Here is a 112,196-nt window from a genome sequence, read left to right on the forward strand (position 1 = left end):
GAGACGGCAGCGGTGTATTCGCCATTGATGTAGGCGCGACCTTCGATCTTCAGATCCTTGGCGCGTTGTTCCCAGTCGGCACGGGTCAGGGTGGTCATGCGAGTGTCCTCCTCTTATTAAATACAAGGGCCCGGCATGGTGCTCGGGTACCTTTGAAGAATGCTTGCCCGGCCAGCCAGCTGTTCGGCTCAAGGCACCCACCACCCTAAACCAGCCGCCGGGGATGTTTCAATATATTTGACACAACAGCGGTAAACACCCTTGCGATGTTCATTTTAATAAACATAGACTTTGAGCCCTCCATCCGCAGGCCAGACGGGATACGCACATGAACATTCAGAATATCGTCGACTTCAGCCAGGCCAAGACCGAGCCCGAGCGCTATCGCCCGGCCGCGGAAAAAATCCTCAAGGGCGATCCCGAGCAAACCGTCTACAACCACTACAACAGTCCATGTGGCCAGATGAGCGCTGGGGTCTGGGAAGGTGCCGTTGGGCAATGGAAGGTCAACTACAGCGAACATGAATACTGCGAAATCGTACAGGGCGTTTCCGTACTGCGAGATGTCGACGGCAACGCCAAGACCCTGCGCGCCGGTGATCGCTTCGTGATTCCGGCAGGTTTTATCGGCACCTGGGAAGTGCTGGAGGCGTGCCGCAAGATCTATGTAGTGTTTGAACAAAAGGCCTGATTTATCTACCGCCCTGACATACACCTTCTACGAGATTTTGTTGCGATGCCTTGGGTCCAAGGCAAAGCGGCAGGGGCCTTTTTACTGCGGCTGCGCAGCGAGGGCTTTTCGAGCGCAAAAAAAAGCCCGCATCGTGAGATGCGGGCTTTTTTCAGAAAGAAAACCAATTACTTGATTTTGCCTTCTTTGTAGATCACGTGCTTGCGAACGCGCGGGTCGAACATTTTCTTTTCGAGCTTGTCCGGGGTAGTACGCTTGTTCTTGTCGGTAGTGTAGAAGTGACCAGTACCGGCGCTAGAGATCATTCGAATCAATTCACGCATGATATAGCTCCTTAAATCTTGCCAGCGCGGCGGATTTCGGCCAGCACGACAGTGATGCCACGCTTGTCGATGATGCGCATGCCTTTAGCAGATACGCGCAGACGAACAAAACGTTTCTCTTCTTCAACCCAGAAGCGGTGATGCTGCAGGTTAGGCAGGAAACGACGACGGGTTTTGTTATTTGCGTGGGAAATGTTATTCCCAGTCACCGGACCCTTACCGGTAACTTGACAGACTCTCGACATGCCTCAGCCCTCTAAAACCACATGCCCAACCCGGCATGGGTTGGCCGCTTAATCTCTCAGTCATTTGGCGCCAGGCGCCGCGTTTCTTTAGGGTCTTACCGGCTACACCTACTAGCGAAGGAACCGGGCCCCTAGAAAAGAGCGCTGCTTTATACCAGAAAGACCCAAGTGCAACAACAGTCCGTGTATTTTTACCGGTATAAATCTCGCCCACAAACGCCTGAACCGTTGCCAGGGTGGGCCGCTGCACGAGTGAACCGCTCGTCGCACAGAATGATTTACAGCGCTTGCGCACACCGTAAGATGTCCGGCAAAACGACCTGAGACGCCATCAAAACAGCATTTGAGGCAAAAGCACAGGCAAAAATGGGCTAGTCATTTATCAATCAGCCCACTACGGTAGGACTTTTCCAGACTGCACTCGCAGATGGGCCTTCGATCTGCAAAGGAAACCGACCATGCGCCTCGCTGCCCTGCCGCTATTGCTAGCCCCGCTTTTTCTTGCTCCGCAGGCCTTGGCGGCCACCACTTTGAGCGTCTGCACCGAGGCCAGCCCCGAAGGGTTCGACGTGGTACAATACAACTCGCTGACCACCACCAACGCCTCGGCAGACGTGCTGATGAATCGCCTGGTGGACTTCGACGCCGCCAGCGGCACACTGACTCCCAGCCTGGCCGACAGCTGGGACGTCTCGCCAGACGGCCTGACCTATACCTTCAAACTGCACCCAGGTGTTAAATTCCACCGCACCGAGTATTTCAGCCCAAGTCGCACCTTGACCGCTGAAGACGTGCGCTTCAGCTTCGAGCGCATGCTCGATCCGGCCAATCCGTGGCACAAGATCGCCCAGAGCGGCTTCCCGCATGCGCAATCCCTGCAACTGTCGGCACTGATCAAGAAAATCGATGCGCTGGACCCACTGACCGTGCGCTTTACCCTGGACCATGCCGACTCAACGTTCCTGGCCGCACTGAGTATGGGTTTTGCCTCGATATACCCGGCTGAATACGCCGATAAATTGCTCAAGGCTGGCACCCCGGAAAAGCTCAACAGCCAACCGATCGGTACCGGGCCGTTCATTTTCGGGCGTTTCCAGAAAGACGCATCTATCCGCTACAAGGCCAACCCGGAGTACTTCGCCGGTAAACCTGCTGTGGATAACTTGATCTTTGCCATCACCACAGACGCCAACGTCAGGCTGCAAAAGCTGCGACGCAACGAGTGCCAGATCGCCCTGTCGCCCAAGCCCCTGGATATTGGCGAAGCCCAGCAGGACGCTGCACTCAAGGTAGAAAAAACCGCTGCCTTTATGACCGCCTTCGTCGCTATCAACAGCCAGCATCCGCCTCTGGACAAGCCAGAAGTACGTCAGGCGATCAACTTGGCTTTCGACAAGGCCAGCTACCTCAAAGCGGTATTCGAAGACACTGCCGAAGCCGCCAATGGCCCTTTCCCACCTAATACCTGGAGCTATGCCAAGGAATTACCAGGCTATCCCCAGGACGTCGCCAAGGCCAAGGTGCTGCTCGAAAGAGCCGGCCTCAAGGACGGTTTTAAAACTACTATCTGGACCCGACCTTCAGGCAGCTTGCTCAACCCCAACCCAAGCCTTGGCGCTCAGTTGTTGCAAGCGGACCTGGCTAAAATTGGCATCCAGGCCGAAATACGCGTGATCGAGTGGGGTGAGCTGATCCGCCGCGCGAAGGCCGGCGAACACGACTTGCTGTTCATGGGCTGGGCGGGCGACAACGGCGACCCGGATAACTTCCTGACCCCGCAGTTCTCCTGTGCGGCGGTGAAATCCGGCACCAACTTCGCCCGTTATTGCGACTCCGCACTGGACAAGCTGATTAGCGCCGGCAAGACCACCAGCGAGCAAGGGGTGCGCAGCAAGCTGTATCAACAGGCACAGGCGCAGATCCAGCAACAGGCACTGTGGCTGCCGCTCGCACACCCCACGGCCTTTGCCCTGACGCGCAAAAATGTCGAGGGGTATCAGGTCAGCCCGTTCGGGCGTCAGGATTACTCGCAGGTGAGCGTCAAGCCATAAGCTGCAAGCTGCAAGCTAACTTGAGGCTTGCAGCTTGCCCCTTGCAGCTGCCTTTCTACATCCACCCGTACTCGGCCATGGACAACGGATCCCCGTCGCCAACAATGATGTGGTCCAGTACCCGCACGTCGACCAACTCCAGGGTTTTTTGCAAAAGCTTCGTCAGCTTGCGGTCGGCAATGCTTGGCTCGGCGCTCCCGGAAGGATGGTTGTGACACAGGATCAGCGCAGCCGCGTTATAGGCCAGGGCACGCTTGACCACTTGCCTTGGGTACACCGTGGCATTGTCGATGGTGCCTTGAAACAACTTCTCAAAACCCAACACCCGATGCCTTGAATCGAGAAACAGGCAGCCGAATACCTCGTGGGGTTCATGGCGCAACAGCGCCTTGAGGTAATCGCGCACTGCCATTGGGCTTTCCAACGCCGAATCGTGCCGCAGGCGCTCGGCCAGATGGCGCTGGGCCATTTCCAGCACGGCCTGGAGCTGGGCAAACTTCGCCGGGCCCAGCCCCAGGTGCTGGCTGAATTGCGCCTGTTTGGCCTCCAGCAGAGCACGCAAACTGCCGAACTGCTTCAGCAGATGACGCGCCAGATCCACCGCACTTTTGCCCGCCACCCCGGTGCGCAGAAAAATCGCCAACAATTCAGCATCGGAAAGATTTGCCGCACCCAACTCCAAAAGTTTCTCCCGCGGGCGCTCCGCCGCGGGCCAATCGCGAATACTCATAGCACCTCCGTGTGCATGTGCGCCGCTGTTGCGTGGCGGTCGCTGTGTTATCTTAGCCCATCTTTTTGCGTGCGATTTCACCTGGGGAGGGGGCATCGCAACGCCATCACTGAACTGGAAAGGCAAGCCAATGCAGCGTCTGTATCGGAAACGCATCGTTCTCGGCGTCGGCGGCGGCATTGCCGCCTACAAGAGCGCAGAACTAGTTCGCCGGCTTCTGGACCAAGGCGCCGAAGTGCGCGTGGTCATGACCCGTGGCGGTAGCGAGTTCATCACCCCGTTGACCATGCAGGCCCTGTCCGGGCACCCGGTTCACCTGGACCTGCTGGACCCGGCGGCGGAAGCCGCCATGGGCCATATCGAGCTGGCCAAGTGGGCCGACCTGGTGCTGATCGCGCCCGCCACCGCCGACCTGATCGCCCGCCTGGCACAGGGCATCGCCAATGACTTGCTGACCACGCTGGTGCTGGCCACCGACGCTACCGTCGCCATAGCTCCCGCGATGAACCAGGCCATGTGGCACGACCCAGCCACCCAAGCCAATACCCAACTGCTGCAAAGCCGTGGCCTCAAGGTCTTCGGCCCGGCATCCGGCAGCCAGGCCTGCGGCGACGTGGGCATGGGCCGCATGCTCGAAGCCACTGACCTGGCGCTGTGCGCCGCCGAGTGTTTCCAGCACCTGGCCCTGACCGGCAAGCACGTGCTGATCACCGCAGGTCCGACCCAGGAAAACATCGACCCGGTGCGCTACATCACCAACCACAGCTCCGGAAAAATGGGCTTTGCCCTGGCCGAAGCAGCGGTAGAAGCCGGCGCTCGCGTCACCTTGATCACCGGCCCCGTGCACTTGCCAACGCCTGACCGTGTCACCCGCATCGACGTGGTCAGCGCCCGTGACATGCTCGCGGCCTGCGAAGCGGCAATCCCTTGCGACCTGTTTATCGCCTCGGCAGCGGTCGCGGACTACCGCCCGGAAGTCATTGCTCCACAAAAACTCAAGAAAGACCCTACGAGCGGCGACGGCCTGCTCCTGCAAATGGTCCGCAACCCGGATATTCTGGCGACTATCGCCACCCATCCAGATCGCCCGTTCAGCGTCGGTTTCGCGGCCGAAACCGAGCATCTGCTGGACTATGCTGCTCGCAAATTGAAAGACAAAAACCTCGACCTGATCGTTGCCAATGATGTCGCCAACCCAAGCATCGGCTTCAACAGCGAGGAAAACGCCTGCAGCGTGATCGACCGCGAACTGCACGCCACCCTTTTCGTCCAGACCAGCAAAGGCAAGATTGCCCGCCAACTGATCTCTTTTATCGCCCAACGGCTGAACCAGGTTTAATTTCCATGCACGCTTTGCAAGCCAAGATCCTCGACCCCCGCATCGGCAACGAATTCCCGCTGCCGGCCTACGCCACACCGGGTTCCGCCGGCCTCGACCTGCGTGCCATGCTCAAGCAGGACACCGTTCTTGAGCCTGGCCAGACCCTGCTGATCCCTACCGGCCTGTCAATTTATGTGGGTGATCCCGGCTTGGCTGCACTGATCCTGCCGCGCTCCGGCCTGGGCCACAAACACGGCATCGTCCTCGGTAACCTGGTGGGCCTGATCGACTCGGACTATCAGGGCGAACTGATGGTGTCTTGCTGGAACCGTGGCCAGACCGCTTTCAACATCGCGGTCGGCGAGCGCATTGCCCAGTTGGTGCTGGTTCCGGTCGTGCAGGCGCACTTTGAACTGGTTGAAGAGTTCGACGAAACCCAACGCGGCGCAGGTGGTTTCGGGCATTCCGGCAGCCACTGACCACGCTGATCCAGGCCGGGCACCCTGCCCGGCCCGCAGCCAACGCATGGCTTTCAGGATGAATAATGCGCAGCGCCTATCAAGAAGATTTGCCTTGTGAAATCAAGGTATTAAGCGGTAAGGGAAGTGGTTCCGCTGCGCAGGTGGCACTTTTGCACCACGAACTCTATGCCAAAAATGCCGTCATACCCTTCAGTCTGAGCCTGCCGGTCAGCAACATTTAGGCCTGTCCAGCCCCGTATCGATGGAGTTTCCCAGTGATGAGCAACGCAGCCCACGTCGCACCGACATTTCCCGACAGCATCTTCCGCGCCTACGACATCCGTGGCGTCGTTCCCAAGACCCTGACCGCCGAAACCGCCTACTGGATCGGCCGCGCCATTGGCTCCCAGAGCCTGGCCCAGGGCGAGCCCAACGTTTGCGTGGGCCGTGACGGGCGACTGTCCGGCCCTGAGCTGGTGGAGCGACTGATTCAGGGCGTGGCCGACAGCGGCTGCCATGTCAGCGATGTCGGCCTGGTGCCAACCCCAGCGCTGTACTACGCCGCCAATGTGCTGGCTGGCAAGTCGGGCGTGATGCTCACCGGCAGCCACAACCCGTCGGACTACAACGGCTTCAAGATCGTGATTGCCGGCGACACCCTGGCCAACGAACAGATCCAGGCCCTGCACACCCGCCTCAAGACCAACGACCTGACCAGCGGCAAGGGCAGTATCACCAAGGTCGACATTCTTCAGCGCTACTCGGACGAAATCACCCGCGACATCAAGCTCGACCGACGCCTCAAAGTGGTGGTGGACTGCGGCAACGGCGCAGCTGGCGTGATCGCCCCGCAACTGCTCGAAGCCCTGAACTGCGAAATAATCCCGCTGTTCTGCGACGTCGATGGCAATTTCCCCAACCATCACCCGGACCCGGGCAAACCTGAAAACCTGGTGGACTTGATCGCCAAGGTCAAGGAAACCGGTGCTGACCTGGGCCTGGCGTTCGATGGCGACGGCGACCGTGTTGGCGTGGTGACCAACACCGGCAATATCGTGTTCCCGGACCGCTTGCTGATGCTGTTCGCCCGCGACGTGGTGGCACGCAATCCTGGCGCCGAGATCATCTTCGACGTCAAATGCACCCGCCGCCTGACACCGCTGATCAAGGAATACGGTGGTCGCCCACTAATGTGGAAGACCGGTCATTCGTTGATCAAAAAGAAAATGAAGGAAACCGGTGCCCTGTTGGCTGGCGAAATGAGCGGGCACGTGTTCTTCAAGGAGCGCTGGTTCGGCTTTGACGACGGTATTTACAGCGCCGCGCGCCTGCTGGAGATCCTCAGCAAGGAGAAATTCACCGCCGAAGACCTGTTTGCGACCTTCCCGGACGATATTTCTACGCCGGAAATCAATATCCATGTGACCGAAGAGAGCAAATTCAGCATCATTGACGCACTGCACGATGCGCAATGGGGCGAAGGCGCCAACCTGACCACCATTGATGGCGTGCGAGTCGATTACGCCAAAGGCTGGGGCCTGGTTCGCGCGTCCAACACCACGCCGGTGCTGGTGCTGCGTTTCGAAGCGGATACCGAGGCTGAGCTGCAGCGCATCAAGGATGTCTTCCACGCCCAGTTGCAACGTGTTGCCCCTGATCTCCAACTACCGTTCTGATTTTTTTGCACCGGAGCCCTGAATGACCCTCGAACGCGAAGCCGCCGCCAACACCGCCAAGGTCCTTTCCGAAGCGTTGCCTTACATTCGACGCTACGTCGGCAAGACGTTGGTGATCAAGTACGGCGGCAATGCCATGGAAAGCGAAGAGCTGAAAACCGGCTTTGCCCGCGACATCGTGTTGATGAAAGCCGTCGGGATCAACCCGGTGGTAGTTCACGGTGGCGGCCCGCAAATCGGCGACCTGCTCAAGCGCCTGTCCATCGAGAGTCACTTCATCGATGGCATGCGCGTGACTGACGCGCAGACCATGGACGTGGTGGAGATGGTTCTCGGCGGCCAGGTGAACAAGGACATCGTCAACCTGATCAACCGTCACGGCGGCAGCGCAATCGGCCTGACCGGCAAGGACGCCGAGTTGATCCGGGCAAAGAAGCTCACCGTCACCCGCCAGACGCCGGAAATGACCCAGCCGGAAATCATCGATATCGGCCAAGTGGGTGAAGTGATCGGGATCAATACCGACCTGCTGAATCTGCTGGTCAAGAGCGACTTCATCCCGGTGATCGCGCCGATTGGCGTGGGTGCCAACGGCGAGTCCTACAACATCAACGCCGACCTGGTGGCCGGCAAGGTGGCCGAGGCGCTGAAGGCCGAGAAGCTGATGCTGCTGACCAACATCGCCGGTTTGATGGACAAGTCGGGAGCGGTCCTGACCGGCTTGACCACCCACCAGGTGGACGACCTGATCGCCGACGGCACCATCTACGGCGGCATGCTGCCGAAGATTCGTTGCGCGCTGGAAGCGGTGCAAGGCGGCGTCGGCAGCTCGCTGATTCTCGATGGCCGGGTTCCAAACGCGATTTTGCTGGAAATCTTCACCGACACCGGTGTGGGTACGCTGATCAGTAATCGCAAGCGCCCTTAAACAGCGCTGAAACAAAAAGACCCCGCTCAACCTTGTTGGGCGGGGTCTTTTTTATTGCTCGGGAAAAATCAGACGCCGAACTGCTCGCGATACGCCTGCACTGCCGGCAAATGCTGCTTGAGCTGCGGATCATCTGCCAGAAACTGCAACACCTGGTTCAGCGATACGATGCTGACCACTGGAATCGCGAAGTCACGCTCCACTTCCTGGATCGCTGACAACTCACCGTTGCCTCGCTCCTGGCGGTTCAAGGCGATCAACACCCCGGCGGCCTTGGCGCCATCCTGGGATGCGATGATCTGCATCACTTCACGAATCGCCGTACCAGCGGTGATCACGTCATCGATAATCAGCACATCGCCAGTCAGCGGAGCACCTACGAGACTGCCACCTTCACCATGGGCCTTGGCTTCCTTACGGTTGAAGCACCACGGCAAATCCCGGCCGTGATGCTCAGCCAGGGCCACGGCGGTCGCGGCGGCCAGCGGGATGCCTTTGTAGGCCGGACCGAACAGCACGTCGAAGGAAATACCGCTTTCAACGATGGCCGCCGCATAGAAACGACCCAACTGCGCCAGGGCAGAACCCGAGTTGAACAGGCCCGCGTTGAAGAAGTACGGGCTGGTGCGCCCGGATTTGAGAGTGAACTCACCGAAGCGCAAAACACCGCGATCGATGGCAAAACGAATGAAATCGCGTTGATACGCCTGCATGAAAAAAGCCTCAGATACCACGGATTTAGCTAATTAGGTAGACGGCGTGTATCATACACGCACGCGATTTTTGGGGCCATTTATGCGGATCATCAGTGTGAACGTCAATGGTATTCAGGCTGCAGTCGAGCGTGGTTTGCTCAGTTGGCTGCAAGCCCAGAATGCCGACGTCATCTGCCTGCAGGACACCCGCGCCTCCGCCTTTGAACTGGACGACCCAGCCTTCCAACTGGATGGCTACTTCCTTTATGCCTGTGATGCCGAAGTTCCCGCCCAAGGTGGGGTGGCTTTGTATTCGCGGTTGCAACCCAAGGCGGTCATCAGCGGCCTCGGCTTCGAGACAGCCGACCGCTACGGGCGCTACCTGCAAGCCGATTTCGACAAGGTCAGCATCGCGACCTTGCTGCTTCCATCAGGGCAGAACGGCGATGAAGACTTGAACCAAAAGTTCAAGCTAATGGACGATTTCGCCCGTTATCTGGATAAACAGCGACGCAAACGTCGCGAGTACATTTACTGTGGCTCGCTGTACGTGGCGCAACAAAAGCTGGATATCAAGAACTGGCGCGACAGCCAGCAATCCCCGGGCTTCCTGGCGCCGGAACGGGCCTGGATGGACGAGATTGTCGGCAACATGGGCTATGTTGATGCCCTGCGCGAAGTCAGCCGCGAAGGTGACCAGTACAGCTGGTGGCCGGACAACGAACAGGCTGAGATGCTCAACCTGGGCTGGCGTTTTGACTACCAGTTGTTGACCCCTGGCCTGCGCCGCTTTGTTCGCAGTGCACGCTTGCCGCGTCAACCACGGTTCTCGCAGCACGCGCCGCTGATCGTGGACTACGACTGGACCTTGACCATCTAAGGTCGATTCCAGGATGCAAAAAAGCCGACATCGCTGTCGGCTTTTTTGTTTTTTGTGGGCGCCTATTTAACAATCCGCCAGGTAAACGGATACCGATAGGGAATCCCCTGGTTGGCCTTGATCCCACCAATAATGGTCAGTACCAGCGCACCGATCAATACCAACGCCAGCAGCGCAAAGCCAATCAGCACGAACATCAGCAGGTAGCAAATCGCCGAAGCAATGGCCACGGTGATCTGGAAGTTCAACGCTTCCTTGCCCTGGGCGTCGATGAACGGGTCCATCTCACGCTTGACCTGCCACAGAATCAACGGTCCCAGCAGGTTACCGAACGGAAACCACATCCCCAGAAACGCCGCGAAGTGACAGAACATCGCCCACTGGCGAACTTCCTGGCTCGGTGTTGGCTGTGGAAGCTGACTGTCACTCATGGCCTTGCTCCTTGGGCGCTGCTTAGTCAGCCAGAGCGGCGTTCTGCAGTTCGAACAGTTCGGTCATGCCTTTCTGGGCTAATGCCAGCATGGCGTTCAACTCGGCTGGCTGGAATGGCGCGCCTTCGGCCGTGCCCTGGACTTCGATGAAACCACCGGAATTGGTCATCACCACGTTGAGGTCGGTTTCGGCAGCCGAATCTTCAAGATAGTCCAGGTCCAGCACAGGCTCGCCCTGGTACATGCCTACAGAAACTGCAGCAATCATCTGCTTGAGTGGATCGCCGCCTTTCAGGCCGCCGCGCTTCTTGATCACTTTCAAGGCATCGACCAGAGCAACCATCGCACCGGTGATGGACGCGGTACGGGTGCCGCCGTCGGCCTGGATCACGTCGCAATCGACGTACAGGGTGACGTCGCCCAGCTTGGTCATGTCCAGCGCCGCACGCAGGGAACGCCCGATCAGGCGCTGGATTTCCAGGGTGCGGCCGCCTTGCTTGCCGCGGCTGGCTTCACGCTGGTTACGCTCGCCAGTGGCCCGCGGCAGCATGCCGTATTCGGCGGTCAACCAACCCTGGCCCTGGCCCTTGAGGAAGCGCGGTACGCCATTTTCGACGCTAACGGTGCAGATAACCTTGGTATCGCCAAACTCGACCAGTACAGATCCCTCGGCGTGTTTGGTGTAGTTGCGGGTGATGCGGATCGAGCGGAGCTGATCGGCAGCGCGACCACTTGGACGTTTCATAGGGGAACACCTGTACGGAGGACGAAAAACTGCCGAGCATTATAGAGCCGCCAGCCGCGCCTGGGCAGTTCTAAAAAATCCGGTTACCAAGAAGCGCTCTGAAGCGTGCCTTCAACCCTTTGTCACAGCCAGCGTTTGGGGCCGCTCGTTGCGTTGCGCTACAATCCTGCGCCTTCGCAGCCTGTCGGCTTCAATTCACCCATCAGCCCGCCCTACCCCACGGTTTGCGGGACTGCATCGCGAGGTACCTCCATAGTGCACAGCATGACCGCCTTTGCCCGCGTCGAAAAAGCCGGCGTCCAGGGCACCCTGAGCTGGGAGCTGCGTTCGGTCAACAGCCGCTACCTGGAACCGCACCTGCGCCTGCCGGAGTCCTTTCGCGATCTCGAAGGCGCGGTCCGCGAAGCGCTGCGCCAGGGCCTGTCCCGTGGCAAGCTCGAATGCACCCTGCACTTTACCGAGGAGACTACCGGCAAGCCGCTGCAGGTCGACCGCGAACGGGCCGCACAACTGGTAGCCGCCGCCGAAACCATCGCCAGCCTGATCAAGCAACCCGCCGCGTTGAACCCCCTGGAAGTCCTGGCCTGGCCCGGCGTGCTGGTGGCCGACGCCACCGACCCACAAGCCCTGAACGCTGAAGCCCTGGCCCTATTCACCCAAGGCCTTAAGGAACTCAAGGCCGGCCGCGAGCGCGAAGGCACCGAACTGGCCCGGCTGATCAACGAGCGCCTGACCTCCATAGAAGAAGACGTAGTCATCCTGCGCGAGCTGGTGCCGCAGATGCTTGCCACCCAGCGCCAGAAGGTCCTCGACCGCTTCGCCGACATGCAGGCCGAACTTGATCCGGTGCGCCTGGAGCAGGAAATGGTCCTGCTGGCGCAAAAGAGCGACGTCGCCGAAGAGCTCGACCGCCTGAGCACCCACATCGTGGAAGTTCGCCGCGTGCTCAAGTCCGCCGGTGCCGCTGGTCGGCGCCTGGACTTCCTGATGCAGGAACTCAACCGCGAAGCCAATACACTAGGCTCCAAGGCCTTCGATCCGCGCAGCACCACCGCTGCGGTCAACCTCAAAGTGTTGATCGAGCAAATGCGCGAACAAGTACAGAATATTGAGTAAGGCTACCCCGACATGACCCACAGCACCGGCACCCTGTACATCATTTCCGCCCCTTCGGGCGCGGGCAAGAGCAGCCTGGTCAAGGCCCTGACCGACACTGATCAGGAGATCCGTGTCTCGGTCTCCCACACCACCCGCGCCATGCGCCCTGGCGAGGCAAACGGGGTGAACTATCACTTCGTCGAACGCAGCGAGTTCGTGAAGATGATCGAACACGGTGACTTCCTGGAGCGTGCCGAAGTATTTGGCAACCTCTATGGCACCTCGCAAAGCCACTTGCAGCAGACCCTGGACGAAGGCCACGACCTGATCCTGGAAATCGATTGGCAGGGTGCCGAGCAAGTGCGTCAACTGATGCCCAAAGCCCGCTCGATCTTCATTTTGCCGCCGTCTCTTGAAGCCTTGCACCAGCGCCTGACCAATCGCGGCCAGGACAGCGACGAGATCATCGAAGGCCGCATGCGCGAAGCCGTCAGCGAAATGAGCCACTACGTCGACTACGACTACCTGATCATCAACGACGATTTTGCCCACGCACTGGAGGACCTGAAGTCGATTTTTCGTGCCAATCAGCTCCAGCAAAAACGCCAGCAACAACGTTTTGGCAAATTATTGGCCGAATTGCTCGGCTGACAGGCTCTTCCCAAAGCCGCTGCAAGGGCCTTACATTGGCACTTGCAGCGCGTTTGCGATGGCCGGTGAAAATCAGCGCTTCCCTAAACGCTGGTGATTTTTTAAACTGTTCAGTCCGCTCGCCCAACCGGGCAGCGCGCATATTGCATTCGCTCCGAGGAATACCATGGCCCGCGTAACCGTTGAAGACTGCCTAGACCACGTGGAAAACCGCTTTGAACTGGTCATGCTCTCTACCAAGCGTGCCCGTCAACTGGCCACTGGCGGCAAAGAGCCCCTAGTGCAGTGGGAAAACGACAAGCCTACCGTTGTGGCCCTGCGCGAAATCGCGGCTGGCCTGATGAGCTACGAGTTCATCGCCAACGCCGAAATCGTTGAAGACGAACCACTGTTCGCGTTCGAGGACGAGTCCAACGAGGCCGTCTAAGCCTATGCCAGGTCGGCGCAGCACGGCGCGGGGTCAACGCTTGCGGCAGGAGTCATTCCTTTGCCGAGCATAGACGCCCTCGCCGATCGCTTATCGACCTACCTCGGCCCAGACCAGGTCAACCTGGTCCGCCGAGCGTATTTCTACGCCGAACAAGCCCACGACGGCCAACGCCGGCGCAGCGGCGAGGCGTATGTCACCCATCCTCTTGCGGTGGCCAATATTCTTGCCGACATGCACATGGACCATCAGAGCCTGATGGCTGCGATGCTGCATGACGTGATCGAAGACACCGGTATTGCCAAGGAAGCGCTCAGTGCGCAATTTGGCGAAACCGTGGCCGAGTTGGTCGACGGGGTCAGCAAACTGACCCAGATGAATTTCGAGACCAAGGCCGAAGCCCAGGCGGAAAATTTCCAGAAGATGGCCATGGCCATGGCTCGGGATATCCGGGTAATCCTGGTCAAGCTGGCTGACCGGCTGCACAACATGCGCACGCTGGAAGTGCTGTCCGGTGAAAAACGCCGGCGTATCGCCAAGGAAACCCTGGAAATCTACGCGCCCATCGCCAACCGGCTGGGCATGCATGCCATTCGTATCGAATTCGAAGACCTCGGCTTCAAGGCGATGTACCCAATGCGTTCCGCGCGCATCTACCAGGCAGTCAAGCGCGCCAGGGGCAATCGCAAGGAAATCGTCAACAAGATCGAAGAGTCCCTGAGCCATTGCCTGGCGATCGACGAGATCGAAGGCGAAGTCAGCGGCCGGCAGAAACACATCTACGGCATCTACAAGAAGATGCGCGGCAAGCGTCGAGCCTTCAACGAGATCATGGACGTCTACGCGTTTAGGATTATCGTCGACAAGGTCGATACCTGCTACCGCGTACTGGGTGCTGTACATAATTTGTACAAACCCCTGCCGGGACGTTTCAAGGATTACATTGCCATTCCCAAGGCCAACGGCTATCAGTCGCTGCATACCACGCTGTTCGGCATGCACGGGGTTCCGATCGAGATCCAGATCCGCACTCGGGAAATGGAAGAGATGGCCAACAACGGCATCGCCGCCCATTGGCTGTACAAATCCAGCGGCGACGAGCAGCCCAAGGGCACTCATGCCCGCGCCCGCCAGTGGGTCAAGGGCGTACTGGAAATGCAGCAACGCGCCGGCAACTCCCTGGAATTTATCGAAAGCGTGAAGATCGACCTGTTCCCGGACGAGGTCTACGTCTTCACGCCCAAAGGCCGGATCATGGAGCTGCCAAAAGGCTCCACTGCGGTCGACTTCGCCTATGCGGTGCACACCGACGTGGGCAACAGCTGCATTGCCTGCCGGATCAACCGCCGCCTGGCCCCGCTGTCAGAACCGCTGCAAAGCGGCTCCACGGTGGAAATCGTCAGCGCACCCGGCGCACGCCCGAACCCGGCCTGGCTCAACTTCGTGGTTACCGGCAAAGCGCGCACCCATATTCGCCATGCCCTGAAGCTGCAGCGTCGTTCCGAGTCCATCAGCCTGGGCGAACGCCTGCTGAACAAGGTGCTCAACGGCTTTGGCAGCTCCCTGGAAAAAATCCCGGCAGAGCGCATACAGGCGATGCTCCACGAGTACCGCCAGGAACTGATCGAAGACCTGCTTGAAGATATCGGCCTGGGCAATCGCATGGCCTATGTAGTCGCCCGCCGCCTGCTGGGCGAAGGCGAACAGCTGCCAAGTCCCGAAGGCCCACTGGCAATTCGCGGCACCGAAGGCCTGGTGCTCAGCTACGCCAAGTGCTGCACGCCGATTCCGGGGGACCCCATTGTCGGCCACTTGTCCGCGGGGAAAGGCATGGTCGTGCACTTGGATAACTGCCGCAATATCAGCGAAATCCGCCACAACCCGGAAAAATGCATCCAGCTGTCCTGGGCCAAGGATGTCACCGGCGAATTCAACGTCGAGCTGCGGGTCGAGCTGGAACACCAGCGCGGCCTGATCGCCCTGCTGGCCAGCAGCGTCAACGCAGCCGACGGCAATATCGAGAAAATCAGCATGGACGAGCGCGATGGTCGCATCAGCGTGGTCCAACTGGTGGTCAGCGTGCACGACCGCGTGCACCTGGCCCGCGTGATCAAGAAACTGCGTGCCCTGACCGGAGTCATCCGCATCACTCGCATGCGTGCGTAGCCCACCCATTACAAGGAGTCATTCATGACCAAGACAGTAATTACCAGCGACAAGGCACCTGCAGCCATCGGCACTTATTCCCAGGCGATCAAGGCAGGCAACACCGTTTACATGTCCGGCCAGATTCCCCTGGACCCAAAAACCATGGAACTGGTTGAAGGCTTCGAAGCCCAGACGGTACAAGTCTTCGAAAACCTCAAGTCGGTCGCCGAAGCCGCTGGCGGTTCGTTCAAGGACATCGTCAAGCTGAACATCTTCCTCACCGACCTGAGCCACTTCGCCAAGGTCAACGAGATCATGGGCAAGTACTTCGAACAACCGTACCCAGCCCGCGCCGCCATCGGCGTTGCCGCTCTGCCAAAGGGCGCACAGGTTGAGATGGACGCGATTTTGGTCATCGAGTAAAACACCCGGCGCAGCTCTTCTTCTCTATAAAAAGACGGTTGCGCCGACTTCGTTTTGAAAGGATTTTGTAATGCGCAAAGCGCTCGTTGCCTCTTCATTGCTTGCCCTGCTGCTCAGCGGTTGCGCCAGCAATCCTGCCGACCTTGATGTCAGCGGCACCTGGATCAACCAAGTCGCCATTGATACAGCGTCCAAGGGCGGCCCTTTGCGTGAAGCCTTGCAGGCCTATGGTCCGAACCTCGAATGGGAGGTCAACACCAAGGCCAACCAGGCGCGCTACTTCAATGGTTTTGAACGCCCTGAAGGCAAGCTGCTGGGCGAAAAGTCCGGCGCCTGGAGTGTTGATTTTTATGGCAGCTCCACCACCGAGCTCAAGCGCGATGGCAAACAACTGTTGCAAGTCGCCAACGACAACGAGCCGGAGCAACTATTCGATCGCTCCCAGGACCCCGCCCCCGAAGGTGCACCCTTGGGCGCCAACTTTGAACGAGCCTTGTACTCGGCCTATATGGGCGGCACCTGGAAAATCACCAGTGGCGACGGCCAAGGCGCCACCGTGCAATTTCAAGCCAGCGGCCAAGTGACCGGTTTGCCAGGAGCAGACCAGTACTCGCTGTGCCTGGCTGGCGATTGCGCCTCCATGAGCGGCGGCTACGACAGCATCTGGCTGCAACAAGGCGGCCAGGGCAACCCGTGGATTTTTGCCCGTAAAGGTGCGCAACTGGAGATCTTCCAGGCCATCAATACTTCTCAGGCTGACGAAGTGCCTTCGTTTACTCCAGGGTCGCGGCAGTGGTTGCTGGAAAAGCAATGAAAAAAAGGAGCCCGAGGCTCCTTTTTCTTTGGCTGACACTCAGCGCCCGCCCTCAAGAATCGCCGCATACCCTTCGCGATAACTTGGATAAGTCGGCACCCAGCCCAACGCCTTGGCCCGTGCGTTGCTGCACTGCTTGCTGCCGGCACGGCGCACGCTGGCATCCTCGGCCCACTCAGTGACGCCCAGGTACTCACGCAACCAGCCCACCACTTCAGCTAATGGCGCAGGCACATCGTCGACGCCGATATAGCAGTCATCCAGCGAACCACCCTGCTCCACATGCCTTAACAGAAAGGCCAACAGGCCCGCCGCGTCATCGACGTGTATTCGGTTGCCGTACAAGGGTGGATCAATCGCCACGCGGTAACCCTGGCGCACCTGGCTTAACAACCATTCGCGACCTGGGCCGTAAATGCCGGTCAAGCGCACTACGCTGGCCGGGACGCCGCTCTTCAGCGCGACCTGTTCAGCCTCCAGCATGACCTGGCCCGAGTAGCCGCCTGCCTGAGTCTGCGAGTTTTCATCGACCCACTCACCGTTCTGCTGCCCGTAGACACTGCTGCTGGAGACGAACAACAGATGCTTGGGCTCCTGGCCATAATCTTTCAGCCAATCGAGCACATGTTGCAACCCTTGAACATAAGCGGCGCGATAGCCTGCCTCATCGTGATCGGTAGCAGCCGCGCAATACACCAGGTAATCCACCCCGCCCACTGGCCAGGTGTCCGGGCAGTCTTCAATGAACAGATCACCGGCAATGCCGATCACCCCTTCAGGCAGGCGTGAAATATCACGCCGCAGGCCATGAACCTCCCACCCCGAGGCCAGCAATTGGGTGGCCAGGCGGCTACCAACATCGCCACAACCGGCAATCACAACAGAAGGCGCAGACATCACAAAACTCCATTCTTAAAGGTCAAGATTAGCCTTCACAGACGACCAGCGGCTAGCAAACTGAGAAATAAAGTAACTGTATTACTTTTGTTAACAAGAATTACTTGCAATAATAACCACCCATTTGTCCTCGACCCGCTCCGCTCCGGTCTGGCAGGACAACCACTCATTTTTTCTCTCAGGTCCGGCCAGCATGACGCGCAATAAAATCCCCGCTTCGCCAACCAAGCCTCACAGTCCATCCCGCTTCTCGCGTGCGATCGCTGCGGTGCTGTTCAGCGTTCTGCTGGCACCGACCGCTGCGTTCGCCGATGCAGCCGCCCCGGCTGCCCAGCCAGCTACCACCGCGCCGGCAGCGGTGGCTCCAGCACCAGAACACAACGCAGCAGCGCCTGGCGCTCCGGCTGCCGCACCTGCGGCCACCGACCCGGTCGCAGCCGACGGCGTTGCTCCGGATGACGAAACCGGCGTTGTGCTGGAAGAAGACAACACCCTGGGCATGGCCCATGACCTGTCGCCTTGGGGCATGTACCAGAACGCCGACATCATCGTGAAGATCGTGATGATCGGCCTGGCCATCGCCTCGATCATCACCTGGACCATCTGGATCGCCAAGGGCTTCGAACTGCTGGGCGCCAAACGCCGCCTTCGCACTGAAATCGTCAACCTGAAGAAAGCCACCACCCTTAAGGAAGCCAGCGAAAGCGCGGCGAAAAAGGGCACCCTGGCACACCTGCTGGTCCACGACGCACTGGAAGAGATGCGCCTGTCGGCCAACAGCCGCGAAAAAGAAGGTATCAAGGAGCGTGTGAGCTTCCGTCTTGAGCGCCTGGTTGCAGCTTGCGGTCGCAACATGAGCAACGGTACTGGCGTCCTCGCCACCATCGGTTCCACCGCGCCTTTCGTCGGCCTGTTCGGTACCGTGTGGGGCATCATGAACAGCTTTATCGGCATCGCCAAAACCCAGACCACCAACCTCGCTGTGGTTGCTCCCGGTATCGCCGAAGCCCTGTTGGCAACGGCCCTGGGCCTGGTGGCGGCGATTCCTGCGGTGGTGATCTACAACGTCTTCGCCCGCTCGATCGCCGGATACAAGGCTCAGGTGTCGGATGCGTCGGCAGAAGTCCTGTTGCTGGTAAGCCGTGACCTCGATCACCAGCCTACCGAGCGCAGCTCGCAACCGCACATGGTGAAAGTGGGGTAATCGGCCATGGGCCTGCATTTGAATCAAGGCGACGACGAACTCGTCGAGAACCACGAAATCAACGTCACGCCGTTTATCGACGTGATGCTGGTGCTGCTGATCATCTTCATGGTGGCAGCACCCTTGGCCACGGTGGACATCAAGGTTGACCTCCCCGCCTCCAGCGCGAAACCTGCGCCACGGCCAGAGAAACCGGTGTTCCTCAGCGTCAAGGCCGACCAGCGCCTGTTCCTGGGCGAAGAAGAAGTCAAATCCGAAACCCTGGGCGCTGTGCTCGACGCCAAGACCCAGGGCAAGAAAGACACGACCATCTTCTTCCAGGCCGACAAAGGCGTGGACTATGGCGACCTGATGCACGTGATGGATGCCCTACGGGCAGCCGGCTACCTCAAGGTAGGCCTGGTCGGACTTGAGACGGCAGCCAAGAAATGATCACGACGCGCCACAAACTGACGCGTTATGGCACAAGCCTCGCCGTCGTGCTGGGCGTCCACGCCGTCGCGATTATCATCGCGCTCCAGTGGTCGGCGCCACATACGGTCCAGCTGCCACCGGCCGCCATGGTCATCGACCTGGCACCGATGCCGGCGCCACCCCCTCCGGCCCCGCCGAAGGTGGTGACGCCGCCGCAACCGCCTGCGCCGGTGGAAGAGCTGCTATTGCCGAAGCTGGCCGAAGCACCGAAACCAACGATTTCGGTACCCAAGCCGGTCAAGCCCAAGCCAAAACCACAACCACCCAAGCCTGAGAAGAAGCCCGAGCCGCCCAAGGAAAAACCTTCCGAAGACCCGCCGAGCGAGAGCCCTCAGAACAACGCGCCTACGGAAAAATCGGCTCAACCTCAACCCGGCCCGTCACCGCAGCAGACTGCTGCCAAGGCTACCTGGGAAAGCACCTTGCTCGGCCACTTGGCGAAGTACAAGAAGTACCCGCCAGGCGCCCAGTCACGGGGCAAAGAAGGCTTGAACCGCTTGCGTTTCGTGGTCGATGCCGAAGGCAAGGTGTTGTCCTATGAGCTGGTGGGCCGCTCCGGCAACGCCGACCTGGACCGCGCCACCCTGGACATGATCCGTCGTGCCCAGCCGCTGCCCAAGCCACCTGCCGACATGTTGAAAAACGGCAGCATCGAAATCGTTGCTCCGTTTGTCTACAACATCGAGAAACGTCGCAGGTAACAACAACGCGGGGTATCTGCTACCCCGCGGGGTTATTACGTTCTTCGCGAACAAGCTGGCTACTACATAACGTGCGTCTATCGATTGCAGCCGGTATGCTTGGTCCGCAACCTCATGGACGCCCGCTATGACTCTTACAGAATTACGCTACATCGTAACCCTCGCCCAAGAGCAGCACTTCGGCCACGCGGCCGAGCGTTGCCATGTCAGCCAGCCGACCTTGTCGGTGGGTGTGAAAAAGCTTGAAGACGAACTCGGTGTGCTGATTTTCGAGCGCAGCAAAAGCGCCGTGCGCCTGACCCCGGTCGGCGAAGGCATCGTCGCCCAGGCCCAGAAGGTTCTGGAGCAAGCCCAAAGCATTCGCGAACTGGCACAGGCCGGCAAAAACCAGCTGACAGCACCGCTGAAAGTCGGCGCAATCTATACTGTCGGCCCCTACCTGTTCCCGCACCTGATTCCGCAACTGCACCGCGTCGCGCCGCAGATGCCTTTGTATATCGAAGAAAACTTCACCCACGTGCTGCGCGACAAACTGCGCAACGGCGAACTGGACGCGATCATTATCGCCCTGCCGTTCAACGAGTCGGACGTGCTGACCCTCCCACTCTACGATGAGCCGTTCTACGTGCTGATGCCGGCGTCCCACCCATGGACGCAAAAAGACACCATCGACGCCGCCCTGCTCAACGACAAGAGCCTGCTGCTGTTGGGCGAAGGCCATTGCTTCCGCGACCAGGTACTGGAAGCCTGCCCGACCCTGACCAAAGGCAACGACGGCGCCAAGCACACCACCGTGGAATCAAGCTCCCTGGAAACCATCCGCCATATGGTGGCGTCCGGCCTGGGCATTTCGATCCTGCCGCTGTCAGCGGTGGACAGCCATCACTACGCCCCCGGCGTGATCGCCGTGCGCCCACTGACGCCGCCGGTGCCGTTCCGCACCGTGGCGATTGCCTGGCGCGCCAGCTTCCCGCGCCCGAAAGCCATTGAAATCCTCGCCGACTCGATCCGCCTGTGTTCGGTGGCCAAGCCGCCCGCTGCGAGCTAAGGGCCGTATGACCGAGTTGTCGCAGGTGTCAGTGACGGCACTCAAGGGTGTCGGTGAAGCCATGGCCGAAAAACTGGCCAAGGTCGGCCTGGAAAACCTCCAGGACGTACTGTTCCACCTGCCCCTGCGCTATCAGGATCGTACCCGCGTGGTGCCCATCGGCCATTTGCGCCCTGGGCAGGACGCGGTCATCGAAGGCACCGTCAGCGGTGCCGATGTGGTGATGGGCAAGCGCCGTAGCTTGGTGGTACGCCTGCAAGATGGCACCGGCGGCCTGAGCCTGCGCTTCTACCATTTCAGCAACGCCCAGAAAGAAGGCCTCAAGCGCGGCACCCGCGTACGCTGCTACGGCGAAGCCCGCCCCGGTGCCTCGGGGCTGGAAATCTACCACCCGGAATACCGCGCCATTACTGGCGACGAACCACCGCCGGTGGACCAGACTCTTACGCCGATCTACCCGCTCACCGAAGGCCTGACCCAACAGCGTCTGCGCCAGCTATGCCAGCAAACCCTGACCCTGCTCGGCCCCAAAAGCTTGCCCGACTGGCTGCCCGAGGAACTGGCGCGGGATTACCAATTAGCGCCGCTGGATGACGCCATTCGTTACCTGCACCATCCGCCGGCCGACGCTGACGTCGACGAACTGGCCCTCGGTCATCACTGGGCCCAGCATCGCCTGGCGTTCGAAGAGCTGTTGACTCACCAACTGTCCCAGCAACGCCTGCGCGAGAGCATGCGCTCTCTGCGCGCGCCAGCAATGCCAAAAGCCACCCGGCTGCCGGCGCAATACCTGGCCAACCTGGGCTTTGCGCCCACCGGTGCCCAACATCGGGTCGGCAATGAGATCGCCTACGACCTCAGCCAGAAAGAACCGATGCTGCGCCTGATCCAAGGTGACGTAGGCTCCGGCAAGACCGTGGTCGCCGCCCTCGCTGCACTACAAGCCCTGGAGGCCGGTTATCAGGTGGCGCTGATGGCGCCCACTGAGATCCTTGCCGAGCAGCACTTCATCACCTTCAAGCGCTGGCTCGAACCCCTGGGCCTGGAAGTGGCGTGGCTGGCGGGCAAGCTCAAAGGCAAGAACCGTGCAACGGCTCTGGAGCAGGTCGCAGCCGGTGCACCCATGGTGGTCGGTACCCACGCACTGTTCCAGGATGAGGTGAAATTCAAGAACCTGGCCCTGGTGATCATCGACGAACAACACCGCTTCGGCGTGCAGCAGCGCCTGGCGCTGCGCCAAAAGGGCGCGGGTGGACGGATGAGCCCGCACCAGTTGATCATGACCGCCACGCCGATCCCGCGCACCCTGGCCATGAGCGCCTATGCCGACCTCGACACCTCGATTCTCGACGAACTGCCGCCAGGCCGAACTCCAGTCAATACGGTGCTGATCACCGACAGCCGCCGCGTCGAAGTCATCGAACGGGTACGCGACGCCTGCGCGCAAGGGCGTCAGGCCTATTGGGTGTGCACACTGATCGAGGAGTCGGAAGAGCTCACCTGCCAGGCCGCCGAAACCACCTACGCAGACCTCACCAGCGCCTTGGGCGAGCTCAAGGTCGGGCTGATTCACGGGCGCATGAAGCCGGTGGAAAAAGCCGCGGTGATGGCCGAATTCAAGGCTGGACACCTGCAGTTGCTCGTGGCGACCACCGTGATTGAAGTCGGTGTCGACGTGCCCAACGCCAGCCTGATGATCATCGAAAATCCCGAGCGCCTGGGCCTGGCGCAGTTGCACCAGTTGCGCGGTCGCGTCGGCCGGGGTAGCGCCGCCAGCCACTGCGTGCTGCTATACCACCCACCGTTATCGCAGATCGGCCGCCAACGCCTGGGAATCATGCGCGAAACCAACGACGGTTTCGTGATCGCCGAAAAAGACCTCGAACTGCGCGGCCCCGGCGAGATGCTCGGCACCCGCCAGACCGGCCTGCTGCAATTCAAGGTCGCCGACCTGATGCGCGATGCCGACTTGCTGCCTGCCGTACGGGACGCCGCCCAGGCGCTGCTGGAGCGCTGGCCGCAACACGTCAGCCCGTTGCTCGATCGCTGGTTAAGGCATGGGCAGCAATACGGCCAAGTGTGACGGCACAATCACTTAGTCGACCCTCACCCGCATCAAGCTGGTTATACTCCGATGACTGTAGGAAATTGGATCAGGCCATGCCAGAAGTTGCCCTCGCCACAGCCCCGCCGACCGCACCTTCGGTCATTCGGGCTCTGCTCGCAAAACTCGCCATCAGCTACACGGAAGTCGCCGAACAGCCTGGCCTGAACCCTGCACGAAAGGTTCAAGCAGTGCTGCTCGATGATGCCGTGGGCGCGCTGATGGTGCTGTTTCCCCAGAGCCAGTTGCTGGACCTCAATCGCCTCACTGAATTGACAGGTCGCAGACTCACCGCTGTGTCTCAGGAACGCCTTGAGCGCATGCTCGGCAAGCACAGCCTGAGCCTGTTGCCTGGCCTGCCGCCGCTGACCAGCTCGCCGTGCCTGTATGAAGAAAGCCTGCTGCGCGAACCAACCTTGCTGGTTCACTCGGGCGAGGCCGGTGTGTTGCTGCAAATCTCCAGCGAAGCCTTCAAGAGCATGTTGACCAAAGCCAGCGCCGCCAACTTCGGCGAGCCCCTGAGCAGCATCCGGCCTAACCTTGACCGACCGAACGACGACCGCCAAGAAATCACCCAGGCGGTACAGGCCTTCACCGCCCGGCGCATCCAGCAACGCCTGGAAGAGACCATCGAGATTCCACCCCTGGCCGACACGGCGCAGAAAATCATCAAGCTGCGGGTAGACCCCAACGCCACCATCGACGACATCACCGGCGTGGTGGAAACCGATCCGGCCCTGGCCGCGCAAGTAGTGAGCTGGGCGGCGTCGCCGTACTACGCCTCGCCGGGCAAGATTCGTTCGGTGGAAGACGCCATCGTCCGCGTGCTTGGCTTTGATCTGGTAATCAACCTGGCCCTCGGCCTGGCCTTGGGCAAGACCTTGAGCCTGCCCAAAGACCACCCGCAACACGCAACGCCGTACTGGCATCAGTCGATCTACACCGCTGCGGTAATCGAAGGCCTGACCCGCGCCATGCCCCGCGCCCAACGCCCGGAAGCAGGCCTGACTTACCTGGCGGGTCTGTTGCACAACTTTGGTTACCTGTTGCTGGCCCACGTCTTCCCGCCGCACTTCTCGCTAATCTGCCGGCACCTGGAGGTCAACCCGCACCTGTGCCACAGCTACATCGAGCAGCACCTGCTGGGGATCAGCCGCGAACAGATCGGCGCCTGGCTGATGCGCTACTGGGATATGCCGGACGAGTTATCCACAGCCCTGCGCTTCCAGCACGATCCAACCTACGACGGCCAATACGCCGAATACCCGAACCTGGTGTGCCTGGCCGTGCGCCTGCTGCGCAGTCGAGGCATTGGGTCCGGGCCGGATGAAGAAATCCCGGACGAACTGCTGGAGCGCCTGGGCCTGGCCCGGGACAAGGCAGAGGATGTGGTGAGCAAGGTGTTGGATGCGGAAGTGTTGTTGCGCGAATTGGCTTCGCAGTTCAGCTAGGGCTAAACAGCCTCTTGGGCAAAGAGCTTGTTGTGGCGAGCGGGCTTGCCCGCTCGCCACATGGAGCTGCTCCGACTCTGTTTATGCCTTCGGCTTTTTCTTCGGCTTCAAATACTTGGTCAACCCCTGGAACCACATCACCAGTGCCGGGGTGCCCTTGATCTGGATCGACTTGTCCTGAATGCCCGTCATGAACGCCAGTTGCTTGTTCTTCGCCTGCATCGTGGCGAAACCATAGGCGGCATCTTTAAAGACGATAGCGAACGCAGGCTCGGGGTGAACACCCGAACGGCTGGTGATGCGCTGGTTCTTGACGATGAAGTGACGGGCAACCTTGCCGTCGAGGGTCTGCAGCTGAAACGCCAGGTCCTTGTCACCCAGCTGTTGCTGGAACGCAGGATTGTTGCGGCTAGCTTTGCCCATCAACAGGCCCAGCATCCACAGAAGAAAACGAAATTTCATGCACACGGCCTCAGTGTAATTATTGAGTGGCCGCAGCAGTTTAACGATTTGCGCGCAGAACGCTACCGATCTCCCGCGTTAGCAGGAGATCGGCTTGCGTTTACCGCTTATAGCAACAACTTTGCTCAGACGTTAGGACAAGGAATCGGTGCCCAATCAGCTAGGTTTCATTTAAAGGGGAATACACTGCCCCACAAAAAATGGGCACCCGACCCAGTCGGCGTGCCCATTTTTCATTCCACGCTCGCTATGTGCGGCGCGCGTACTTCGCTACTTAAGGATTGACGCTGTCTTTCAAGAATTTACCTGGCTTGAACGCCACGGTATTACTCGCCTTGATTTTCACCGGCTCGCCGGTTTGCGGGTTTTTGCCGGTGCGGGCGCCGCGGTGGCGCTGCAGGAAGGTGCCGAAGCCGACCAGGGTGACGCTGTCCTTGCGATGCAGGGCGCCAGTGATTTCTTCAAGAACGGCGTTGAGTACGCGGTTGGCTTGTTCTTTGGTGAGATCAGCTTTTTCAGCAATAGCGGCTGCAAGTTCTGGTTTACGCATAAGTGAAGCCTCTTTGACGGTTTTTTGTTGTTATGTCCGTGCCGCTCTCTGACGGAGCAGCGCCCAAGGCGCCGCAGGCTCTACTCTGCGGCAGACGGGAGTGAGAATGGCATGCCATCGGAGCCTGCGCCAGTCTCGCGGCGACCTTTCTACGGGCAAAAGCGTGCTTATTCCGACAGAACGACCGGTATTTACGCCAGCAACGGCGGAAGCTCCTTGTTCAGCGCCAGTTTTTCCATAACGGCAGTGCCGGTCAGGGCGTAGCCGAGCAAGCGACCACTGGCATCGCGGCACAATGCCTTGATATCGGCGCCCTGCCCCTCGACGCTCCAGACGCCTTCGGTGCCCCGTGGTGGTGGCGATACCACCAGCGGGCAGACCGGGGTTTTCACGGTGACCGGCATCGGGCCGTAATTGACTGCCGTGGCGTTGCCCGCCAGCGTTTGGGCCAGGGCACGGGCGCAGCTCATCAGCGGCATCACGTAGAGCAAGTTTAGGCCATCGACCTCGGCGCAGTCGCCCAGGGCGTAAATATTGGCGTGGGAGGTCTTGAGATGACGGTCGACCATGATCCCACGGTTGGTCTGCAAGCCGGCTGCGGCGGCTAGGTCTACACGCGGGCGCAGGCCGATGGCGGACACAACCAAGTCACACTGGATCACTTCGCCATCGGATAGGTGGGCTTCCAGGCCTTCCGCGTTGCGTTGCAGGCGATTGAGCACCGGCCCCAGGTGGAAACGCGCACCGAGGCCTTCCAACCCAACCTGGACCGCTGCAGCTGCCGCCGGGTGCAGCAGCGTCGGCATGACCTGCTCGCAGGGTGCCACCAGGTCGATTTCGTAACCGCCGAGGATCAGGTCGTTGGCAAATTCGCAGCCTATCAGGCCGGCACCCAGCAGCAAGACCCGGCGCTTGCCGGCTGCCGCCGCGCGAAAGCGGGCGTAATCTTCAAGGTCGTTGATCGGGAAAATCAGCTCCGAGGCGTCGCCTTGCACCGGCACCCGCACGGTTTGCGCACCCCAGGCGAGGATCAGGTCGCGATAGGCCACCGCTTCCTCGCCGATCCACAGGCGCTTGTGGCCGGGGTCGATGCCGCTGATGCGCGTATGGGTGCGCACTTCGGCCTTGAGTTGCTCGGCCATGGCCCCTGGTTCGGCCATGCTCAGGCCATCGGCTTCCTTGTTCCTGCCAAAGCCGGTGGAGAGCATGGGCTTGGAGTAGGAACGCCCGTCGTCGGCGGTAATCAGCAACAGCGGGGTTTCGCTATCGAGCTTGCGAAACTCCCGGGCCAGGTTGTAACCGGCCAAACCCGTACCGACGATGACGACAGGTGCGCTCATTCCTTTCTCCTTGTAATACGTTTTTTTAAAATCGTTTCTTAAATTCAAAGAGTTAGCCGATTTCGATCATTTCGAAATCCATTTTGCCGACGCCGCAGTCCGGGCACAGCCAGTCTTCGGGCACGTCCTGCCACAGGGTGCCTGGGGCGATTCCGTCATCCGGCCAACCGTCCGCTTCGTTGTAGATCAGGCCGCAGACTACACATTGCCACTTCTTCATTACTCGCTTCCTCAGGGTCCAGGCTTGTTGGCCGACAGTCTATATATCCAGCCTTGCCGTGCGGCTCAGGGCGTTTTGTACTGATCGGGACGCACAGATGCAAGCATGTTCGACGCGTGGCCCCGGCGGCGCCCGGCAAAAGTCCGGGGCGCCATGGTAAGCTCTCCGCCTCTTTTGCTGCCAATACTGACCCACTGTGCCGCACTCAATCACCCTTCCCGATGCTTGCCAATGGCTGACCCAGAGCCTTCTAAGCCCCCTGCCCGCACCGCCCGCCCTCGACTGGCTATTCGATGAAGGCTCGCTGACGCGGCGCCTGACGCGCCTGTCCAATGACGCTTTCAGCGTGACGCCGTTGCTCGAAGGCTGGCAGCCGCTGCGAGACGACGAATGCGCCGCCCTCGACCTGCCTCCCTCAAGCATTGGCTGGGTGCGCGAGGTGTATTTGCGCGGCCACGGCCAGGCCTGGGTGTTCGCCCGCAGCGTGGCGGCCCGCAGCGCCTTGCAGGATGGCGGTTTGAACATGGATGCGTTGGGCAGCCGCTCGCTGGGGGAATTGCTGTTCTGTGACCAGGCGTTTACGCGCCAGGCCATTGAGGTCTGCCAGTACCCACGGGAATGGCTGCCGCAGGCCGCGCAAGCCAGTGCACTGTGGGCGCGCCGCTCGCGCTTTGATCGCGGGCCGCTGAGCGTGCTGGTGGCCGAAATCTTCCTGCCGAGCCTGTGGCAGGCGGTGCACCAACACCCGGAGAATTGCTGATGTACCAGCGTCTGCTCAAATCCTTGAACCGCCTGAACCCCAGGGCCTGGGACTTTATTCAACTGACCCGTATGGACAAGCCTATCGGCATCTACCTGCTGCTGTGGCCGACCCTTTGGGCGCTATGGATTGCCGGTAAGGGTTCGCCGTCCCTGACCAATATCGTGATTTTCGTCCTCGGCGTGGTGCTGACCAGGGCCGGCGGTTGCGTGATCAATGACTGGGCCGACCGCAAGGTCGACGGCCATGTGAAACGCACCGAACAGCGGCCACTGGTGAGCGGCAAGATCAGTTCGAAAGAGGCGCTGGTGTTCTTTGCGGTACTGATGACCCTCAGTTTCCTGCTGGTGCTGCTGACCAACTCCATGACTATCTGGCTGTCGTTGGGCGGCCTGGCGTTGGCCGCCAGTTACCCCTTCATGAAGCGCTATACCTATTACCCGCAAGTGGTGCTGGGCGCGGCATTTTCCTGGGGCATGCCAATGGCGTTCACCGCCGAGACCGGCAGCCTGCCGGCCACCGCCTGGTTGCTGTACATCGCCAACCTGTTGTGGACCGTGGGTTACGATACCTACTACGCCATGACCGATCGTGAAGACGACTTGAAAATCGGGGTCAAATCCACAGCCATTCTGTTTGGCGACGCCGACCGGGTGATCATCCTGACCTTGCAGGGACTGGCGCTGGTTTGCCTGCTGCTGGCGGGGTCGCGCTTTGAGTTGGGTGGCTGGTTCCACTTGGGACTGGCGGCAGCGGCGGCGTGCTTTGCCTGGGAGTTTTGGTACACCCGTGACCGGGACCGGCTGAAGTGCTTCAAGGCGTTTTTGCACAACCACTGGGCAGGGTTGGCGATTTTTGTCGGGATTGTGGCGGATTACGGGTTTCGTTGAGCCCCGCTGGATGTGTGGTGTCTGGGCCGACACCATCGCGGGCGAGCCCGCGATGATCTCAAGGGCGACGTGGATTAAGGTTTGGCGACTTTCCACGCCCCATCCATTTTGCCATCACCCGTCTTGTCACCGGCCGCTTTATCCATGACGAAGGTGTAGAGCGGCTTGCCGCTGTAGGCCCATTGGCTCTTTTGGTCGTCACGGGTGATCACGGTCCATTTGCCCATGGGTTTGTCGGTGGATTCAGCCATCAGCGGTGGCCAGTTGGTAGCGCACTTGTCATTGCACATGGACTTGCCGTCGGCATCCTTGGCGAAGGTGTAGAGCGTCATGCCCTCGTGATCCACCAACATCCCGTCTTTGGTCATCGCCGGATCAGCCGCAAACGCCAGTGTCGGCAGCGTTAACGCCGTCGTTACCAGCAGGACTTTCCAGGAAAAAGTACTGTGAGTCATCGGAACCTTCCTTTTGTAGTTGTCAGGATTCGGACCCAAAGCGTAGTTCAGGACAGCGCCGATTGCGCAGGCTACTAAAATACTGTCACACGACTGCAATAATTCCGTTATCTAATGCGGCGCAAGACAGTTAAATGACAAGAGGACTTAGCATGGTTGGCAGGAGCATTCTGATCGTTGACGACGAAGCGCCTATTCGCGAAATGATCGCCGTTGCGTTGGAAATGGCCGGCTATGACTGCCTGGAGGCGGAGAACTCCCAGCAGGCCCATGCCATTATCGTCGACCGCAAACCAGACCTGATTTTGCTGGACTGGATGCTGCCCGGCACTTCTGGCATCGAGCTGGCCCGGCGCCTCAAGCGCGATGAGCTGACCGGGGATATCCCAATCATCATGCTCACTGCCAAGGGCGAAGAGGACAACAAGATCCAGGGCCTGGAGGTCGGCGCCGATGACTACATCACCAAGCCGTTTTCCCCACGGGAGCTGGTCGCCCGCCTGAAAGCCGTATTGCGCCGCGCCGGGCCCACCGATGGCGAAGCGCCTATCGAAGTTGGCGGCCTGTTGCTGGACCCCATCAGCCACCGCGTCACCATCGATGGCAAACCTGCCGAGATGGGCCCCACCGAATACCGTCTGCTGCAATTTTTCATGACCCACCAGGAGCGTGCCTACACCCGCGGGCAACTGCTGGATCAGGTCTGGGGCGGCAACGTGTACGTGGAAGAACGCACCGTCGACGTGCATATTCGCCGCCTGCGCAAAGCCTTGGGCGAGTCCTACGAGAATCTGGTACAAACCGTGCGCGGCACCGGTTATCGGTTTTCAACAAAAAGCTGATAAGGCAGCGGGAAGCTGCCAGCTACAAGCGGCAAGTCAAAAGCCGCATCGCTTTGACTTGCCGCTTGTAGCTTGAAACTTGCAACTGCTCCGAAGGACGCAAAGTGAACCAAAACTGGCACAGCACCCTGATCCGCCACATGCTCCTGTTGATCACCGGCTGTCTGCTGGTGGGCCTGGTCAGCGGCTTCTACGGCTGGAGCCTGGCCGTCGGCCTCGGCCTCTACCTGGGCTGGACCCTCAAGCAATTGCTGCGCCTGCACGAGTGGCTGCGCCAGCATAAACCCGACGAAGCGCCACCCGACGGCTACGGCCTGTGGGGCGAGGTGTTCGACAGCATCTACCACCTGCAACGCCGCGACCAACGGGTGCGCGGGCGCCTGCAGGCAGTGATCGACCGGGTCCAGGAGTCCACCGCCGCGCTGAAAGACGCGGTGATCATGCTCGACAGCGACGGCAACCTAGAATGGTGGAACCGCGCCGCCGAAACCCTGCTGGGCCTCAAGACGCCCCAGGACAGTGGCCAACCGGTGACCAACCTGGTGCGCCATCCGCGCTTCAAGGAATACTTCGAGCAGGACAACTTTGAAGAGGCCTTGGAGATTCCATCGCCCACCAACGACCGAGTGCGCATCCAGTTGTACCTGACGCGCTACGGCAATAACGAGCATCTGATGCTGGTGCGCGATGTCACCCGTATCCATCAACTGGAACAGATGCGCAAGGATTTCGTCGCCAACGTCTCCCATGAACTGCGCACGCCACTGACGGTGATCTGCGGCTACCTGGAGACGTTGCTGGATAACGTCGAAGAGGTGAACCCGCGCTGGAGCCGTGCCCTGCAGCAGATGCAGCAGCAAGGCTCACGCATGCAAACCCTGCTCAACGACCTGTTGCTGCTGGCCAAGCTGGAAGCCACCGACTACCCCTCGGACAACCAGCCAGTGCCGGTACAGAGCCTGTTGCAAACCATCAAGAGCGACGCCCAAGCCTTGTCCGGGCAGCGCGGACAGAGCATTTCGCTGGAGGCCGACCCGTCGGTCCTGCTCAAGGGCAGCGAGGGCGAGTTGCGCAGCGCCTTTTCCAACCTGGTGTTCAACGCGGTGAAATACACCCAGGACAAGGGCACGATCCGTATCCGCTGGTGGGCCGATCACCAGGGCGCACACCTGAGCGTGCAGGATTCGGGGATTGGCATCGACAGCAAGCACTTGCCACGCCTGACCGAACGTTTCTACCGCGTCGACTCCAGCCGCAACTCCAACACGGGTGGTACCGGCCTGGGCCTGGCGATCGTCAAGCATGTGCTGCTGCGCCATCGCGCACGCCTGGAAATCGGCAGCGTGCCAGGTCAAGGCAGTACGTTTACCTGCCATTTCCCGCCGGCGCAGGTGACACGCTCGCGGGTGGTCAGCCAGAACGAGTAGCCCCGCCCGGCAGCGGGCACTAGGCAAGCGCCGGTTCAGCCGCTACATTGGTAGTCTTGAGCCTGCCTTTCAGGCCCACCTGTTCATCCTTTTTGACTCGACGGAACCCGCAAAACCCCATCATGGACCCTTCCCCTAGTATCACCCTCGCGACACTCTTCGCCGATTTCGGCATGATTCTTTTTGCACTGGTCCTGGTACTGCTCAACGGCTTTTTCGTTGCTGCGGAATTTGCCATGGTCAAACTGCGCTCCACCCGGATCGAGGCCATCGCCCACTCCAACGGCTGGCGCGGACAGATCCTGCGCACCGTGCACAACCAGCTCGACTCCTATCTCTCGGCCTGTCAATTGGGTATCACCCTCGCCTCCCTGGGCTTGGGCTGGGTCGGTGAGCCTGCCTTCGCGCACATCCTGGAACCGCTGCTGGGTGCCATGGGCGTCGAATCGACCGAAGTGATCAAGGGCGTGTCGTTCTTTTCCGCCTTCTTCGTGATTTCCTACCTGCACATCGTGATCGGTGAACTGGCACCCAAATCCTGGGCCATTCGCAAACCCGAGCTGTTGTCGCTGTGGACCGCCGTGCCGCTGTACCTGTTCTACTGGGCCATGTACCCGGCGATCTACCTGCTCAACGCCAGCGCCAACGCCATCCTGCGCATTGCCGGCCAAGGCGAGCCCGGCCCGCACCATGATCACCATTACAGCCGCGAAGAACTGAAACTGATCCTGCACTCCAGCCGTGGCCAGGACCCCAGCGACCAAGGCATGCGCGTATTGGCCTCGGCCGTGGAAATGGGCGAGCTGGAAGTGGTGGACTGGGCCAATTCCCGGGAAGACCTGGTGACCCTGGATTTCAACGCCCCGCTCAAGGAAATCCTGGCGCTGTTCCGCCGCCACAAATTCAGCCGCTACCCGGTGTACGACGCGGTGCGTAACGAATTCGTCGGCCTGCTGCACATCAAGGACCTGCTGCTGGAATTGGCGGCCCTGGACCATATTCCCGAGTCGTTCAACCTGGCCGAACTGACCCGCCCGCTGGAGCGCGTTTCCCGGCACATGCCGCTGTCGCAATTGCTGGAGCAGTTCCGCAAGGGCGGTGCGCACTTTGCCCTGGTGGAGGAAGCCGACGGCAATATCATCGGCTACCTGACCATGGAAGATGTGCTGGAAGTACTGGTGGGTGACATCCAGGACGAACACCGCAAGGCCGAGCGCGGCATTCTCGCCTACCAGCCGGGCAAGTTGCTGGTACGTGGTGATACGCCGCTGTTCAAGATCGAGCGCCTGCTGGGTATCGACCTGGACCACATCGAAGCCGAAACCCTCGCCGGGCTGATCTACGAAACCCTCAAGCGGGTGCCGGAAGAGGAAGAAGTGCTGGAAGTCGAAGGCTTGCGCATCATCATCAAGAAGATGAAAGGGCCGAAGATCGTGCTGGCCAAGGTGCTGATGCTCGATTAACTGTAGGAGCGAGCTTGCTCGCGAAGAACCAGAGAGCGCCGTTGGGTGCCAGGTTCCCCGCGTCATCGTTAACGACCATCGCGAGCAAGCTTGCTCCTACAGCCTCATGGCGTGCCCAACGCAAAGTTGGGCAAAGCCTGCACCGGCTGATTGAACTCGTACGGAATCGACACCAACCCCAACCTGGTGTTGCGCTGCACCACAAAATGCAGGTGTGGCCCGCTGCTGTTACCGGTATTGCCCGACAGCCCCAGCGCACTGCCCACCGCCACGCGCTGCCCCTCCCAAACGCTGACCGAACCTTGCTTGAGATGCAGGTACACGCCCATCGTGCCATCGTCGTGCAACACCCGCACGAAGTTGCCCGACGGATCACTGCCACGTCCGGCCTGGTCATTCTCGGTTTTCACCACCACCCCGCCCCGCGCTGCGATGATCGGCGTGCCTTCGGGCATGGCGATGTCCATGGCGTAGCGGCTCTTGACGTCGCAATGGCTGAAGGTGCCGTTCGCGCCCTGGGTCAGACGAAATGGGCCACCCTGCCAAGGCAAGGGGTAACGATAGGATGGGGTACGGGCGGACGGGGCTTGCAGCCGATTCTGATGCTTTTGGGGGTAGAGTACCTGGCGCTTAGGGTGCTCGATCATCCGATCCTGGAATACAAACGCCTGCGCCCCCGACGTCTGTCGGTCGCTGAAAAAGACGACGCCGTTAGCATCGGTAGATTTGTAGAGGGTCATGGCCATCGCCGACGTGGCGACCGTGAGCAGTCCACAGAAAAGCACTGAGCGCGCGAGCATAAGGTAGGCCTGCCGAGAACGACTGAATGGCAGGCTAACAAGGGATCATGACAACGCTGTGTGGGGTCATTTGGGGAGATCATGCACCCGGTACAAAATGCTTCTGCGCCGTGCCGCGGGCAATCAGCCGGGAGATATAGTCCAGTTTCTGCGCATCCTGGTCGATAAAGCGGAAGGTCAGTTGCAGCCAGTCGCTGTCGGGCTTGGGCTCAAAGGCGACGATGGCATGCAGGTAGCCGTTGAGACGGGCCACTTCGGCGTTGTCGCCCTGTTCAAGGTCGAGCACCGCGCTTTCCAGCACCTGGGGCAAGACTTCACCGCGACGCACCACCAGCAGCGCTTCCTTGATGCTCAGGGCCTTGATCACGCATTGCTGGGTGCCGCTGGACAGGCGCAGTTGGCCCTGGCCGCGACCGCTGGCCGCCGATGCTGCTGCCGGCGCTTGCACGGGCGGGCTGTTGAGCAGTCCTTTGCTGGGCGCCGCCACCGGGGCTGGCTTGACCGCTTCGGGCTTGCCACCGGTGAGCGCGCTCAGGGAGTCGTTGCCGAAGGCCGAGTTCATCTTGGTCGGGGCGCTGGCGATCAGCGCATCGAGGCGGCCGATCTTGTTCAGTGCCTGCTTGACCTTGCTCAGCAACTGTTCGTTGGTGAAGGGCTTGCTGACATAGCCGGAAACGCCGGCCTGGATCGCCTGGACTACGTTTTCCTTATCGCCACGGCTGGTCACCATGACAAATGGCATGGCTTTGAGATGAGGCTGTTCACGGCACCAGGTCAACAGTTCCAGACCGGACATTTCCGGCATTTCCCAGTCGCACAGGACCATGTCGAAGGTTTCGCGCATCAGGATGGCCTGGGCCTTTTTGCCGTTCACCGCATCTTCGATCTTGATACCGGGGAAGTAGTTGCGCAGGCACTTCTTCACCAGGTCGCGAATAAACGAGGCGTCATCCACCACCAACACACTGACTTTGCTCATCGACCCTTCATCCTATAAAAACCCCGGCAAGCATAGCGCTTCGCTGATGGCATTTCGCCAAAACTCTTCAGTCACGCCGGGACCTTACCTGCGTCCGCAGCGCAAAATTCATACGCCACAAACGAAAACGCCCGACCAGAGGCCGGGCGTTTATTTCTCGGGCAATCTTACTTATCGTCAGAAACGCCTGGAACATTAGGGATTTGATCGGCTGTGCCTTCAACTTCGGCCTTCATGCGCTTGAGACCCATGTGCCGCACGTCAGTGCCACGCACTAGGTAGATCACCAATTCCGAGATATTACGGGCGTGGTCGCCGATACGCTCCAGGGAGCGCAGGACCCAGATGATGTTCAGCACCCGCGAGATAGAGCGCGGGTCTTCCATCATGTAGGTGGCCAGTTCACGCAAAGCAGTTTTGTATTCGCGGTCGATGATCTTGTCGTACTGGGCTACCGACAAGGCCAGGTCGGCGTCGAAGCGGGCAAAAGCGTCCAGGGCATCACGAACCATGTTGCGCACCTGATCACCGATATGACGCACTTCCACGTAGCCACGCGGCGCTTCGCCTTCTTCGCACAACAGGATGGCCCGACGGGCGATCTTGGTGGCTTCGTCGCCGATCCGCTCCAGGTCGATCACCGACTTGGAGATGCTGATGATCAACCGAAGGTCAGACGCCGCCGGCTGGCGACGGGCGAGAATGCGCAGGCATTCTTCGTCGATGTTGCGTTCCATCTGGTTGATCTGGTCATCAATCTCGCGCACCTGCTGGGCCAGGCCCGAGTCGGCCTCGATCAGCGCCGTGACGGCGTCGTTGACTTGCTTCTCCACCAGCCCGCCCATGGCCAGGAGGTGGCTGCGCACTTCCTCAAGCTCGGCATTGAACTGCGCGGAGATGTGATGGGTAAGGCCTTCTTTGCTAATCATGCGTTTGCTCCGCAAAAGCTGTAAGCCGCAAGCTACAAGCTGCAAGCTGATGTATGTCGTTCCGTAAAATCGCTCTTACTTGCCGCTTGAAGCTTGCGGCTCGCAACTGCCCCTACTAGCCATACCGACCGGTGATGTAGTCTTCGGTCTGCTTCTTCGCCGGATTGGTGAACAGGGTATCGGTGTCGCCGAATTCCACCAGTTTGCCCATGTACATGAACGCGGTGTAGTCGGACACCCGAGCGGCCTGTTGCATGTTGTGGGTCACGATAACGATGGTGAATTTGGATTTCAGTTCGTAGATCAGCTCTTCGACTTTCAGCGTGGAGATCGGGTCGAGTGCCGAGCATGGTTCGTCGAGCAGCAGCACTTCCGGTTCCACGGCGATGGTGCGGGCAATCACCAGACGTTGTTGCTGGCCGCCGGACAGGCCCAGGGCCGATTCGTGCAGGCGGTCCTTGACTTCATCCCACAGCGCCGCGCCCTTGAGGGCCCATTCCACGGCTTCATCGAGGATGCGTTTCTTGTTGATGCCCTGGATGCGCAGGCCGTAGACCACGTTTTCGTAGATGGTCTTGGGGAACGGGTTGGGCTTCTGGAACACCATGCCCACCCGGCGACGCAACTCGGCCACGTCTTCGCCCTTGCGGTAGATGTTGGTGCCGTAGAGGTTGATCGCGCCTTCCACGCGGCAGCCGTCCACCAGATCGTTCATCCGGTTGAAGGTACGCAGCAATGTCGACTTACCGCAGCCGGACGGGCCGATAAAGGCAGTCACGCGCTGCTTGGGGATGTTCATGCTGACGTCGAACAGCGCCTGCTTGTCGCCGTAGTACAGGCTCAGGCCCGGGACTTCGATGGCCACGGTTTCCTGGGCGAGGCTCAGGCTCTGCTTGTCGCGACCCAGGGCTGACATGTTGATGCCGTGGGAATGGGTTTCGTGTTGCATGGGATGCTCCCTGTGCTACCAATTCGTTTCGTTGATCCGCTGGGTCAGCGGCTTACTTGATTCAGTGTCTGGTGCCGTCTCCTGTGGGAGCTTAACTATCCAGCGCTTTGTATTTTTCGCGCAGGTGGTTACGCATCCACACCGCCGACAGGTTGAGCGTGGCGATCACCATTACCAGCAGCAGCGCGGTGGCGTACACCAGCGGCCGTGCGGCTTCGACGTTGGGGCTCTGGAAGCCGACATCGTAAATATGGAAGCCCAAGTGCATGATCTTCTGGTCCAGGTGCAGGTACGGATAGTTACCGTCCAGCGGCAACGACGGTGCCAGTTTCACCACACCCACCAGCATCAGCGGCGCTACTTCGCCAGCGGCGCGGGCCACAGCGAGGATCATGCCGGTCATCATCGCCGGGCTGGCCATCGGCAGGACGATCTTCCACAGCGTTTCCGCCTTGGTCGCGCCCAATGCCAGGGAGCCTTCACGCACGGTGCGGGGAATCCGCGCCAGGCCTTCTTCAGTCGCCACGATCACCACCGGCACTGCCAGCAGCGCCAGGGTCAGGGACGCCCAGAGCAGGCCCGGCGTACCAAAGGTCGGCGCCGGCAGGGCTTCGGCGAAGAACAGCCGGTCCACCGAACCGCCCAGCACGTAGACGAAGAAGCCCAGGCCGAACACACCGTAGACAATTGCCGGTACACCGGCCAGGTTGTTCACCGCGATACGGATAATCCGTGTCAAGGTGTTCTGCTTGGCGTACTCACGCAAGTAAACCGCCGCCAGCACACCGAACGGCGTCACGATAATCGCCATGATCAAGGTCATCATCACGGTGCCGAAGATCGCCGGGAAGATCCCGCCTTCGGTGTTGGCTTCCCGTGGGTCGTCGCTGAGGAACTCCCAGATCTTGCTGAAGTAAAAACCGACCTTGGTCATGTAGCCCATGGCGTTCGGCTGGTAAGCGTGAACCACTTTGCCGATGCCGATTTCCACTTCTTTGCCATTGGCATCACGGGCGGTCAGGGCGTCGCGGTTGAACTGGGTGTGCAACTCGTCCAGGCGCGCTTCGATATCCTTGTAACGGGCATTCAATTCAGCGCGATCGGCATCCATGTCGGCCTGGGCGGCGGCGTCGAGCTTGCCTTCCATTTCCAGCTTGCGACCGTGCAAACGGATGCGTTCCAGACCGGCGTTGATCGCCCCGATGTCCGACTTCTCAAGACTCTTGAGGTCGGCGGCGAGCTTGTTGACCCGGCCCACGCGGGCTTGCAGTTCCGGCCAGGCCGCCGCGCCTTCGGCGATGACCTTACCGTCCTGTTTGACGTTGACCAGGGTGCCGTAGAAATTGCCCCACTCGCGACGCTCGATAGCCATCAACTCGACCGGCGTGGTCTGGTTGGTCAGCCACTCACCGACGATCCAGGTGAAGTCATTGCCGTTCAAGTCGCGGTTACCGACCTTGATCAGCTCGCGGGTCATGAATTCAGGACCTTGGTCCGGCACCGGTAAACCGGCGCTTTTCAGGCGTTCGCGGGGCACTTGTTCTTTCTGCACCACTTCGCCGATGACCATATGGTTAGCCTGGCCCGGTACGTCGTAGCTGGCCTGGATCAGGTCAGCCGGCCAGAAGTGGCCCAAACCACGCACGGCGATTACAGCCAGCAAACCGATGGTCATGATGACCGCGATGGACACCGCGCCACCGCTGATCCAGACGCCAGGGGCGCCGCTCTTGAACCATCCATTCAGGGAGTTCTGTTTCACAGACTTCTACCTTTCTTAAAGCGACGAGTATTTCTTGCGCAGACGCTGACGGATCAGCTCGGCGAGGGTGTTCATGACGAAAGTAAACAGCAGCAGCACCATCGCCGAGAGGAACAGCACGCGGTAATGGCTACCGCCAACTTCCGACTCAGGCATCTCCACCGCCACGTTGGCCGCCAGGGTGCGCAGGCCTTCGAACAGGTTCATTTCCATGATCGGCGTGTTGCCGGTGGCCATCAGCACGATCATGGTTTCACCTACTGCGCGGCCCATGCCGATCATCAGTGCCGAGAAAATCCCAGGGCTGGCGGTGAGAATCACCACGCGAGTCATGGTCTGCCACGGCGTGGCACCCAAGGCCAGGGAGCCTAGGGTCAAACCGCGGGGCACGCTGAATACGGCGTCTTCGGCGATGGAGTAGATGTTCGGGATCACCGCGAAACCCATGGCCAGGCCCACTACCAGGGCGTTGCGCTGGTCGTAGGTGATGCCCAGGTCGTGGGAGATCCACATGCGCATGTCGCCGCCGAAGAACCAGGTTTCCATGTACGGGCTCATGTACAGCGAGAGCCAGCCAATAAACAGGATCACCGGGATCAACATCGCACTTTCCCAGCCATCCGGGACTCGTAGACGGATCGACTCAGGCAGGCGGCTGAAGGTAAAACCAGCCACCAGGATGCCAATCGGCATAAGCATCAGCAGGCTGAAAATCCCCGGCAGGTGCCCTTCGACATACGGAGCAAGGAACAGGCCGGCGAAGAAACCGAGGATCACCGTCGGCATCGCTTCCATCAACTCGATCACCGGCTTGACCTTGCGGCGCAGGCTCGGCGCCATGAAGTAGGCAGTGTAGATGGCGGCAGCGATGGCCAAGGGCGCGGCCAGCAGCATGGCGTAGAACGCAGCCTTGAGCGTACCGAAGGTCAGTGGCGCCAGGCTCATCTTGGGTTCGAAATCGGTGTTGGCGGCGGTCGATTGCCAGACGTATTTAGGCTCGTCGTAGTTTTCGTACCAAACCTTGCTCCACAACGCGCTCCAGGAAACTTCCGGGTGCGGGTTGTCCAGCAGCAACGGCTGCAGCTTACCGCCCGCTTCAACGATGATGCGGTTGGACCGTGGCGACATGCCGAAAATGCCTTGACCTTCCACGACCGGGTCCACCAGCAAGGTGCGGTGGGCGGTGCTGTGGAACACGCCAAGCTTGCCGGAGGCGTCGAGGGCAACGAAGCCCTTGCGACGTTCTTCAGCGGTAATTTCAACGATCGGCGTGGTGCCCATCTGGAAGGTGCGGATTTGCTTGAGGCGTTGCTCGCCGTCCGGGTCGCGGGCCATGAACCACTGGGCCAGGCCACCCTTGGAGGTACCGATGATCAGCGAGATGCCACCTACCAGTTGAGTACTGGCCGTCACTTCGCTTGCACCGTCTTCCAACAGTTTGTAGCGACCGTTGAGGCTCTTGTCCCGCAGACTGAACACATCGGCCAGGGCGCGACCGTTGATCACGTACAGCCACTGCTGGCGCGGGTCGACGAAGATGGCTTTCACCGGCTCGGTCATTTGCGGCAGCTCGATGCGCTTCTGCTCGCTGGTGACTTCGCCGGTCATCATGTTTTCTTCGCGGCTCAGGGACAACACGTTCAGGAAGGCACCGGCGGAACCGGCCACCACCAGCGAGGTGTCGGTGGCGTTGAGGGCAACGTGCTCCAACGGGCGACCCAGCTCGTCGAGGACGATCGGCGCTTCACCGTAAGGGTATTCGATGGCAGGCGAGATGGTCTTCTTGCCGTCCGGGTAGGTCACCTTGTAAGTGTGGCGGAACACCAGAGACTGGCCGTTGGACAGGCCGAGGATCACCAGCGGGCTGCCCGGCTGGTCTTCAGCAAAGGAGACGACGCTGGCACCGGCCGGCAGCGGCAGATTGACCCGCGTCAACTCGACACCGCTGTCGACACTGAAGAACAGCGCCTGGCCCTTGTCGGAAATCCGCATGGCGACCTGGTTCTGCTCTTCCAGGGAGATCATCAGCGGCTTGCCGGCGTCCTGTATCCAGGCAGGCGTCAGGGCATCTTCCTTGGTCAGGCTGGCACCCTGGAACAGTGGCGCAACCACATAGGCGAGGAAGAAGAAGATCAAGGTGATCGCGCCCAGAACGGCGAGGCCGCCGATCAGGACGTACCAACGGGTCAGGCGATCCTTGAGCGCGCGAATGCGGCGCTTGCGTTGCAGCTCAGGCGTATTGAAGTCAATGCGCTTGGGAGGAGAAGTCGTCGTCATGGTGGAATTGGCCAGATCATTCATGCGCACACCCTAGCGATTCTGTATGACAGAAAGATGACAATGCAGTGACGCAAGAAATCCGCCGCGTAGCAGGGCTGGCAGCGGACCGAAAAATTGGAGGCGGGGTCCAGGTCTTACAGACCCCGCCCGGGCCTTGAGCCGAGACATCGTCCAGGCTCAAGGCAGTTTTACTGGAGGCTTATTGGCCGCCTTCTGTCAGACCCAGGTCAGCCAGTGCCTTGGCGGCAACTTTGGCTGGCAGTGGGATATAGCCGTCTTTCACCACAACTTCCTGGCCCTGTTTGGACAGAACCAGCTTCACGAACTCAGCTTCCAGCGGGGCCAGAGGCTTGTTCGGGGCTTTGTTGACGTAAACGTAGAGGAAACGCGACAGCGGGTAGCTGCCGTTCAGGGCGTTTTCTTCGGTGTCTTCGACAAACTTATCGCTGCCTTTCTTGGCCAGGGCCACGGTCTTCACGCTGGCGGTCTTGTAGCCGATGCCCGAGTAACCGATGCCGTTCAGCGAAGAGCTGATGGACTGCACGACCGAAGCCGAGCCTGGTTGTTCGTTGACGTTTGGCTTGTAGTCACCTTTACACAGGGCTTCTTCCTTGAAGTAGCCGTAGGTGCCGGATACCGAGTTACGACCGAACAGTTGCACTGGCTTGTTGGCCAGGTCACCGGTCACGCCCAGGTCGCCCCAGGTTTTAACGTCAGCTTTGGCGCCGCACAGACGAGTCGCGGAGAAGACTGCGTCGACTTGCTCCATGGTCAGGTGCTGGATCGGGTTGTCCTTGTGCACGAACACAGCCAGGGCATCCACAGCCACCGGGATAGCGGTTGGCTTGTAACCGTGCTTCTGTTCGAAGGCCTGCAGCTCGTTGTCCTTCATCTTGCGGCTCATCGGGCCCAGGTTAGCGGTGCCTTCAGTCAGCGCCGGTGGCGCTGTGGACGACCCAGCGGCTTGAATCTGGATGTTGACGTTCGGGTATTCCTTTTTATAGGACTCGGCCCACAGGGTCATCAGGTTAGCCAGGGTATCGGAACCAACGCTGGACAAGTTGCCCGACACACCAGTGGTCTTGGTGTAGGACTTGATTGCAGGGTCAACACCAGCGGCCACCGCGTGGGCAGTCGCAACGCCAGCAGCGACAAAAGTCATTGCCGCCATCAAACGCTTCAGTTTCATGCCTTACTCCTAGCAGATAGGGATAGTTGGATCGGGGCCAAGTATCGGCAGGCCGTGTGAACACTCTATGTCTGTAATGTGACAATTAGATGAAAGGCCAGTATTGGACGCAAAAACTGATAGGGAAGGACGAGGCGGCTGGCTTTGGGGCTGCTGCGCAGCCCAACGGGGGCAAGCCCCCTCGCCACAGGGTTATGTAGCAGCCTTCAAGGGATGTTTAGCGCCCTTTTTTCCACAGGTATCCACCCACCAACATCCCCATCACACAAATGACGGCGACGTAGTAAGCCGGGCCCATCGGGCTTTCCTTCATCAGCAACGACACCGCCAACGGCGTCAGGCCGCCAAATACTGCATAGGCCACATTGTAGGAGAACGACAAACCGCTGAAGCGCACCACCGGCGGGAAGGCCTTGACCATCACGTAAGGCACCACGCCGACCACGCCGACAAACAGGCCGGTCAGGGTGTACAGCGGGAACAGCCAGTCCGGGTGATTAAGCAGGCTGTGGTAGAGGGTCCAGGACGTTGCCAGCAACAGTGCGCAACCGGCGATCAGCACGCGGCCGGCACCAAAACGGTCCGCCAGAGCGCCAGAGAGGATGCAGCCCAGGCTCAGGGTGACGATCGCCAGGCTGTTGGCTTGCAGCGATACGGTCGGGCTGAAGTGGTAGATGGTCTGCAGCACGGTTGGCGTCATCAGGATCACCACGACGATGCCGGCGGACAGCAGCCAGGTCAGCAGCATCGACAGCACGATAGCGCCACGGTGGTCACGCAACACGGCGCGCAACGGTAATTCAGCCGCCAATGTCTTGCGTTGCTGCATTTCGGCGAAGATCGGTGTTTCGTGCAGCCAGCGACGCAGGTACACCGAGAACAGGCCGAACACACCGCCCAGCAGGAACGGGATCCGCCAGGCGTAATCGGAGACTTGCTCCGGGGTGTAGAGGGTGTTGATCGCGGTGGCCACCAGGGAGCCCAAGAGGATGCCGGCGGTCAGGCCACTGGTCAGGGTGCCGCAGGCATAACCGATATGCCGTGGCGGGACGTGTTCGGAGACGAACACCCACGCACCCGGCACTTCACCGCCAATCGCCGCGCCCTGGATGACTCGCATCAGCAGCAACAGAACGGGGGCCCACAGGCCGATCTGCGCATAGGTCGGCAGCAGGCCCATGATCAGAGTGGGTACGGCCATCATGAAAATGCTCAGGGTGAACATCTTCTTGCGACCCAGCAGGTCGCCGAAGTGGGCCATGATGATGCCGCCCAACGGCCGCGCCAGGTAACCGGCGGCGAAGATGCCGAAGGTCTGCATCAGGCGCAGCCATTCGGGCATGTCTGGCGGGAAAAACAGTTTCCCGACCACGGTGGCGAAAAACACGAAGATGATGAAGTCGTAAAACTCCAGCGCCCCGCCCAAGGCAGACAGCGACAGGGTTTTGTAGTCGTTGCGGGTCAGCGGGCGCGACGTTGGCGCACTGCTTGCGGGCACGGAGGACATGGCAAGGCTTCTCTTATTAGTCAGAACGGCAAGCCCGGTAACGCTGGCTGAGCCAGGGCGGGTTCGGCAAGATAGCAAATCGCTTGAAAAAGCACAGCGCTGACCCGTTCAACCATTCAAATGTCCGAAATAATCCCGCGCCGGTGTCGTTTTCGCCGGTGGCAGGAAAAGAGTACGAGCACAGTTGCCGTAAAAAGCCCCATTACAGCTGCTATTTGCCGACCAAATGAGCCCCTGGAGGTCGTCGTGGCGACAACGTGTCGATATACTCGGCCCTTGCAAGCGCGCAACCCGCATCCTTGAGGGGCTGCTGTGCCAAAACGCTGTTGGGTGCCCCCAGCCGGTTTGGCAGAGTTTCCCTTTAGTACGCCTTACGAGAAACGTATCGAACGGAGTATGTTTGTGCTGAAACGTTTTTCCAACAGTCGGCTATCCACTTGAAACACCCATAAAAGCGTCACGGGTCAGAGGCACCCCCGGCATGATCGAACTCGAACAAGAAGATCCTATCCCGCAAGGCGATCTCGCTTTGCAAATCACCGCCCTGCCGCGTGAAACCAACGGTTTCGGCGATATCTTCGGCGGTTGGCTGGTAGCCCAAATGGACCTGGCCGGCACGGCAATGGCCAGCAAGATCGCCGGCGGACGCGTGGCGACCGTGGCAATTGATCGCATGGCTTTCCTGGTCCCGGTGGCGGTCGGCGCGCAGCTGTCCTTCTACACCCAGGCCCTGGAAATCGGCCGCAGCTCGATCAAGATGATGGTCGAAGTGTGGAGCGATGACCCGCTCTCCAGCGAATGGCGCAAGGTCACCGAGGCGGTATTTGTGTTTGTTGCCATTGATGGCAGCGGCCGCACTCGGTCGGTTCCGTCGCGGGCGCGTTAAACATCGCTGCGTTTTGACGGTCAATTGCCCATTGCCTGTCCTTGCCCAATCGCCTTTCATTGAGAGTGTGCGCCTATGTCTATGCCCGACGTTGAAACCGTGAAACTGGATGAGCTCAATTGTTGGCGCATCCGCCACGACGGCACTGAATTGTTGGTAGCCCAACAAGGCGCGCACATCATCAGCTACCAGCGTCTGGGCGAGAAGCCGGTGATCTGGCCCAACGATGAAGCAGTATTCAAGACAGGCAAAGGCATCCGTACCGGCGTGCCGGTGTGCTGGCCGTGGTTCGGCATCTTCGACCGTAACCCGCAAAGCGTGCAGGCCATGCGTCACAGCAACGAGCCCGCAGGGGCTCACGGCTTCGTCCGAGCGGTAGACTGGGAATTGGCAGGCATCGAAAGCGAAGGCGAGGCGCTACGAGTGGAATTCGTGCTGCCGGTGCCCGAGGGTGGTTTCCCTGGCTGGCCCCATCAGGTCGACCTGAAGATGAGCCTGCTGCTGGATGATCAACTGCATATCCGCCTGACCAGCCATAACCGTGGCACCGACAGCGTGACCATCAGCCAGGCGTTGCACAGTTACTTCGCCGTCAGCGATGTGCGCAATGTGCAGGTCAAAGGCCTCGACGGCCTGGACTACATCGACACCACAAATGATTGGAACACCGCGAAACAGTCAGGCCTGCTGCACTTTACCGGCGAAACCGACCGCATCTACCTCGACACACCCGCGCAGTTGAATATTGTCGACCCAGACTGGCAGCGTCGCATCCAGCTGACCAGCACCGGCTCGCGCTCAACGGTGATCTGGAACCCGTGGACCGAACGGGCCAAGGCCTTCAGCGACATGGCCGACGACGGCTGGCAGCGCATGCTGTGCATCGAGACGGCGAATGTGATGGACGACGTGGCGACCTTGGCACCAGGTGAGAGCCATACCTTGGGTGTGAGCATCACCAGTATCGCCTTGTAAATCGCGCCTACAAGTCCGACTCCTTGACCACCCGCACCTTCCCTGCATCCAGCGCATAAGCCGCATCAGCCAAGTCATTGTTGACCGTCTCCACCTTCAACGTGCCGGTCACCCACAGCGGTGTATAGATGTCATCGAGCGTCAATCCCTTGGGATAACGCACCAGCACCAATTGGTTGGGCGGTGGCGGCGGTACGTGAATGCACGCGCCTGGGTACGGCACCAGGAAGAACAGCGTGCTGCGACCCTTGGCGTCGGTTTCCAGCGGCACCGGATAACCGCCGATGCGGATATTCTTGCCGTTCATCGCGGCCACGGTCTTGGTGGAATACATCACCGCCGGTAAACCCTTGCTCTGCTTCAAGCCACCCTTGTCGGTAAAGGTGCCATTGGCTTCGGGGGAGTCGTGGTCAATATCCGGCATTTGTTCGAGGGCTTTCTGGTCCGACTTGGGCATCAGTTCCAGCCAGTCGGTTTCCGGCAGCTCGCCAGCATGGGCCAGGCCAGTGCCCAGTAAAAGAACAGTCAACAGAAGACGGCGCATGGAGGGGCTCGGCAAAAGAAAGGACGAAAGTCGCCGGGCATTCTAGCCCTCTGCGCCTGCGCAGCGCAGAGGGCATGGTCGCTGAATTACTTCTTTTTCAGCAGACCGTAGATCACCAGCAGCACGACGGCACCTATCAGCGCACCGAAGAAGCCGGCGCCCTGGCCAGCCTGGTAGATACCCAGCGCCTGGCCACCGTAGGTAGCAATCAGGGAGCCGGCGATACCCAGCAGGATGGTCATGATCCAGCCCATGCTGTCGTCGCCTGGTTTCAGGAAACGTGCCAGCAGGCCGACAATCAAACCGATAAAAATGGTTCCAATAATACCCATGGCATTTCCCTCTGAATGAATTTAGCTAGAGCCTAGTCAGACTTTGGCATCCTGCAATCAGAGGATGGCGGATACCAATGGTTCCCGCCAACTCATGGCTTATTGTTCGGCGATCAGCGCCTCGACCTTGAGGATCTGCTGCTCCAGGGTCGCGCGATCCGCGCAACGCAGGTTGGCATGACCGACCTTGCGCCCGACCTTGAACGCCTTGCCGTAGTGGTGCAGATGGCAGTCATCAATGGCGATGACCTTGTCCACAGGCGGGACAACACCGATAAAGTTGAGCATTGCGCTCTCGCCGACCTTGGCCGTCGAGCCCAAAGGGAAGCCCGCTACCGCCCGCAGGTGGTTTTCGAACTGGCTGCACTCGGCGCCTTCGGTGGTCCAGTGCCCGGAGTTGTGCACCCGCGGGGCGATTTCGTTGGCCTTGAGGCCGCCGTCGACTTCAAAGAACTCGAACGCCATCACGCCGACGTAATCCAGCTGCTTCAACACTCGGCTGGAATAGTCTTCGGCCAGGGATTGCAGCGGGTGGTCGGTGCTGACCACAGACAGCTTGAGGATGCCGCTGTCGTGGGTGTTGTGCACCAGCGGGTAGAAGCGGGTTTCGCCATCGCGAGCACGCACGGCGATCAGCGAGACTTCACCGGTGAACGGTACGAAGCCTTCCAGCAGACAGGCGACGCTGCCCAGCTCGGCAAAGGTGCCGACCACATCGGCGGCGGTGCGCAGGACTTTCTGACCCTTGCCGTCATAACCCAGGGTGCGGGTTTTCAGCACGGCGGGCAGGCCGATGGCAGCGACGGCGGCGTCCAAATCCACCTGGGACTGGATGTCGGCGAATGCCGGTGTCGGGATGCCGAGGTCCTTGAACATGCTCTTTTCGAACCAGCGGTCGCGAGCGATGCGCAAGGCTTCGGCGCTCGGGTACACCGGGACGAACTGCGACAGGAAGGCCACGGTTTCGGCTGGGACGCTTTCGAACTCGAAGGTCACCAGGTCGACTTCTTCGGCCAATTGACGCAGGTGATCCGGGTCGCTGTAGTCAGCCCGAAGGTGTTCACCCAGGGCAGCCGCGCAAGCGTCCGGCGCCGGATCAAGGAAAGCGAAGTTCATCCCCAGCGGAGTTCCCGCCAAGGCCAGCATGCGGCCCAGTTGGCCGCCACCGATTACACCGATTTTCATCAATCAACAACCTCAGGCGATGCGTGGGTCTGGATTGTCCAGGACGTTGTCTGTCTGCTCAGCGCGGAATTTTTTCAGTGCCACGTGAAACTGCGGGTGCTTGGCGCCCAGGATGCTGGCGGACAGCAAGGCTGCGTTGATCGCACCAGCCTTGCCGATCGCAAGCGTTGCCACCGGAATACCGGCCGGCATCTGCACGATGGACAACAGCGAGTCCACGCCCGAGAGCATCGACGACTGCACCGGCACGCCGAGTACAGGCAGATGGGTCTTGGCCGCGCACATGCCCGGCAGGTGAGCTGCGCCACCGGCACCGGCGATGATCACCTCGATGCCACGGGATTCTGCTTCATCGGCATACTGGAACAGCAAATCTGGCGTGCGGTGGGCGGAGACCACCTTCACTTCATAAGGAATGCCGAGCTTTTCCAGCATATCGGCGGTGTGGCTAAGGGTGGACCAATCGGACTTGGAGCCCATGATCACGCCAACCAATGCACTCATCGTCGTGCCTCTTCTCTCTGGGCGCCCGCAGGCGCGTCAAAAAACAAACAAGCCACGCGGGAAATCCGGCGTGGCTTGTTGTACGAATTAGGGCCGGTTGGACCGGCCGAAGGCCGCGCAGTATACCGTAATACTGTAGATAAACAGCCCCTTGGACGACCATCTGTCTTACACCCTGAATCGGTGGTTTTATTGACTCCAAGGTCAGCGAAAACACCGTAAATCAGTGTGGGCGCTGGCAAGCCAGCGCCCACATCAACCGAGTTCCGCCGGGGAGCTCTGCGCCACGCCACCTTCCAACTTGCGCCACAACAACCGCACATTGGCCTTGCGCACCAGCGCACAGCGGTACACGCGAATCTCCAGCGGCACATGCCATTGCGGACCGCCACAGACTACCAACTCCCCCCGAGCCAGTTCGGCGCGCACGCTCAAGCGCGGCACCCAGGCGATGCCCAGGCCTTCCAGGGCCATGCTTTTAAGGCTGTCGGCCATGGCGGTTTCATAAATGGTGGTGAAGCGCAGCGCGCGCTGGCGCAGTAGCAAATTCACCGAGCGCCCGAGAAACGCCCCCGCGCTGTAGGCCAGCAGCGGCACGCTGCCTTCGCCTTCCAGGTCGAACAGCGGCTTGCCGTCAGCATCAGCGGCGCATACGGGGAGCATTTCGGTGTTGCCCAGGTGCAGCGACGGGAAGATTTCAGCATCCATCTGCATCGCCGCGTCCGGGTCGTAGAACGCCAGCATCAAATCGCATCCGCCCTCACGCAGTGCATGTACGGCGTCGCCAACGTTGGTGGCCACCAGCCGCGTCGCGATGTTCAAGCCTTCGTTGCGCAACTGGGCGATCCAGCGCGGAAAGAAGCCCAGCGCCAGTGAGTGCGCCGCCGCCACTTGCATGACTTCGCCCTGCCCGCCTTCCAGGTGATGCAGGTGACGCAGCACTTCACCCAGCTGTTCGACCACGGTACGCGCCGTCACCAGAAACAACTGCCCCGCCGCTGTCAGCTCAACCGGCGTGCGCGAGCGATTGACCAACGTCAGCCCCAGCGCTGCCTCCAGGCTGCGAATGCGTCGACTGAACGCCGGCTGGGTGACGAAGCGACGCTCTGCCGCCTGGGAGAAGCTGTGGGTGGCGGCCAGGGCGCTAAAGTCTTCCAGCCATTTGCTTTCCAGATTCATCTCGTCCTCCCCGGACACGCACCATTTTGGCTCACACGTTCGACATGATAGCCGGGTCACACCGACATTATGCCGTTTATGCATAGGCCAGTGCTTAATAGCATTGGCCCAAAATCTTCTGCAAGCCTAGCATTCACAGCGTTCCGGCCTAGCCCGGGTCCATATTGAGATGATTTCCGTCATGTCCTCCGCTGCATCATTCCGTACCGAAAAAGACCTGCTTGGCGTACTCGAAGTACCTGCTCAAGCGTATTACGGCATCCAGACCCTGCGAGCAGTGAATAACTTCCGTCTCTCTGGCGTTCCGATTTCGCATTACCCCAAATTGGTGGTCGGTCTGGCGATGGTCAAACAGGCCGCCGCTGACGCCAACCGCGAGTTGGGCCAGCTCAGCGAAGCCAAGCACGCTGCCATCAGCGAAGCCTGTGCCCGCCTGATCCGCGGCGATTTCCACGAAGAGTTCGTGGTGGACATGATTCAAGGCGGCGCTGGCACTTCAACCAACATGAATGCCAACGAAGTCATCGCCAACATCGCGCTGGAGGCCATGGGCCACAGCAAGGGCGAATACCAATACCTGCACCCCAATAACGACGTGAACATGGCGCAGTCGACCAACGACGCCTACCCGACCGCGATCCGCCTGGGTCTGCTGCTGGGCCACGACGCACTGTTGGCCAGCCTCGACAGCCTGATCCAGGCGTTCGCCGCCAAGGGCGTCGAGTTCAACCACGTCCTGAAGATGGGCCGCACCCAACTGCAAGACGCCGTGCCGATGACCCTCGGCCAGGAGTTCCGCGCCTTCGCCACCACCCTGGGTGAAGACCTGGCGCGCCTGAAAACCATGGCGCCGGAGCTGTTGACCGAAGTTAACCTGGGCGGCACCGCCATCGGTACCGGCATCAATGCCGACCCGCGTTACCAGGCCTTGGCCGTCCAGCGCCTGGCGACCATCAGCGGTCAACCGCTGGTACCGGCTGCCGACCTGATCGAAGCCACCTCCGACATGGGCGCCTTCGTACTGTTCTCCGGCATGCTCAAGCGTACTGCGGTGAAGCTGTCGAAGATCTGCAACGACCTGCGCCTGCTGTCCAGCGGCCCACGCACCGGGATCAACGAGATCAACCTGCCGGCGCGCCAGCCAGGCAGCTCGATCATGCCCGGCAAGGTCAACCCGGTAATCCCGGAAGCGGTCAACCAAGTGGCGTTCCAGATTATCGGCAACGACCTGGCGCTGACCATCGCGGCCGAAGGCGGCCAACTGCAACTGAACGTGATGGAGCCGCTGATCGCCTACAAGATCTTCGACTCGATCCGCCTGCTGCAACGGGCCATGGACATGCTGCGCGAGCACTGCATCGTCGGCATCACCGCCAACGAAGCCCGCTGCCGCGAGCTGGTGGAGCACTCCATCGGCCTGGTCACCGCGCTGAACCCGTACATCGGCTATGAAAACGCCACCCGCATCGCCCGCATCGCCCTTGAAAGCGGCCGCGGCGTGCTGGAACTGGTGCGTGAAGAAGGCTTGCTCGACGACGCCATGCTCGACGACATCCTGCGCCCGGAAAACATGATTGCCCCGCGCCTGGTGCCCTTGAAGGCCTAAGCGCTGCTGCACCGCTCACCAGGTTGAGGGACTAGACACCTCTCACCTTTTGAGGGCTTGGAGATTCATTCTCCAGGCCCTTTTTTTTGCCTGATGAAAGCGTGTAGCTGAAACCTTTAATCGCCCCGTGCAGACGTATAGCGCTCGCCTAGGTATAGTGCCGCCCCTCTTCGCGTCAGTGGTCGGCGGTAACGAGCCCCTGGGATGTGCGAAAGCCGCATGAATAACAACCCGCAAAAAGGATTGGGTCGAACCGTCGTGCACTGCCTGGTGCATTGCGGCGAATCGCGCCGTTCAGGGTTTGCCATTAGAAAAATCAGCGAGGAATACTCCATGCTTGAAGTCATCAACGACTTCCTCTCAGGGAAAGTACTGATCGTGCTCATTGTCGGGCTCGGTGGTTACTTCACGATCCGCTCGCGTTTCGTTCAACTGCGTCACTTTTTTCATATGTTTTCGGTGTTTGGCAACAGCCTGAAAAGCAGCGCTGGCCAACTCAGCTCGTTCCAGGCACTGATGCTCAGCCTCGCCGGCCGAGTGGGTGCCGGTAATATCGCCGGCGTCGGTATCGCCGTAACCCTGGGCGGCCCCGGCGCCGTGTTCTGGATGTGGGTCACCGCGCTGGTGGGCATGTCCTCAAGCTTTATCGAGTGCTCTCTCGGCCAGCTCTACAAGCGCTGCGATTCCGAGGGCCAATACCGTGGCGGCCCGGCCTATTACATCCAGCATGGCCTGCACAAGCGCTGGCTGGGGATGGTCATGGCGTTCCTGCTGCTGGTGACCTTCGGCTTTGCCTTCAACGGCCTGCAAGCCCATGCCGTGACCCACTCGCTGAACAACGCCTTTGGCCTCGATACCACCTACACAGGCCTGGGCCTGGCGGTGCTGCTGGGCCTGGTGTTCGTCGGTGGGATCAAGCGGATCGCCTCGATTGCCGACTTGCTGGTACCAATCAAGACCCTGGTCTACATCGCCGTGACCGTGTACGTGATTGTGCTGCAATTTGACCAGGTGCCGGCCATGCTGATGACTATCGTCAAGAGCGCCTTTGGCCTGGACCAGGCTTTTGGTGGCCTGGTGGGCAGCGCCATCATCATGGGTGTGAAACGCGGCGTGTTTGCCAACGAAGCCGGCCTTGGCAGTGCGCCCAACGTCGCCGCCGTGGCCTCGGTGGAACACCCGGTGGCTCAAGGCGTCGTGCAAGCGTTCAGCGTGTTCCTCGACACCTTCGTCATCTGCACCTGCACCGCGTTGCTGATCCTGCTCTCGGGTTTCTACACGCCGGGCTTTGAAGGTGACGGCATTGCCCTGACCCAGAACTCCCTGGCGGCGGTGGTCGGTGACTGGGGCCGGATGTTCATCTCGGTAGCCCTGGCGTTGTTTGTGTTCACCTCGATTCTGTACAACTACTACCTGGGCGAGAGCAACCTGCGCTTCTTGATCGGCGAAAACCGCAAGGCACTGATCGGCTATCGCGCCCTGGTGCTGGTGCTGATTTTCTGGGGTTCTATTGAAAACCTCAGCACGGTGTTTGCCTTCGCCGACATCACCATGACCATGCTGGCGTTCGTCAACCTGATCGCCCTGGCGCTGCTGTTCAAGATCGCCATGCGCATCCTGCGCGACTACGACGACCAACGCGCTGCGGGTATCAAGACCCCGGTATTTGATTCCAGCCAGTTCCCGGATCTGGACCTGGACTTGAACGCCTGGCCAGCCACCCCGCTGAAGCCTGCGCCAACGTCGCAGGCCAGCGCTGAACCGGTCGCCCAAGCGCAACGCTAAAGGTGACACGCCGCGTGGCCTTGGGCATGCTCTGGGCCACGCGGTGTACTCGTTCAGGAGATTTTTTCGATGCCCCCTTCACACAACGTCATGGTGCTCTACACCGGTGGCACCATCGGCATGCAGGCCAGCGCCAACGGCCTGGTCCCTGCCTCCGGTTTTGAAGCGCGGATGGCCGATTACCTCGCCAGCCAACCTCAACTCAAAGTGCCCGCCTGGCGCTTGCGGGAAATGTCGCCGCTAATCGACAGCGCCAACATGACCCCCGCCTACTGGCAGCGTTTGCGTATCGCCGTGATCGAAGCGGTGGATGAAGGCTACGATGCCGTGCTCATCCTGCACGGCACCGACACGCTGGCCTACAGCGCGGCCGCCATGAGCTTCCAACTGCTGGGCCTGCCGGCGTCGGTGCTGTTCACCGGTTCCATGTTGCCGGCCGGCGTGCCCGACAGCGATGCCTGGGAAAACGTCAGTGGTGCCCTGGTTGCCCTGGGCAACGGCCTGGCGCCGGGTGTTCAGCTGTACTTCCATGGCGAGCTTTTGGCCCCGACCCGCTGCGCGAAGATTCGCAGTTTTGGCCGGCATCCGTTTGCCACCTTGCAGCGCAACAGCGGCGTGGCCAAGGCCGATTCAATTCCCCAGGCCCTGAGTTATCGTCACGATAAAGCACTCGCCAGCGTCGGCGTGCTGCCCCTGGTGCCCGGCATTGACGCTGCGCAACTCGATGGCCTGATCAACAGCGGCATTCAAGCACTGGTGCTGGAATGTTTTGGCAGCGGCACCGGGCCCAGCGATAACCCTGAGTTTCTCGCCAGCCTCAAGCGGGCCCGGGATCAGGGCGTCGTGGTCGTGGCGATTACCCAATGCCATGAAGGCGGTGTGGAGCTGGATGTGTATGAGGCCGGCAGCCGCTTGCGTGGCGTTGGCGTGTTGTCGGGCGGCGGCATGACCCGTGAAGCAGCGTTCGGCAAGCTCAATGCATTGATCGGTGCCGGGCTTGCATCCGCCGAAATCCGCCGACTGGTGGAACTGGACCTGTGTGGCGAGCTGAACTGATCGTCAGCGGCTGCGGCATGTAACTTGCTCTCTTCCAGCCAACCATTGGCTGGAAGCCTCCATGCTTCACTCTCACCTCACCACCCTCAACGCTGTCTCACTGGTACTCAATACCTTCAAGGCCGAAGGCGTACCCAGCGAGGCGCTGCTGGCCGGCAGCGGTATCTGTGGCGCGGACTTGAGCCGTGCTGACACGCGCATCACCACCAATCAGGAGATGCGTGTCTGCGCCAATGCCGTGGCCCTACGCCGAGACATCGGCCTGGAACTGGGCCAGCGCATGCATGTGTCGTCCTACGGCATACTTGGCTATGCGCTACTGACCAGTGCCACCTTCGGTGACGCTTTGCGCCAGGCCCTGCGCTACCCGGCGCTGTTGGGAACACTTTTTGAGTTGCGCCTGGAGGAAGACGGCCAACGGATCTGGTTCACTGCCAGCGATTATCGGGAAAATCCGGCGCTGACTGAGTTCAATGTCGAGTTTTGCCTGGTCTCGCTGAAAGTCATCTGTGACGATCTGCTTGGCCAGCCCCTGCCCTTGCTCGGCGCCCGGTTCGAACACTGCGCCCCCGACTACAAGACGCGTTATGCCGAGAGCTTCGACTGCCCATTGCAGTTTGAAGCCACCGCCAATGCCTTCGCCTTCGACCGGCACTGGCTTGATCAGCCATTGCCCCTGGCCGATGCCATCACCCACCAGGCCATGGCCGAGCGCTGCCGCAAGCAAAACACCGAGTTCACCGGACGCCAGGCCTGGCTGGGGCGGGTGCGCCTGCTGCTCGGCGCACAATTAAACGCGGCACCGGGCATTGATGGATTGGCCGAGCAGATGAACTGTTCCCCCCGCACCTTGCGCCGCCATCTCCATGACCTGGGCTGCAGCTACCAGGAACTGCTGGACGAGCTACGCTTCGAGCGGGCCAAACAGTTGTTGGGAGCGGATGAACTGCCGATCTACCGGATCGCCGAGCAACTGGGTTTCAGCGAAACCGCCAGTTTCCGGCATGCCTTTATTCGCTGGAGCGGAGTCGCACCGAGTCAGTTTCGGCCTTGATGCGCCATGGGTGGGCGCGGCTGCTTCATTGAGGGGCGAATAACGGACACATACATTGGCCATATTGATCCCCTTTTGGCCGCTCCTGCCGTTCTCCAAAACCCGGCACGCCGCAACACTGCAAGGCACACCCGTGAGCCTTTGGAGAACAACAATATGCTGACGATCTACTCAGACGATCATCATCTGCACCACGGCCGTTGCGAGTTGATGGACGGGCAATTGATGCCCTGCTTCGAAATGCCCTCCCGGGCCGACCATGTACTGCAACGGGTCAAGGATCGCGACCTGGGCCCGGTGCGGGCGCCCCAGGACTTTGGCCTGGCACCGCTGCAACGCATCCACAGCCGCGACTACCTGGACTTCTTCAAAGGTGCCTGGCAACGCTGGACCGAATTTGGCCAGGACGGCGACCTGCTGCCCTACACTTGGCCTGCCCGCACCTTGCGCCGCGTGTTGCCCACTAGCCTGCATGGCCAGTTGGGTTATTACAGCTTCGACGGTGGCGCGCCGATCACCGCCGGCACCTGGCAAGCAGCCTACAGCGCCGCTCAAGTGGCGCTGACGGCTCAACAGGCCATCCAACAAGGCGCCCGTAGCGCCTTTGCCCTGTGCCGTCCACCGGGACACCACGCCGCCGGCGACTTGATGGGCGGCTATTGCTACCTCAACAACGCCGCCATCGCCGCTCAGGCATTTCTCGACCAAGGCCATAAAAAGGTCGCGATCCTCGATGTGGATTACCACCACGGCAACGGCACCCAATCGATTTTCTATGAGCGCAGCGACGTGCTGTTTACCTCGATCCACGGCCACCCGGAGGCGGAGTTTCCATTTTTCCTGGGCTATGGCGACGAAGTGGGCGAAGGGGCTGGCGAAGGCTTCAACTTCAACTATCCGCTGCCGGCAGGTTCAGGCTGGGACAGTTGGAGCGCGGCCCTGGAGCAGGCCTGCCAGGAGATCGACCGCTACGGCGCTGACATCATCGTGGTCTCCCTAGGCGTGGACACCTTCAAGGACGACCCCATTTCCCAGTTCAAGCTCGACAGCCCGGACTACCTGGCGATGGGCCGACGCATCGCCCAATTGGGCAAGCCGACGCTGTTCGTGATGGAAGGCGGCTACGCCGTGGAAGAAATCGGCATCAATGCCGTCAACGTACTCGAAGGTTTTGAACACGAGGGATCTGCACAATGAACACGCTCAAGTATCTGCTCCTGTGCGCTGCGCTCCTTGGGGGCACCGTCCAGGCCGAAGAGAAAACCCTGCGGGTTTACAACTGGTTCGACTACATCACCCCCAAGGCCCTGGAGGATTTCAAGGCGCAGAACCCTGCGATCAAGCTGGTCTACGACATCTTCGACACCAATGAAGCCCTGGAAGCCAAGCTTTTGACCGGCAACTCCGGCTATGACGTGGTGGTACCGTCCAATGTGTTCCTGGCCAAGCAGATCGAGGCCGGGGTGTTCCAGCCCCTGGACCGCGCCCAGTTACCCAACTGGAACCACCTCGATCCCAAGTTGATGAAGCTGATCGAAACCAACGATCCCGGTAACAAATTCGCCGTGCCCTACATGTACGGCACCATCCTCATCGGTTTCAACCCGGACAAGGTCAAGGCCGCGCTGGGAACCGACGCGCCGGTGGACAGCTGGGACCTGATCTTTAAGGAAGAGAACATCAGCAAGCTCAAGCAGTGCGGCGTCGCCCTGCTGGATTCGCCTTCGGAAATCTTGCCCCTGGCCTTGCAGCATCTGGGCCTGGACCCCAACAGCAGCAACCCCAAGGACTATGTCAAGGCCGAAACGCTGCTGATGAAAATCCGCCCCTACATCACCTACTTCCACTCCTCCAAGTACATGGCAGATATCGCCAACGGTGACATCTGCGTGGCGGTCGGCTACTCCGGCAGCTTCTCCCAGGCCGCCAACCGCGCCAAGGAGGCGAAGAACGGCGTGACCGTGGACATGCGCCTGCCCAAGGAAGGCGCGCCGATCTGGTTCGACATGCTCGCCATTCCCAAGGGCGCGAAAAACCCGCAGGACGCCTACACCTTCATCAACTACCTGCTGCAACCCCAGGTGATTGCTCCCGTCAGCGACTTCGTCGGCTACCCCAACCCCAACAAGGATGCCACCGAGTTGGTCGACCCGGCGATCCGCAACAACCCCAACCTGTACCCCACCGAGGCAGCAATGGCCACGCTGTACACCTTGAAACCCTTGGGCCGTGACGCCGAACGCGCCAGGACCCGCGTCTGGACCAAGATCAAATCCGGGACCTGAGCCACACACCCTCAAGGTTGAGCACTCGGTGCGTTATCGGACCTGCCACGCCCTGCGCAACCGCACCAGCGCAGCGGCGATGGCGGCCTCGGGCACAGCAGCAAAACCCAACACCAGCCCGGCGCGCTGATCAGGCGCAGTGCTGGAGTCGGGCAGCCAATAATTGCTCAAGCCATTGATCTCGACATCCACCGCGCGGGCCTGGTCCAGCAACTCATGCTCACGGGCCAGGCTGTCGACTCGTACCGTGAGGTGCAGCCCTGCCATGACGTTGGGCAGGCTGCCCACGCCTGGCACATCGACGGGCCAGCCGGCCAGCAAGGCGTTGCGCCGGCTCAGCGCGGCGCGACGCATGCGCCGGATGTGTCGCTGAAAATGCCCCGCCGCCATGAACTCGGCCATTACCGCCTGAGTGCTGACTTCCGAGTGCCGCACGTCCACGGCGCGGCGCTGGGCGAAGGCATTCACCAATCCCTGTGGAAGCACCAGGTAACCCAGGCGCAGCGCGGGAAAGGCGACTTTGCCGAAGGTACCGACGTAGAGCACTCGCCCGCTGCGGTCCAAGGCCGCCAACGGTGCCAGGGGCGCGCCGCTGTAGCGGTATTCGCCGTCATAGTCGTCCTCGACGATCCAGCCGCCGCTGCGCTCGGCCCAGGCCAGCAATTCCAGGCGCCGGGCCAGGCTCATGACCACGCCCATCGGGTACTGATGGGACGGTGTGACGTAGGCCAGGTGACAAGCACTGAGTGCATTCAATGCGGTGCAGTCGATGCCGTCACTGTCCACCGCCACGCCGTGGAGTTTCGCCCCGGCAATGGCGAAGGCGTGACCTGCCGCCCGATAGCCCGGATTTTCAATCGCCACCGTGTCCCCAGGCGCCACCAGCAGCTGTGCACAAAGGCTAATTGCCTGTTGCGCGCCGCTGGTGATCACTATTTGCTCAGCCGTGCATTGCATACCCCTGGAACTGCGCAGGTAGGCCGCTATCAGCCCACGCAGTCGCTCATCCCCCGCCGGGTCGCCATAACACAGTTGCTGCAGGTCTGGCTTGCGCCAGAAAGCCGCACTCAGCTTGGCCCATACGTCAAACGGGAACAGATCGAAGGCCGGTACGCCGACGCGAAAAGCCCGCGGCGGGCCGGTGGGTGGCAGGGGTAAATGGTTGTTTTCCAGCCGCCCCAACGCCGGGCTGTGGATAACTTCACTGGATGAAAATCCAGGTGAATTCGGTGCAATTGTGGATAAGGCTGGGGATAAGCCTGTTGATAACCCTGTGGATGGTTTTGTGGATAGTTTTTTGGCTGCCCCTGGGGTTTGCGGCAATTGAGCCACATAAGTCCCGTCGCCGACCCGCCCTTCGATAAAGCCTTCGGCGTAGAGCTGGTCGTAGGCGCGCACCACGCTGTTGCGGGAGATCGACAGCGCCATCGCCAGGTCACGGCTGGCCGGTAGCCGGGTTCCGCTGACCAGCCGCCCATCCAGCACCCGCATTCGCAACACCTGGTAAAGCTGGTGCGTCAGGCCCTGGCGACGGTCCAGCTCAATGCCGGCGGGGTTGAACGACAGTGGGGGCTCTATCGGAGGCATAGCAGGCATTCCAGAAAATTGGACCTATCAAATTGACCAAAGATGGCTCTTACAACGAACCATTAGCCTGCCTAGGATGTAACCATTCGCCAAGGAAAATCTTCATGTACACACCCCGTGCCTTCACCCTCGACGATTTGCCCCAATTGCAGCAACTGATCCAGCACACACGCTTGGCGCAGTTGGTGACGTTTGGTGAACATGGCCTGCAAGCCAGCCACTTGCCGCTGCTGCTTAACCCCGATGAAGGCCCTAGCGGCACGCTGTACGGGCACTTGGCCAAGGCCAATCGGCAGTGGCAGGACCTGCAGAATGGCAGCGAGGCGCTGGTGATTTTTGCCGGCGCCGAGGCCTACGTCAGCCCGGCGTTTTACCCGGCCAAGGCCGAGCACGGCAAAGTGGTGCCCACCTGGAATTACCTGGCGGTGCATGCTTACGGCCAGGCTGAGGTGTTCACCGATGCCCAGCGCTTGCTCACCCTGGTCAGCGCCCTGACCGACCGTCACGAGTCTGGCCGTGCCCAGCCGTGGAAGGTGACTGACGCGCCGGCCGACTACATTGAAGGCATGCTCAAGGCCATCGTCGGCTTCGCCCTGCCGATCCAGCGCCTGGAAGGCAAACGCAAACTCAGCCAAAACCGCAGCGCGGCGGATATCGCCGGTGTTCGTGAAGGGTTGGCCGCCAGCACCGACGTGCGCGACCAGACCCTCGCCCGACTCATTCCTTAAGGAGCCCCATCATGAGCCCGATCGAGATCCGCCAGGTTAGCGCCACCGACCAGGTTGCCTGGCTGGCGCTGTGGCAGGCGTACCTGCGCTTCTACAACACCGAACTGCCGGATGCCGTCAGCCAGAGCACCTGGCAGCGCCTGATCAACGCCAACGAGCCAACTCACTCGGCCCTGGCCTGGCAAGACGGCACGGCCGTGGGCATGGTCAACTTCATCTACCATCGCTCCAACTGGAGCATCGAGAACTCCTGCTACCTGCAGGACTTGCTGGTGGACCCAGCGCAACGGGGCACCGGCATAGGCCGCAAGCTGATCGAATTCGTCTACGCCACCGCCAAGGCCGATAGCTGTTGCAAGGTCCACTGGCTGACCCATGAGACCAACGCCACGGCCATCCAATTGTACGAACGTATTGCCGAACGCCCCGGCTTCATTCAGTTTCGCAAAGGTCTTTAAGGAGAGCCGCATGACAACAACGCTTGCAGACTGGAAAGGGGCTCCCGCACCCACCATTACCCTCATCGAGGGGCGCTTTATCCGCCTGGAAAAGCTTGACCCCGTCCGCCACGGCGACGGCCTGTGGCAAGCCCTCGAAGGCCCCGGTGCCGATCCCAAGCTGTGGGACTATTTGCCCTACGGCCCCTTCCCCGAGCGCGGCGCCTTCGATGCCTGGTTGAACAACCACGCGGCCAACAGCGACCCGTACTTCTTCTGCGTGATCGACCGCGCCAGTGGCGACGTGCAGGGCATCCTCAGCCTGATGTCCATCGTCTCGGCCCAGGGCCGCATCGAAATCGGCCACGTCACCTTCGGCGCACCGATGCAGCGCTCGCCCAAAAGCACCGAGGCGGTGTACCTGCTGGCCAAGCATTCGTTTGAACTGGGCTACCGTCGCCTGGAGTGGAAGTGCAACAACGGCAACGCCCGCTCCAAGTACGCGGCCGAGCGGTTGGGCTTCAGTTTTGAAGGCGTGTTTCGCCAGCACATGGTGGTCAAGGGGCAGAATCGGGATACAGCGTGGTATTCGATCCTGGACTCGGAATGGCCAGCGATTGGGGCGGGATTCAAGCGGTGGCTTTCGGATGAGAATCAGACAGGTTCGGGCCAACTGAAGACGCTGGTTGAGTGCCGCAGCTAGCCAAATGATCGTTCCCACTCGTGAGAACGATCAATGTCGCCTAGATACTGCGCCGAACCTTCACCACCCCCATCTTTAATCCAAACGGCCTGAACACCGCATTCAACGATTTCAGCGTCTGATTACCCTCACCATGTTCGATATGCACCAAGGTGCGCACAGAAATTTTGCACATCTTGGCGAACTGGCTTTGGTGCAGGCCGGTGACTTCGGTTCGCAGGCGGCGTACGGCTTCGCCTATTTCGAGTGTGCCTTGGGCCAGCCCTTGCTCGATGCTCTCGATGACGAGTGCACGTTGCTCAATGGAAAGACTCATCTCAGCCCCCAGTCGGTCAGACGTTGGTCCAAGTCGCGCAGTGCGATGCGCGGGTGACTCCAGGTCACCTGTGGCAAGCCACTGGCAACCAGAATGTCCGGCAAAGCCCTCAGTACTTCGGCATCTTGGCGCAGCCGTTCGAAGGCCTGAATGGGTTCAACCACCTGCGAAAGTGCCTCGCAAACACCACGCCAGTTGATGTCTCCCGCCACTTCCAGTAGGCCGGGCCATTTCATTGTGCGGGTGATGCCTTCATCATCCATGACCATGGGTGCCAGGTCGTAAATAGGCGCGAGGCGCAAGCTGTCTTGCCCACGGATGATGGACGTGTTGCGCCCATGATTATCCGAGTTCCCCAATATCTTGTTCAGCAAGTCGCGCCGTAGATAATCGGCGACCAAATCGGCCACTTGACCATCCTGGCCAGCTGCTTTCCATAAATCGACCAACAGGTGCACCACCTTCACATGGTCCATGGAACTGCCGGGCGCCGTGACACCTGCCGCCGAGTAAATCGACTCGACCGCGAAACGCTCCACGCCTTGGACGCCAACTGCGCGATCAAATCGGTGCATCCATAAACTGGGCTTGGAGGCCTCCTCCAGCGCCAGCCCCTGGGCTGCGACGGTCTCAATCCCAAGCGACTGCAGGGCCCTGTAGTAGTGGTATTCACTTCTGAGAATATCTTGGTCCCGCTGTAAACCTTGATTGCGAGCGAACTTGATAAACCAATGCTGGCTGACCTGGTCGTCATCCAGTACCGCATCGGGATACAAAAGCCCGTCATGATTTTGAGTCATGAGCAATTTGGGCGCCTCGCCGCCCGCACCCGTCGCACCGCCAATGGCCGCACCTTGTTCATAGGCGTATTCGAGGAAGCGGTTATCACGCTCGATTACGTCTTGGCGTGCAAATCCGATGGCGGGCCGACCGCCCTCCCCCCGAACAGATTCCTTGATACGCATATGCCCGATGGGAGCAGGCGTACTGCGCGCCAGCAGAAACAAGTCGGCACTGATGCCGTCAGGCTTTTCACCGGCCATACGATTTAAAAGGAAGCGTTTGGCAGCACCTGCCGGTGCAATGTCGTACAGGAAGGCGGGGGCATGCTTGAGCGACTCCTGCCCCCAGGTTGGCGGCACTCTGACGCTGACTGACGCAGCAAACAGGGTTTCAATTCGGTCCAGGTGATCAGCCAGATAGGCAGACTCGTATCCAAAACGGCAAGGGCTGGCAAAACCGCTTTGCGGTTCGGCAAACTCCAGGATCATTGCGTCCTGCCAAAGTCCGGCATCAAAAACTTGTAGCGTCAGTTTAAAAGTCGATTCCATCTGCAATTTAATGCGCCTAAATATCAGTTAAGGTCGGCTGATTTGCAATATAGTGCATAAATCTAATCTATGCAGACTGATAGACGCAATAAAATGCGTACTTGTCGTTCAGACATCGAAAAAACCGCATTAAAGTGCAGATCCTTTACCCGTCATCTCCCCGACATAATCCTGTAAAAACCCTGCGCTATACAGGTCGACTCGTTTCCTACAACAAGGTCGTCCGCCATGCCCTTTTTGCCCCATCGTCTTGCGCTCGCCATCACCTTGCTGGCCGGCAGCAGTTACATTGAAGCGGCCCCGGCCCCAGTCAAGACGGTACAGATCGACACACCCACCACCACCGCGCAAACCCTGGGTGGCAGTGATTCGTTGACGATCTCGGCACCAGGCAGCATCACCACCGCCAAAGTTGCTGTCACCTTGAAGGACGGCACCAGCGCCAAGGGCGTGGTAATCGACAACGCGGGCAAGATCACGTCCACCGGTGGCCGGGCCATCGACAGTGCGGGCGACCTTGCCAACGCCCGCATTTACAGCATCTACAACCGCGCAGGCGGGGTGATCCAGGGCGCCAATGATGCGCTGCGCATCGACAGCAACTTCGCCAGCGGCAGCCTGTTGATCGATAACAGCGGCACCATTCGCTCCACCACCGGCCAAGGCCTGGACCTGGACGCGATCCGCAGCAGCAACGTCAGCACCACCATCATCAACCGCGCAGGCGGGCTGATTCGTGGTGAGGCCAGTGACGGCATGAAAACCGGTGCCAACGCTACCATCACCAACTACGGCGAAATTTCCACCGGCGATACTCACTCCCGGGATGACAAGTTCGACGGTGTCGACATTGATTCGGCCAGCGGCGTAACCGTAACCAACTACGGGACCATTTCCGGTGGTCGTCACGGCATCACCACTGACCTGGGTGCAACGCTGGCCAACTACGGCACAGTGATCGGTCGCAATGGCTCGGGCTTTGGTTCCGACGGCGACGGCACGGTGATCAACCACGGCACCATCACCGGAGCGTTCTCCGGACTGCAACCCGATGGCGACGGTGACGGCGTGGACATCGACAAGATCGCCCATATCGAAAACTACGGAGTAATTCAGGGTGTGGGGGCCGGTGGCGTCGACAAGAACGGTTTTGCCAACGGCAGTGAAGGCATCGCCCTTGGCGGCGGCTATGTATTCAATGGTGTCGGTGCGCTGGTCAGTGGCGCCAACAACGCGATCCTCGTGGACGACGGCAGCGACGGTTCGGGACTGACGGCCACCACCCTGGAAAACCACGGCACCCTCCAGGGCCTGGATGGCTATGGCGTGAAGTTCGTCGGCGAGTTTGCCGACACCGTGATCAACGCAGGCCTCATCAGTGGCAGCAACGGCCTGGCCCTGGACCTGGGCGGCGGCGATGACAGCCTGATACTGCGCAATGGCAGCCGTTTTATCGGCGTGGTCGACGGCGGCACCGGGTACGACCGCCTCACAATGGATGACGCGACCGGCGCCAGCTTCGGTGACAGTCGCAACTTCGAATGGCTGAACGTCAAACAAGGCACCTGGACCCTTACCGGCAGCGGTGACTTCAGCGACGGCGGCGAGATTTTCAGTGGTGCCAAGCTGATCAACCAAGGCGGGATCAGCGGCAATATGACCGTCGATGAAGGCGGGGTTTATGCCGGTGGCGGCAGTGTCGCCAGCTTGCTCGTAAAAGGGACATTGCAGACCAATACCGCCCTCGGCACCGCCACCATCACCCGCGACCTGACCATGACCAGCGGCTCGACCCTTGCCTATGGCGTCAACGCCGACGGCAGCAGCGCCCCGATCAAGGTCGGCGGTACCGCCAACCTCAATGGCGCGACCCTGGCGGTCAATCCCGGCAGCGGCACTTACCCGTGGCAGAGCCACTACACGGTGCTGCAAGCGGGCAGCATCAACGGCAGCTTCGCCAAGGTCACCAGCGACTATGCCTTCCTCACCCCGACCCTGGATTACAGCGCCACTCAGGTCGGCCTGACGTACACCCGCAACGACGTGGCCTTCAATCAGCTCGCCAGCACCGGCAACGGCACCAGTGCCGCCAACAGCCTGGCGAGCCTGGGCAAGAACAACGCGCTGTATAACGCCCTGCTCAACACCACCAACACCAGCGCGGGCGCGGCCATTGAGCAACTGGCCGGCAGCAGCACTGCCAACCTGACCAGCGCCACCCTGGGTGCCAGCGCCCAAGTCGGCGGCAGCATGCTCGCGGCCATGCATCAATTGGGTGGCGGCGCAGGGCTGCTGGTGGGTCTTGATCAGCAGGACACGCCGGTTCTCGCCGCCAGCGGTGTTCCTGCTGCGGCGCGTAATCTCAACGATCCGAACGCCCAGGGCCGCCTGTGGCTGCAAGGTATCGGCAGCTACGGCAAGCTCGACGGCGACCACGCCAGCGACGGCCTGACCCAACGCACCAAGGGCAGCGTGCTCGGCGCCGATTGGGCGCTCAATCCTGAGTGGCGCGTGGGCGTATTGGGCGGCTACTCCAAGACGGATCTGGACACCACCGGTGTCGACGGCAGCGTAGACAGCTGGCATGCCGGCGTCTACGCCATGCGCCAAAGCGGGCCGCTGGCCTTGCGCTTGGGTGCTGCGTACAGCGGGCACCAAGGGGACAGCAAACGCACCGTGGCCTTCAACGGTTTCAGCGACCGCCCCAAAGGCGACTACGACGCCAACAGCCAACAAGCCTTCGTCGAACTGGGCTACGCCATGGGCAGCGGGCGCCTGAGTGCCGAGCCGTTCGCCAACCTCGGTTATCAGCGCTACCACCGTGACAGCTACAACGAAAAAGGCGGCGCCGCCGCCCTGCATGTCGACGGGCAAACCCAGGACAACGTCAGCAGCACCTTCGGTCTGCGCCTGGCGCACCTGAGCCAGCTGGAAAACGGCATCAGCCTCACGCCGCGAGCCAGTGCCGGCTGGAAACACACCTACGGCGACGTCGACAGCAGCACCCGCCAGGCCTTCCTGATGGGTGGCACGGGGTTCAATGTCGAAGGTAGCGCCCTGGATCGTGACAGTCTCATGCTCGAAGCCGGGCTGGATGTCGGCTTGTCAGCCCGCCATACCATCGGTGTGGGCTACAGTGGCGAAATAGGCAGTAACAGCCGCAATCATGGCGTCATGGGCCAATGGACCATGGCTTTCTGAAATACCCTTATCCCAGGCGAAAAAAAGGGGGCACATGCCCCCCGAGGTTTAAACGGTAGTTTCGAAGGCTGTGTATCAGCCTTCGATTTCGATCAGTATTTCGCCAGGGTTGACCCGGTCGCCCTTGGCCACGTGAACGGCGGTGACCTTGCCGGCAATCGCCGCCTGGACTTCAGTCTCCATCTTCATCGCTTCAGTGATCAGTACGGCCTGGCCGGCCTTGACTACGTCGCCTTCCTTGACCAGCACATCAACGATATTGCCCGGCATCGCGGTGCTGACATGGCCCGGCTCGCTGGCCTGTTTGCGCTTGCTGGTGCCGCCACCGACAAACTCGTTGAGCGGTTCGAACACCACTTCTTCCGGCATGCCGTCGATGGAAAGATAGAAGTGGCGCTTGCCTTCGGCCTTGACACCGACACCCGTGATGTCGACGCGGTAGCTCTCACCGTGAACATCGATGACGAACTCAGTCGGCACGCCTTCACCGCCAGCACGAACGACACCGCCGGCTTCGGGAATCGGCAACAGCACTTCCGGAGTCAAGGTGCCGGCTTCACGCTCTTCGAGGAACTTGCGCCCGATGTCCGGGAACATGGCGTAGGTCAGCACGTCTTCTTCGGACTTGGCCAATGCACCGATTTCGCCGCGCAACCTGGTCATTTCCGGCTTGAGCAGATCCGCCGGGCGCACGTCGATGACTTCTTCGCTGCCAATGGCCTGACGCCGCAGTTTTTCGTTCACGGTGCCCGGCGCCTTGCCGTAGCCGCCTTGCAGGTAGAGCTTCACCTCGTTGGTGATGGTCTTGTAGCGCTCGCCGGCCAGCACGTTGAAGAACGCCTGGGTACCGACGATTTGCGAAGTCGGTGTTACCAGCGGCGGGAAGCCGAGGTCTTCACGAACCCGTGGAATTTCGGCCAGCACTTCGCTCATGCGATTCAGTGCGCCCTGCTCTTTCAACTGGTTGGCCAGGTTGGAGATCATCCCGCCCGGCACCTGGTTGACTTGCACGCGGGTGTCGACGGCGGTGAATTCGCTTTCGAACTGGTGGTACTTCTTGCGCACGGCATAGAAGTACAGGCCGATTTCCTGCAACAACCCCAGGTCCAGGCCGGTGTCGAATTCGCTGCCTTTAAGGGCGGCGACCATCGACTCGGTGCCAGGGTGGCTGGTGCCCCAGGCGAAGCTGGAGATAGCGGTGTCGATATGGTCGGCGCCGTTTTCGATGGCCTTGAGTTGGCACATCGCGGCCAGGCCAGCGGTGTCGTGGGAGTGGATGAATACTGGCAGGCTTTGCTCGGTCTTCAGTGCCTTGACCAACTCGCCCGTGGCGTACGGGGTCAACAGACCAGCCATGTCCTTGATCGCCACCGAGTCGCAACCCATGGCTTCCATTTGCTTGGCCTGGGCCACGAACGCGCCGATGGTATGCACCGGGCTAGTGGTGTAGGCGATAGTGCCCTGGGCGTGTTTGCCGGCGGCCTTCACCGCTTCGATGGCGACCCGCAGGTTACGCACGTCGTTCATCGCATCAAAGATGCGGAACACGTCGACGCCGTTGACCGCGGCCTTGGCGACGAAGGCTTTGACCACGTCGTCGCTGTAGTGGCGGTAACCCAGCAGGTTCTGGCCGCGCAGGAGCATTTGCAGACGCGTGTTAGGCAACGCCGCACGCAGTTTGCGCAGGCGCTCCCACGGGTCTTCTTTCAGAAAGCGCACGCAGGCGTCGAAAGTCGCACCGCCCCAGACTTCCAGGGACCAGTAGCCAACTTTGTCGAGTTTGTCGCAGATCGGCAGCATGTCGTCGGTGCGCATGCGAGTCGCCAGCAACGATTGGTGGGCGTCGCGCAGGATGGTGTCTGTAACGAAGATTTTCTTAGTCATTGGTATCTCCTCATAGCGGCAAGTTTCAAGCTACAAGCTGCAAGAAAAAACCAATCGGCTCTTACTTGCCGCTTGCAGCTAAAAGCTTGCAGCTGCTTCATTCATAAGCCTGCGTGGGCGGCGATGGCGGCGGCGATGGCCAGGGCCAGCTCTTCGGGTTTGCGCTTGATCGAATAGTTGGTCAGCTCAGGGTGGCTTTCCACAAAACTGGTATTGAACTGGCCGCTACGGAATTCCGGGTTGCGCAGAATTTCCTGGTAGTACGCGGCAGTGGTCTTCACGCCTTGCAGGCGCATGTCGTCCAGGGCCCGCAGGCCACGGTCCATGGCCTCTTCCCAGGTCAACGCCCAGACCACAAGCTTCAGGCACATGGAGTCGTAGTACGGCGGAATGGTGTAGCCGGTATAGATCGCCGTGTCGGTGCGCACGCCGGGGCCGCCGGGAGCGTAGTAACGGGTGATCTTGCCGAAGCTGGGGAGGAAGTTGTTTTTCGGGTCTTCGGCGTTGATGCGAAACTGCAACGCGAAACCACGGTGCTGGATGTCTTCCTGCTTGACCGACAGCGGCAGGCCAGAGGCGATGCGGATTTGCTCACGGACAATGTCGATGCCGGTGATTTCTTCGGTGATGGTGTGTTCCACCTGCACCCGGGTGTTCATCTCCATGAAGTACACCTCGCCTTCGGCGAGCAAAAACTCCACGGTACCGGCGTTCTCATAGCCCACGGCCTTGGCGGCGCGCACGGACAGATCGCCAATATAGGCGCGCTGTTCAGGGGTTAGTTGCGGGCTTGGAGCGATTTCGATGAGCTTCTGGTTACGACGCTGGATCGAGCAGTCGCGCTCGAATAGATGTACGACGTTGCCAAAGCTGTCACCGAGGATCTGCGCCTCGATGTGCTTGGGATTGACGATGCATTTTTCCAGGAACACTTCCGCCGAACCGAAGGCCTTGGTGGCTTCGGAAATGACGCGGGGGAAGGCTTGTTCGAGTTCTTCAGGGCTGTTGCAGCGGCGAATACCGCGACCGCCACCACCGGAGGTGGCCTTGAGCATCACCGGGTAGCCGATGCGATCGCCTTCAGTCAGCGCTTCGGCGATGTCTGCAACGTTGCCTTCGGTGCCAGGCGTGACCGGCACGCCGGCCTTGATCATGCTGCGGCGGGCTTCGGTCTTGTCGCCCATGCGGCGAATGACTTCTGCCGACGGGCCAATGAATTTAATACCGCGCTCGGTGCAAATGTCTGCCAGCTCGGCGTTTTCCGAGAGGAAGCCATAGCCGGGGTGCAGCGCGTCGCAACCGGTTTCCACTGCCAGGTTCACCAGCTTGCGCGGGTTCAGGTAGCCGGCCAGGGGCTCGGCACCGATGCTGTGGGCCTCGTCGGCACGCTTTACATGCAGAGCGTGGCGATCGGCATCGGAATAGACCGCGACCGAACGGATACCCATCTCGGCGCAGGCACGCACGATACGTACGGCAATCTCACCACGGTTGGCGATCAGGATCTTTGTTATCACTTGGAAATTCCCTTGAGCCGATGGCTACCTTCGACCTGCTAGACCAGGTCGGCGCGTGACCAGATGTTTCAAGCCAGTCGCGTGACACACACTATGCGCATGTAGGGATTAACAAAAATCAATAATAATTGGGTTGTGTATAAGTAAAGACTTATAGTCAGCGCAATAGAAGCCTACTGGAGCGTTGTATTAATGCGTAAGTCATTGATGCGCATGACATTGCGTCAGTTACAGATTTTCAATGAGGTCTGTGATTTACGCTCCTACAGCCGTGCAGCCGAGGAAATGTCACTCACTCAACCGGCCGTCAGCCTGCAAATCAAGCAGCTGGAAGAGCTGGTAGGTCAGCCGCTGTTCGATTACGTCGGCAAAAAGCTCTACATGACCGAAGCCGCCGAAGCCCTGCAACGGGCCAGCCGAGATATTTTCGGGCGCCTGGAAAACCTCGACATGCAGCTCTCGGACATGCAGGGCTCGTTGCAAGGCCAACTAAAGCTGGCGGTGGAGTCCAGCGCCAAGTATTTCGTGCCGCACCTGTTCGCCGCCTTCAAGCGCCAACATCCAGAAGTTAACCTGCAGCTGACGGTGGTCAATCGCGCCCAAGTGATTCGAAGGCTTTCCGACAACCGCGATGACTTGGTCATCATGTCCATGGTGCCCCAGGACATGGGCCTGGAATTCCTGCCATTTCTCAACAACCCGATTGTGGCGGTGGCCCTGCCCGATCACCCGCTGAGTCAGCAAGCAACGCTGCGCTTGCAGGATCTTGAACCGTACACGCTGCTAGTGCGCGAACCCGGCTCCGGGACGCGCAAAGCCTGCGAAGAGTACTTCAAGGAAAAACGCGTGCACTTCACCCAGACGGTGGAAGTGGCCTCGGCGGAGGCGCAGCGCGAATGCGTAGTCGCAGGTTTGGGCGTAGCGCTGCTGACGCGCCACGCCCTGAACCTGGAACTGGCCACCGGCGGGCTCAAGGAGCTGCCGGTAGAAGAACTGCCGCTGTACCGCAGTTGGTGCCTGGTGCAGGCCAAAGCCAAGCGCCTGTCACCAGTGGCCCATGCGTTTCTGGGCTTTATCCGCAGCGAGCGAGTGCAGATCAGCGCCCTGGCTGAGCGCTTCGCAGGGCTGCCGCTGGCGCCTGCCAATGCAGTTCCGGATAGTCGGTGATGTCCTGAAGCAATTGGCGCTGGTCACAGTGGTCTTCAATTGCGCGACGGAACGCCATGCGGCGCTGGTCTTCCTGTTGGCGACGAGTCTTGAGGGTGCTGCTTTCTTCGTATTGCCGGGCCATTTCGAGTCTCCCTATGCGAGTACGGGGAGTTCAGAGTGGGCCCTTCGGATGACGATTTAGCGGCGTGGGGATGACAGGGATGTGAAAGTTGCCCTGCGGCGAGCGGGCTTGTCGGATCGCCGCGTTGGGCTGCGCAGTAGCCCTAAAACCTGCGACCCATCTCGGCCTGAGCCACGTTCAGTCGTCGAGGGCTTTGACCGACTTGGGCGACAAGCGAAGGCTGCGCAGGCTGCGCTTGACGCTCTTGAGGTGGTTGACCAGGCTCGGGCCGCGGGCCATGGCCACGCCCATCGCCAACACGTCGATCACCACCAAGTGGGCGATACGCGAAGTCAGCGGGGTGTAGATTTCGGTGTCTTCGTGCACGTCGATCGCCAGGTTGATCGTCGACAACTCCGCCAACGGCGTCTGGCTCGGGCACAAGGTAATCAGCGAGGCGCCGCTTTCACGCACCAGGTTGGCAGTGATCAGCAGGTCCTTGGAGCGCCCGGACTGGGAAATGCAGATCGCCACATCAGTAGGCTTCAACGTCACCGCCGACATCGCCTGCATATGCGGGTCGCTGTAGGCCGCAGCTGTCAGCAACAAGCGGAAGAATTTGTGCTGGGCATCCGCCGCCACCGCGCCGGACGCGCCAAAGCCATAAAACTCAACGCGCTGGGCCTGGGACATGGCCGTCACCGCCTTCTGCAACTCCACCGGATCGAGCTTTTCCCGCACTTCCATAAGGGTGTGCAAGGTGGTGTCGAAGATTTTCAGGCTGTAGTCGGCGACCGAGTCGTCTTCGTGAATGGCGAACTGCCCGAAGCTCGCACCGGCCGCGAGGCTCTGGGCCAGCTTCAGCTTCAAGTCCTGGAACCCGGAGCAACCGATGGCGCGACAGAAGCGCACGATGGTTGGCTCGCTGATTCCGACGCTGTGGGCCAGGTCCGCCATGGAACTGTGCATCACGGCCGCAGGGTCAAGCAGCACATGATCGGCAACCTTGAGTTCCGATTTGCGTAACAGGTGGCGCGACTGGGCGATATGTTGCAACAGGTTCAAAGGGAAGGACTCTTGTTATTGGCTGATGCCGGGGATGTAGCAAGCTTGTAGTTATACTACAAGAATTGCTGGTTTGCCCGTTCGATGCATCACTTAATCGCCCTGCTGCCCCCTGATTTAGCGGGCAGGCTCTTTGTAGCCGGCAGTGCGGCCTGGACTCCACTATCGAAAATCTGCATTTTTCCGTAACAAATCCGCCAACCCTTCGGCCTCCATCGGCCGGCTGATCAAATAGCCTTGCACCTCATCGCAATGCTCGGCCCTGAGAAAATCCAGCTGCTGCTGATCTTCCACGCCCTCGGCCACCACCTTGAGGGACAAGCCATGGGCCATGGCGATGATCGCCCGGGTAATCGCCGCGTCTTCGCGGCCCTGGCCCAGGCCCCGGATAAACGTCTGGTCGATCTTCACGTAGTCCACGGGGATGCGCTTGAGGTAACTGAGGGACGAGTAGCCGGTGCCAAAATCGTCGATAGCCAGCTTGACCCCCAGGTCGCGCAGTTGCTGGAAGGTGGAGATGATGTGCTCAACGCTGTCGAGCAACTGGCTTTCGGTCAGCTCCAGTTCCAGGCACTGCGGCGCCAGCCCGGTTTCTTCCAACACCTGGCGCACCAGGCTGACCAGCTTGCCCTGGCGTAATTGATGTACCGACAGGTTGACCGACACGCGGATCGGCGCCAGCCCCTGGCGCTGCCACTCGCACGCCTGCCAGCAGGCCTGGCGCAGGACGAATTCACCCAAAGGCACAATCAATCCGGTCTCTTCCGCCAAGCCAATGAAATCGCCGGGCGGCACGCTGCCCCACTGCGGATGATCCCAGCGCACCAGCGCTTCGGCGGCGTTCATCTTGCCCGTCACCAGGCACAGTTTGGGCTGGTAGAACACCTTCAGCTGGCGCTCATCAATGGCCTTGCGTAACTGGTTCTCCAACTGCAAGCGCTCCAGGGTGCTGGCTTGCAGGCTGTCGGTATAGAACTGGAAATTATTGCCGCCCAGATGTTTGGCATGTTGCATCGCCATGTTCGACTGGCTGACCAGCGCGGAAACCTCCCGTGCATTATCCGGCAACAGGCTGACGCCCATGGAAGCACTGACCACCAGCTCATGCCCTTCCACCGTCACCGGTACCCGCAGCTTGGCCAGCAGGCGCGTCGCCACCCGCGCCAGGCTCGACAAGCTGCCGTAGGCGTCAAACAACACCGCGAACTCATCGCCGGAAAGCCTGGCAATAGTGTCGGCTTCTGGCAAGGCGTTGATCAGCCGACGGGCCATTTTTTGCAACAGCTGGTCGGCGACTTCGTGGCCAAGGCTGTCATTGAGGAGCTTGAACCGATCCAGGTTGATGTGCAGCAAAGCCAGGCTGCGACCGCCCTGGCGCACTCGCTGATGGGCTTCGCGTAGCCGCTCGCGAAACAACGAACGATTCGCCAGCCCCGTCAGCTCATCATAGTGAGTGAGGTAGCGCATGCGCTCTTCGGATTCGCGTCGCGCCGACAGATCGGCGAAGAAGCCTACGATATGACTGACGTTTCCACGAACATCGCGTACGACGTTCAGCTGTAGCCACTGCGGGTAAAGCTCGCCATTTTTCCGTGCCTCTACCAGTTCACCCTGCCAGGTGCCTTGGCTTTGCAAGGCTTGGCGGATCGCCGGAAAGTGGCGCCGGGCATCGCGGCTGCTAGGCAACTCGACGACATTGCGTCCGAGCATGTCGTCGATTTCAAAACCGGTCACGCGGCTGAACGCCTGGTTGACGGCGATCAACGCGTAATTGGGGTCAAGAATCACAATGCCTTCACTGGCCGCCTCGAATACCGTCGATGCGAGCCGTAGCTGTTCTTCCAGAACCTTGCCAGCACTGATGTCGCGCCGGGTGCCGAGCATACGAGTGACGCGCCCGTTGGCCGAGCGCTCCACGGCGCGGCCGCGGTCCTGGATCCAGACCCAATGGCCGTCGCCATGGCGCACCCGGTACTCCACCAGATAGTCCTCGCTGCGACCTTTCAAATGCTCAACCAGGGCGCGCTTGAGCAGCGGTAAATCGTCTGGGTGCAAGCGCGGCTTGAGGTGACTAAGCATCGCCGTGACATATTCCGGCTCCAGGCCGAACAGCTCCTTGAGCTGGGTGTGGTGGACTTCGTCGCTCTGCAGGTTCCAGTCCCACAGGCCCAACTCGCTGGCCTGCAACGCCAACGCTAGGCGCGCCTCGCTTTTGCTCAAGGCCAAACTGGCGGCGTCCAGTTCCTGGCTGCGCTGCTCGACGCGGTTCTGCAAACCGATCTGGGCCTTACGCAGCTCTTGCTCGACCTGACGCCGCTGCTCGACTTCGCGAACCAGATCCTGATTCAACTGTTCGCTGCGCTGCTGGGCCTGCTGCAAGTGCTCGATCAACGCCTGATTCTGGAAGCGGCGACGCAGTCCACGCTGGATCAAACGGTTGACCTGCCACGCCACCACGCTCAGGGACGCCAGCAGAATCAGGCCCAGGAACCCCCAACCTTGCAGCTGCGGATCGCCGCTCCAGAACAGATAGACGATGGCCGGCACCAGGCAGGGCAAGGCAAACGACAGGAATGCCGACAGGCTCACCGCATAGGCGACGCTGGCCGACAGTGTTGCCGCGCCGATCAGGCCGAATACCCAGGCCTGTTGCGCAAAGCTGTCCACCGGCACCAGGGTGATGGCGGCGCTGGCCAGAGTCAGGCCGCTGACGGCCGAGCCCAACATGAACATGCGGCGCCAGATCGGCTGCGCCTGTCGATTGGGCATGGCGCAATCGAACGCGGCCACCTGGATCACCCGCAAGGCTACCAGCGCCAGCAGCCATACCAGCCAAATGCTGACCAACACGTAGCGCTGCGGGCTCCAGAGCAACCAGGCGCAGACCAGACCGTTAAGTAACATCAATAAGGTGGGCAGCAGCGAGCCTTGGTACAACAGGCGCGTGCGCTCGACCGCCATCTCCATGGCGTAGTGCTTGCGGATAACCTGCGCAGGCGCCACGGAGGTGCTTGGCGGGTTAGTGCTGAGGGTCATAGGCAGCGTTCTTATAATGGTGAGCCCGAAACGTCGACGGAGCATACACAAGCAAGCGGGCAGACCAAACTGCCCCACGTCATAAAAACAGTGTAATAAATGGCCGCAAACCTTGAGGCCAGAGGGCTTGAGTGAGGCGGGGTGCGGGCTACAGAGGTTGACCGACCGGTCATCACCGCAACTGGATTGTTTGCCCCGTGCCCATCGCTGGCGGTTTTTCCTTCGACCACCGGGCATTGGGATTTGCCCACCTTCCCCCGGCACCCTAGAATGCGCCGATGCGCGATGATCTCTCCCTTTTGCTGAACTCTCTCAACGATGCCCAACGCCAGGCTGTAGCGGCCCCCGTTGGCCGTCAGTTGGTCCTGGCCGGTGCTGGCTCCGGTAAAACCCGAGTGCTGGTGCACCGTATCGCCTGGTTGATCCAGGTCGAAAACGCCTCGTCTCATTCGATCCTGTCGGTGACCTTCACCAACAAGGCCGCTGCCGAGATGCGCCATCGCATCGAGCAGTTGATGGGCATCAGCCCGGCCGGCATGTGGGTCGGTACCTTCCACGGCCTGGCGCACCGCCTGTTGCGGGCCCACTGGCAGGAAGCCGGCCTGAGCCAGACCTTCCAGATTCTCGACAGCGACGACCAGCAACGCCTGGTCAAGCGGGTAATCCGCGAGCTGGGCCTGGACGAACAGCGCTGGCCGGTCCGTCAGGCCCAGTGGTTTATCAACGGCCAGAAAGACGAAGGCCTGCGCCCGCAACATATCCAGGCCAGCGGCGATCTGTTCCTGGCGACCATGCGCAGCATCTATGAAGCCTACGAGGTTGCCTGCCAGCGCGCCGGCGTCATCGACTTCTCCGAACTGCTGCTGCGCGCCCTCGACCTGTGGCGCGACCACCCCGGTTTGCTGGCGCACTATCAGAAGCGCTTCCGCCATGTGCTGGTGGACGAGTTCCAGGACACCAACGCCGTGCAGTACGCCTGGTTGCGCTTGCTGGCCAAGGGCGGCGACAGCTTGATGGTGGTGGGCGACGATGATCAGTCGATCTACGGCTGGCGCGGCGCGAAGATCGAGAACATCTACCAGTACTCCGATGACTTTCCAGACGCAGAAACCATTCGCCTGGAGCAGAACTATCGCTCCACTGCTGGGATTCTCAAGGCCGCCAACGCCTTGATCGCCAACAACACCGGACGCCTGGGCAAAGAGTTGTGGACCGACGGCGATGAAGGCGAAGCAATCAACCTGTATGCCGCCTTCAACGAACACGACGAAGCGCGCTACGTGGTGGAAACCATTGAAAGCGCCCTGAAAACCGGGCTGGCCCGCAGCGACATCGCCATTCTGTATCGCTCCAACGCCCAATCGCGGGTGCTGGAAGAAGCCTTGCTGCGCGAACGCATCCCGTACCGCATCTATGGCGGGCAGCGTTTCTTCGAGCGCGCCGAAATCAAGAACGCCATGGCCTACCTGCGCTTGCTGGAAGGCCGTGGCAACGATGCGGCGTTGGAGCGGGTGATCAATCTCCCAGCCCGGGGCATCGGCGAAAAGACCATCGAAGCCATTCGTGATCACGCCCGCCACAGCGATGTGTCGATGTGGGAAGCCATGCGCTTGCTGATCGCCAATAAAGGCCTGACCGGCCGCGCCGCCGGTGCGTTGGCCGTGTTTGTCGAGCTGATCGAGAGCCTGGCCGCCAAGTGCATGGAAATGCCCCTGCACCTGATGACCCAGACAGTGATCGAGCAATCCGGCCTGATCGCCTACCACGAAGCGGAAAAAGGCGAGAAAGGCCAGGCTCGGGTAGAAAACCTTGAGGAGCTGGTCAGTGCCGCCCGTGCCTTCGAAAACAGCGAAGAAGATGCCGAGCTGTCGCCGCTGGCGGCCTTCCTCGGGCATGCGTCGCTGGAAGCTGGCGATACCCAGGCCGATGAGCATGAAGACAGTGTTCAACTGATGACACTGCACAGCGCCAAGGGCCTGGAGTTTCCCTACGTGTTCCTGGTGGGCATGGAAGAAGGGCTGTTCCCTCACAAGATGAGCCTGGAGGAACCGGGACGCCTGGAAGAGGAGCGCCGCCTGGCTTACGTCGGCATCACCCGAGCCATGCAGAACCTGGTGATGACCTACGCAGAAACCCGACGCCTGTACGGCAGCGAGACCTACAACAAAGTGTCACGCTTCGTACGCGAAGTGCCGAAGGGGCTGATTCAGGAAGTGCGGCTGTCCAACAGCGTCAGCCGGCCGTTCGGTGGCGGCCAACAGCAGAATTCCAGCAGCATGTTCGCTGGTGCGGAAATCCCGGAGACACCATTCAGCCTCGGCCAGCAGGTCAAGCACGCGATCTTCGGCGAAGGTGTAATCCTCAACTTCGAAGGCGCCGGGGCCCAGGCTCGGGTGCAGGTGAACTTTGCCGAAGGCAGTAAATGGTTGATGCTGGGTTACGCCAAGCTGGAAGCCGTGTAGGCATCCCCCTCGCCCCTACAAACGGCTCCAAACATGAAGGTGTATGGCCCGCCCCTTGTTTTTATGGGAGATGGGCCAATATCTGTAATACGTCCTACAGATCATTCTGTATCGGTCTTACGCAAAAGCCCGAAACATTATGCCGCTAGCCACTGACATTACACCTGTGCAACATGGCGCGCGTGCAGTCCACAAATGGGAACTCCCTTTATGAAACGTTTTCTTAGCATCGCCATGGCATTGTGCATCGGCCTGACGATGAGCCTCGACGCCAACGCCAAGCGCTTTGGTGGCGGCAAAAGCTCCGGCGCCGCGCCGAGCCACCAGACCAGCCAAATGGCGCCATCGGCCGGTGCCGGCGGTGCCGCTGCAACCGCAGGCGCGGCCGGTGCCGCTGGCGCTGGCGCTGCTGCCAAGGCCGGCGGTGCTTCGCGCTGGTTGGGCCCTCTGGCCGGTATCGCTGCCGGCGGCCTGCTCGCTTCCATGTTCATGGGCGGCGGCTTCCAGGGCATGCAGATCTTCGACATCCTGATCATGGCCATCATCGCCTTTGTGATCTTCCGCTTTATCGCCGCTCGTCGTCGCAAGCAGCAGGAGCACATGGCTCCAGCCGGCGCGCCAATGCAGCGTGAAGCGTTCGAGCAGAAACCAGCCATGGGCTCGATCTTCGGCGGCTCGGCAGCACCTGCCGCCGCTCGTCCGGTGATCAATGCGCCAGCCTGGTTCAACGAAGAGCGTTTCGTTGAGGCGGCCCGCAACCACTTCCAGTCCCTGCAGCAACACTGGGACGCCAACGAAATGGACAAGATCGCTGAGTTCGTGACCCCACAACTGCTGGAGTTCCTCAAGCGCGAACGTGCCGACCTGGGCGACGCCTTCCAGTCGACCTACATCGACGACCTGCGCGTACAACTTGAAGGTGTAGATGATCGCGCCGACAAGACCATCGCCACCCTGACATTCAGTGGTGTGTCGAAGACCTCACGTTTCGACCAGGGCGAAGTGTTCAGCGAAAGCTGGAACATGGAACGTCCGCAAGGCGAAAACCAGCCTTGGCTGGTGGCCGGTATCCGTCAGAACAGCTGATCCCCACACGCGTTGAGCAGGCAGTAACAAAAACCCCGGACTTGTCCGGGGTTTTCCATTTCACGGTTGCACTTATAGCGAGCTACTGTATAAAGCGCCCCTATAAACCGCGCCAACTAGCACGAGGATCCCGGCCGTGGAAGAAGTCATCGAACAATTGCGTGAAGCTAACGAACCTGTCCCGGTTCCTCTGGAACTGCCTGACGACGACGACCTGGTGGAGATTGAAGAACAGTTGTTCATCAATATCCCCTTTGTCTTCAAAGAATTTTTGCTGACTGTCAGCGACGTGGTTTATGGCAGCCTGGAGCCTGTGACCGTTACCGACCCACAGTCCCACACCTATCTGCCGGACGTTTGTGCGACCGCTTGGGATATGGGCGTTTCTCGCGAACTGATCCCAATCTGCCAAGACGGCGACGACTATTACTGCGTCGAAGAAGACGGCACCGTCGTACTGTGGTCCGGCGAAGAAGAGATCGTCACCGAAGAAACCTGGGAATCGGTCTGGCACTGGGCGCGGGACGTCTGGCTGGAAAGCTGAGCCCTGCTCCTACAACGTGTCCTTGTGGTTATCCAGGGTTTCCAACAAGGCAACCTGCATCCGCGTATGCACGCGGATGAACCAGCGCCAGAGCACGGCGGCCACCGCAGCCGTCACCACGGCGATCAGCACCAGCAACTTGTTGGTCGGCAAGATACTGGCCGACAAGGCTGCCAATAGCAGGAAGATCACCAGCAGCGAGAGTACCGGGATCACTTCAGCGATCACCCGGCGCACTCGCTGGGTGTGCCGCCCGGCCATTTCCGGCTTGACGCTCATCTCCGCCAGCAGCATCGACAACGCCTTGAGCTTGCGGTATGCCGCAATCAGGAACGGCAGCGACAACAGCAATGCCCCGCCCCAGATCAACGCTTTTTGCCAGCTTGGATCGCTGATCCAGCCTTGCAACAGATCGCCAATGCGCACCGCGAAATAGCTTCCAGCAAAGAAAATCGCGATCACCAAGGCTAAATTGACCCCCACCTGCAGAATGATTTTGCGGATCATCGACGCCAGCATCGCGCCCTCGCCTTGGGGCTGAATGCTGCGTAGCCATTCGCCATACATGCCGAACACTCGGCTCATACGCAGGGGCATCACGGCGGCAATCTTCAATGACAGCGGGTCGGCGGCACGAATCAGGTAGGGCGTCATCAGTGTGGTGAGCACCGAAACGGCGACCGCCACCGGATAGAGGAAGTCGCTGGTGACCTGTAAGGTCATCCCCAAGGCGGCGATGATGAACGAGAATTCGCCAATCTGTGACAGCCCCATCCCCACACGCAACGACGTTCGGCCATCGTTACCGGCGATAAAGGCCCCAAGGCCGCAGGACAGCATCTTGCCCAGCACTACCGCAACGGTAATCACCGCAATCGGCCAGGCGTATTGCACCAGGATCAGCGGGTCGATCATCAAGCCGATGGCGACAAAGAAGATGGCGCTGAACATGTCGCGAACCGGCTCGATCAGGCGCTCAATCTTCACCAACTGCCGGGACTCGGCCATGATCGCACCGATCAGGAACGCCCCCAGCACCATGCTGTATTCCAGCTTGACCACTAACAGGCAGAAACCAAAACACAGGCCCAGTACGGTAATCAGCAGCATCTCGTTGCTTTCAAACTTTGCCACATACGCCAACAACCGTGGCACCAGCAAAATGCCGATGACCAAGGCGACGATCATAAACAGCGAGAGTTTGCCGACCGTAGAAAACACTTCGCCGGAGCTGACCGTACCGCTGACGGCGATGCTCGACAGCAAGGCGATGATACCGATACCGAGAATGTCTTCGACGATCAGCACACCAAAAATCAACTGGGCAAACCGTTGATTTTTCATCTTCAGGTCGTTGAGGGCCTTGACGATGATGGTGGTCGAGGAAATGGCCAGGATTGCGCCGAGGAACAGCGAATCCATGGTATTCCAATCGAACCAGCGGCCAATTTCGTAGCCGATCCAGATCATCAGGATGATCTCCAGAAAGGCCGCGATAAACGCCGTAGCACCCACTTTGAACAACTTGCGCAGGCTGAACTCCAGGCCCAGGCAGAACATCAGGAAGATCACCCCCAGCTCGGCCAGGGTCTTGATGGTGTCTTCGTCGTGGATCAGGCCGAATGGCGGGGTGTGCGGGCCGATGATAAAACCGGCAACGATATAACCCAGGACTACCGGCTGCTTGAGGCGATGAAATAGGACCGTCACCACGCCCGCCACCAGCATGATCACGGCCAAGTCCTGGATAAAGCTGATGGCGTGCATGGCGAGGGGCTCCTTGAGGGTACTGGCGCTTTCCCGGCTCCCACGCTGCTACTCAAACGGGTCGCAATGAGCGGAAGGAAAAGTCGGCCTTGAACGTAAGAAATGCCCGTGAAGTGGGCTTTTCAAGGGTAACACCGCGACTTCCGGCGAAAAGCCGGTGCAATATATGGAAACAGATAGAGCCAGGCGTGACGACAAGCCGCGTCCCGGCGTCCCGTTAGAGATGGCTCTGCAAAGATTCAAGCACCCGCAGAGGTGCCTCCCCAACCAATGCCTACAACCGTGAGTGTGCTATGGAACCCGGAAACGCCCAGCTGTCGATGACGGTATTGATGACCCCTGACATGGCCAACTTCTCAGGCAATGTCCACGGCGGCACCCTGCTCAAGTACCTCGACGAAGTGGCTTACGCTTGCGCCAGCCGTTACGCCGGACGCTACGTTGTAACCTTGTCGGTGGACCAGGTGATTTTTCGCGAGCCGATCCATGTCGGCGAGTTGGTGACCTTCCTGGCCTCGGTCAACTACACCGGCAATACATCGATGGAAGTCGGGATCAAGGTGGTGACCGAGAACATCCGCGAGCGCTCGGTGCGTCACACCAACAGCTGCTTCTTCACCATGGTCGCGGTCGACGACCAGTACAAGCCGGCGGCCGTACCGCCGTTTCAGCCGCAGAACAGTGAAGACAAGCGCCGCTTTATGCAGGCCAAGCAGCGTCGGCAGATTCGCCAAGAGCTGGAGAAGCGGTATCAGGAAGTCAAGGCCGACGGGCCGTAGGATGTAAGAGCTGGCTTGCTCGCGAAAACACTTGCGACCACTTGACCGCTAACCAAGAGTATCTACAGCCCTATCGGCGTAGCCTCAAAGCGCACTCGTGGATGTGCAATTCGATCCTGGGCCCGCACCAGTTCCAGCTCGTAACTGGCGCAGGCCTGAGTCTCCAACAGCACCTCATGCACCGCAGCAGCGGTAAACTCGAAGGCTGCCAACAGGCTATCTCCTAATAACACCCGCGCCAGGAACAGGCCTGACGTCAGGTCGCCCACGCCCACCGGTTGCCGAGGAAACGCCAACAGTGGCCGGCGCAGGTGCCAACTGCCTTCGGCAGTCACCAGCAGCATCTCGAAGCCGTCCGGCAGTTTGCCGGGGTAGTCCAGGTGCTTGACCAGCACCGCTTTCGGCCCACGAGCCAACAGCGCCCGCGCCATGCCCAGGCAATCGAACAGCGACTGCGGCTTGCGGCCAGCAAAACTGTCCAGTTCCAACTGGTTGGGGCACAGGAAGTCAGCCATGGCGGCGGCCTCGTCCAGCAGGAAATCGCTGACTTCCTGCGGCACGATGCAGCCTTTTTCCGGGTGACCCATCACCGGGTCGCACAGGTACAAAGCCTTGGGGTTGATCGCCTTGATCCGTGCCACGCCGGTGAGGATCGCCCGGCCCTGGGCCGCGCTGCCCAGGTAACCCGAGAGCACCGCATCGCAGTTACCCAGTTCGCCAATGGCCGCGATCCCTTCGACCAATGCAGGAATCTGCTGCGGCGCCAACACTTCGCCCGCCCACTGGCCATACTGCGTGTGGTTGGAGAATTGCACCGTGTTGAGCGGCCACACATTCACCCCGACCCGCTGCATGGGGAACACAGCAGCGCTGTTGCCGGCATGGCCAAAGACCACATGGGACTGGATCGCAAGCAGATGAGGCGTACGTTTCATGCAGGGGATTTCCATAAAACCGTTGAAATTCAGGCCGCGCAGTATGCGACTAAACGCAGCCTGTACGACAGACCGGAGACGCAGTTAAGCTGGTCATACTTTGTTGGAGTTCATCGAATGCTGACCCTGGGAAATATCTTCGTGCTGATGCTGCTGGCGACCGCTGCCGCCTGGGTGTGGCACAACCACGGCCTACGCGAGCGGGCGCTGGAACGGGTCAAGCAGCATTGCGCCAAGCTCGATATCGAACTGCTCGATGGCGCCGTGGCGTTGAAACGCATCGGTTTTGTGAAAGATGCCAACGGTCGTCGACGGTTAGCGCGGGTCTACAACTTTGAGTTCACCGTGACCGGTGAGGCGCGACACCCTGGGACCATCACCCAGTTCGGCGCCCACAGTGCGCAGATTGAACTGGCGCCCTACCCCTTCGAGATCAAGACGCCACTGCCCAGCGCCGAGGTGATTGAGATGAGCCAGTGGCGCCAGGAGCACGGCAAGGGCCGTCAGTAACGGCAATCGGCCAATCCGCGCTGCAAGCTGACGACGTCCTGCGCCTCGCTGAAAATCAGCTCAACCCGCGAATCCCGACGCCACTCACTGGGCTGCCAGGTTATCGTGATGTTATCCACAGCGTTGGCTGAAACCCAACCATCAGGACTGTGGATAACCAGCTTGGCCCGCCGCCAGTCCAGTGCTTCCAGCCATTGCCGCACACGCTGCGGGTCCAATTGCTGGCTCGGATGCCAGCGCCAGCCAATGCTCCAGCCACCTTCCTGGGCCTGACTCAGGCAGATCGGCAAGGCCGGATCGCTCCAGATCGCCGACATCTGCGCCACTCCCTTGGGCACCTCGAAGTTATCCACAACGGCGCCGGCCTGTGCTGAAAGACCCGGAAGTTGCGCCAAAGGCAGGTGCGCCTGGCGCGTCCAGTAAACGGGACAGGCGGGTAACTGACTTTCAATCATCGCGCGCTGCGTGGCGCTCAGTCCCTCATCCTTGTTCAACACCAGCAAACCGGCGCTGGCCAGGGCCTCGCGTTGTGCGGTCGGCAGCGGTTTTCCCGCTGCCAGGGCCTGGGCGTCCAGCACCAGCACACAGGGTTGGACCGCCAGCACGTCCTGCCATGGCGCTTCGCGTAGTTGCTTGAGCAGTTGCGCCGGATGACCCAGCCCAGACGGTTCGATGAACAACCGATCCGGCTTTGCCTTACGCAACAAACGGCCCAGTCCTACCTGAAACGGCACACCATTGACGCAACACAGGCAACCGCCCGCCACTTCGCCCAAGGCAATACCGTCGTCATCGCGGGTCAGCAGTGCCGCGTCCAGGCCGATCTGCCCAAACTCATTGATCAACACCGCCCAGCGCTCGTTGGCCGGGCGTTGGCTGAGCAGGTGTTTGATCAGGCTGGTCTTGCCGGCGCCCAAAGGGCCGGCAATCACGTGGGTAGGGATGTTCTGCAGCATGTTGGACATCATTCTGACCGTGTAGAGAGGTTTGATCCTACCCGGTTACGCCAACCAATCCAGCGTCAGAATCAGCCGTCGTTGATCACCCGTCAGCTGCGGCGAGCGATGGATCAGGCCGAATCCTTCATTGCCGTGCCACTTTTCGCCTTTGAGCAAGGCCACTTCCCCGCAATGGACTTGCTCGATGTTGTGCTCGGGTTCTGCGTCTGCCTGACTCAGGTGCCGCCGCTCCATGACCCCTTCCCGCAACCATTGACTGCCAATCCCCGCGTAAGTGGTGATCAGCCGCACCGGCACATGATCGACGTGAAAACGCGGGCACATGGCTTTGTCCAACAGCCTTAACCGCACACCAATGCGCTTGGCACCGAGCAAACAGGCAAAGCCGCTGATCAGCCACGACACATCGGCGATAAACCCTTCATAGCCTTCAATATCGCTGAAATTCGACGCAAAACTGCGCAAGTTTGGCTCATCATCTTCGCTGGCCAGTTCAACGACCAACGATTCGGCCAACGGCTCATTTCGCGATAGCAGTAAGGTGCCGAACTCGGCGATATGCAGCGGCAACTGACGCTGCCACAGCGCCAGGTTCACGCCGTCTTCCAGGATGTCGGTCAGCACGGCCGGGGGTTTCCCCAGGCTCTGGCGGATCACCGGGCGCAATTTCATTATCGGTGCAAGCATCAGGCGGCAGCCTCCTCATACCAAGGGCCAAAGGGATCAGCCAGCAAGCGCCAGCCTTCGACGCCCAGGACCATTTCTTCATCGGTCAGCAGGCAAGCGTCCAGTTCAGTAGTCATCCTCGCAAAGTCGATGTTCTGCCCGATAAACACCAGTTCCTGACGGCAGTCTCCGGTGCTCAGTTGCCAGTTACCCATGATTGCCGCGACATTTTCTTCGTCCTGTGGCCACTCGCTCTTCGGCACAAAGCGCCACCAGCGTCCGGCAAAACCATGGCGCATCAAGCCTCCGGCCTGGGACCAGCTTCCCGCGTCCTGGTGCTTGCTGGCCAACCAGAAAAAACCCTTGGAGCGCAGCAATTTGCCGTTAACCCACGGGCGGTCGATAAAGTCGAAAAAGCGTTGGGGATGGAACGGGCGACGGGCTCGATAAGCAGTGGACGCGATACCGTATTCCTCGGTTTCAGGTACATGTTCGCCGCGCAGCTCCTGCAACCAGCCTGGCGCCTGGGCCGCGCGTTCAAAGTCGAACCGGCGGGTATTGAGAATCTCCGCTAGCGGCACTTCGCCCATGACCATCGGGATGATGTGCGCCTGGGAATTGAGGCACGCCAGGATCGCCATCAATTCCTGGCGCTCGCTGCTGCTGATCAGATCAATCTTGCTGATCAGGATGACGTCGGCAAATTCGATCTGTTCGATCAGCAGGTCAGTGATGGAGCGCTCGTCCTCTTCACCGAGGGTTTCACCCCGGGACGCCAGGCTTTCAGCAGCCTGGTAGTCGAGCAGGAAGTTCATGCCGTCGACGACCGTGACCATCGTGTCAAGGCGTGCGATGTCCGCCAGGCTCTGGCCGTCTTCGTCACGGAAGGTAAAGGTTTCGGCTACCGGCAGCGGTTCGGAAATGCCGGTGGATTCGATCAGCAAGTAATCGAAACGACCTTCCTTCGCGAGTTTTCCGACTTCAATGAGCAAGTCTTCACGCAAGGTGCAACAGATGCAGCCGTTGCTCATCTCTACCAGTTTTTCTTCGGCGCGATTGAGGATGACGTCGCGCTGGACCTCGCCGCCATCAATGTTGATTTCACTCATGTCGTTGACGATCACCGCCACCCGCAGGTTTTCGCGGTTACGCAAGACATAGTTGAGCAGCGTGCTTTTACCGGCGCCGAGAAAGCCGGAGAGCACAGTAACGGGGAGACGGTTGGGCATCAGGTATTCCTCATCAGGTTGGCCGGTCAAATCGCCCGTTGATGGCGTTCGCGCAGCTCTTCACGTTCTTTGGCTTCGATACACAGGGTGGCCGTGGGGCGCAGTAACAGGCGCTTGAGGCCGATCGGCTCACCCGTTTCGCGACACCAGCCGTATTCACCGCGGGCAAGGTGTTCCAGGGCTTCGTCGATCTTGTCCAACAGCTTTTTTTCCCGCTCCAGCAGGCGCAGTTGCCATTGGCGCTGTTCTTCGGCGCTGCCGGCATCTGCTGGGTCGCTGTTGGGTTCTTGCTCGCGCAGCACCATAAACTCGGCATCGATGCGCGCTTGCAGCTCATTACGCTGCGCCAGCAACAGCTCGCGGAAAAAACCTTGCTGGGCTTCATTCATGTAATAAGCGGGCGATTGAGCGAGGAGGTCTTGTTCGGTCATTGGGAGAGGTTCACGGGTCAGGCTGTTTTTTAATGTTATAGTATAACGATGCAAATAAGCCAATTCCTCCTTGCCCACCACGACGAAGGGCGCAATGCTGGGACCATCGGTACCCCGAGAACTCTATGAAATACGTGTTCTATACCCGGTGAGTGGGCTGGACCAGCCTCAACCGGTTCTCCAGTTCCGGAGGGTCCAGCGCCAAGTTCACCTGCAGCCGTATTACCGGCTGTTAAACCTGGCCTTTTTTCTGCTCCTGGGCCCAGGCCATGTAGCTGTTCACTGGCGGGTTCTTCTGGAAGTAGCGCTGCAGACCTTCAAACAACCCATCCGCCACCGCCTGTTGATGACGGGGGGTGACCAGTCGCTGACTGTCGCGGGGGTTGGAAATAAAACCGGTTTCCGCCAGGATCGACGGCACGTCCGGCGACTTGAGCACGGCGAATCCGGCTTGTTCAACACGTTTTTTATGCAACGTTGTGATGCCCGCCAGACTGCACAACACGGTGCTGCCCAGTTGCAAGCTGGCGGCGATGGTGGCGTTCATCGACATGTCGAGGATCACCCCTGCCAACATCGGGTCCTTGTCCTTGAGACTCAGCAGGCTAGTGGCACCCAGCAGATCAACGCCGTTTTCCCGTTGAGCCAAGAAGCGCGCCGTTGCCGACGTCGCACCGCCCTCTGACAATGCATAGACCGAAGCGCCAGACGCCGAGAGCCGTGGCGCCGCATCGGCGTGCACCGAGATGAACATGTCGGCGTTGTGCTTGCGGGCGATCTCCACCCGTTTGCGCAGTGGCACGAAGAAGTCGTCGTTGCGCACCAGTTTCACGTCGAAGCCCTTCTCACGCTTCAAGCGTTTGGCCAGCAACTGGGCGATGGACAGCACCACGTCTTTTTCTCGCTCGCCCTTGGAACCGATGGCGCCGGGATCTTTGCCGCCGTGACCGGGGTCGACCACCACGATGATGTCGCGCTTCAGGTGAGCCTTGCCCACCGAAGCAATCAGCGGCGCTGTGGCAGCAGCTATGTGCAAAGGCGCTTTCGTGGCATTGGTCAAGTCCAGCACCAGGCGATGACTTTGGCCATCCTGAGGCGCCAAGAGAAAGCTGTTGAGCTGCATCGGCGCGGCAAGATCGAGGACGATCCGTGTGTCGCCCTTGCCGAAATGTCCCGAGCGAATCGAGGTAATGCCGCTGTTGGTCAGGGCCAGTTGGCTGAAATCTCCGCTCAGGCCAGCGCCGCTAAGGTCAATGATCAGCCGTTCGGGGGCTGTCAGGGAAAAGGTCTTGTATTGCACCGGACCGCTGAGATCGAACACCACCCGCAGTTTGTCGTCCGAGCGCCAGAGCCGGGCATTGCGGATTTGCGTGGCAGAAACCCTGAAGGGCAAAACGAATGCCGCACTGGCCAGCAGCAGGTTAAGGAGTTGACGTCTGTGCATGACTTACACCGCAAATAAAGGAGCGTCCGTGCTCGACATAACTGATTAAAAGACCGGAGCAGAAAAACCATCGCCGCCACAATAGTTATAATATAACATGTCTTTTTAATCCCAACGATGGACCTGCTCATGAATGCGCTGACTCTGCCGGATATCGCCGCGCAGGCTTCACGCCAAGCCTTGCCACTGGACTGGGTGGGCATGTGCGGCATTGCCCTTCCTGTCCTGATCGACGGCCAGCGCCTGAATGCCAAGGCCGATGCAGGTGTGAGCCTCGACGACAGTGAGGCGCGCGGCATTCATATGTCGCGCCTGTATCTGGCGCTGGAAATGCTTGAACAAGAAAGCCTGACACCGGCGCTGTTGCGTCAAGTGTTGCAGCGCTTCCTCGATAGCCATGAAGGTCTGTCCCATAACGCCAACCTGCGTATTCACACAAATTTACTGCTCAAACGCCCTGCACTGGTCAGTCCTTTGGCTGGCTGGAAAAATTATCCGGTAAGCATCGAGGCGCGTTTTGAAAAGCAGATGTTCCACGTGGAACTAAAAATTGACGTTACCTACTCGTCAACCTGTCCTTGCTCGGCCGCGCTCGCCAGACAGTTGATTCAGCAGCAATTTGTCGATGATTTCGCTAACACCCCTTTGCAACACGAGGACGTGCTGGCTTGGCTGGGCAGCACGAAAGGCATCGTCGCCACACCTCACAGCCAGCGCAGCAGCGCGCAATTGCAGGTCCAGTTGCAAAGCAACACTCACAACCTGCCGCTGATTGAGCTGATTAATGCCGCCGAAGCCGCTCTCGGCACCGCCGTGCAAACTGCCGTGAAGCGGGCCGACGAACAAGCCTTCGCCTTGGCCAACGGCCAGAACCTGATGTTCTGTGAGGACGCAGCCCGCCGCTTGAATATGGCGCTGAAACGTTCAGACGCGGTACACGCCTTCCACTTGAAAGTGGTCCACGCAGAAAGCCTGCACGCTCACGACGCTGTAGCAGAAAGCCGTTGGACGAGGGCATCCGCATGATCAGTTGCAAAGCGTTGCGCTGGGGGGCGCCTGGCCAACCACTAACACCTGCAGTGGATTTCGAACTGGCCAAAGGCAGCCTCACCGGTGTGATCGGCGCCAACGGCTCCGGCAAAAGCAGCCTGCTGAAAGTCATCGCCGGCTTGCAGAAACCTCTGGCCGGAAAAGTCGTACTGGAAACTCCACGGCGCGGCAGTCTGTCATTCCTGCCACAGCAGCAACACTTGGACCGCCAGTTTCCGATCAGCCTGCAAGAATTAGTGGCCGCCGGCTTCTGGGGCAGTAAACAAACACCTCAACAACGCAGCCAACGCCTTCAGGCCGTACTGGACGACTGGTGCCTCAGCGGCCTGGAGCATCGCCCGTTGATGGCCCTGTCCGGCGGCGAACTGCAACGCGCCCTCCTCGCTCGCATGAGCCTGGCCGAAGCGCCTGTGCTGTTGCTCGACGAACCCCATGCTGCCCTTGACGAAGACGGCCAAGCGTTGCTGTGGAAACATGTCCATGCCTGGCACGCCGAAGGTCGCACGCTGCTGGTGGTGTGTCATGACCTGGCCGCTGTGCGCCAACACATCCCCCAGGCATTGCAGATCAAGAACAGCGGTTGCGTCCTGGCACCCAGTCACGAATTGATCCGTCAGCAACCCCAGATGCAGGTGGCCTGATGCACATCGCCGCCCACCTATGGATGCCGTTCAACGACTTCGTATTTATGCAGCGCGCATTGCTCGGTGGCCTGGTCCTGGCCTGCAGCACCGCCCCACTCGGCGTGTTCCTGATCCTGCGCCGCATGAGTCTGATCGGCGACGCCGTGGCCCACGGCATCCTCCCCGGTGCGGCGTTGGGCTTCTGGTTCGCCGGCCTGAGTCTGCCCGCTCTGACCATCGGCGGCCTCGGTGCTGGCCTGAGCATGGCTGGATTGGCCGCGTGGATCACCCGCCGCACCGGCCTTCGCGAAGACGCCAGCCTCGCCGCCATTTACCCGATTTCCCTGGCCAGCGGCGTACTAATCCTCGGCATGGCCGGCAAGCGCCTGGACCTGCTGCACCTGCTGTTCGGCTCGGCCCTGGCGGTGGACGGGCCGACCCTCACCGGCATGATCTGGGTGTCCGGCTTCAGCCTGATCGCTATGGCGTTGATCTATAAACCGCTGCTGCTGGACACCCTCGACCCGCTGTTCCTGCAAACAGTCAGCCGCCTCGGACCGTTGGCCCACGGCGTGTTCCTGACCCTGGTGGTGCTGAACCTGGTGATCGGCTTCCAGGCCATCGGCGCCTTGATGGTGGTCGGTTTGATGATGTTGCCAGCAGCGGCTTCACGCTTCTGGAGCCGGCGCCTGCCGGTGTTGATCGTGGTATCGGCGGTGCTGGGATGCCTGTCGGTGTGGCTTGGCTTGTTGCTGTCGTTCTACTACTCGCTGCCCAGCGGCCCGGCGATTGTGCTGGTGGCTGGCGGTTTGTACTTGCTGTCCGTGGTCTTCGGTCCGGTGCACGGCTTGCTGCGCCGCCCGCCTTTGCTTACATCCCAATGAGGTGTTTCCCGATGCGCGCTCTACTCGTGCTGTTCAGTGTCTCGCTGGCGCTGTCGTTCGCGACCGTCCAGGCGGCGGACAAGCTTCAGGTGGTCACCAGTTTCAGCATCCTTGCCGACATGACTCATCAGGTTGGCGGTGACCATATCCAGATCAGCAACATGGTCGGCCCTGACGCCGATGCCCACACGTACGAACCAACCCCGGACGATGCCAAGGCGCTGCTCACGGCCAAGGTGATTATCAAGAACGGCCTGGGTTTCGAACCGTGGCTGGATCGACTGGTCACCAGCACCGAGACCAAGGCCACAGTGGTTACCGCCAGCAAAGGCGTAATTCCCCGCACCATGGACGAAGATGGCGACACCATCCCCGACCCACACGCCTGGCACAACCTGGCCAACACCGAACTCTACGTGAACAACATCACCAAAGCCCTGATCGCGGCGGACCCAGCCAACAAAGCGGACTACCAGCACAACAGCCAGGTCTACCTGAATGAAATCTACCGCCTGCTGGCCGAAGCCAAGGCCAAGTTAGGTTCGCTACCACCGGGCAATCGCCGCATCGTCACCTCCCATGACGCCTTCGGCTATCTCGGTCAGGCCTACGGTATCGACTTCATGGCACCTCAAGGTCTGTCCACCGAACGCGACCCCTCTGCTGCCGAAGTCGCCGCGCTGATCACCCAAATCCGTCAGACCAAGGTCAAGGCAGTATTCATGGAGAACATGAAGGACGCGCGCCTGCTCAAGCAGATTGCCGACGAAAGCGGCGCCCATATCGGCGGCACGTTGTACTCGGACGCCCTGACAACCGAAGGTCCGGCCAGTACCTTTACCGGGCTGTTCGAATACAACCTCAACACCTTGTACGACGCCTTGAGCAAGCCATGACCCTGACCATGCTCGATCTGGAAAACGCGGCCCTCGGCAGCCGCTTTCCCCTCGATCAGGTGCTCGGTGCCCTGCCATGGAACAACGATGGTCTGATTGCCGCCATCGCCCAGCAACACGGCAGCGGCACGGTGCTGATGCTGGCCTGGATGAACCGCCAGGCCCTCGACGAAACCCTGGCCACCGGGCAGGTCTGCTATTGGTCACGCTCGCGCCAGCGACTGTGGCGCAAAGGCGAGACCTCTGGTCATCGCCAGCAACTGATCGAAGCGCGCCTGGATTGCGACGGCGACGCTGTGCTGCTGATCGTCGATCAGCAGGGCCCCGCTTGCCACACCGGCCGGCCCTCCTGCTTCTACAACACCATCGCTGACGGCCAAGTGCACATCATCACCGCGCCCATCGAGGAACAAGCATGATCCGCAAGAACCCTTCCGGCGATCTCCCGGTGATTGCCGAGTCGGCCTACGTCGACAAAACCGCAATCATCTGCGGCAAAGTGATCATCGGTGAAAACGTGTTTGTCGGCCCCTACGCAGTGATCCGTGCCGACGAGGTGGACACCAACGGCGATATGGACCCGATCACCATCGGCGCCAATTCCAACATCCAGGACGGCGTGGTGATCCACTCCAAATCCGGGGCGGCGGTGACCATCGGCGAATTCAGTTCCATCGCCCACCGCTCCATCGTCCACGGCCCCTGCACCGTCGGCGATCGAGTATTTATCGGCTTCAACAGCGTGCTATTCAACTGTGCGGTCGGTGACGGCTGCGTGGTGCGGCACAACTCGGTGGTCGACGGCCGCGACTTGCCTGCCGCCTTCTACGTACCCTCTACCACGCGTATCGGACCCAACACCGACCTGTCGCAATTCCCGCCGGTAAGCATCAGCGCCTCGGAGTTTTCCGAAGACGTGGCCCGTACCAACGTTGATCTGGTGCGCGGTTACAAAGCCCTGCAAAACGAGTTTTAAGCATGAGCCGCCTACTGATCCGCAACGCCCGCCTGGTAAATGAAGGCCAGGAATTCGACGCCGACCTGTTGGTCGCCAACGGCCGCATCGAGAAGATTGCCGCAAGCATCGAAGGGCAAAACGCTACCGTAGAAATCGACGCCCAGGGCCAGTGGTTACTGCCCGGCATGATCGACGACCAGGTGCATTTCCGCGAACCTGGTGCGCCGGACAAAGGCAGCTTCTACAGTGAGTCCCGCGCCGCCGTGGCCGGCGGCATTACCAGTTTCATGGACATGCCCAACACCCAACCGGCAACCCTGACCCTGGAAGCATTGGCCGATAAAAAGCGCCGCGCCGCCCTGCATTCAGTGGCCAACTACGGTTTTCACTTTGGCGTGAGCAATGACAACCTCGACACCGTCGCCGCGCTTGATCCGCGAGAGGTGGCAGGCGTCAAAGTGTTTATGGGCGCCTCCACCGGCAATATGCTGGTGGATGATCCACGGATTCTGGAGCAGCTGTTCGCCGAAGTACCAACCATCCTCCTCGCTCACTGCGAACACACCCCCAGCATCCAGGCCAACGAACGACGCCTGCGCGGGCGCTTCGGCGACCACATCCCCGCCGTGGCCCACCCGTTGATCCGCGACGCCGAGGCCTGCTATCGCTCGTCATCCCTGGCCGTGGATCTGGCCCACCGCCACGGCACGCGCCTGCATGTGCTGCACCTGACCAGCGCCCGGGAATTGGTACTGTTTGAAGACAAACCCCTGGCGGAAAAACGTATCACCGCCGAAGTCTGCCTGCACCACTTATTGTTCGATGACCACGACTACGCGCGCCTAGGTCATCAGATCAAATGCAACCCGGCGATCAAGTCCCGCGCCGACCGCAACGCCCTGCGTCTGGCGCTGCTGAGCAACCGCCTGGATGTGATCGGCAGCGACCATGCGCCTCATACCTGGGCACAAAAACAGCAGCCGTACCGCGAGGCGCCATCGGGCTTGCCGCTGGTGCAACACGCTATGCCTGCGTTATTGGAGTTAGTGGCCGACGGCCTCTTGCCGCTGGCCACCCTGGTGGAGAAAACCAGTCATCGGGTCGCCGACCTGTTCGCCATCCCTGATCGTGGCTATCTGCGCGAAGGCTATTGGGCCGACCTGGTGCTGATCAAACCCGAACCCCACGGCAAACCCGTCAGCAGCCAACCGATTCTTGCCCGCTGCGGCTGGACGCCCTTCGCCGAACGCAGCTTTCGCCACAGCGTGAGCACCACGCTGGTCTCCGGGCACCTGGCCTGGCACGACGAGCGGGTACATGACAGCTGCCAGGGCTTGCCTTTGCACTTTCTGCGTTAGGCGCGAGGCTTAACCGTCCCGCAATTGCTGCCCAACCACTGTGCATGGGTATCCAGGCTGCCGTTCTGCTGAATACCGGTGGCATTGAAGGTGCCGTTGACTGTGGTGGTGAATTCCTTCTGACTCTGGAACGTTGCCACTCCAGTGCCCTGGGCTTTCGGGCAGCTGAAGCGAAATTTCCACTGGTTGCCGGTTTTATCAGTCACTTCCTGCTTGCAGCCCGATTGCGGGTCAGTCAGGGGGATCGAGTCGGACGCCACTTGTGCCGGCGTCAGGCACACCTGAACGCCCTTGCCGGCCATGGCGATGCCCTGTTTTTCCAGCATGGCGCGTTGTTCCGGGGTCATCTGTTGTTTCAACTGACCAAGGATCAGTGACAAGTCCGGCAGATTCTGGTTATCGACTTTCATGTTGCTGGTGGTCAATTCCCACAACCCCGGCGCCAACATCTGCGCCTGCGCCGCCACTGGCAACGACAAACCAACAACCATGGCCAAACCAAGCAGACGAGCATTCATGGGGTAACTCCTGGGCAATTGTCGGCGTTAGACGCCGCAAAAGCGCCAGTGTTGCACAGCGAATAAAATAGCGACATTCGCACCGGAACATGGTCTGTTAGGCATGGAATCATCGGGAGTACCATCGTCCATGGATTTTTTTGGCCCACACCTGCTCGGCTACCTGATTGCATTGCTCCATACCCTGGGCACCATCGCCGCCATTCACGCGGTGCTGACCGTCAGGACCGCCCAAGGCTCGATTGCCTGGGCCCTGTCCCTGATGTTCATTCCTTACCTGACGCTGATCCCCTACCTGATCTTTGGCCGCAGCACCTTCGACGCCTACATACAGGCGCGCCGCCAGGCCAACCAGGAAATGCACAAAGCCATCACCGAGCTGAACTGGCGCCCGTGGGTGGAAGAAGCGCTGGCCGCCCGCAGCTCCCAAGCCTATGCCTCGCTGCGCGCCATGCCCAAGCTGGGGCGCATGCCGTGCCTGGCGAACAATCAGGTGCGTTTACTGATCAACGGCGACGCCACCTTCGGCGCGATTTTCGAAGCTATCCGTGGGGCGAAAACCGCGGTACTGATCCAGTTTTTCATCATTCATGACGACGAGCTCGGCCGTCAGTTGCAGGCATTGCTCAAACAGAAAGCCGCAGAAGGCGTGGCCATCTACGTGCTCTATGACCGCATCGGCAGCCATTCCCTGCCCCACGGTTATGTACAGCCATTGCGCGATGCCGGGGTCAACGTCAAAGCCTTCGCCACCCGCAGCGGCTGGCTCAACCGTTTTCAGGTCAACTTTCGCAACCACCGCAAGATAGTGGTGGTGGACGGCTTGGTGGGCTTTGTCGGAGGGCATAACGTCGGCGATGAGTACATGGGCAAGAAGCCTCCGCTCGCGCCCTGGCGCGATACCCATGTGCAGGTCAGCGGCCCGGTGGTGGCATGCCTGCAGGAGTCCTTTGCCGAAGACTGGTTCTGGGCCGCGCGGGAACTGCCGCCGCTGATCCTGCCGGACACATACCCCGATGACGGCGTACTCTGCCAGTTACTGGCCAGCGGCCCGGCTGACCCCTATGAAACCTGCTCGCTGTTCTTCGTAGAAGCCATTCATGCCGCCACCGAGCGGGTGTGGATCACCAGTCCGTATTTCATCCCAGATGAGGCGGTGTTCGCGGCGCTGCGGCTGGCGGTGTTACGCGGGGTTGATGTGCGCGTGCTGCTGCCATCGCGCCCCGATCACCGCATCGTCTATGCAGCATCAAGCCTGTATGCCATCGAAGCCGTGCGCGCAGGCGTACGGGTGTTTCGCTACACGCCCGGTTTTCTGCATCAGAAGGTGGTGTTGGTGGACAGCGAAATCAGCGCCATCGGCAGTGCGAACCTGGACAACCGCTCGTTCCGGCTCAATTTCGAAGTGATGTTGCTGACGGTGGATGAGGCCTTTGCCAGCCAAGTGGAAAAAATGCTGATGGACGACTTCGCCCTGGCCCACGAAACCAGCCAGGAAGAAAGCCGCCAGACCCGCCGCCTGCAACAACTGGGCATGCGGGTCGCGCGGCTTATTTCACCGATTTTGTAGGCGCACTAGCGGTACAGATCATCTCGCGTCCAAGGCAACTCATGGCTGCCATCGGCATGAGGCTTGACCGCCAGAATCTGATGCAGATTGATCCAACCCCGGGCAAAGGCATACGCACAGCCCGCCAGGTACAGCCGCCAGATCCGTAGCGCTTGCTGCGGTACCATCTTCGTCGCCGCTTCCAGATTGTCTTCCAGGCGCTCGCTCCAATGGTCCAGGGTGCGGGCGTAATGCAGGCGCAAGCTTTCCACGTCGACCACTTCCAGACCTACTTCGCTGATTTCGGCGGTCATCATCGACAGATGCGGCAGCTCGCCGTTGGGGAACACATAACGCCCGATAAACTCACCAGCGCCACGGCCCACCGGTCGGCCATCAGTGTGTTTGGCGGTAATGCCGTGATTCATCACCAAACCACCTTCGCGCACCGCACCAAAGAGCGTCTTGCAGTACTCAGCCAGGTTGGCGTGGCCCACGTGTTCGAACATGCCGACGCTGATCACTTTGTCGAAACGCCCGTCCTGCGGCAGGTCGCGGTAGTCCAGCAACTGCAGCTCCACCAGATCCTCCAGGCCTTCGTCGATCACACGCTCGCGAGCCAGCTCCAGCTGTTCCTTGCTCAGGGTGATGCCGAACACTTTGACCCCAAATTCCCGCGCGGCATAACGCGCTAGCCCGCCCCAACCGCAGCCGACATCCAGCAAATACTCACCTGGCTGCAGTCGCAATTTGCGGCACAGGTGGCGGAATTTGTCTTGTTGGGCCTGGTCGAGGGATTCGCTGCCGGTTTCGAAGTAACCACAGGAATAAGCCATGTCGTGGTCCAGCCAGAGCTGGTAGAACTCGTTCGACAGGTCGTAATGGTAGGAAATGGCCGCCGCGTCGGTGGACTTGTCGTGGATCGAGCGCACCGGACGACTCTCTTCTTCGTCATGGATCAAGGCATGACTCCACTCGTCACATACCCGGATCACTTCGCTAATGGAGCCTTCCAGCTCCAGTTTGCCCTCGACGAAGGCCGCGCCCAGAGAATCGAGCGTGGGGTGAGCCAACTGCGAAACCACGATGGGGTCCTTGACCACAATGGTGACGCTGGGCTCCGGGCCCAGGTTGAATTCATGGCCATCCCAGAGTCGCAGGCGCAACGGAAGCTGAAGATTCTGTAAGGCCGGTGGAAGTTGCGCGAGCATGAGTAATCCCCCTTGTTTCAGACGTCTGAAATGAGGGTAGACCATCCAAAGAAAAGCAGCAGGCTATCGATTTAATAGCCGTTTTCTATGGTGCACGAAGCTGCAGCAAACCGTCCTGAACCCACTGTTTCAACCAGGTAACCGCTTGCAGTGGCGCGCCCTCCTGATAACTGACTGCCAACTCGGCGCACAGTTCTGAAAAGTTCCAGCCGATAGTGACCATTGCGGCTAAAGCACAGGCTTGGGCCGGTTTCAGGCTGCGATAGCGGCAAACATGTCGGTCACGCCAGACCAGGCACACCTCGGCCAAAGGCAGCTCCTGGCTGCCGGGAAAGCCGGTCTGATCCTTGACCGAACGCCAGATGCCCAGGCTGTTGAAGCGACACAACACCTGCTGCACCGACGGCGCCAGTTCGACCTGCAGCCCCGGCCACTCCTCAGGCGCCAGCGCGGCCATATCGGACACAGTCAGCGGTTCACCTTCCGGCGCATCGAACGCCAGGGTAAACGCCCATTCCAGGCGCGCCAGCTCTACCAGCGGAGCGCTTTGCTCGGCAACCAGATGCTCGCCGATAAAGCGTTCGAACCGCTGTCCCAACCAGCGCAAACTAAAATGTGCCGAGGGATAGCGAGAAATATAGGCCGCCACCAGCGCGGCAAACTCTTCGTCCCCCAACCAGTGCCACACCGCCGGGAAGTCCCCACGCATCACCTCCTGCAACCGCGCCAGGTAGGCGTTGTGGTAAATCGCCAATCCCGTCTCGACATCCAGTGTCGGCCCGCCCATCAACGTGGCATTAAAACCACTGCTCGCAGAGGGTTCGCTCAGCAGGTGCTGTTCAAACGCCTGTTGCCAATCGATCAGGCGCATAACGGCCTCCTGGTCAGGGCAATTGCGCCCAGTTCACGGGCCTTGTTCAACTCATCGAGCAACTCGGCAAACGGCGGGAAGTGGTCGTCACGCTCCAGCAGTGTCGCCACCGGGCCGAGGTGTTCAAGGGTCTGTTGATAGAGCTTCCAGACCGGATCGCACACCGGATGATCATGGGTGTCGACCACGTAGTCGCCGTAATCCATGTGCCCGGCCAGATGTAACTGGCGGATGCTCTTGGGCGGCAGGTTGCGGATAAAGGTCCAGGGGTCAAAGCCGTGGTTGCGGGAGCTGACATAGACATTGTTAACGTCCAGCAACAACTCGCAACCGCTGAGGTGACTCAGGGCATTGAGAAACTCCCATTCGGTGAATTCATCGGCCTTTGCTCGTACATAGCTGGAGACATTTTCCAGCACCAACGGGCGCTGCAAAACCTGCTGTACCTGCCGCACACGAGCAGCGACGTGATAGAGGCTTTCTTCGGTGTAAGGCAGCGGCAACAGGTCATGCAACTGATGGGCGTTGCCACGGCTCCAGCACAGGTGATCGGAAACCCAGGCCGGTTTGACCCGGTCAGCCAGTTGCTTGAGTTGCTTGAGGTAATCGATATCGAGGGCATGGGGCCCGCCGATGGACAAGGACACGCCATGCATCACCAGCGGGTAGCGCTCGGCGATGGCGTCCAGGTAGTACAAGGCCTTGCCGCCTTGCACCAGATAATTCTCGCAGACGATCTCGAACCAGTCCACGTCCGGCGACTGTTCAAGAATCTCCTGGTAGTAAGCGCTACGTAATCCCAGGCCGTAGCCCAGGCAAGGCATAGATGCAGACATGACGAACTCCTGAAAAGTGTCCGCAGCGACGTGCACACCGCTGCGAAATCACGTATTCGCCGTTACTCGCCGACTTTGCCGCCAGCCTTATCGCAGGCCGCCTGAGTCATTGCCTTGAAACCGTGACCCTTGCAGACAGCCTGGCCCTTGCAGGCGTTTTCAGCGGTCTTGCAGTCGTTCATGCCTTTGCAGGAAGTCACGCCGTAGCAATGAACGCTCGCTTCATCGGCGGCTTGTACCTGAGTGGCAACACCGGCAAACATGGTTGCGGCAGCGATAGCCAGGGCAGCACCGGAAATGGCATTTTTGATGTTCATTTTTGTATTCCTCAATGATCGGTAATGGCGTCGGCTGAACGGATTGTTCAGTCCCGACACACCACTAGAGTGAGGTCATCGAATGCCGTTACAGAGCACCTCGATATTTTCTGAAAATCATTCTTCCAGCTTCAGCAACGGCTCCTGAAACCGCAGCAACCGCCCAGCGTTACCCAGCACCAGCAAGGTACTGAGGTTATGCAGCACCGCCGCAATCATCGCCCCCGCCGCGCCCAGCCAGCCAAACGCCGCGAATACCACGATCGCCAGCGTCCAGCCCAGGCCGATGATCACGTTGACCTGCAACGTCTGCCGACACTGGCGACTCAAGCGTACGCAAGTGCCCAGGCGCCGCAGGTCGCTGCCAATCAGCACCACATCCGCCGATGCCAGGGCGATATCCGCGCCGCCCGCGCCCATTGCTACGCCTACCACACCGGCCTTGAGCGCCAGGGAGTCGTTGATCCCATCGCCCACCACCATTGGCCGGAACCCGCTGCTGATTTCCCCCAGTACACGGTTGAGCTTGTCTTCCGGCAAGGCCTGGGCCTCGACGTCGCTGATGCCCACTTCCAGCGCCAGGCTATCGGCCACGCTCTGGCGATCGCCAGTCAGTAGCAGTTGCCGACCCAGGCCCAGTTCTCGCAGTTCCTTCATGGCCTGGCGCGCTTCCGGTTTGACGCTGTCGGCCAGCAGCAGCCAGGCGAGAAATTGCCCGTTGAGCGCTAGCCCGGCAATCGGGCCGTCGTGGTTGGGCACGGCCGTGGTGACGATACCCAGTTGGTCGAACAACTCAGGCCGACCGAGGGCCGCTTCACCCTGTTCGGTCTGCGCCACGACACCCAGGCCTTGGCGCTCACGAATATCCGCGAGCGCCAGCATTTGTTCCTGAGTTGCCAACCCCGCCAATGCCCGGCTGACCGGGTGGCTGCTGGCCGAACCGAGGCTGGCGGCAAGGTTGAGCAACACCTGGCGGTCGGGCTCGGTGGTCTCAATAGACTGTAAACGCAAGGTGCCAAAGGTCAGGGTTCCGGTCTTGTCGACCACCAGTGACGTCAAGTCTGCCAGCTCTTCGAGAAACGCCGAACTGCGAATCAGAATCCCATGACGCGCCGCGACTGCAATGCCCGCAATCGCCGTGGCCGGTGCCGATAACACCAGCGCACACGGACATGCCGCCACCAGCACCGCCAACATCGCCTGGGCATCGTTGGTGACAAACCAGGTGACCGCCGCCAGCAGCAACACCAGCACCAGGTAACTGCCGGCATAACGCTCCAGCAACCGGGTAATCGGCGGCTTGGAGCGCTCGGCGCTTTGCATCAGGGCAATGACTTTGCCCAGGGTCGATTCGTTGCCGGTGCGGGTCACTTCCAGGCGCAGCAAGCCGTCCAGATTGATCGCCCCGCCAAATACCTGTACGCCAACGCTCGCCTCCAGAGGCACCGACTCGCCGGTAATCGGCGCAGTGTCCAGGCTCGCCTGCCCCGACAGCACCACGCCATCGGCGGGCACCCGGTCGCCGGCACGCACTTCAACGATATCGCCGGTCTTCAACGTGCCGTTGTCCACCTCCACAATCGTGCCGTCGGCCTGCACCTGCCGCGCATGGCTACGAGTCAGTTTGCCCAGGGCATGAATGGCTTCCTGGGAGCCGATGACGCTGCGCTCTTCCAGAACATGACCGAAGATCATGATGATCGGCAGCAGTGCGGCGGTCAGCAGATCACCGGTGGCCCAGGCGCCCAGCATCGCCAAGGCAATCAGTTGGTCAGTGATGCCATGCAGGCTCGGGTAACGCAGGCTGTACCAGGCCGAACGCATCACCGGCACCGCCACCAGCAGCGAGGCAAAACCCAGTAGCAGTTGGCTGACGCCGGTTTGATCAGGCGCCAGCCAGCGCCAGACCAGGCCCAGGCTGAGCAGACCCAGTGCGAGCATCGCCAAGGTCAGTTGCCGGGCGGCGCTGCGTTGTTCGGCCGATGAGAGCATGGGCGCCTGCTCCAAAGGTAGAGAATGAGCGGTCATTGTTCGGCTCCCTGAATGATCAGGCGGGAATCATCTTTAGGGTCGAGCGTGGTCACGGAGCCGGCTTGGCCGAGGATCTTCGGCAGGCGTTCGCGGTACAGCCGCAGCAGCAGGCCGGGGTCCTTCACCTGGGCAAGGCTGGCGACGGTGGCGGTTTGTGCCTGGGCGTTGGCCAAGCGTTCGCGGGCCTGGGCGTGAGCCACCTGCACGGAGCGGTCGGCGTCCTGAGTGGCGGTCTGGGTCAGCTTCTCGGCGTCGGTGCGGGCGTTGGCCACGGCCTTGTCGGCCTGCTGGCTGGCAGTGAGTACCGCGTTAAAGGCGCTGACGGCCGGGCTCGGCAGGCTCGATTGCACATCGACGCGAGTGACTTCAATGCCCAGGCCCAAGTCGGTGGAGGCCAAATCCGCCAGGCGCTGATTGATACCTTGCACCAGATCGCCCCGCAGCCGCTCACGACGTTCGGCGGCCTGGTTGTCGGCGCCGATCAGTTCGGGGCGGGCCACCAGAATCGTGTCCAGGTCCCGCGCCGCCGTCAGGGCCACGGCACTTCGTGTGACCAATCGATCCAAAGCGGGCAACACATGATCAGCCTGCAATACGAAGGCGTAAGGCTCGGTGACCTTGTAGAACACCCGCACATCCAGTTGCACCACGCCCGCATCGCCGGTCAGCAGGTAACCGGAGCCGGCCAGGGCGTCACTGATGGGCGTGGCGAAACTGGCCACGCGGTCGGCCTGGATCGCGGCGTCGGAACGCAGCAGGTTTTCCACCCGACGCTCGATCACGCGGTCCGCAGCGGGCAGCAGCACTACTTGTTCAAAGGGCCGCGGCCAAGCTAACAGCAGGCCGGCATTCTGAATCCGATCCAGGGCGCCGAAGTGCAAGACCACGGCGCGGTTCTGCGGGTCGATTTGGCGCACATTGGAGAATGTCCAAGCCAGCGCTGCCAGCACAGTCACCGCGTACAGCGCGAGGAAGGTCAGGCGCCCGGCCTGAATCCATGGGCTGTCTGGGGTGTCACGGTCACTCATGGCTGGACATCCTTGGGCCCGTCCACCAAGGCGCGAAACGGTGCGGCGTCGGTGCGCAGGATAATTTTGGTGCCCGGCGTCACCACCGTGCCGAGGGTGTCGAGGGAACGCAGCAGGTTGTATAGCTGTGGGTTGCCAGCGTAGGCGCGGCCATAAATCTGCGCCGCTTCCACGCGCGATTGCGCTTCGATGTCGGCGGCTTTCACCGTAGCGTCAGCCTGGACGATGCGTGCATCACGCTCGGCGGCGGAGCGAATCTGCGCCGCTTCGCGCTTGCCAATGGCGGTGCGTTCAGTGGCGATGGTTTCCCGCTCGGCGCGCATACGGTCAACGGTGGCGGCCAGGGTGACCGAAGGCAGCGTCAGCCGTTCGACGCCCACCTGCACCACGCGCACGCCGTAGGTGGTGAGCAATTGTTGATCAATCTGCTGGCGCAGTTGCGCTTCAAAATCGGCAATGTGCACTTGATTGGCGTCGGTATTTACCAGGTTGGCCAGGTCGAAGCTGCTGGCGGTGGTTTCCAGGGCCGAGCCGACAAAGGTACGAATCTGCCGCGCGGCTTCGTCCGGCTGGTTCTGCACCGCGCGCATAAAGCGCTGCACATTGTCGGCGTCGCCCTGAACCTGCCACGCCACGTAGGCCTGGACGATGATCCGCAGGCCATCACGGGTACCTACATCCTGCAAACCGCTGGAGGTGGTGCGCAGGCGAAGGTCCACCGGGATTGCCGCCTCGAACGGCTGCGGCCAGCGCCAGCCCAGGCCCGGTTCCAGCAGCACCCGCGACGGGTTGCCGAAGCGAGTAATCACCGTCGCTTCGCCCGAACGCACCTGCACCAGGCTAGCCGCGGCGATGGCGAACAGCACCAGCAACACGGCCCAGGCCATGCGCCGCCAGGGGAAAGGACCGACGGCTTGTTCGTCACCGTGATGGTGATGATGGTGGCCGTGGTGGTGACCATGATCGTGAGAGTGAGCGCTCAACAGACAGACTCCTTATTGAACGGTTTTACGCGGCAGCGAAGGGTCGGCCGGCAAGGTAAAAGAACGCAGATCGATCGTCGGTGCACCACTGGCGCCCAGGCGATGATCAAGAATAAGTAACTTGGCTTGGGCCAGGCCCTGGCTCAGTTGGCTCAGGTACTGCTCCAGCACAAAGGCCTGGCCGGCTTCTTTGTAAGCCTTTTGTTCGGCGCGAAAGCGCAGGCCCGCCGCCTGAGCGCCAGCACTGACTTCATGGGCCGTGGCCTGGGCCTGATCGCGGGCGATACTGGCTTGCAGCAGCGCCAGGTTGGTCTGCTCGCTGGCCGCTCCACGCTCGCGGGAGATCAGCGCCTGGGCGCCAACCTGCGCGGCCTGCACGCCGTGGTAAGCGTTGGCAGCGCCGGCCGGTGGGTGAATGGCTTCCACCACCGTGGCAAGAATCTCCACACCGCTGTCGAGTTTCTGCAGATCAGCCTGCACCGCCCGGCCCACTTCGTCGGCGAGGTTGGTGCGTTGTTCCCCCAGTAATTCGTCGAGGGTACGTGAGGCGAAGTCATGCACGAGGATGCGGCTGGCGGTGCTGCGGATCAGCGTCGGCACATCGGCGCTGTTGTAAGTGGCGGCAAGCGCGGCCTGATCAGTCAGGCCGATGCGGTAGACAAAACGCACATCCATGTTGACGATCTGAAAGCTCTGCTTGTCGCCGCTGCTGCTGGCGATGACCTGGGATTTGTCATTCACATGGCTGGCGTCCCACAGGCGATTGGCGATCAGCGGCGCTGGGCCTTCGGCGGGGGCAAGATCGGTGACGGTGGTTTCTCCAACGCTGGTGGCCAGTTCGTGGACCATGCCGTTTTCCACCGGGAGCACACGGCCCAACGGCCAAGGCAAGCCGACATGCAGGCCGGGGCCAAAGACCTCCACCGGTTTGCCAAAACGTTCATAAATCCCACGGCCTTGCAGGGCGACTTCATGCACACCGGTGAGCAACCACCCTACAGCCAGCACTGCCACCAGAACCGGTAAAAACGCGCGGCGCATGTAGGTAAAGGCCCATATCTGCCGCAGGTCAATGCCAAAGCGGTTGTGCAACTCGTGCTGCAAGGCCAGCAAGGGTTGTGGTGGCCAACGCAGCATGCCGGCGATAAAGCTTTGCGCCATCAGGCGCGGTTCAAGCAGTGCCTGACGCGGGCTGAACAGCGACAGTAAGCCCCGCAGCAGGAACTCCAGCGCCACCAAGGCGGGCAACAGGCCAATCAACACCGCCAGGCGCAATGGCCACACCGATGTTTCACCGGCAAATAGCAGACAGATCCCACTGATCACCAGGCAAATGATCGCCACCCGGCTCAACTGCGCCAGCTGCGCCGCTTCCGGCCATTGGGCAGTGCTCTCCTGGGCCAGGCGCCTTTCAAACACCAGCAAACCGAAGGCCAGGATCAACGCCAGCGCCGCGCCGACACTCGCGGCCTGCCCGACCGCAGCGGCTGGCAATGCCAGGTTCCAGAACTGCTGGATGCTCACCAACGCCAGCAATGACCAGCTGCACAGCCACATAACCGGCGCGCCGATTTGCGCCAGCAGGCCCGTTCCGCTGTAGCGCAAGCGCCCCAGCTGGCGGTCAAGCCAAGTCGTCTCCTCCACCGCTGACAGCGTTTCAGTCAACTCAGGCGTGGGCACTTCCAGCGCCTGGGCACGCCAGTCAGCTACCCACCACGCCGACTGCAAACCCGCCCCCAACACCAGCAACGCCGACGCACAGTTAATCAGCACCACCGGCCAGATCGACAGCGGCGCAAACAACGCGACAAAAAGCGCCAGCATCCAGCCGATGACAGCCACCGCCGTCAGGCCAATGCCCGCCTGCCTTAACCGCCGGGCATGAAACAGCCCTTGCTGAAAACGCGGCAGCCCTTCGATGGCAGCGCCTTCAGCTTCCAGATCCACTCGCATCCCCAAACGCCCATCAAGAAACAATTCGTTACCATATAACACGCGGCGTGAAATTTTTGTTTGGTACCACAGAGATCGTGACAAAGCCCCCATAAACACGAGCCATCACTAGTGCCCGCCGCGATAAATCGTCACACTCCGGAAAGTTTTTCGCGAGATCACGGACAAGGAAGCGTCACCACTCATGATTTCGATCTATCAGCTCAAACCGCGTTTTCAGAACCTGCTGCGCCCCTTGGTCCAGCGCCTCTACGACAATGGCACCACCGCTAACCAGATCACCGTGCTGGCCGGGGTGATTTCCCTGTTGGTGGGTCTGCTGATCGCAGGTTTTGCCCAACACCTCTGGCTGTTCGCGCTGATCCCGGTGTGGATGATCCTGCGCATGGCCCTGAACGCCATCGACGGCATGCTCGCCCGGGAGTTCGGCCAGCAATCACGCCTGGGCGCTTACCTCAATGAACTGTGTGATGTGATCGCCGACAGCGCGTTGATCCTGCCGTTTGCGTTGATCCCAGGCGTCAGCCTGGCGCCAGTGTTGCTGGTGACCTTGCTGGCGGTGTTCAGCGAATACGCCGGTGTCCTGGGGCCGATGGTCGGTGCATCGCGGCGTTACGACGGCCCGATGGGCAAGAGTGACCGGGCATTTGTGCTCGGCGTACTGGCCACCGGCGTCGCCCTGGGTTGGCTCGGTACTGGTTGGGTCGATGGGGTGATGTGGCTGGTCGCCGCATTGCTCGCCTACACCTTGGTCAACCGCGTGCGCCAAGGTCTTAAAGAACAATCAGACATTTCCCCTTCTGCATAAGGATTTTGCGATGCGTGAACAGCAAGAGCACACCTTCAGCACCCATGACGGTGTCGAGCTTTTCTACCGTCACTGGCCCGCCACTGCGCCAGCAGGCTTAGAACCGCGCAAGGCGATCCTGCTGTTCCATCGCGGCCACGAGCATTCCGGGCGCATCTCCCACCTGGTGGATGAACTGGACCTGCCGCAATTCGACTTCTTCGCCTGGGACGCCCGTGGCCATGGCCAGTCCCCCGGCGAACGCGGTGACAGCCCCAGCTTTGCCACCAGCGCCCGGGACGTGCAGACCTTCTGCGACCATATCGGCGGCGCCTACAGCATCGAAGAAGAAAACCTCGCGGTTATCGCCCAAAGCGTCGGCGCGGTAATCGCCGCCACTTGGGTGCACGACTACGCGCCGAAGATCCGCGCTCTGGTGCTGGCCTCGCCGGCGTTCAAGGTCAAGCTCTACGTGCCTTTCGCCCGTCCGGGCCTGGCGCTGATGCGCAAGTTTCGCGGCAATTTTTTCGTCAACAGCTACGTCAAGGCCCAGTTCCTCAGCCATGACCCGGAGCGGGTCGCCTCCTACGACACTGACCCGCTGATCACCAAGGCGATTTCGGTGAATGTGCTGCTGGGCCTGTACGAAGCAGCCGACCGCGTTGTAGCCGATGCCCAGGCGATCCAGGTGCCGACCCAGTTACTGATTTCCGGCTCCGACTTTGTAGTCCATCGCAAACCCCAACAGCAGTTTTTCGACCGCCTCGGTAGCCTGAAAAAGGAACTGCACATCCTCCCCGGCTTCTTCCACGACACCCTCGGCGAACGTGACCGCGCCGTGGCCGTGAACAGCGCCAAGCGGTTTATCCTGCAAAACTTTGAGCACCCGCTGGATCGCGCATCCTTGCTGGACGCCGACAAGATCGGCCTGACCTGCGCCGAATCCGAATCCCTCGCCGCCCCCCTGCCGCGCAACTCACTGCGCGATCTGTACTGGCGCATGACCCGCGCCAGCATGGGCTTGGGCAGCAAGCTGTCCGATGGCGTGAAGCTGGGCTTCGACACTGGTTTCGACTCCGGGAGCACCCTGGATTACGTCTATCGCAATAAACCCACCGGCAAGGGCGCGCTGGGTCGGATGATCGACACCAACTACCTGAACTCCATCGGCTGGCGCGGCATTCGCCAGCGCAAGTTGAATGTCGAAGAGCTGCTGCGCCTGACCATGGCCAAGCTGCGGGAAGACGGCCGCGAAGTGCGCATCGTCGACATCGCCGCCGGCCACGGCCGGTACATTCTGGAGGCGTTGCAGGGCGTTTCGCCGTTGCCGGAATCGATCCTGCTGCGCGACTACAGCGACATCAACGTGCGCGACGGTGGCGCGCTGATTCGCGAGAAAGGCTTGAGCGATATCGCCCAGTTCGTCAAAGGCGATGCCTTTGACCGAGCGGACCTAGCGGCACTGGAGCCCAAGCCGACATTGGCGGTGGTTTCGGGCCTGTATGAATTGTTCGCCGATAACGCGATGGTCGGCGGTTCGCTGGCCGGTCTTGCCGAAGCGGTGGAACCCGGTGGATATCTGGTCTACACCGGCCAACCGTGGCACCCCCAACTGGAACTGATCGCCCGCGCCCTCACCAGCCACCGCCAAGGCCAGGCCTGGGTGATGCGTCGGCGCAGCCAGGCGGAAATGGATCAACTGGTGGAAGCGGCAGGTTTTCGCAAGATCACCCAGCGCGTGGATGAATGGGGCATCTTCACTGTCTCCCTGGCGCAGCGGGTCTGATCATGCGGCTTACCCCTAGAGAGCAGGGTTTATTGAAACCTGCGGTCTTATGGCTGCTATTGCTCGCGCCGCTGTTTTTCAGCACCTACGGCTTTGCCACGTGGGTCACCAGCCAACGCAGCGATGTCGGCACGATGGTGTTCGGCTGGGAAACCCATATTCCGTTCTGGGCCTGGACCATCGTGCCCTATTGGTCGATTGACCTGCTCTACGGCTTCTCCCTGCTGCTGCCCAATAGCCGTCATGAACTGAAACAGCACGCCCTGCGTTTGCTGACGGCCCAGGTGATTGCCGTCAGTTGTTTCCTGGTATGGCCGTTACGCTTTACCTTCGAGCGGCCAGAAATGGATGGCGTGTTCGGCTGGCTGTTCGCCGTACTGGCGGGCTTCGACAAACCGTTCAACCAGGCACCATCGCTGCATATCGCGCTGTTGGTGATCCTGTGGATCATGTTCCAGCGCCATACCCAAGGGGTGTGGCGCTGGCTGGTGCATGGCTGGTTCACCTTGATCGGGATTTCAGTGCTGACCACTTATCAACATCACTTTATCGACTTACCCACAGGGGCGCTGGCGGGTTGGTTGTGCGTGTGGTTATGGCCACTGGAACATCCGAGCCCGCTGCTTGATACACAACTGGCCGAGGATTCGAAGCGCTGGCAACTGGGAATGCGTTATGCCTTGGGTGCACTGGCGCTTGCTATCCCGGCGTTTACCTTCGGTGGCTGGTGGTTGTGGCTGCTCTGGCCCGCCGTCGCGGTGCTGTTGGTGGCGTTCAATTATCTGTTGCTGGACGCCGCCGGCTTTCAAAAACGCGCCGATGGAAAACTCAGTTCTGCGTCACGCTGGTTGTACGCGCCGTATCTTGGCGCCGCGTGGATCAACTCACGGTTGTGGACTCGCAAGCATCCACAGGCCGATCAGGTTGTGGATAACGTTTGGCTGGGGCGAATTCCGACGACAAGCGAGCTAACTTCTTTTAAAGCGGTGGTCGATCTGTGCGCCGAGTTGCCACTTGATCCACAGGGCCGCGCCTATTACAGCCTGCCCGTGCTGGACCTCACGGCTCCCACCGCCACGCAGTGTCTGGACGCCGCTCACGCTATCGAACGCCTGCGCGAAGCCGGGTCGCTGCTGGTGTGCTGCGCCCTCGGCTATTCCCGCAGCGCCACCGCCGTCGCTGCCTGGCTACTGAACAGCGGGCGCGCCGCAACGGTCGACGAGGCAGTGGCTATTATTCGTACAGCACGTCCCGGTGTGGTCCTGCACCCCGCCCACCGCCAAGCACTGGGGCAAATGCTCACTCATCCTTCCCCCCATCTGAGGACAGCCAATGCCCGCTGATATGGAACTACAGGTGGTTGCCAGCCTACTGCGTCGAGGCCGGTCTCTGGATCAGTTATCCACAGGCCTGACCTTGCTCGGTGTGTTGTTCGGCCTGGCGCAACTGTTAATGGCCAGTATTACCCCGGTGTGCCTGATCCTCGCCGTGTGGATGATTGTCCTCGGACTGCTGCAAAAGTACTGGGCCCTGCGAGTGGCGTTCGATGCCGATCTGTTTAGCCTGATGGCCCGTGACGTGGAACGCACCCAGGATCTGGACCAGACGCTGCAAACCCTCGGCCTGCAATCGCCCAAGCGCGCCGGCCGGCCCTGGACCGAACGCCGTCGCGGTGCCCTGAAACTGCTACGTAAACAAGCGTACCTGCTGGCCGCGCAAGTGCTGCTGACATTGGCCGTCATCCTGGCCAGCCCTTGGCTGCCCTTCGCCGGATAAGGAATCCTCATGTTCGAACCCGTGGTCGCCACCCTGATTACCTCCATGGCCCGCACGGTCACTGGCGCGCGCAGCCTATGGCTCGGTTGCGCGCCGGAGCCAGTACAGCGCATCTACTTCGCCAACCACAGCAGCCACGGCGACTTTGTGCTGCTGTGGGCATCCTTGCCGCCCAAGTTGCGCAAAGCCACACGCCCGGTGGCTGGCAGCGATTACTGGCAAAAAAGCGCCCTGCGCCGCTACATCATCAATCGGGTGTTCAACGGTGTGCTGATCGACCGGGAACGCAAAGACCCTGTGGATAACCCGTTGCAGCCGATGCTCGATGCCCTCGAAAATGGCGATTCGCTAATCATCTTCCCCGAAGGTACGCGCAACCTGGAAGATGGCCTGCTGCCCTTCAAAAGCGGCCTCTACCACTTGGCAAAAAGTTACCCACACGCCGAGTTGATACCGGTGTGGATCGCCAATCTCAACCGTGTCATGCCCAAGGGCCGCGTCCTGCCGCTGCCATTGCTGTGTACCACCAGCTTTGGTGCGCCGCTGCAATTGGAAGACGGCGAAGACAAGGCGCTGTTCCTCGCCCGCACCCGCGACGCCTTGCTCGCCCTTGCCCCGGAGCATTCCTGACATGGATAGCCAAACCCTGATGTTGTTCGGCGGGATCGGCATGATCCTGGTGCTCGCCTCGCTGATCGGCCTGATCCTCAAATTGCGCAGCCGTGGCACGCCCAACGCGGTGATCGATAACCTCAACGCTCGCATCAACGCCTGGTGGGTGATGGTGGTAGTGATTGGCATCGCCTTCTGGCTCGGCACCGGCGCGGTGATCTTGTTGTTCTACGCGGTGTCGTTCTATGCGCTGCGAGAGTTCCTCACCCTCACGCCAACCCGACGCAGCGATTACCCGGCGCTGGTGGCGGCGTTCTACCTGGCCTTGCCCCTGCAATACCTGCTGATCTACTTCGACTGGTATGGGCTGTTCTCAATCTTCATCCCGGTCTACGTGTTCCTGCTGCTGCCGATCCTCGCGTCATTGGGCGGCGATAGCACGCACTTCCTGGAACGGGCGTCGAAGGTGCAGTGGGGGCTGATGATCGCAGTGTTCTGCGTGTCCTTCGTCCCGGCGCTGCTGACCCTGGACATCGTCGGCTATGAAGGTCGTAACCTGCTGCTGATCGCCTACCTGGTGATCGTCGTGCAGCTGTCGGATGTGTTGCAGTACGTGTGCGGCAAGCTGTTTGGCAAACACAAGATCGCGCCCAATTTATCGCCTTCGAAAACCGTGGAAGGGTTTGTTGGCGGAATCCTGCTGTCATCGCTCATTGGCGCGGCGTTGTGGTGGACCACGCCGTTCAATCCTTGGCAGTCGTTTTTAATTGCGCTGTTGATCAACTTGCTGGGGTTTGCCGGCGGGATCGTGATGTCGGCGATCAAGCGCGACCGTGGCGTGAAGGACTGGGGGCATATGATCGAGGGGCACGGCGGGATGCTGGATCGGCTGGATTCGGTGTGTTTTGCCGCGCCGATTTTCTTTCATCTTGTGCGGTACTGGTGGACCTGAAAACGTTAATCAGACCAAAAGAAAAACCCCCGATTGTCGGGGGTTTTTCTTGGGTATTGAATTTAGAGAATTAAAACTGTCGCGAAGGGTGCCCGTATTTCGGGGCCTGCAGCGTCGTATAAAGGAACCGAAAAACTCTTGCAACCAGTAATGACACAACATCCACGTACCTTTGATGGAGCCGCTTGCGGCGAGCCTCTGGGTCGGATCAAGGGGCAGAACGATGAAGCGCTGATCATTCTGAGTGATAGTCGGCTTCATCGAGGCTTGAGCGCTTGACTGGTTCGGGTTCGGGTTCGGGTTCGGGTTCGGGTTCGGCAAAACGATGGTTTCCTCGAACTCTCCATGATGTTCGCCATTACTCGCGTTATGTCTTAAAATAGCCGGTTGCCGAAGAACCGTCATGACCATAGCCATGAAGGGCTTCCATCCTTTACAAATAAGTGTGATGAAGATGAACAAGCCTTTCATTTCGCTGTGCCCTGAAATTACTCGGGCGCACGCGCTGACGCTGATGGATTGGTTGGAGGATGAGCGTGTCACCTGCTATCTGAGCGATTCGCGTCATGTCTCCCGCTCCATCGAGCAAGCCATCGATCGGACTCAATTGCCGATCCTGACCCATCTATTCAACCGGGGCGGCCGATTCTTCATGGCCTATGACCGGCATGACGCCCCGGTGGGCTTTGTCCGTCTAATCAAGACCGGCTCAAATTGCGAGATAGTCCTGGTCATTGGAGACCGCGACAAATGGGGTCGAAACCTTGGCGCCCGTACGATCCGCGAAGGAATGAAACTGGCCTTCCTCGACATGCGAGCCGAGAAGCTCATCGCCAAGATCCACCCGGACAACGCGCGCTCGCTGAAAGCCTTTCTGCGCAGCGGCTTTCTGCTTGAGAGCGAAACGCCGACATTGAAGTCATTTTCCATGACGGCGGGGCGCTATCTCCAGTTCTTGCGCGAAGGTGCCATTGGCGACTCCACTAGGATCTACATCACTGAAATCGACAAGGCCAGGCTCGAGAGTCTAATCGTGCTCGAGCAAGGCCCGGCCATTGTTGAACTCGAACATGAGCTTGAGCGAGCCATTGTCGTCAAGCCGCAGCAGGTGGCGTGCAATGTCGTCACGATGAACTCTAGGGCCTTGCTGCAGCTGGACGACGAAGAGATCGAAGTGGCCTTGGTCTACCCTGAAGACGCGGACAGCAACGCAGGGAAGCATTCAGTGTATTCCGACATTGGCGCCGCCATCCTGGGCTATCAGGAGGGGGACGCCATCGACTGGCGAATTTCTGATCGGACCCGCCGGATTGAGATCAGGAAGGTGCTTTACCAGCCGGAGGCTGCGGGCGATTTCCACCTATAATTGCGCCTTTTGCTCAGTGTTCGTCCATCAGGTATGGAAAGCGAGGATCCCCCAAAGGAAATTTTCTGAACAATATGGAAATCGGAGCAAGGCAACCGCGTCCAGAGAATATGCGCTGGGGAATGCCTGTAACAGGTACTGATCCGAGCAATCAGCTACCTACGACAGTTTTAATTCTCTAAAACCAGTTGGGTACCAACAACATAATTTGACACAACCCCTCGCGCAAATCGGGGTCTGTAGGATGATTCGGGGTAAAGACAACAGCAACATAGATTGACACAGATGGGCTGCGCTTCAAATACAGGGCTCGGCTGCTCACAACATAGTTTGACACGAACAACTAGAGTGCAGTCATGAAGGGTGGTTTTTGAGAATTACAACTATCGCGTGTGAATTAAAACCGTCGCATGTGCCGCTTGATCTCGGGCGGCACCTCACGTGACCCTGCTGGAATCAGGCTCAGGTCGTTCAACGAGTTTTCCCTGGCGATATTAGAAGAGATGCAACACACCAACTCTGGCTCAGGTGCTGCAAAGATTACTGACATTTTATTGACCATGGCAGCCATTGGCGTGCCGATGGTTTTTGTATGCAACTACAGCTTGGCTCATAAGCTACTTGGCCGAAACAGCGAGGACAAGCAACGTCTGCTCGCTGATCCCCGAAGCATGTTGCCGGACGAGCCTGGCAGCGCGAATTGGCTGAACGATATCGCTGAATGTCTCAGAGCGAGCTATGCCTACGTAAAGGCTGATATTGGTTAATCGGCCGTTGAGCTGTACCGCTGTACTTTTGGTATCAAGCGACTGGTGGTACAGCTGTTGAAGCTGGCCTATGTGGAATGTCGCAACTCGGGGCGGCAGTGCGTGAACCAGCTCGATATTACTCGTGCATACCGTGCCACAGCTTACACAGCGAGCGCCGGTGAGGTGGAGGAGCTAATGCTACTGGCGCTGAGCAGTCTCAAAAAACATAAGCTCAAGGACTTGCACTGCCCGTTCGATCTATCTGCTGCAATGAAGACAAATGTCGTGAATTTCACTCGTGCTGATCGTCAGGAACGTGTCAATGCTACGGTCTTTCACTCGTAAGCGGCCAGCGAACACGCAGTAGAGATAAACTAACGCACGAGTATGCTGCTCCGCATGC

At 60.3% G+C, this 112,196-nt stretch carries 110 protein-coding genes and 3 pseudogenes (1 of these 113 cut by a window edge); 61 read left to right on the forward strand and 52 right to left on the reverse strand.

Going from position 1 to position 112,196, the window contains the following annotated elements:
• A protein-coding gene (locus tag FQ182_RS01905; RefSeq protein ID WP_149412574.1) for an aldehyde dehydrogenase crosses the window boundary here: on the reverse strand, positions 1-98 show its start. Its footprint begins 1,396 nt before the window's first position; the window shows 98 of its 1,494 coding nt (coding positions 1-98); its start codon is at positions 96-98; its stop codon lies beyond the left edge, outside the window.
• 230 nt (positions 99-328) lie between these two features.
• On the opposite strand from FQ182_RS01905, the gene FQ182_RS01910 reads away from it, so the two are divergent.
• A complete protein-coding gene (locus FQ182_RS01910; RefSeq protein WP_149412573.1) occupies positions 329-691 on the forward strand; it encodes a cupin domain-containing protein in 363 nt (120 codons plus the stop codon).
• A 167-nt stretch (positions 692-858) separates the two neighbouring features.
• Here FQ182_RS01910 and rpmG read toward each other — a convergent pair whose 3' ends face one another.
• Together rpmG and rpmB are read right to left on the reverse strand one after the other, a co-directional pair.
• Positions 859-1,014 carry a 50S ribosomal protein L33 gene (gene rpmG / locus FQ182_RS01915; RefSeq protein ID WP_003176906.1) on the reverse strand — a complete coding sequence of 52 codons (156 nt, stop codon included), beginning with the start codon at positions 1,012-1,014 and terminating at the stop codon, positions 859-861.
• Positions 1,015-1,025: 11 nt separating this feature from the next.
• Positions 1,026-1,259: a 50S ribosomal protein L28 gene (gene rpmB / locus FQ182_RS01920; protein ID WP_019410280.1), complete on the reverse strand. Its 234-nt coding sequence runs from the start codon at positions 1,257-1,259 to the stop codon at positions 1,026-1,028.
• 458 nt (positions 1,260-1,717) lie between these two features.
• On the opposite strand from rpmB, the gene FQ182_RS01925 reads away from it, so the two are divergent.
• Positions 1,718-3,310, forward strand: coding sequence for an ABC transporter substrate-binding protein (locus FQ182_RS01925; protein ID WP_149412572.1), 1,593 nt, complete (start codon positions 1,718-1,720; stop codon positions 3,308-3,310).
• 55 nt (positions 3,311-3,365) lie between these two features.
• Here the strand turns inward: FQ182_RS01925 and radC are convergent, their stop codons facing one another.
• Complete coding sequence (gene radC / locus FQ182_RS01930; protein WP_149412571.1) at positions 3,366-4,040, reverse strand: DNA repair protein RadC; 675 nt, start codon at positions 4,038-4,040, stop codon at positions 3,366-3,368.
• Between the two features lie 130 nt (positions 4,041-4,170).
• Between radC and coaBC the strand changes: the two genes are divergently transcribed.
• From coaBC to argB, 5 genes and pseudogenes are all read left to right on the forward strand, one after another.
• The gene (gene coaBC, locus FQ182_RS01935; RefSeq protein ID WP_149412570.1) at positions 4,171-5,379 is read left to right on the forward strand and encodes a bifunctional phosphopantothenoylcysteine decarboxylase/phosphopantothenate--cysteine ligase CoaBC; all 1,209 of its coding nucleotides are present in this window, start codon (positions 4,171-4,173) and stop codon (positions 5,377-5,379) included.
• 5 nt (positions 5,380-5,384) lie between these two features.
• Positions 5,385-5,840: a dUTP diphosphatase gene (gene dut / locus FQ182_RS01940; protein WP_133100770.1), complete on the forward strand. Its 456-nt coding sequence runs from the start codon at positions 5,385-5,387 to the stop codon at positions 5,838-5,840.
• Between the two features lie 65 nt (positions 5,841-5,905).
• A complete protein-coding gene (locus FQ182_RS29690; protein WP_178114370.1) occupies positions 5,906-6,064 on the forward strand; it encodes a hypothetical protein in 159 nt (52 codons plus the stop codon).
• Positions 6,065-6,094: 30 nt separating this feature from the next.
• Positions 6,095-7,498, forward strand: a pseudogene (locus FQ182_RS01945) (phosphomannomutase/phosphoglucomutase); the annotation flags it as partial.
• 22 nt (positions 7,499-7,520) lie between these two features.
• Positions 7,521-8,426 (forward strand): acetylglutamate kinase, encoded by a 906-nt coding sequence (gene argB / locus FQ182_RS01950; protein ID WP_149412568.1) that lies wholly within the window; start codon positions 7,521-7,523, stop codon positions 8,424-8,426.
• A gap of 68 nt (positions 8,427-8,494) precedes the next feature.
• On the opposite strand, the gene pyrE is transcribed toward argB, so the two are convergent.
• Positions 8,495-9,139: an orotate phosphoribosyltransferase gene (gene pyrE, locus FQ182_RS01955; RefSeq protein ID WP_133100767.1), complete on the reverse strand. Its 645-nt coding sequence runs from the start codon at positions 9,137-9,139 to the stop codon at positions 8,495-8,497.
• 82 nt (positions 9,140-9,221) lie between these two features.
• Here pyrE and FQ182_RS01960 point away from each other — a divergent pair, with 82 nt between their 5' ends.
• Positions 9,222-10,001 carry an exodeoxyribonuclease III gene (locus FQ182_RS01960; protein ID WP_003176915.1) on the forward strand — a complete coding sequence of 260 codons (780 nt, stop codon included), beginning with the start codon at positions 9,222-9,224 and terminating at the stop codon, positions 9,999-10,001.
• Between the two features lie 62 nt (positions 10,002-10,063).
• Here the strand turns inward: FQ182_RS01960 and FQ182_RS01965 are convergent, their stop codons facing one another.
• Together FQ182_RS01965 and rph are read right to left on the reverse strand one after the other, a co-directional pair.
• Positions 10,064-10,432, reverse strand: coding sequence for a DUF4870 domain-containing protein (locus tag FQ182_RS01965; RefSeq protein WP_149412567.1), 369 nt, complete (start codon positions 10,430-10,432; stop codon positions 10,064-10,066).
• Positions 10,433-10,454: 22 nt separating this feature from the next.
• The gene (rph, locus tag FQ182_RS01970) at positions 10,455-11,177 is read right to left on the reverse strand and encodes a ribonuclease PH (RefSeq protein WP_149412566.1); all 723 of its coding nucleotides are present in this window, start codon (positions 11,175-11,177) and stop codon (positions 10,455-10,457) included.
• A 252-nt stretch (positions 11,178-11,429) separates the two neighbouring features.
• Here rph and FQ182_RS01975 point away from each other — a divergent pair, with 252 nt between their 5' ends.
• The 6 genes from FQ182_RS01975 (at position 11,430) to FQ182_RS02000 (ending at position 16,738) form a co-directional block, all read left to right on the forward strand.
• Positions 11,430-12,293: a YicC/YloC family endoribonuclease gene (locus FQ182_RS01975; RefSeq protein ID WP_149412594.1), complete on the forward strand. Its 864-nt coding sequence runs from the start codon at positions 11,430-11,432 to the stop codon at positions 12,291-12,293.
• A gap of 12 nt (positions 12,294-12,305) precedes the next feature.
• Positions 12,306-12,926 (forward strand): guanylate kinase, encoded by a 621-nt coding sequence (gene gmk / locus FQ182_RS01980; RefSeq protein WP_149412565.1) that lies wholly within the window; start codon positions 12,306-12,308, stop codon positions 12,924-12,926.
• 166 nt (positions 12,927-13,092) lie between these two features.
• Positions 13,093-13,353, forward strand: coding sequence for a DNA-directed RNA polymerase subunit omega (gene rpoZ / locus FQ182_RS01985; protein WP_133100762.1), 261 nt, complete (start codon positions 13,093-13,095; stop codon positions 13,351-13,353).
• Between the two features lie 60 nt (positions 13,354-13,413).
• Positions 13,414-15,519, forward strand: coding sequence for a bifunctional GTP diphosphokinase/guanosine-3',5'-bis pyrophosphate 3'-pyrophosphohydrolase (spoT, locus tag FQ182_RS01990; protein ID WP_149412564.1), 2,106 nt, complete (start codon positions 13,414-13,416; stop codon positions 15,517-15,519).
• Positions 15,520-15,543: 24 nt separating this feature from the next.
• Positions 15,544-15,924, forward strand: a complete 381-nt coding sequence (locus FQ182_RS01995; protein ID WP_003176922.1) for a RidA family protein — start codon at positions 15,544-15,546, stop codon at positions 15,922-15,924.
• A gap of 70 nt (positions 15,925-15,994) precedes the next feature.
• Positions 15,995-16,738 (forward strand): hypothetical protein, encoded by a 744-nt coding sequence (locus FQ182_RS02000; protein ID WP_149412563.1) that lies wholly within the window; start codon positions 15,995-15,997, stop codon positions 16,736-16,738.
• Between the two features lie 39 nt (positions 16,739-16,777).
• Here FQ182_RS02000 and FQ182_RS02005 read toward each other — a convergent pair whose 3' ends face one another.
• Positions 16,778-17,635, reverse strand: coding sequence for an SDR family oxidoreductase (locus FQ182_RS02005; RefSeq protein ID WP_149412562.1), 858 nt, complete (start codon positions 17,633-17,635; stop codon positions 16,778-16,780).
• A gap of 193 nt (positions 17,636-17,828) precedes the next feature.
• Here FQ182_RS02005 and exbB point away from each other — a divergent pair, with 193 nt between their 5' ends.
• The 6 genes from exbB (at position 17,829) to FQ182_RS02035 (ending at position 24,617) form a co-directional block, all read left to right on the forward strand.
• Positions 17,829-18,839, forward strand: coding sequence for a tonB-system energizer ExbB (exbB, locus tag FQ182_RS02010; protein WP_149412561.1), 1,011 nt, complete (start codon positions 17,829-17,831; stop codon positions 18,837-18,839).
• Between the two features lie 6 nt (positions 18,840-18,845).
• On the forward strand, positions 18,846-19,271 hold the full coding sequence (exbD, locus tag FQ182_RS02015; RefSeq protein ID WP_133100757.1) for a TonB system transport protein ExbD: 426 nt from the start codon (positions 18,846-18,848) through the stop codon (positions 19,269-19,271).
• Positions 19,268-20,014, forward strand: coding sequence for an energy transducer TonB (locus FQ182_RS02020; protein ID WP_133100756.1), 747 nt, complete (start codon positions 19,268-19,270; stop codon positions 20,012-20,014). The genes exbD and FQ182_RS02020 overlap by 4 nt, the downstream gene beginning before the upstream one ends.
• Before the next feature lie 127 nt (positions 20,015-20,141).
• Complete coding sequence (locus FQ182_RS02025; RefSeq protein WP_149412560.1) at positions 20,142-21,062, forward strand: hydrogen peroxide-inducible genes activator; 921 nt, start codon at positions 20,142-20,144, stop codon at positions 21,060-21,062.
• 7 nt (positions 21,063-21,069) lie between these two features.
• Positions 21,070-23,145, forward strand: a complete 2,076-nt coding sequence (gene recG / locus FQ182_RS02030; RefSeq protein ID WP_149412559.1) for an ATP-dependent DNA helicase RecG — start codon at positions 21,070-21,072, stop codon at positions 23,143-23,145.
• A gap of 77 nt (positions 23,146-23,222) precedes the next feature.
• Positions 23,223-24,617 carry an aminoacyl-tRNA deacylase and HDOD domain-containing protein gene (locus FQ182_RS02035; RefSeq protein ID WP_149412558.1) on the forward strand — a complete coding sequence of 465 codons (1,395 nt, stop codon included), beginning with the start codon at positions 23,223-23,225 and terminating at the stop codon, positions 24,615-24,617.
• 81 nt (positions 24,618-24,698) lie between these two features.
• On the opposite strand, the gene FQ182_RS02040 is transcribed toward FQ182_RS02035, so the two are convergent.
• From FQ182_RS02040 to FQ182_RS02055, 4 genes are all read right to left on the reverse strand, one after another.
• A complete protein-coding gene (locus FQ182_RS02040; RefSeq protein ID WP_149412557.1) occupies positions 24,699-25,079 on the reverse strand; it encodes a helicase in 381 nt (126 codons plus the stop codon).
• Between the two features lie 274 nt (positions 25,080-25,353).
• Positions 25,354-25,629, reverse strand: coding sequence for an HU family DNA-binding protein (locus FQ182_RS02045; RefSeq protein WP_003177201.1), 276 nt, complete (start codon positions 25,627-25,629; stop codon positions 25,354-25,356).
• Positions 25,630-25,820: 191 nt separating this feature from the next.
• The gene (locus FQ182_RS02050) at positions 25,821-26,969 is read right to left on the reverse strand and encodes an NAD(P)/FAD-dependent oxidoreductase (RefSeq protein ID WP_149412556.1); all 1,149 of its coding nucleotides are present in this window, start codon (positions 26,967-26,969) and stop codon (positions 25,821-25,823) included.
• Positions 26,970-27,021: 52 nt separating this feature from the next.
• The gene (locus FQ182_RS02055) at positions 27,022-27,189 is read right to left on the reverse strand and encodes a rubredoxin (RefSeq protein WP_032856748.1); all 168 of its coding nucleotides are present in this window, start codon (positions 27,187-27,189) and stop codon (positions 27,022-27,024) included.
• A gap of 196 nt (positions 27,190-27,385) precedes the next feature.
• Here FQ182_RS02055 and FQ182_RS02060 point away from each other — a divergent pair, with 196 nt between their 5' ends.
• Positions 27,386-27,949 carry a chorismate lyase gene (locus FQ182_RS02060; RefSeq protein ID WP_149412555.1) on the forward strand — a complete coding sequence of 188 codons (564 nt, stop codon included), beginning with the start codon at positions 27,386-27,388 and terminating at the stop codon, positions 27,947-27,949.
• Complete coding sequence (gene ubiA, locus FQ182_RS02065; protein ID WP_149412554.1) at positions 27,949-28,839, forward strand: 4-hydroxybenzoate octaprenyltransferase; 891 nt, start codon at positions 27,949-27,951, stop codon at positions 28,837-28,839. Before FQ182_RS02060 ends, ubiA begins: the two co-directional genes overlap by 1 nt.
• 74 nt (positions 28,840-28,913) lie before the next feature.
• Here ubiA and FQ182_RS02070 read toward each other — a convergent pair whose 3' ends face one another.
• On the reverse strand, positions 28,914-29,294 hold the full coding sequence (locus FQ182_RS02070; RefSeq protein WP_149412553.1) for a hypothetical protein: 381 nt from the start codon (positions 29,292-29,294) through the stop codon (positions 28,914-28,916).
• Positions 29,295-29,446: 152 nt separating this feature from the next.
• Between FQ182_RS02070 and phoB the strand changes: the two genes are divergently transcribed.
• From phoB to FQ182_RS02085, 3 genes are all read left to right on the forward strand, one after another.
• Positions 29,447-30,136, forward strand: coding sequence for a phosphate regulon transcriptional regulator PhoB (phoB, locus tag FQ182_RS02075; protein WP_133100722.1), 690 nt, complete (start codon positions 29,447-29,449; stop codon positions 30,134-30,136).
• Positions 30,137-30,276: 140 nt separating this feature from the next.
• Positions 30,277-31,563, forward strand: coding sequence for a phosphate regulon sensor histidine kinase PhoR (phoR, locus tag FQ182_RS02080; RefSeq protein ID WP_256666174.1), 1,287 nt, complete (start codon positions 30,277-30,279; stop codon positions 31,561-31,563).
• Between the two features lie 122 nt (positions 31,564-31,685).
• Entirely contained in the window at positions 31,686-33,026 is a 1,341-nt protein-coding gene (locus FQ182_RS02085) for a hemolysin family protein (RefSeq protein WP_149412551.1), read from the forward strand.
• Here FQ182_RS02085 and FQ182_RS30135 read toward each other — a convergent pair.
• The 9 genes and pseudogenes from FQ182_RS30135 to FQ182_RS02125 all read right to left on the reverse strand — a co-directional run.
• Positions 33,025-33,105 (reverse strand): annotated as a pseudogene (locus FQ182_RS30135) (outer membrane lipoprotein carrier protein LolA); the annotation flags it as partial. The gene FQ182_RS02085 and the pseudogene FQ182_RS30135 overlap by 2 nt on opposite strands.
• Before the next feature lie 25 nt (positions 33,106-33,130).
• Positions 33,131-33,826, reverse strand: a complete 696-nt coding sequence (locus FQ182_RS02090; protein WP_149412550.1) for a M23 family metallopeptidase — start codon at positions 33,824-33,826, stop codon at positions 33,131-33,133.
• Positions 33,827-33,905: 79 nt separating this feature from the next.
• Positions 33,906-34,805 (reverse strand): response regulator, encoded by a 900-nt coding sequence (locus FQ182_RS02095; RefSeq protein WP_149412549.1) that lies wholly within the window; start codon positions 34,803-34,805, stop codon positions 33,906-33,908.
• A 167-nt stretch (positions 34,806-34,972) separates the two neighbouring features.
• The gene (gene phoU, locus FQ182_RS02100) at positions 34,973-35,734 is read right to left on the reverse strand and encodes a phosphate signaling complex protein PhoU (RefSeq protein ID WP_133100717.1); all 762 of its coding nucleotides are present in this window, start codon (positions 35,732-35,734) and stop codon (positions 34,973-34,975) included.
• 115 nt (positions 35,735-35,849) lie between these two features.
• Entirely contained in the window at positions 35,850-36,683 is an 834-nt protein-coding gene (gene pstB, locus FQ182_RS02105; RefSeq protein WP_065883786.1) for a phosphate ABC transporter ATP-binding protein PstB, read from the reverse strand.
• Between the two features lie 91 nt (positions 36,684-36,774).
• Positions 36,775-38,445 carry a phosphate ABC transporter permease PstA gene (gene pstA / locus FQ182_RS02110; RefSeq protein ID WP_149412548.1) on the reverse strand — a complete coding sequence of 557 codons (1,671 nt, stop codon included), beginning with the start codon at positions 38,443-38,445 and terminating at the stop codon, positions 36,775-36,777.
• A gap of 15 nt (positions 38,446-38,460) precedes the next feature.
• A complete protein-coding gene (locus tag FQ182_RS02115) occupies positions 38,461-40,746 on the reverse strand; it encodes an ABC transporter permease subunit (RefSeq protein ID WP_149412547.1) in 2,286 nt (761 codons plus the stop codon).
• A 178-nt stretch (positions 40,747-40,924) separates the two neighbouring features.
• Complete coding sequence (locus FQ182_RS02120; protein WP_133100714.1) at positions 40,925-41,914, reverse strand: phosphate ABC transporter substrate-binding protein PstS; 990 nt, start codon at positions 41,912-41,914, stop codon at positions 40,925-40,927.
• Positions 41,915-42,131: 217 nt separating this feature from the next.
• Complete coding sequence (locus tag FQ182_RS02125; RefSeq protein ID WP_149412546.1) at positions 42,132-43,421, reverse strand: MFS transporter; 1,290 nt, start codon at positions 43,419-43,421, stop codon at positions 42,132-42,134.
• Between the two features lie 481 nt (positions 43,422-43,902).
• Here FQ182_RS02125 and FQ182_RS02130 point away from each other — a divergent pair, with 481 nt between their 5' ends.
• The gene (locus FQ182_RS02130; protein WP_149412545.1) at positions 43,903-44,307 is read left to right on the forward strand and encodes an acyl-CoA thioesterase; all 405 of its coding nucleotides are present in this window, start codon (positions 43,903-43,905) and stop codon (positions 44,305-44,307) included.
• 75 nt (positions 44,308-44,382) lie between these two features.
• On the forward strand, positions 44,383-45,282 hold the full coding sequence (locus FQ182_RS02135; RefSeq protein WP_149412544.1) for a D-hexose-6-phosphate mutarotase: 900 nt from the start codon (positions 44,383-44,385) through the stop codon (positions 45,280-45,282).
• Positions 45,283-45,289: 7 nt separating this feature from the next.
• Here FQ182_RS02135 and FQ182_RS02140 read toward each other — a convergent pair whose 3' ends face one another.
• The 5 genes from FQ182_RS02140 to FQ182_RS02160 all read right to left on the reverse strand — a co-directional run bounded on the left by FQ182_RS02140 (position 45,290) and on the right by FQ182_RS02160 (position 49,026).
• Positions 45,290-45,826, reverse strand: a complete 537-nt coding sequence (locus FQ182_RS02140) for a DUF3299 domain-containing protein (RefSeq protein ID WP_149412543.1) — start codon at positions 45,824-45,826, stop codon at positions 45,290-45,292.
• Positions 45,827-45,912: 86 nt separating this feature from the next.
• On the reverse strand, positions 45,913-46,158 hold the full coding sequence (locus FQ182_RS02145; RefSeq protein WP_149412542.1) for a GlsB/YeaQ/YmgE family stress response membrane protein: 246 nt from the start codon (positions 46,156-46,158) through the stop codon (positions 45,913-45,915).
• 99 nt (positions 46,159-46,257) lie between these two features.
• Positions 46,258-47,343 carry a 5-(carboxyamino)imidazole ribonucleotide synthase gene (locus FQ182_RS02150; protein WP_149412541.1) on the reverse strand — a complete coding sequence of 362 codons (1,086 nt, stop codon included), beginning with the start codon at positions 47,341-47,343 and terminating at the stop codon, positions 46,258-46,260.
• 12 nt (positions 47,344-47,355) lie between these two features.
• Positions 47,356-47,847, reverse strand: coding sequence for a 5-(carboxyamino)imidazole ribonucleotide mutase (gene purE / locus FQ182_RS02155; protein WP_149412540.1), 492 nt, complete (start codon positions 47,845-47,847; stop codon positions 47,356-47,358).
• Positions 47,848-48,102: 255 nt separating this feature from the next.
• Complete coding sequence (locus tag FQ182_RS02160; protein ID WP_149412539.1) at positions 48,103-49,026, reverse strand: LysR substrate-binding domain-containing protein; 924 nt, start codon at positions 49,024-49,026, stop codon at positions 48,103-48,105.
• A 181-nt stretch (positions 49,027-49,207) separates the two neighbouring features.
• Between FQ182_RS02160 and aspA the strand changes: the two genes are divergently transcribed.
• The 6 genes from aspA to FQ182_RS02190 all read left to right on the forward strand — a co-directional run bounded on the left by aspA (position 49,208) and on the right by FQ182_RS02190 (position 56,812).
• Positions 49,208-50,632: an aspartate ammonia-lyase gene (gene aspA, locus FQ182_RS02165; RefSeq protein WP_133100705.1), complete on the forward strand. Its 1,425-nt coding sequence runs from the start codon at positions 49,208-49,210 to the stop codon at positions 50,630-50,632.
• A 333-nt stretch (positions 50,633-50,965) separates the two neighbouring features.
• Complete coding sequence (locus FQ182_RS02170) at positions 50,966-52,417, forward strand: sodium:alanine symporter family protein (protein WP_149412593.1); 1,452 nt, start codon at positions 50,966-50,968, stop codon at positions 52,415-52,417.
• Positions 52,418-52,486: 69 nt separating this feature from the next.
• The gene (locus FQ182_RS02175; protein ID WP_149412538.1) at positions 52,487-53,473 is read left to right on the forward strand and encodes an asparaginase; all 987 of its coding nucleotides are present in this window, start codon (positions 52,487-52,489) and stop codon (positions 53,471-53,473) included.
• A 61-nt stretch (positions 53,474-53,534) separates the two neighbouring features.
• On the forward strand, positions 53,535-54,527 hold the full coding sequence (locus tag FQ182_RS02180; RefSeq protein ID WP_149412537.1) for an AraC family transcriptional regulator: 993 nt from the start codon (positions 53,535-53,537) through the stop codon (positions 54,525-54,527).
• 156 nt (positions 54,528-54,683) lie between these two features.
• Positions 54,684-55,724 carry a histone deacetylase family protein gene (locus tag FQ182_RS02185; RefSeq protein ID WP_149412536.1) on the forward strand — a complete coding sequence of 347 codons (1,041 nt, stop codon included), beginning with the start codon at positions 54,684-54,686 and terminating at the stop codon, positions 55,722-55,724.
• Positions 55,721-56,812 carry a polyamine ABC transporter substrate-binding protein gene (locus tag FQ182_RS02190; RefSeq protein ID WP_149412535.1) on the forward strand — a complete coding sequence of 364 codons (1,092 nt, stop codon included), beginning with the start codon at positions 55,721-55,723 and terminating at the stop codon, positions 56,810-56,812. Before FQ182_RS02185 ends, FQ182_RS02190 begins: the two co-directional genes overlap by 4 nt.
• A gap of 33 nt (positions 56,813-56,845) precedes the next feature.
• On the opposite strand, the gene FQ182_RS02195 is transcribed toward FQ182_RS02190, so the two are convergent.
• On the reverse strand, positions 56,846-58,399 hold the full coding sequence (locus tag FQ182_RS02195) for a PLP-dependent aminotransferase family protein (RefSeq protein WP_149412534.1): 1,554 nt from the start codon (positions 58,397-58,399) through the stop codon (positions 56,846-56,848).
• 104 nt (positions 58,400-58,503) lie between these two features.
• Here FQ182_RS02195 and FQ182_RS02200 point away from each other — a divergent pair, with 104 nt between their 5' ends.
• Genes FQ182_RS02200 through FQ182_RS02210 form a run of 3 tightly spaced genes read left to right on the forward strand, consistent with a single transcriptional unit; the run spans position 58,504 to position 60,267 of the window.
• On the forward strand, positions 58,504-59,127 hold the full coding sequence (locus FQ182_RS02200) for an FMN-binding negative transcriptional regulator (RefSeq protein WP_149412533.1): 624 nt from the start codon (positions 58,504-58,506) through the stop codon (positions 59,125-59,127).
• Positions 59,128-59,138: 11 nt separating this feature from the next.
• Positions 59,139-59,585 carry a GNAT family N-acetyltransferase gene (locus tag FQ182_RS02205; RefSeq protein WP_149412532.1) on the forward strand — a complete coding sequence of 149 codons (447 nt, stop codon included), beginning with the start codon at positions 59,139-59,141 and terminating at the stop codon, positions 59,583-59,585.
• A 10-nt stretch (positions 59,586-59,595) separates the two neighbouring features.
• The gene (locus tag FQ182_RS02210) at positions 59,596-60,267 is read left to right on the forward strand and encodes a GNAT family N-acetyltransferase (protein ID WP_149412531.1); all 672 of its coding nucleotides are present in this window, start codon (positions 59,596-59,598) and stop codon (positions 60,265-60,267) included.
• 40 nt (positions 60,268-60,307) lie between these two features.
• Here the strand turns inward: FQ182_RS02210 and FQ182_RS02215 are convergent, their stop codons facing one another.
• Positions 60,308-60,583 carry a helix-turn-helix domain-containing protein gene (locus FQ182_RS02215; protein ID WP_149412530.1) on the reverse strand — a complete coding sequence of 92 codons (276 nt, stop codon included), beginning with the start codon at positions 60,581-60,583 and terminating at the stop codon, positions 60,308-60,310.
• Positions 60,580-61,914: a HipA domain-containing protein gene (locus FQ182_RS02220; RefSeq protein ID WP_256666173.1), complete on the reverse strand. Its 1,335-nt coding sequence runs from the start codon at positions 61,912-61,914 to the stop codon at positions 60,580-60,582. The genes FQ182_RS02215 and FQ182_RS02220 overlap by 4 nt, the downstream gene beginning before the upstream one ends.
• A gap of 228 nt (positions 61,915-62,142) precedes the next feature.
• Between FQ182_RS02220 and FQ182_RS02225 the strand changes: the two genes are divergently transcribed.
• Entirely contained in the window at positions 62,143-65,115 is a 2,973-nt protein-coding gene (locus tag FQ182_RS02225) for an autotransporter domain-containing protein (protein WP_149412529.1), read from the forward strand.
• Between the two features lie 75 nt (positions 65,116-65,190).
• Here the strand turns inward: FQ182_RS02225 and oadA are convergent, their stop codons facing one another.
• Positions 65,191-66,999 (reverse strand): sodium-extruding oxaloacetate decarboxylase subunit alpha, encoded by a 1,809-nt coding sequence (oadA, locus tag FQ182_RS02230; protein WP_149412528.1) that lies wholly within the window; start codon positions 66,997-66,999, stop codon positions 65,191-65,193.
• A gap of 101 nt (positions 67,000-67,100) precedes the next feature.
• Positions 67,101-68,516: an acetyl-CoA carboxylase biotin carboxylase subunit gene (locus tag FQ182_RS02235; RefSeq protein ID WP_149412527.1), complete on the reverse strand. Its 1,416-nt coding sequence runs from the start codon at positions 68,514-68,516 to the stop codon at positions 67,101-67,103.
• 207 nt (positions 68,517-68,723) lie between these two features.
• On the opposite strand from FQ182_RS02235, the gene FQ182_RS02240 reads away from it, so the two are divergent.
• On the forward strand, positions 68,724-69,683 hold the full coding sequence (locus tag FQ182_RS02240) for a LysR family transcriptional regulator (protein WP_178114376.1): 960 nt from the start codon (positions 68,724-68,726) through the stop codon (positions 69,681-69,683).
• On the opposite strand, the gene FQ182_RS02245 is transcribed toward FQ182_RS02240, so the two are convergent.
• The 3 genes from FQ182_RS02245 to FQ182_RS02255 form a co-directional block, all read right to left on the reverse strand.
• Complete coding sequence (locus FQ182_RS02245) at positions 69,613-69,807, reverse strand: PA3496 family putative envelope integrity protein (RefSeq protein WP_149412525.1); 195 nt, start codon at positions 69,805-69,807, stop codon at positions 69,613-69,615. The genes FQ182_RS02240 and FQ182_RS02245 overlap by 71 nt on opposite strands.
• 177 nt (positions 69,808-69,984) lie before the next feature.
• Entirely contained in the window at positions 69,985-70,851 is an 867-nt protein-coding gene (gene hexR / locus FQ182_RS02250) for a transcriptional regulator HexR (protein ID WP_133100690.1), read from the reverse strand.
• Between the two features lie 162 nt (positions 70,852-71,013).
• Positions 71,014-73,887, reverse strand: a complete 2,874-nt coding sequence (locus tag FQ182_RS02255; RefSeq protein ID WP_149412524.1) for an EAL domain-containing protein — start codon at positions 73,885-73,887, stop codon at positions 71,014-71,016.
• A gap of 278 nt (positions 73,888-74,165) precedes the next feature.
• Here FQ182_RS02255 and uvrD point away from each other — a divergent pair, with 278 nt between their 5' ends.
• From uvrD to FQ182_RS02270, 3 genes are all read left to right on the forward strand, one after another.
• A complete protein-coding gene (gene uvrD / locus FQ182_RS02260) occupies positions 74,166-76,349 on the forward strand; it encodes a DNA helicase II (protein ID WP_149412523.1) in 2,184 nt (727 codons plus the stop codon).
• A 210-nt stretch (positions 76,350-76,559) separates the two neighbouring features.
• Positions 76,560-77,435 (forward strand): Tim44 domain-containing protein, encoded by an 876-nt coding sequence (locus FQ182_RS02265; RefSeq protein WP_149412522.1) that lies wholly within the window; start codon positions 76,560-76,562, stop codon positions 77,433-77,435.
• A 136-nt stretch (positions 77,436-77,571) separates the two neighbouring features.
• A complete protein-coding gene (locus FQ182_RS02270) occupies positions 77,572-77,979 on the forward strand; it encodes an SMI1/KNR4 family protein (RefSeq protein ID WP_133100686.1) in 408 nt (135 codons plus the stop codon).
• A gap of 9 nt (positions 77,980-77,988) precedes the next feature.
• On the opposite strand, the gene FQ182_RS02275 is transcribed toward FQ182_RS02270, so the two are convergent.
• On the reverse strand, positions 77,989-79,746 hold the full coding sequence (locus tag FQ182_RS02275) for a cation:proton antiporter (RefSeq protein ID WP_149412521.1): 1,758 nt from the start codon (positions 79,744-79,746) through the stop codon (positions 77,989-77,991).
• Between the two features lie 293 nt (positions 79,747-80,039).
• Between FQ182_RS02275 and FQ182_RS02280 the strand changes: the two genes are divergently transcribed.
• On the forward strand, positions 80,040-80,525 hold the full coding sequence (locus tag FQ182_RS02280) for an acyl-CoA thioesterase (protein WP_149412520.1): 486 nt from the start codon (positions 80,040-80,042) through the stop codon (positions 80,523-80,525).
• A 62-nt stretch (positions 80,526-80,587) separates the two neighbouring features.
• Here FQ182_RS02280 and pdxY read toward each other — a convergent pair whose 3' ends face one another.
• Positions 80,588-81,460, reverse strand: coding sequence for a pyridoxal kinase PdxY (gene pdxY / locus FQ182_RS02285; protein WP_149412519.1), 873 nt, complete (start codon positions 81,458-81,460; stop codon positions 80,588-80,590).
• Between the two features lie 117 nt (positions 81,461-81,577).
• On the opposite strand from pdxY, the gene FQ182_RS02290 reads away from it, so the two are divergent.
• A complete protein-coding gene (locus FQ182_RS02290) occupies positions 81,578-81,970 on the forward strand; it encodes a DUF3301 domain-containing protein (protein WP_133100682.1) in 393 nt (130 codons plus the stop codon).
• On the opposite strand, the gene FQ182_RS02295 is transcribed toward FQ182_RS02290, so the two are convergent.
• Genes FQ182_RS02295 through dksA form a run of 4 tightly spaced genes read right to left on the reverse strand, consistent with a single transcriptional unit; the run spans position 81,964 to position 85,255 of the window.
• On the reverse strand, positions 81,964-82,926 hold the full coding sequence (locus FQ182_RS02295) for a GTP-binding protein (protein WP_149412518.1): 963 nt from the start codon (positions 82,924-82,926) through the stop codon (positions 81,964-81,966). The genes FQ182_RS02290 and FQ182_RS02295 overlap by 7 nt on opposite strands.
• A gap of 45 nt (positions 82,927-82,971) precedes the next feature.
• Entirely contained in the window at positions 82,972-83,616 is a 645-nt protein-coding gene (locus tag FQ182_RS02300; RefSeq protein WP_149412517.1) for a DUF1826 domain-containing protein, read from the reverse strand.
• Complete coding sequence (gene zigA, locus FQ182_RS02305) at positions 83,616-84,824, reverse strand: zinc metallochaperone GTPase ZigA (RefSeq protein ID WP_149412516.1); 1,209 nt, start codon at positions 84,822-84,824, stop codon at positions 83,616-83,618. The genes FQ182_RS02300 and zigA overlap by 1 nt, the downstream gene beginning before the upstream one ends.
• Before the next feature lie 26 nt (positions 84,825-84,850).
• Positions 84,851-85,255 carry an RNA polymerase-binding protein DksA gene (gene dksA, locus FQ182_RS02310; protein ID WP_149412515.1) on the reverse strand — a complete coding sequence of 135 codons (405 nt, stop codon included), beginning with the start codon at positions 85,253-85,255 and terminating at the stop codon, positions 84,851-84,853.
• A 152-nt stretch (positions 85,256-85,407) separates the two neighbouring features.
• Here dksA and FQ182_RS02315 point away from each other — a divergent pair.
• Positions 85,408-85,491 (forward strand): annotated as a pseudogene (locus tag FQ182_RS02315) (glutamine synthetase); the annotation flags it as partial.
• On the opposite strand, the gene FQ182_RS02320 reads toward FQ182_RS02315, so the two are convergent.
• Positions 85,488-86,699 (reverse strand): N-acetylmuramoyl-L-alanine amidase, encoded by a 1,212-nt coding sequence (locus FQ182_RS02320; RefSeq protein WP_149412514.1) that lies wholly within the window; start codon positions 86,697-86,699, stop codon positions 85,488-85,490. The pseudogene FQ182_RS02315 and the gene FQ182_RS02320 sit on opposite strands and share 4 nt — an antisense overlap.
• Positions 86,700-86,828: 129 nt before the next feature.
• Here FQ182_RS02320 and folE2 point away from each other — a divergent pair, with 129 nt between their 5' ends.
• Genes folE2 through FQ182_RS02355 form a run of 7 tightly spaced genes read left to right on the forward strand, consistent with a single transcriptional unit; the run spans position 86,829 to position 92,468 of the window.
• Entirely contained in the window at positions 86,829-87,725 is an 897-nt protein-coding gene (gene folE2 / locus FQ182_RS02325; protein WP_149412513.1) for a GTP cyclohydrolase FolE2, read from the forward strand.
• Complete coding sequence (locus FQ182_RS02330) at positions 87,722-88,390, forward strand: metal ABC transporter ATP-binding protein (RefSeq protein ID WP_149412512.1); 669 nt, start codon at positions 87,722-87,724, stop codon at positions 88,388-88,390. The genes folE2 and FQ182_RS02330 overlap by 4 nt, the downstream gene beginning before the upstream one ends.
• Complete coding sequence (locus tag FQ182_RS02335) at positions 88,390-89,256, forward strand: metal ABC transporter permease (RefSeq protein WP_149412511.1); 867 nt, start codon at positions 88,390-88,392, stop codon at positions 89,254-89,256. The genes FQ182_RS02330 and FQ182_RS02335 overlap by 1 nt, the downstream gene beginning before the upstream one ends.
• An 11-nt stretch (positions 89,257-89,267) precedes the next feature.
• Positions 89,268-90,152 carry a metal ABC transporter substrate-binding protein gene (locus tag FQ182_RS02340; RefSeq protein ID WP_149412510.1) on the forward strand — a complete coding sequence of 295 codons (885 nt, stop codon included), beginning with the start codon at positions 89,268-89,270 and terminating at the stop codon, positions 90,150-90,152.
• Positions 90,149-90,571, forward strand: coding sequence for a phosphoribosyl-AMP cyclohydrolase (gene hisI / locus FQ182_RS02345; protein ID WP_149412509.1), 423 nt, complete (start codon positions 90,149-90,151; stop codon positions 90,569-90,571). Before FQ182_RS02340 ends, hisI begins: the two co-directional genes overlap by 4 nt.
• The gene (locus FQ182_RS02350) at positions 90,568-91,128 is read left to right on the forward strand and encodes a DapH/DapD/GlmU-related protein (protein WP_149412508.1); all 561 of its coding nucleotides are present in this window, start codon (positions 90,568-90,570) and stop codon (positions 91,126-91,128) included. Before hisI ends, FQ182_RS02350 begins: the two co-directional genes overlap by 4 nt.
• Positions 91,129-91,130: 2 nt before the next feature.
• A complete protein-coding gene (locus FQ182_RS02355) occupies positions 91,131-92,468 on the forward strand; it encodes a dihydroorotase (RefSeq protein WP_149412507.1) in 1,338 nt (445 codons plus the stop codon).
• Here FQ182_RS02355 and FQ182_RS02360 read toward each other — a convergent pair.
• Positions 92,465-92,986, reverse strand: coding sequence for a DUF3617 domain-containing protein (locus FQ182_RS02360; protein WP_149412506.1), 522 nt, complete (start codon positions 92,984-92,986; stop codon positions 92,465-92,467). The two genes, FQ182_RS02355 and FQ182_RS02360, sit on opposite strands and share 4 nt — an antisense overlap.
• A gap of 130 nt (positions 92,987-93,116) precedes the next feature.
• On the opposite strand from FQ182_RS02360, the gene cls reads away from it, so the two are divergent.
• Entirely contained in the window at positions 93,117-94,556 is a 1,440-nt protein-coding gene (gene cls, locus FQ182_RS02365; RefSeq protein WP_149412505.1) for a cardiolipin synthase, read from the forward strand.
• Positions 94,557-94,561: 5 nt separating this feature from the next.
• On the opposite strand, the gene cfaB is transcribed toward cls, so the two are convergent.
• The 8 genes from cfaB to hflK form a co-directional block, all read right to left on the reverse strand.
• Positions 94,562-95,746 carry a C17 cyclopropane fatty acid synthase CfaB gene (cfaB, locus tag FQ182_RS02370; protein WP_149412504.1) on the reverse strand — a complete coding sequence of 395 codons (1,185 nt, stop codon included), beginning with the start codon at positions 95,744-95,746 and terminating at the stop codon, positions 94,562-94,564.
• 85 nt (positions 95,747-95,831) lie between these two features.
• Positions 95,832-96,617, reverse strand: coding sequence for a DNA-binding domain-containing protein (locus FQ182_RS02375; RefSeq protein ID WP_149412503.1), 786 nt, complete (start codon positions 96,615-96,617; stop codon positions 95,832-95,834).
• Positions 96,608-97,453, reverse strand: coding sequence for a DUF692 domain-containing protein (locus FQ182_RS02380; protein WP_149412502.1), 846 nt, complete (start codon positions 97,451-97,453; stop codon positions 96,608-96,610). Before FQ182_RS02380 ends, FQ182_RS02375 begins: the two co-directional genes overlap by 10 nt.
• Positions 97,454-97,515: 62 nt before the next feature.
• Positions 97,516-97,770, reverse strand: coding sequence for a hypothetical protein (locus FQ182_RS02385; protein WP_149412501.1), 255 nt, complete (start codon positions 97,768-97,770; stop codon positions 97,516-97,518).
• 117 nt (positions 97,771-97,887) lie between these two features.
• Positions 97,888-99,798 carry a cation-translocating P-type ATPase gene (locus FQ182_RS02390; RefSeq protein WP_149412500.1) on the reverse strand — a complete coding sequence of 637 codons (1,911 nt, stop codon included), beginning with the start codon at positions 99,796-99,798 and terminating at the stop codon, positions 97,888-97,890.
• Positions 99,795-100,829, reverse strand: a complete 1,035-nt coding sequence (locus FQ182_RS02395) for an SPFH domain-containing protein (RefSeq protein WP_149412499.1) — start codon at positions 100,827-100,829, stop codon at positions 99,795-99,797. Before FQ182_RS02395 ends, FQ182_RS02390 begins: the two co-directional genes overlap by 4 nt.
• The gene (gene hflC / locus FQ182_RS02400; protein WP_178114377.1) at positions 100,826-101,815 is read right to left on the reverse strand and encodes a protease modulator HflC; all 990 of its coding nucleotides are present in this window, start codon (positions 101,813-101,815) and stop codon (positions 100,826-100,828) included. The genes FQ182_RS02395 and hflC overlap by 4 nt, the downstream gene beginning before the upstream one ends.
• 9 nt (positions 101,816-101,824) lie before the next feature.
• Complete coding sequence (gene hflK / locus FQ182_RS02405) at positions 101,825-103,765, reverse strand: protease modulator HflK (protein WP_149412497.1); 1,941 nt, start codon at positions 103,763-103,765, stop codon at positions 101,825-101,827.
• A gap of 184 nt (positions 103,766-103,949) precedes the next feature.
• Here hflK and FQ182_RS02410 point away from each other — a divergent pair, with 184 nt between their 5' ends.
• Genes FQ182_RS02410 through FQ182_RS02435 form a run of 6 tightly spaced genes read left to right on the forward strand, consistent with a single transcriptional unit; the run spans position 103,950 to position 109,678 of the window.
• Positions 103,950-104,573: a CDP-alcohol phosphatidyltransferase family protein gene (locus FQ182_RS02410; RefSeq protein WP_149412496.1), complete on the forward strand. Its 624-nt coding sequence runs from the start codon at positions 103,950-103,952 to the stop codon at positions 104,571-104,573.
• A 10-nt stretch (positions 104,574-104,583) separates the two neighbouring features.
• Entirely contained in the window at positions 104,584-106,338 is a 1,755-nt protein-coding gene (locus FQ182_RS02415) for a bifunctional alpha/beta hydrolase/class I SAM-dependent methyltransferase (RefSeq protein ID WP_149412495.1), read from the forward strand.
• A 2-nt stretch (positions 106,339-106,340) separates the two neighbouring features.
• Positions 106,341-107,681: a phosphatase PAP2/dual specificity phosphatase family protein gene (locus tag FQ182_RS02420; protein WP_149412494.1), complete on the forward strand. Its 1,341-nt coding sequence runs from the start codon at positions 106,341-106,343 to the stop codon at positions 107,679-107,681.
• On the forward strand, positions 107,671-108,114 hold the full coding sequence (locus FQ182_RS02425) for a hypothetical protein (protein ID WP_149412493.1): 444 nt from the start codon (positions 107,671-107,673) through the stop codon (positions 108,112-108,114). The genes FQ182_RS02420 and FQ182_RS02425 overlap by 11 nt, the downstream gene beginning before the upstream one ends.
• A gap of 9 nt (positions 108,115-108,123) precedes the next feature.
• Positions 108,124-108,744 carry a 1-acyl-sn-glycerol-3-phosphate acyltransferase gene (locus tag FQ182_RS02430; protein WP_149412492.1) on the forward strand — a complete coding sequence of 207 codons (621 nt, stop codon included), beginning with the start codon at positions 108,124-108,126 and terminating at the stop codon, positions 108,742-108,744.
• Between the two features lies 1 nt (position 108,745).
• On the forward strand, positions 108,746-109,678 hold the full coding sequence (locus tag FQ182_RS02435; RefSeq protein ID WP_133100653.1) for a phosphatidate cytidylyltransferase: 933 nt from the start codon (positions 108,746-108,748) through the stop codon (positions 109,676-109,678).
• Between the two features lie 9 nt (positions 109,679-109,687).
• Here the strand turns inward: FQ182_RS02435 and FQ182_RS02440 are convergent, their stop codons facing one another.
• Positions 109,688-110,095, reverse strand: a complete 408-nt coding sequence (locus tag FQ182_RS02440) for a hypothetical protein (RefSeq protein ID WP_149412491.1) — start codon at positions 110,093-110,095, stop codon at positions 109,688-109,690.
• Between FQ182_RS02440 and FQ182_RS02445 the strand changes: the two genes are divergently transcribed.
• The 3 genes from FQ182_RS02445 (at position 110,082) to FQ182_RS02455 (ending at position 112,138) form a co-directional block, all read left to right on the forward strand.
• Positions 110,082-111,044 (forward strand): bifunctional GNAT family N-acetyltransferase/nucleoside diphosphate kinase regulator, encoded by a 963-nt coding sequence (locus FQ182_RS02445; RefSeq protein WP_178114371.1) that lies wholly within the window; start codon positions 110,082-110,084, stop codon positions 111,042-111,044. The genes FQ182_RS02440 and FQ182_RS02445 overlap by 14 nt on opposite strands.
• Positions 111,045-111,454: 410 nt before the next feature.
• Complete coding sequence (locus FQ182_RS02450; protein ID WP_057005194.1) at positions 111,455-111,811, forward strand: hypothetical protein; 357 nt, start codon at positions 111,455-111,457, stop codon at positions 111,809-111,811.
• Between the two features lie 57 nt (positions 111,812-111,868).
• Positions 111,869-112,138 carry a hypothetical protein gene (locus tag FQ182_RS02455; RefSeq protein WP_134939714.1) on the forward strand — a complete coding sequence of 90 codons (270 nt, stop codon included), beginning with the start codon at positions 111,869-111,871 and terminating at the stop codon, positions 112,136-112,138.
• Positions 112,139-112,196 lie beyond the last annotated feature (58 nt).

This window comes from Pseudomonas sp. ANT_H4, assembly GCF_008369295.1.
Lineage (GTDB): Bacteria > Pseudomonadota > Gammaproteobacteria > Pseudomonadales > Pseudomonadaceae > Aquipseudomonas.

Bases quoted from the DNA above. Each gene is read 5' to 3' on its own strand.
- FQ182_RS02290 (WP_133100682.1), top strand. From the start codon at position 81,578: ATGCTGACCCTGGGAAATATCTTCGTGCTGATGCTGCTGGCGACCGCT.
- phoR (WP_256666174.1), top strand. From the start codon at position 30,277: ATGCTCCTGTTGATCACCGGCTGTCTGCTGGTGGGCCTGGTCAGCGGC.
- FQ182_RS02215 (WP_149412530.1), bottom strand. From the start codon at position 60,583: ATGAGTCTTTCCATTGAGCAACGTGCACTCGTCATCGAGAGCATCGAG.
- pyrE (WP_133100767.1), bottom strand. From the start codon at position 9,139: ATGCAGGCGTATCAACGCGATTTCATTCGTTTTGCCATCGATCGCGGT.
- uvrD (WP_149412523.1), top strand. From the start codon at position 74,166: ATGCGCGATGATCTCTCCCTTTTGCTGAACTCTCTCAACGATGCCCAA.
- hflK (WP_149412497.1), bottom strand. From the start codon at position 103,765: ATGCGAGTGGATCTGGAAGCTGAAGGCGCTGCCATCGAAGGGCTGCCG.
- dut (WP_133100770.1), top strand. From the start codon at position 5,385: ATGCACGCTTTGCAAGCCAAGATCCTCGACCCCCGCATCGGCAACGAA.
- FQ182_RS02320 (WP_149412514.1), bottom strand. From the start codon at position 86,699: ATGCACAGACGTCAACTCCTTAACCTGCTGCTGGCCAGTGCGGCATTC.
- rpmG (WP_003176906.1), bottom strand. From the start codon at position 1,014: ATGCGTGAATTGATTCGAATGATCTCTAGCGCCGGTACTGGTCACTTC.
- FQ182_RS02200 (WP_149412533.1), top strand. From the start codon at position 58,504: ATGTACACACCCCGTGCCTTCACCCTCGACGATTTGCCCCAATTGCAG.
- FQ182_RS02300 (WP_149412517.1), bottom strand. From the start codon at position 83,616: ATGCTTGCACCGATAATGAAATTGCGCCCGGTGATCCGCCAGAGCCTG.
- FQ182_RS02360 (WP_149412506.1), bottom strand. From the start codon at position 92,986: ATGAATGCTCGTCTGCTTGGTTTGGCCATGGTTGTTGGTTTGTCGTTG.
- pstB (WP_065883786.1), bottom strand. From the start codon at position 36,683: ATGCAACACGAAACCCATTCCCACGGCATCAACATGTCAGCCCTGGGT.
- FQ182_RS02180 (WP_149412537.1), top strand. From the start codon at position 53,535: ATGCTTCACTCTCACCTCACCACCCTCAACGCTGTCTCACTGGTACTC.
- FQ182_RS02415 (WP_149412495.1), top strand. From the start codon at position 104,584: ATGCGTGAACAGCAAGAGCACACCTTCAGCACCCATGACGGTGTCGAG.
- FQ182_RS02130 (WP_149412545.1), top strand. From the start codon at position 43,903: ATGATCGAACTCGAACAAGAAGATCCTATCCCGCAAGGCGATCTCGCT.
- FQ182_RS02350 (WP_149412508.1), top strand. From the start codon at position 90,568: ATGATCCGCAAGAACCCTTCCGGCGATCTCCCGGTGATTGCCGAGTCG.
- FQ182_RS02240 (WP_178114376.1), top strand. From the start codon at position 68,724: ATGCGCATGACATTGCGTCAGTTACAGATTTTCAATGAGGTCTGTGAT.
- FQ182_RS02395 (WP_149412499.1), bottom strand. From the start codon at position 100,829: ATGAGTGACCGTGACACCCCAGACAGCCCATGGATTCAGGCCGGGCGC.
- FQ182_RS02070 (WP_149412553.1), bottom strand. From the start codon at position 29,294: ATGACTCACAGTACTTTTTCCTGGAAAGTCCTGCTGGTAACGACGGCG.
- FQ182_RS02330 (WP_149412512.1), top strand. From the start codon at position 87,722: ATGATCAGTTGCAAAGCGTTGCGCTGGGGGGCGCCTGGCCAACCACTA.
- FQ182_RS02335 (WP_149412511.1), top strand. From the start codon at position 88,390: ATGCACATCGCCGCCCACCTATGGATGCCGTTCAACGACTTCGTATTT.
- rpmB (WP_019410280.1), bottom strand. From the start codon at position 1,259: ATGTCGAGAGTCTGTCAAGTTACCGGTAAGGGTCCGGTGACTGGGAAT.
- FQ182_RS02190 (WP_149412535.1), top strand. From the start codon at position 55,721: ATGAACACGCTCAAGTATCTGCTCCTGTGCGCTGCGCTCCTTGGGGGC.
- FQ182_RS02245 (WP_149412525.1), bottom strand. From the start codon at position 69,807: ATGGCCCGGCAATACGAAGAAAGCAGCACCCTCAAGACTCGTCGCCAA.
- cfaB (WP_149412504.1), bottom strand. From the start codon at position 95,746: ATGCTCGCGCAACTTCCACCGGCCTTACAGAATCTTCAGCTTCCGTTG.
- phoU (WP_133100717.1), bottom strand. From the start codon at position 35,734: ATGATTAGCAAAGAAGGCCTTACCCATCACATCTCCGCGCAGTTCAAT.
- recG (WP_149412559.1), top strand. From the start codon at position 21,070: ATGACCGAGTTGTCGCAGGTGTCAGTGACGGCACTCAAGGGTGTCGGT.
- FQ182_RS02205 (WP_149412532.1), top strand. From the start codon at position 59,139: ATGAGCCCGATCGAGATCCGCCAGGTTAGCGCCACCGACCAGGTTGCC.
- FQ182_RS02135 (WP_149412544.1), top strand. From the start codon at position 44,383: ATGTCTATGCCCGACGTTGAAACCGTGAAACTGGATGAGCTCAATTGT.
- FQ182_RS02265 (WP_149412522.1), top strand. From the start codon at position 76,560: ATGAAACGTTTTCTTAGCATCGCCATGGCATTGTGCATCGGCCTGACG.
- FQ182_RS01925 (WP_149412572.1), top strand. From the start codon at position 1,718: ATGCGCCTCGCTGCCCTGCCGCTATTGCTAGCCCCGCTTTTTCTTGCT.
- FQ182_RS02390 (WP_149412500.1), bottom strand. From the start codon at position 99,798: ATGACCGCTCATTCTCTACCTTTGGAGCAGGCGCCCATGCTCTCATCG.
- FQ182_RS02055 (WP_032856748.1), bottom strand. From the start codon at position 27,189: ATGAAGAAGTGGCAATGTGTAGTCTGCGGCCTGATCTACAACGAAGCG.
- FQ182_RS02005 (WP_149412562.1), bottom strand. From the start codon at position 17,635: ATGTCTGCGCCTTCTGTTGTGATTGCCGGTTGTGGCGATGTTGGTAGC.
- exbD (WP_133100757.1), top strand. From the start codon at position 18,846: ATGGGCCTGCATTTGAATCAAGGCGACGACGAACTCGTCGAGAACCAC.
- FQ182_RS02220 (WP_256666173.1), bottom strand. From the start codon at position 61,914: ATGGAATCGACTTTTAAACTGACGCTACAAGTTTTTGATGCCGGACTT.
- FQ182_RS01965 (WP_149412567.1), bottom strand. From the start codon at position 10,432: ATGAGTGACAGTCAGCTTCCACAGCCAACACCGAGCCAGGAAGTTCGC.
- gmk (WP_149412565.1), top strand. From the start codon at position 12,306: ATGACCCACAGCACCGGCACCCTGTACATCATTTCCGCCCCTTCGGGC.
- FQ182_RS01910 (WP_149412573.1), top strand. From the start codon at position 329: ATGAACATTCAGAATATCGTCGACTTCAGCCAGGCCAAGACCGAGCCC.
- FQ182_RS02380 (WP_149412502.1), bottom strand. From the start codon at position 97,453: ATGTCTGCATCTATGCCTTGCCTGGGCTACGGCCTGGGATTACGTAGC.
- zigA (WP_149412516.1), bottom strand. From the start codon at position 84,824: ATGCCCAACCGTCTCCCCGTTACTGTGCTCTCCGGCTTTCTCGGCGCC.
- FQ182_RS02035 (WP_149412558.1), top strand. From the start codon at position 23,223: ATGCCAGAAGTTGCCCTCGCCACAGCCCCGCCGACCGCACCTTCGGTC.
- FQ182_RS02195 (WP_149412534.1), bottom strand. From the start codon at position 58,399: ATGCCTCCGATAGAGCCCCCACTGTCGTTCAACCCCGCCGGCATTGAG.
- FQ182_RS02140 (WP_149412543.1), bottom strand. From the start codon at position 45,826: ATGCGCCGTCTTCTGTTGACTGTTCTTTTACTGGGCACTGGCCTGGCC.
- FQ182_RS02090 (WP_149412550.1), bottom strand. From the start codon at position 33,826: ATGCTCGCGCGCTCAGTGCTTTTCTGTGGACTGCTCACGGTCGCCACG.
- FQ182_RS02450 (WP_057005194.1), top strand. From the start codon at position 111,455: ATGTGCCGCTTGATCTCGGGCGGCACCTCACGTGACCCTGCTGGAATC.
- FQ182_RS02115 (WP_149412547.1), bottom strand. From the start codon at position 40,746: ATGAATGATCTGGCCAATTCCACCATGACGACGACTTCTCCTCCCAAG.
- FQ182_RS02440 (WP_149412491.1), bottom strand. From the start codon at position 110,095: ATGGCTATGGTCATGACGGTTCTTCGGCAACCGGCTATTTTAAGACAT.
- FQ182_RS02255 (WP_149412524.1), bottom strand. From the start codon at position 73,887: ATGACCCTCAGCACTAACCCGCCAAGCACCTCCGTGGCGCCTGCGCAG.
- FQ182_RS29690 (WP_178114370.1), top strand. From the start codon at position 5,906: ATGCGCAGCGCCTATCAAGAAGATTTGCCTTGTGAAATCAAGGTATTA.
- FQ182_RS02085 (WP_149412551.1), top strand. From the start codon at position 31,686: ATGGACCCTTCCCCTAGTATCACCCTCGCGACACTCTTCGCCGATTTC.
- exbB (WP_149412561.1), top strand. From the start codon at position 17,829: ATGACGCGCAATAAAATCCCCGCTTCGCCAACCAAGCCTCACAGTCCA.
- FQ182_RS02340 (WP_149412510.1), top strand. From the start codon at position 89,268: ATGCGCGCTCTACTCGTGCTGTTCAGTGTCTCGCTGGCGCTGTCGTTC.
- FQ182_RS02445 (WP_178114371.1), top strand. From the start codon at position 110,082: ATGACCATAGCCATGAAGGGCTTCCATCCTTTACAAATAAGTGTGATG.
- cls (WP_149412505.1), top strand. From the start codon at position 93,117: ATGGATTTTTTTGGCCCACACCTGCTCGGCTACCTGATTGCATTGCTC.
- FQ182_RS02185 (WP_149412536.1), top strand. From the start codon at position 54,684: ATGCTGACGATCTACTCAGACGATCATCATCTGCACCACGGCCGTTGC.
- FQ182_RS02375 (WP_149412503.1), bottom strand. From the start codon at position 96,617: ATGCGCCTGATCGATTGGCAACAGGCGTTTGAACAGCACCTGCTGAGC.
- FQ182_RS02125 (WP_149412546.1), bottom strand. From the start codon at position 43,421: ATGTCCTCCGTGCCCGCAAGCAGTGCGCCAACGTCGCGCCCGCTGACC.
- FQ182_RS02150 (WP_149412541.1), bottom strand. From the start codon at position 47,343: ATGAAAATCGGTGTAATCGGTGGCGGCCAACTGGGCCGCATGCTGGCC.
- FQ182_RS02040 (WP_149412557.1), bottom strand. From the start codon at position 25,079: ATGAAATTTCGTTTTCTTCTGTGGATGCTGGGCCTGTTGATGGGCAAA.
- FQ182_RS02280 (WP_149412520.1), top strand. From the start codon at position 80,040: ATGGAACCCGGAAACGCCCAGCTGTCGATGACGGTATTGATGACCCCT.
- rpoZ (WP_133100762.1), top strand. From the start codon at position 13,093: ATGGCCCGCGTAACCGTTGAAGACTGCCTAGACCACGTGGAAAACCGC.
- FQ182_RS02120 (WP_133100714.1), bottom strand. From the start codon at position 41,914: ATGAAACTGAAGCGTTTGATGGCGGCAATGACTTTTGTCGCTGCTGGC.
- FQ182_RS02385 (WP_149412501.1), bottom strand. From the start codon at position 97,770: ATGAACATCAAAAATGCCATTTCCGGTGCTGCCCTGGCTATCGCTGCC.
- FQ182_RS02045 (WP_003177201.1), bottom strand. From the start codon at position 25,629: ATGCGTAAACCAGAACTTGCAGCCGCTATTGCTGAAAAAGCTGATCTC.
- dksA (WP_149412515.1), bottom strand. From the start codon at position 85,255: ATGACCGAACAAGACCTCCTCGCTCAATCGCCCGCTTATTACATGAAT.
- FQ182_RS02020 (WP_133100756.1), top strand. From the start codon at position 19,268: ATGATCACGACGCGCCACAAACTGACGCGTTATGGCACAAGCCTCGCC.
- FQ182_RS02145 (WP_149412542.1), bottom strand. From the start codon at position 46,158: ATGGGTATTATTGGAACCATTTTTATCGGTTTGATTGTCGGCCTGCTG.
- radC (WP_149412571.1), bottom strand. From the start codon at position 4,040: ATGAGTATTCGCGATTGGCCCGCGGCGGAGCGCCCGCGGGAGAAACTT.
- FQ182_RS02170 (WP_149412593.1), top strand. From the start codon at position 50,966: ATGCTTGAAGTCATCAACGACTTCCTCTCAGGGAAAGTACTGATCGTG.
- purE (WP_149412540.1), bottom strand. From the start codon at position 47,847: ATGAGTGCATTGGTTGGCGTGATCATGGGCTCCAAGTCCGATTGGTCC.
- argB (WP_149412568.1), top strand. From the start codon at position 7,521: ATGACCCTCGAACGCGAAGCCGCCGCCAACACCGCCAAGGTCCTTTCC.
- coaBC (WP_149412570.1), top strand. From the start codon at position 4,171: ATGCAGCGTCTGTATCGGAAACGCATCGTTCTCGGCGTCGGCGGCGGC.
- FQ182_RS02295 (WP_149412518.1), bottom strand. From the start codon at position 82,926: ATGCTGCAGAACATCCCTACCCACGTGATTGCCGGCCCTTTGGGCGCC.
- FQ182_RS02425 (WP_149412493.1), top strand. From the start codon at position 107,671: ATGCCCGCTGATATGGAACTACAGGTGGTTGCCAGCCTACTGCGTCGA.
- ubiA (WP_149412554.1), top strand. From the start codon at position 27,949: ATGTACCAGCGTCTGCTCAAATCCTTGAACCGCCTGAACCCCAGGGCC.
- FQ182_RS02410 (WP_149412496.1), top strand. From the start codon at position 103,950: ATGATTTCGATCTATCAGCTCAAACCGCGTTTTCAGAACCTGCTGCGC.
- FQ182_RS02050 (WP_149412556.1), bottom strand. From the start codon at position 26,969: ATGAGCGCACCTGTCGTCATCGTCGGTACGGGTTTGGCCGGTTACAAC.
- FQ182_RS02095 (WP_149412549.1), bottom strand. From the start codon at position 34,805: ATGAGCAAAGTCAGTGTGTTGGTGGTGGATGACGCCTCGTTTATTCGC.
- FQ182_RS02000 (WP_149412563.1), top strand. From the start codon at position 15,995: ATGCGCAAAGCGCTCGTTGCCTCTTCATTGCTTGCCCTGCTGCTCAGC.
- FQ182_RS02225 (WP_149412529.1), top strand. From the start codon at position 62,143: ATGCCCTTTTTGCCCCATCGTCTTGCGCTCGCCATCACCTTGCTGGCC.
- FQ182_RS02275 (WP_149412521.1), bottom strand. From the start codon at position 79,746: ATGCACGCCATCAGCTTTATCCAGGACTTGGCCGTGATCATGCTGGTG.
- FQ182_RS01995 (WP_003176922.1), top strand. From the start codon at position 15,544: ATGACCAAGACAGTAATTACCAGCGACAAGGCACCTGCAGCCATCGGC.
- hisI (WP_149412509.1), top strand. From the start codon at position 90,149: ATGACCCTGACCATGCTCGATCTGGAAAACGCGGCCCTCGGCAGCCGC.
- rph (WP_149412566.1), bottom strand. From the start codon at position 11,177: ATGAAACGTCCAAGTGGTCGCGCTGCCGATCAGCTCCGCTCGATCCGC.
- FQ182_RS02160 (WP_149412539.1), bottom strand. From the start codon at position 49,026: ATGAATCTGGAAAGCAAATGGCTGGAAGACTTTAGCGCCCTGGCCGCC.
- FQ182_RS01960 (WP_003176915.1), top strand. From the start codon at position 9,222: ATGCGGATCATCAGTGTGAACGTCAATGGTATTCAGGCTGCAGTCGAG.
- FQ182_RS02430 (WP_149412492.1), top strand. From the start codon at position 108,124: ATGTTCGAACCCGTGGTCGCCACCCTGATTACCTCCATGGCCCGCACG.
- aspA (WP_133100705.1), top strand. From the start codon at position 49,208: ATGTCCTCCGCTGCATCATTCCGTACCGAAAAAGACCTGCTTGGCGTA.
- pdxY (WP_149412519.1), bottom strand. From the start codon at position 81,460: ATGAAACGTACGCCTCATCTGCTTGCGATCCAGTCCCATGTGGTCTTT.
- FQ182_RS02420 (WP_149412494.1), top strand. From the start codon at position 106,341: ATGCGGCTTACCCCTAGAGAGCAGGGTTTATTGAAACCTGCGGTCTTA.
- FQ182_RS02435 (WP_133100653.1), top strand. From the start codon at position 108,746: ATGGATAGCCAAACCCTGATGTTGTTCGGCGGGATCGGCATGATCCTG.
- FQ182_RS02355 (WP_149412507.1), top strand. From the start codon at position 91,131: ATGAGCCGCCTACTGATCCGCAACGCCCGCCTGGTAAATGAAGGCCAG.
- folE2 (WP_149412513.1), top strand. From the start codon at position 86,829: ATGAATGCGCTGACTCTGCCGGATATCGCCGCGCAGGCTTCACGCCAA.
- FQ182_RS02210 (WP_149412531.1), top strand. From the start codon at position 59,596: ATGACAACAACGCTTGCAGACTGGAAAGGGGCTCCCGCACCCACCATT.
- phoB (WP_133100722.1), top strand. From the start codon at position 29,447: ATGGTTGGCAGGAGCATTCTGATCGTTGACGACGAAGCGCCTATTCGC.
- oadA (WP_149412528.1), bottom strand. From the start codon at position 66,999: ATGACTAAGAAAATCTTCGTTACAGACACCATCCTGCGCGACGCCCAC.
- FQ182_RS02025 (WP_149412560.1), top strand. From the start codon at position 20,142: ATGACTCTTACAGAATTACGCTACATCGTAACCCTCGCCCAAGAGCAG.
- FQ182_RS02175 (WP_149412538.1), top strand. From the start codon at position 52,487: ATGCCCCCTTCACACAACGTCATGGTGCTCTACACCGGTGGCACCATC.